Consider the following 97,405-nt stretch of genomic DNA (forward strand, 5'->3'; position numbering starts at 1 on the left):
GAGCTTGCTCCCGCTGGGTCGCGAAGCGGCCCCAAAAAAAGGCCTGCTGCGCAGTCCAGCGGGAGCAAGCTCCCTCGCCACAGGTTTGCATTTGTCCGGAGAGGACAGCGACAAATCAGTCGTTGAAGTCTTCCCAGCCGCCCATTTGTTTCCAGCGGTTAACGATGCCGCAGAACAGCTCGGCTGTCTTCTCGGTGTCGTAGCGAGCCGAGTGAGCCTCGCGGCCATCGAAGTCGATATCCGCTGCTTGGCAAGCCTTGGCCAGTACGGTTTGGCCATAGGCCAGGCCCGCCAGCGTGGCGGTATCGAAGCTGGAGAACGGGTGAAACGGGTTGCGTTTCATGTCCAGGCGCGCGACCGCCGCGTTGAGGAAGCCCAGGTCGAAGCTGCTGTTGTGCCCGACCAGGATCGCCCGTTTGCAGCCGTTGGCTTTCAAGGCCTTGCGGATGCCACGGAAAATATCGGTCAGGGCGGCTTCTTCGCTCACTGCCATGCGCAGTGGGTGATCCAGTTTGATCCCGGTGAACTCCAGCGCCGCCGCTTCGATGTTCGCGCCTTCGAAAGGCTCTACACGGAAGAAGTAGGTGTGATCAGGGTAAACAAACCCCTTTTCATCCATGGCGATGGTCGTCGCGGCGATTTCCAGCAAGGCGTCAGTGGCAGAGTTGAAACCACCGGTTTCAACGTCGACAACGACTGGCAGGTACCCACGGAAGCGGGCGGCCATCGGGTGGCGCGAACCACCTCCGCTGCCTTGACCGTCCTGTTCGTCGTCGAAATGGTCTTCACTCACGCGTGTTCCTCCAGCAGGCGCCAGCGCAGTTTTTCACCGGCGCGCAGCGGGATAACGGTCAGCTCGCCAAATGGCAGGCTGGTAGGGGCGGTCCACTCTTCGCGGACCAGGGTAATACGGTCGGTGTTCACCGGCAGGCCATAGAAGCGCGGGCCGTTGAGGCTGGCAAAGGCTTCGAGCTTGTCCAGCGCGTTGCGCTGTTCGAAGGCCTCGGCATACATCTCGATCGCCGCGTAAGCGGTGTAGCAACCGGCGCAACCACAGGCGGCTTCTTTAGCATGCTGGGCATGGGGTGCCGAGTCGGTGCCGAGGAAGAACTTCGCGCTGCCGCTGGTGGCGGCGTCGAGCAGCGCTTCCTGATGCGTATTGCGCTTGAGAATCGGCAGGCAATAGAAGTGCGGCCGAATTCCGCCGACCAGCATGTGGTTGCGGTTGTACAGCAAGTGATGAGCGGTGATGGTCGCGCCGACGTTGGCCGGGGCCTCGTTGACGAACTGCACGGCGTCGGCGGTGGTGATGTGTTCAAACACCACTTTCAGGGTCGGGAAACGCTCGACCACACGACGCATGTGCTCATCGATGAAGATTTTTTCGCGGTCGAACACGTCGACATCGCCACGGGTGACCTCGCCATGAATCAACAGAGGCATCCCGACTTCGGCCATGGCCTCGATCGCAGGGAAAATCTTGTCGATGCTGGTGACGCCAGAATCCGAATTGGTGGTCGCGCCGGCGGGGTACAACTTGGCGGCGTGAACGAAACCGCTGGCCTTGGCTTCACGAATTTCTTCAGGCTGGGTGCGGTCGGTCAGGTAAAGCACCATCAACGGTTCGAAGCGACTGCCGGCCGGGCGTGCAGCGAGAATCCGCTGGCGATAGCCGTCGGCTTCAGCCGCATTGCGCACCGGAGGTACGAGGTTAGGCATGATGATCGCGCGACCAAAGGTGCGCGCGACATCCGCGACGGTATTGGGCAACACGGCACCATCGCGAAGATGAATGTGCCAGTCGTCGGGACGCAGCAGGGTCAGGCGGTCGGACATGAGGGGATTCCAGGCGGGTCAAACTGAGGGGAATGCTACCGGAAAAGACTCTTGCAGGCACTCGCTATCAAGTTTTGCAGGAAGCTTCCGATATCCAACAGGTATGCCGTAAACATGTGTGTGTCGGTCTTTTTGTTGTAGAAGCCAGTGGAGCCTCCCGTGCGCCAGCGTTATTTAGCCTTGCTCAGCGTCTTTGCCAGCCTTCCTGCGATGGCGCTCACTTTCCAGACACGTCTGGAGAGCATCGAGTGGACGGTCGAAGGGGACAAGTTCGAATGCCGACTGACTCAGCCGATCACTGATTTCGGTTCGGGAGAGTTCGTGCGTCGTGCCGGCGAGCAGGCGACGTTCCGTCTGAAAACCTATAACGCGATGATCGGCGGTGGTTCGGCCACCTTGCTGGCGGCCGCGGCACCCTGGCAGCCAGGGCGTGGCGATATCAACCTGGGGTCCGTGCGAATCGGCAGTGGTAATGTGTTGTTCAACAGTTCACAAGTTCAGGCGGGGCGCTTGATCAGCGGCCTGATGGACGGTCGCAGCCCGGTCATTCGACATTCCTCGGGCGATGGCCGGGTGTCTGAAGTGCGCCTGTTGCCCGTGAAGTTCAGCCAGGCCTTCAACGAATACCAGAGTTGCGTGGCGAAATTGTTGCCGAAGAATTTCGAACAGGTCAAACAGTCCGAGATCGGTTTCCCGGGCGAGGGCATCGACCTGAACCCGCAAGCCAAGGCTCAGTTGCAAGTCATGCTGGAGTTCATGAAGGCCGATCCGACGGTCAACCATATCGAACTCGATGGCCACTCCGACAACAGCGGCAATCGCCTGACCAATCGCGAATTGTCGCGCCGCCGCGCGTTGGCGGTGATGGACTACTTCAAGGCCAATGGCATCCAGGAATCGCAAATCACCATGCGCTTCCACGGCGAGCGCTACCCTGTGGCGCCCAACACCAATGCCACCAACCGCGCGAAGAATCGCCGGGTTGCCGTGCGCCTTGAGCGGGTGGCGCCGACGGACAAGGTTGCCCCTCAAGTCACGACACCGGGCAGCAGTTCGGCAACTTCCTGACTTGCCGGTCATCGTCGCTCGTTCGACAGATTTTGTCGCTTCGTCGTCATAAGCTGTCGCGCCACTGTAAATTATTCTGCATGCCCGGTAGACTCGACGGCTTTCCGTAGAACCCCGTGGAGTGATGGCATGGCGGACGTAAACAAGGTCGTTCTGGCGTATTCCGGCGGCCTGGACACTTCGGTGATCCTCAAGTGGCTGCAGGATACTTATAACTGTGAAGTGGTGACCTTCACCGCTGACCTGGGTCAGGGCGAAGAGGTCGAACCTGCACGCGCCAAGGCTCAGGCCATGGGCGTCAAAGAGATCTACATCGACGACTTGCGCGAAGAATTCGTGCGCGATTTCGTTTTCCCGATGTTCCGCGCCAACACCGTCTATGAAGGCGAGTACCTGCTGGGTACGTCCATCGCTCGTCCGTTGATCGCCAAACGCCTGATCGAAATCGCCAACGAAACCGGCGCTGACGCCATTTCCCACGGCGCAACCGGCAAGGGCAACGACCAGGTTCGTTTCGAACTGGGCGCGTACGCCTTGAAGCCAGGGGTGAAAGTGATCGCTCCGTGGCGCGAATGGGACCTGCTGTCCCGTGAAAAGCTGATGGATTACGCTGAAAAGCACAACATCCCGATCGAGCGTCACGGCAAGAAAAAATCCCCGTACTCGATGGACGCCAATCTGCTGCACATCTCCTATGAAGGCGGCGTGCTGGAAGACACCTGGACCGAGCACGAAGAAGACATGTGGAAATGGACCGTCTCCCCGGAGAAGGCTCCCGACAAGGCGCAGTACCTGGAACTGACCTACCGCAACGGCGACATCGTGGCACTGGACGGCGTCGAAATGACTCCGGCCACCGTGCTGGCGACCCTGAACCGTATCGGTGGCGAACACGGTATCGGCCGTCTCGACATCGTCGAGAACCGTTACGTGGGCATGAAGTCCCGTGGCTGCTACGAAACCCCGGGCGGCACCATCATGCTGCGCGCTCACCGTGCGATCGAATCGATCACCCTGGACCGCGAAGTCGCTCACCTCAAAGACGAGTTGATGCCGAAGTACGCCAGCCTGATCTACACCGGCTACTGGTGGAGCCCTGAGCGTCTGATGCTGCAACAGATGATCGATGCGTCCCAGGCACACGTGAACGGCGTTGTGCGCCTGAAACTGTACAAGGGCAACGTGATCGTCACCGGTCGCAAGTCCGATGAGTCGTTGTTCGACGCCAACATCGCTACTTTCGAAGAAGATGGCGGCGCCTACAACCAGGCGGACGCGGCGGGCTTCATCAAGCTCAACGCCTTGCGCATGCGTATCGCGGCGAACAAAGGCCGCAAGCTGTTCTGAGACCTTTGAGGCCTGGAACGAATTGAATGTGTGGCCCTGTCGTCGACAGGGCCACACATTTGAATAAGGTGATTTTTAGCTGAGCGTGCGATTCAGATTTCTTTTTGTTTCCGTTTAGCCCTCCTGTTGATCCAAAAACGCTACTGACTGCTGCGTTTCCTTGGATGTTTCGAATTCTTCGCAGCGTTCTCCTTCAGTTCTTCCCCTGTTGTGACGTCATCGTCCAGGCGTAGAGTGCTGTCCATCACTTCTATAAAGTGCTTTTCCTTCTGGAAGTCAGAGGGTGCGTACAGCGATTTATGATTGAAGTTTAGCGTGGCGAAGAAAAGCAGCAGTAAATAAAAAGGGAAACCTATCAAAAACCAGATGTAGATTTCCCTGTCCTTATTGTCGAGGAACGGTAGCGATAAGGCTGCCGATGTTTCAGACAGTGTTGCAAATATGGCGATAACAGTCATGGGGGTGGTTATTTTTTGTTTGAGTCTCTTCATTGTTTGTACTCATATGTAGATGTCTTTTCTCAAGTGGTTCACAGGTTGTTGTGTTGAATTATCAATGTAGTAGATTTGCCGTGGAATGTTATGCCGTGACTATTAATGTGTTGTAAGAGTAAGTGGATAAAAGGTGTGTGATATTTCTGTTGTGAGTGCTGAGCTGGAAAATATCGGTTACTTTTGCAGGGGAAGTAACTAAATAGTGCCTGTTGAGCCACCGGCAGCAAGCCGTTTTTTTTGCTTGGTGGTCGTAAGCCGATACAAAAAACAGTCTAAAAGGCAAATACCGCTAGTCTGAAAATGATTCTCATAAGACGTTTTCAAGGAAATTTTGTAGGAATAATCTGCGTTGTTTGTAGGGAATGTCTCTTGGTGTAGGTGGCTAGGCGGGGCGGCATGCCAGGGGTGAAACGACTACGCTATTGTGCGGGCTCTAAAAATTCGAACAGCGAAATTGGACTTGCCCATGAATAAAGTGCTGATCGTGGATGATCACCCCGTCATTCGTCTCGCGGTACGTATGCTAATGGAACGTCATGGCTACGAAGTCATCGCAGAAACAGATAACGGCGTGGATGCATTGCAACTTGCACGTGAACATATGCCGGATATTGTTATCCTGGATATTGGAATTCCGAAACTCGATGGGCTGGAAGTCATTGCACGACTGACGTCGGTCGCGACTCCCATGAAAGTACTGATATTGACTTCCCAGGCCCCTGGGCATTTTTCCATGCGTTGCATGCAGTCGGGTGCGGCGGGGTATGTTTGCAAACAGCAGGATCTCACTGAATTGCTCAGCGCAATCAAGGCAGTATTGTCAGGCTACAGTTATTTTCCGAATCAAGCGTTGCACACTGTTCGCTCCAGCCTGGGAAATGCCAGTGAAGCCGATATGGTAGATCGCTTGTCGGGGCGGGAAATGATGGTGTTGCAACAGCTGGCACGAGGCAAGACTAACAAAGAAATTGCCGACGGAATGTTCCTGAGCAACAAAACCGTCAGTACTTACAAGACTCGCCTGTTATTGAAACTCAATGCGCGTTCCCTGGTCGACCTGATCGAGTTGGCTCAGCGCAATGGTCTGGTGTGATGCGTCAGCAGTTGGCACTTAGTAAAAAGCCTCCGTTTCGGGAGGCTTTTAGGTGTCATAGGTCAAAATCGTAATCGGCCAATTGCTTTTGCAGTCGGCGCTCCTCCAGCAGATTGTCAATCGTACGGCGTTTGCTCAGGTTGGTCTTCGCCACTTCAACCACGGGTTCAGCGTCATCGGCCTCAACAGGGGTGAAGTCGTCTTCTACGTCCAATTGCTCTTTGCCAGTGCTCATAGGTTAACTCCAGGCTTAGACTGCCTTTGGCGCTCCTTATATCGACAATCTTCCCCCGGGTAAAAAAGATTTTTTCAATCGATAAATCAATAAACTTAATAGCGCCTCAATCGTCCGAGGTCTTTTGCTTGTATTCGCACAGATCTTCGATCCGACAGCTGCCGCAACGAGGCTTGCGAGCCAGGCATACGTAGCGTCCGTGCAGAATCAGCCAATGATGGGAATCGAGCAGGTATTCCTTGGGCACGAACTTCATCAGTTTCTGTTCAACCTCAACCACGTTCTTGCCCGGCGCAATGCCGGTACGGTTGCTGACCCGGAAAATATGCGTGTCCACGGCCATGGTCAGTTGGCGAAACGCGGTATTGAGCACTACGTTGGCAGTCTTGCGGCCTACGCCCGGCAGCGCTTCCAGCTCTTCACGGGTCTGAGGTACTTCGCCCCCGTGACGCTCCACCAGCAGGCGGCAGGTTTCGATCACGTTTTTCGCTTTGCTGTTGAACAGGCCGATGGTCTTGATGTATTCGGACAACCCTTCGACACCCAGCGCGTAAATCGCTGCTGGTGTGTTGGCCACCGGATAGAGTTTGGCGGTGGCCTTGTTGACGCCGACGTCGGTGGATTGCGCCGACAGAATCACGGCAATCAGCAGTTCAAACGGCGAGGAGTAGGCCAGTTCGGTCTTTGGTTCCGGGTTGTCTTCGTGAAACCTGCGGAAAATTTCCAGACGTTTTGCGGCATTCATGGGCGAAGCATTTCCTCGAAAGCAGTCATTGTGAGGGAGTCGGGCGAGTGCAAGCCTGCCAGCCTGCAAGCAGCAGGCCCAGCAAAATGAATCCTCCGGGGGCCAGGGTCGCCAAGTGAAAGCCGCTGTTGCCCAGCAGTTCGCGCAGCAGCCCCATGCTGGTCATCAACACGCCGAACACCGCACACAGGCTCAGGCGATCACGCCATGGGCTGTGGAAAAAACCGGTGTGTTCCAATACGACGCATTGCAAGGCGATCAACCCGGCATAAAACCCCAAATGCTGCTGCACCTGCAGCGACAAGGCTTGCACCGCCAGTTCTGCGCCGCTCGTAAGGGTGGCCGCCAGCAGCACGCCGGCGAGCAAGTGAGTGGCCGGGGCCAGTCGGGATCGCAACGTGCCCATGCACACGCCAAAGGCATTGATCACCACGATGAACATCAGCCACAGGCTCAGTGCGGTAACCCACGAGCCGGTCGCGCCGATCAGCGGCGCAAGCATCAGCGTGTTGTGCATCGGAGATAACTTATTCATGAGGGCTGCCCTCGACCAGCGATTGCCGGTGTTCATCGAAGTAGCGCAAGGCGTCGTGGACGGCGTTGATGACCGCCCTTGAAGTAATGGTCGCCCCCGCGATCTGATCGAATTGCCCCTGATCCTTTTTCAACGCCCAGCCACTGTCGGCAATTTCGGTTCGCGACTTGCCGGAAAAAGCCTGAAGCCAGCTGTTGGGCCAGTCGGCAATCCTGGCGCCCAACCCGGGCGTTTCCGCCTGTTTAAGGGTTTTGACGCCCAACAGTTTGCCGTTGACGTCGATCGCGATCAGCAACTCGATGGAGCCCGCATAACCCAATGTCTGGCTACGCAACAACACCACACTGGGTTGCCCGGCCTTGGTCGCGCGGTAGCCGATCAGCAGTGTGCTGTTGGCCAGTAGGTTGTTGTCGAGGGTCAGCGGTTGTTCCAGAGGCTGATTGTCGTAGCTGTCGGGGGGCAGCAGGTCCAGCAGGCTGCGACTGTCGATCAAGCGTTGTTCGGCCGCGATGCGCGGTGCAGCGGCCTGATGGGCGAGGTAAGTCGCGCCAATCCCCACGGCTGCCAGCAGCGCCAGCATCGCAACGCTCGACGTTCGATTCATGGCGCACTCCGTTCCTGTCTGGACGCGACAAAGCGCTCCAGCGTCGGCACACAGAGGTTCATCAACAGTACCGCAAAGGCCACGCCGTCCGGATAACCACCCCAGGTGCGAATCACATAGGTCAGCAGACCCACGCCTGCACCGAACAGCAGTCGGGCGCCGGGGCTTTTTGCGCCGGATACCGGCTCGGTGACGATGAAGAAGGCGCCCAGCATGCTAGCGCCAGTGAGCAGATGAAACAGCGGCGAACCGTGTGAATCGGAGCCCGAACCGTTCCAGCACAGCAGGCTGATGACAAACAGGCTGGCGAGCATACCGGCCGGCGCATGCCAGGTGAAAATGCGCCGTTGCAAAAGAAACGCGCCACCTGCCAGAAACGCCAGGTTGACCCACTCGACGCCATGGCCGCCGAAGTGACCGAACGCCGGGTTGCCGGCGAAGAGTTCGTCCATGGTCAGGCTTTTGTTGATCCGCAGGCTGTCCAGCGCCGTGGCCTGGACCCAGGCATCCGGGGCTTGGCCGAGGCTGAAACCAAACACTTGCTGCAACCCACCCAGCAGGTCCATGCCATGGGAGGAGGGCCAATGGGTCATTTGTTGGGGAAACGTCACCAGCATCAAGGCGAAACCGAGCATGGCCGGGTTGAACGGGTTCTTGCCGACGCCGCCATACAGGTGTTTGCCGAACAGCATCGCGAATGCGGCCGCACTCACTGTCAGCCAACCGGGGCAATAAGGCGGTAAGGCCAGCGCCAGTAGCGTCGCACTGACCAGGGCGCTGCCGTCGCTCAAAGTGGGTTTGAGTGGTCGCTTGCGCAACCGCATGACGGCCGCCTCAACCGCCAGTGCGGTCGCGTTCGCTAGAATCAGGTTGATCAGAACCCCCCAGCCATAGAGCCAGAACAACATCAGCGCTCCTGGCAGGGTCGCCAGTAGCACCAGCTTCATGGCCTGCTGAAGGCGTTCGTCGACCGATTCAAGGGGTGGCATGAGTGTCCACCTGACGCTCCGCTTCCTTCACGGCAAGTTCCAACGCAGTGATCTGTTCCTGCGAAGCTTCGTTCGCCTGGGCTTTTTTAAGTTCGGCGCGGCGCATCGCCAACTGGATCTTGGCCCGGTTCAGCTCCGCGTTTTTCGCTGGTACAACGGGGGCCGGCGTCGCCGGTGCACTGCTTTCCAGTTGCGCCAATGCTTGCTCGGCGACCTCGAATTGCTGTTGCAGGACGATCAATTGCGACTGCTGCTCGAACGTCGGCGGGTGCCCGAAAGCCTTGAGCGACTTGTTCAGTTGCGCCCGACTCATGGCCAGGTCGACCTTGGCTTTCTTCAAGGCTGCATCGGCGGTGGCGGCCTTCTGGGCGCGTACCCGTTCAAGCGCGGCCTGCACGGGGTCGAGTGGGGCCGCTTCAGTGTGCTGCGGCACGGTGCGGTGCGCTCGGGCCTGGCGTTCGGCGAGCTTCTGCTCTTCTTCGCGCTGCAGCCGGGCGTTGCGTTGTTCGAAACGGCGCCGGGCGTGATTGCGCTTGGCGGCGCGAGCCCGTTGCTCCTCAAGGCTGAAGGCCAGGCCACCGACAATTGGCAGCACAGCGGCCTGCGGCAGTGGACGCATCTCGATGCAGTCCACCGGGCAAGGCGCCACGCAGAGGTCGCAGCCGGTGCATTCATCGATGATGACCGTGTGCATCAATTTGGCTGCACCGACGATGGCGTCCACGGGGCAGGCCTGGATGCATTTGGTGCAGCCAATACACTCCGCTTCACGGATATAGGCCAGTTGCGCCGGGGCTGAACCGCGACTGACGTCGAGTTCCAGCACTGGCACCTTCAACAGGTCGGCCAGGGCCGCAATGGTTTCGTTGCCGCCGGGCGGGCACTTGTTGATCGGCTCGCCGCTGGCGATGCCCTCGGCGTAAGGCTTGCATCCGGGGTGGCCACATTTGCCGCATTGGGTCTGCGGCAGGAGGGCATCGATGCGTTGTATCAGACTCATGTTTTGATCAGTCCACTGAATCCGAGAAAAGCCACCGCCATCAGTCCGGCGCCGATCAGATCGATCGGCAGGCCGCGAAAGGGCAGAGGGACATCGTTATCGACCGTGCGCTGACGCAAGTCGGTAAACAGACTCAGCGCCAGCCAGAAACCCAGCCCGGCGCCGACACTCAAGGCGGTGACGTGAAGAAAACCGTTGTCATCCTGCGCGTTGATCAAGGTCAGCCCGAGCACGCCGGCATTGCCGAGCAGCAGTGGCCAGAGCCCTTCAAACGAGAGCGTGGAAAACACCTGCGACAGCAATTTCAACAATGGCGCGATCAACAACACACTCAGCGGCACAAACACGAACAATCGCAACGACGTCAGCTCCAGTGGCAGCAGCAGCCAGTGATCGAGCGCATAACCGAGCACGCCGACGATCAGCAGCAGGCACGTTGTCGCAATGCCCAGGGCGTGGACCTGACGACGCTCGGTGCCCAGCAGCGGATCGACGCCCAGCGGCCAGTGCAACACGAAGTTGTTGATCAGGGCGGCGCTGATAAGCGTAAGAAGCATCTCGGTCATGATCGTGCCGGCAAAATGGGCCTGTCTAACAAGGTTAGGCATTATCCGGCAAGGAAGGTGGGTGGGCCAGATATGAAAAATCCCACAGCCGCGCCAGGCACGACTGTGGGATTCGATTCAGCGCAATGCCTTACTTGATGCGCTGACCTGGCTTGGCACCGCTGTCAGGGCTCAGGAGGTAAATTTCTTCACCGCCAGGACCGGCTGCCATCACCATGCCTTCGGAGATACCGAACTTCATTTTCCGAGGCTTGAGGTTGGCGATCATCATGGTCAGGCGACCATCGAGCTTGGACGGGTCCGGATACGCGCTCTTGATCCCGGAAAACACGTTGCGTTGCTCATCACCGAGGTCGAGGGTCAGGCGCAGCAGCTTGTCGGCACCTTCCACGGCTTCGGCCTTGATGATCAGCGCAACGCGCAGGTCGACGGCAGCAAAGGTGTCGAAGTCGATTTCCGGCGACAACGGATCCTTGGCCAGTTCGCCGTTGCCGGCAGGTGCCGCGTCGCCGGTGTCGGTCTGGCTGGCGGTCAGGTCTTCTTTCGAAGCGTCGGTCATGGCTTGCACTTTTACCGGGTCGATACGGGTCATCAACGGCTTGAACTCGTTCAGCTGATGATTGCTGAGCAGCGTGGCATGGTCGTTCCAGGTCAGCGGCGCGACATTCAGGAATGCCTCGGCATCGGCAGCCAGCAACGGCAGCACCGGTTTGAGGAAGATCACCAGCTGGCGGAACAGGTTGACGCCCAGGGCGCAGATCGCCTGGACTTCGTCTTGCTTGCCTTCCTGTTTGTTCAGCGACCACGGTGCCTTGTCGGCGATCCAGGCGTTGGCACGGTCAGCCAGGCCCATGATCTCGCGCATGGCGCGGGCGAAGTCGCGAGCCTCGTAGGCCTCGGCAATGCTCGGCGCCGCAGCGAGGAACGCCTCTGTCAGTTCTGGTGCGGCGTTACCGGCCACCAGCACGCCCGCGTTGCCTTTATGGATGAAACCGGCGCAACGGCTGGCGATGTTGACGACTTTGCCGACGAGGTCGGAATTGACCTTCTGCACGAAGTCTTCGAGGTTCAGGTCCAGGTCGTCGACGCCACGGCCCAGCTTGGCCGCGTAGTAGTAGCGCAAGTATTCCGGCGACAGGTGATCCAGGTAGGTGCGGGCCTTGATGAACGTGCCGCGTGACTTGGACATTTTCTGACCGTTGACGGTCAGGTAGCCGTGCACGTTGATACCGGTCGGTTTACGGTAGCCGGCGCCTTCGAGCATGGCGGGCCAGAACAGCGCGTGGAAGTTGACGATGTCCTTGCCGATGAAGTGATACAGCTCGGCGGTGGAATCCTTGCCCCAGAACGCGTCGAAATCCAGTTCCGGCGTGCGGTTGCACAGGTTCTTGAAGCTGGCCATGTAGCCGATCGGCGCGTCCAGCCAGACGTAGAAGTACTTGCCGGGCTCGCCCGGAATCTCGAACCCGAAGTACGGCGCATCGCGGGAGATGTCCCACTGTTGCAGGCCGGCATCCAGCCATTCGGCGATCTTGTTGGCGACGGCGTCCTGCAGGGTGCCGCTGCGGGTCCAGGTTTGCAGCATGTCCTGGAAGTCCGGCAGTTTGAAGAAGAAGTGCTGGGAATCCTTGAGCACCGGGGTGGCGCCAGAGATGGCCGACTTCGGGTCCTTCAAGTCTGTCGGGGCGTAGGTCGCGCCGCATTTCTCGCAGTTGTCGCCGTACTGGTCTTCGGTGCCGCATTTCGGGCAGGTGCCCTTGATGAAGCGGTCGGCCAGGAACATTTTCTTTTCCGGGTCGAAATACTGCGTGATCGAACGCGTGGCGATGTGCCCGGCGTCGCGCAACTTGAGGTAAATCTGGCTCGACAGCTCACGGTTTTCTTCGGCGTGAGTGGAGTGGAAGTTGTCGAAGTCCACCAGGAACTCGGCAAAGTCGGCGCTGTGTTCAGCCTGGACGTTGGCGATCAGGTGTTCCGGGGTGATGCCTTCCTTCTCCGCGCGCAGCATGATGGCCGAACCGTGGGCGTCGTCGGCGCAGACATAAATACATTGGTTGCCGCGGTGCTTCTGGAAGCGCACCCACATATCGGTCTGGATGTATTCCAGCATGTGGCCAAGATGGATCGAACCATTGGCATAGGGCAGGGCGCTGGTAACGAGGATCTTGCGTGGCTCGGACATGGGGCTCGGCTACTTGATGAAACGGAGGTCGGCCACTATAAAGCGCTGGCGCATATTTTTCACCCTTCGGGCCTGTTTCCGGATACATCGGATGCCAATACTCTGAACAGGCAGCCTGGAGGATGAAAGTACCTTTGTGGCGAGGGAGCTTGCTCCCGTTGGGTGGCGAAGCCGCCCCAATCGCTGCAACCCTGTTCCGACAGAAGGAGCGCGTCAGCTTGATTACGGCTGCTGCGCAGCCGAGCGGGAGCAAGCTCCCTCGCCACAGGGGGGTGTTTGCCACAAATCATCGGCGGGCATGCCGTCTACGACGTAGAACGGTTAGGATACCCGCCTGATTTTCCAGTCTTGTTATCGGAGTTGCCCATGAGCGCCGTCAATCGCGCAGCGGTGGAAGCCGTCCTTCGCCAATACACCGACCCTTACCTGAACCAGGACCCGGTCAGCGCCGGGTGCGTGCGCAGCATTGACGTGCAGGGCGATCGCGTCAGCGTCCAGCTGGAGCTGGGTTACGCCGCCGGCCTGTTCAAAAGTGGCTGGTCGCAGATGCTGCAAATGGCCATTGAAGGCCTGGACGGCGTGACGACTGCCCGTGTCGACATCACCAGCGTCATTGCCGCGCACAAGGCCCAGGCTCAGATCCCGGGCCTGGCCAACGTCAAGAACGTCGTGGCCGTGGCGTCTGGCAAGGGCGGCGTGGGAAAATCCACCACCGCTGCCAACCTGGCACTCGCCCTGGCCCGTGAAGGCGCCAAGGTCGGGATTCTCGACGCGGACATCTACGGTCCGAGCCAAGGCATCATGTTCGGTATTCCGGAAGGCACCCGACCACAGGTCAAGGATCAGAAGTGGTTCATTCCGATCGAGTCCCATGGTGTCGAAGTGATGTCCATGGCGTTCCTGACCGACGACAACACGCCGATGGTGTGGCGCGGGCCGATGGTCTCGGGCGCGTTGTTGCAACTCGTGACCCAGACGGCCTGGGGCGACCTGGATTACCTGGTCATCGACATGCCGCCTGGTACTGGTGACATCCAGCTGACCCTGGCGCAGAAAGTCCCGGTGGCCGGTGCCGTCATCGTGACCACCCCGCAAGACCTGGCGCTGCTCGACGCGCGCAAAGGCGTGGAGATGTTCCGCAAGGTCAACATCCCGGTACTGGGCGTGGTCGAAAACATGGCCGTGCACATCTGCTCCAATTGCGGGCATGCCGAGCATTTGTTCGGTGAAGGGGGTGGGGTGAAGCTGGCCACTCAGTATGGCGTCGAACTGCTGGCGTCGTTGCCACTGGCAATGGCTATCCGCGAGCAGGCCGATGGCGGCAAGCCAACGGTAATCGCCGAGCCGGACAGCCCGATTGCACTGGTGTATCAGGAACTCGCCCGCCACGTCGGCGCGCGGATTGTGTTGCAGGAAGCGGCGACACCGGCGATGCCGAACATCACCATCAGCGACGATTGAAATCTTCAGCTCACGCTGACCAACTGTGGGAGCGAGCCTGCTCGCGATGACGGATTAACATTCAACAGATGTGTTGACTGACACCCCGTTATCGCGAGCAGGCTCACTCGCACAATTGTTTTGTGTTGGGCTTTAGATCCGTAACCCGCCATCCATCTCCAGGATTCGGCCGGTGTAGTAGTCGTTCTCGAAGATGTACGCCGCCGAATGGGCGATCTCTTCCGGCTTGCCCATACGCTTGAGCGGAATCCCGGACGTCATCTTCTCCAGCGCTTCTGGCTTCATGCCCAGCGTCATCTCGGTCTCGATAAAGCCTGGCGCAATACCCGCCACACGAATGCCGTAGCGCGCCAGTTCCTTGGCCCAGGTCACCGTCGCCGCCGCGACACCGGCCTTGGCGGCGGAGTAGTTGGTCTGGCCGACGTTGCCGGCGCGGGAGATCGACGAGATATTGATGATCGCCCCTGTCGTGTTCAGCTCGACCATTTTCGCCGCCACTTCACGGGTGCACAGGAATACGCCGGTCAGGTTGACGTCAATCACCGCCTGCCATTGGGCCAGGCTCATCTTGGTCATCTCGCCGTCCTTGACCTTGAGCAGCAAGCCATCGCGCAGGATCCCGGCGTTGTTGATCAAGCCGTGGATCGCGCCGAAATCCTCGGCAACCTGAGCGACCATGTGGGTCACTTGCTCTTCATTGGCGACGTTGCACAGGTAAGCGCGAGCCTCGACACCCTTGGCCTTGCACGCGGCGACGGCGTCATCCAGTTTTTCCTGGTTCAAGTCCACCAGCGCCAGCTTCGCGCCCTTGCCTGCGAAATACTCGGCCATGGAGCGGCCTAAACCCTGGCAACCGCCAGTGATAATGATTACTTTGTCAGTGAGTTGCATTCGCATGCCCCAATAGCAGGTCTGAGTGGTGTCCTTTTAGAGAGCCTCTCGATCTGCGCGGGTTTGGCCGACTGCACATGAGAACTGCCCCGATGGCGCACTGGAAACTTATCCCCAGGCGCATGTCCGTTTTTTCGACGGATTCTATATAAGGAGTCATAAATTGAGCGTTGAAGCGGCCAAGAATGCACGAGAATTGCTTCTCAAGGAATACCGTGGGGTGCTGTCGACCCATTCCAAGGCCATGCCCGGCTTCCCGTTTGGCTCCGTGGTTCCGTACTGCCTGGACGAGCAGGGCCGGCCGCTGATCCTGATCAGCCGCATCGCTCAGCACACCCACAACCTGCAGAAAGACCCGAAATGTTCGCTGTTTGTGGGTGAGCGCGGCGCTGAAGATGTGCAAGCCGTTGGTCGGCTGACCTATCTCGCCGAAGCGGAAAAACTCGAAGACGCCTCAGCCGTGGAGGCTGCCGCCGAACGCTACTACCGCTATTTCCCTGATTCGCAGAACTATCACAAAGCTCACGATTTCGATTTCTGGGTGCTCAAGCCTGTGCGCCATCGCTACATTGGCGGCTTCGGCGCGATTCACTGGGTCGATCAGCTGACGCTGGCTAATCCGTTCGCCGGCAAGGCTGAACTCAGCATGGTCGAGCACATGAACGCCGATCACGCCAAGGCCATCGCCCATTACGTCGACCTTGCGGGCTTGCCGAAAACCGAGCCGGCGCAACTGGCCGGGATCGACACTGAAGGCATGCACCTGCGCATTGGCCAGGTGCTGTACTGGCTGCCGTTCCAAACGCCTTGTAATACGCCGACACAAGTCCGGGAAGCCTTGGTTTTCCTGGCTCACGCCGAGCATTGGCCGAAAAATGAAGTGGCCGACGCTTGAATTCACGAAAGGGTGACGTCATCTAGAGGACACTGGCAAGGCATTCTTGCGTTGAGGAACCTTTAGATGCGCCCTTTTTTATTGCTCTTTGTACTGTTTCCGGTGTTGGAGCTGTTCGTCTTCGTCAAAGTGAGCGGAGCGATCGGGTTTTTCCCGGCCCTGCTGCTGGTCATTCTCGGCTCGATGCTCGGCGTATTCGTGCTGCGCATCGCTGGTCTGGCAACTGCGCTGCGTGCGCGTGAAAGCCTGAATCGCGGCGAGCTGCCGGCGCAGACCATGCTGGAAGGCCTGATGCTGGCCCTGGCCGGTGGCCTGTTGATCCTGCCGGGTTTTGTCACCGACGTACTGGGCCTGATCATGCTGCTGCCGCTGTCCCGTCGACTGCTTGCCAACAAGATGCGCCAGCGTGCCGAGGAGCAGGCGATCCGCCAACGCGCGTTCGCCGACGACCTTCAGCCACGGGGCGGTCCTGCCCCGCGCGAGCCTCTGGGCCGCGAACCGAATGTGATCGAAGGCGAGTTCGAACACCGCGATTCCAAGTAAACCGTTTCAGCGGCACGGCACCTTCGGGTGCCGTGTTCGTTTTCGGGTATCGACGTAAAAAATTTCGATCCCCGCTCTTGTAATAAGCTTATGCGCCCTTATGTAACGGTCACCGCAAGGTTTCTGGCAATCATGCCAGACAGACTTCCGCGTCTCGCTTGTCGAGTCGCACCCGGCAACGCCGGATTTGTTAAACCCGCCGGGAAGACACCGGCCGATGAAAACCACAATTAGGAGAGATCGACAATGAAGCTTCGTCCTCTGCATGACCGCGTCGTCATCCGTCGCAGCGAAGAAGAAAAGAAAACCGCTGGCGGTATCGTCCTGCCAGGTTCCGCTGCTGAAAAAGCCAACAGCGGCGAAATCCTCGCTGTCGGCACCGGCCGCGTGCTGGACAACGGTGAAGTGCGTGCACTGGCCGTGAAAGTGGGTGACAAGGTTGTGTTCGGTCCGTACTCCGGCAGCAACACCGTGAAAGTTGACGGCGAAGACCTGCTGGTAATGGCTGAGAACGAGATTCTCGCTGTTATCGAAGGCTGATTCCCCGCTCATTTTCCCGCTACTACAAAGTATTTAAGGAATATCGATCATGGCTGCTAAAGAAGTTAAATTCGGCGACTCCGCCCGCAAGAAAATGCTCGCCGGTGTAAACGTCCTGGCTGACGCAGTAAAAGCGACCCTGGGCCCTAAAGGCCGTAACGTGATCATCGAGAAGAGCTTCGGCGCTCCGACCATCACCAAGGACGGCGTTTCCGTAGCCAAAGAAATCGAGCTGAAAGATCGCTTCGAAAACATGGGCGCGCAGCTGGTCAAAGACGTTGCTTCCCGTGCCAACGATGACGCAGGCGACGGCACCACCACCGCTACCGTTCTGGCTCAATCGATCGTCAACGAAGGCCTGAAAGCCGTCGCTGCCGGCATGAACCCGATGGACCTGAAGCGCGGTATCGACAAAGCGACCATCGCGATCGTCAAAGAGCTGAAAGCACTGTCCAAGCCTTGCGCTGACACCCGTGCAATCGCTCAGGTCGGCACCATCTCGGCCAACTCCGACAGCTCCATCGGCGACATCATTGCCGAAGCCATGGAAAAAGTCGGTAAAGAAGGCGTGATCACCGTTGAAGAAGGCTCGGGCCTGGAAAACGAACTGTCGGTTGTTGAAGGCATGCAGTTCGACCGTGGCTACCTGTCCCCGTACTTCGTCAACAAGCCAGAGACCATGACTGCCGAGCTGGACGGTCCGCTGATCCTGCTGGTCGACAAGAAAATCTCGAACATCCGCGAAATGCTGCCAGTACTGGAAGCCGTTGCCAAAGCCGGCCGTCCACTGCTGATCGTGGCCGAAGACGTTGAAGGCGAAGCCCTGGCGACTCTGGTTGTGAACAACATGCGTGGCATCGTTAAAGTCGCAGCCGTCAAGGCTCCAGGCTTCGGCGACCGTCGCAAGGCCATGCTGCAGGACATCGCTGTCCTGACTGGCGGTACCGTTATCTCCGAAGAGATCGGTCTGAGCCTGGAAAGCACTACCCTGGAACACCTGGGTAATGCCAAGCGCGTAATCCTGTCCAAAGAAAACACCACCGTGATCGACGGCTCCGGCGTTGAGGCTGACATCCAGGCTCGCGTTCTGCAGATCCGCCAGCAAGTGGCTGACACTTCGTCCGACTACGACCGTGAAAAACTGCAAGAGCGTCTGGCCAAGCTGTCCGGCGGCGTTGCAGTGATCAAGGTTGGCGCCGGTTCCGAAGTTGAAATGAAAGAGAAGAAAGCCCGCGTTGAAGACGCCCTGCACGCTACCCGTGCAGCCGTTGAAGAAGGCGTGGTACCTGGCGGCGGCGTGGCACTGGTTCGCGCTCTGCAGGCTATCTCCGAGCTGAAAGGCGACAACGATGACCAGAACGTTGGCATCCAGTTGCTGCGTCGCGCTGTTGAAGCGCCACTGCGCCAGATCGTTGCCAACTCCGGCGACGAGCCAAGCGTAGTCGTTGACAAGGTCAAGCAGGGTTCGGGTAACTACGGTTACAACGCTGCTACCGGCGAATACGGCGACATGATCGAAATGGGTATCCTGGACCCGGCTAAAGTGACTCGTTCGGCTCTGCAAGCGGCTTCGTCGATTGCCAGCCTGATGATCACCACCGAAGCCATGATCGCCGAGATCAAGGATGACGCACCAGCTGGCGGCGGTATGCCAGACATGGGCGGTATGGGCGGCATGGGCGGCATGATGTAAGCCAGCCTTACCCCATAAAAAAACCCCGCCTGTGTAAGCAGGCGGGGTTTTTTATTGCCCGGACTTCAAGGGTCATTCAACCCTTGTGGGATCTGTGTTTCAGGCGCGGGCCGGTTTGGCGACTGGCTGTGCTTTCGAGGCCGGTCGGTACAGAACGTAGTAATACGCCCCCAGGCAAATCAGCCAGCAGAAAATCGCCGTCCACACGTTATGCGAGAAGAAGTGTGCGCCCTGAATCATGCGGCTGATGGAAAAGATCGAGCCCAAAGTGAAGGCAAACACAAAGGCCTTGCGAGCCAGTTTCGGACGGCGATCACGCAATACGAAAAACAACGCAAACAGCGTGAAACCGGTGGCCGCATGACCGCCGGGCCAGCAACGGCCGGGTTTGTCGGTCTGTGGACGCGGGCTGAGCAGCTCGCTGTAGGTTTCGTGGCCGCCGAATTGCTCCAGGCTCCAGGGGCATTGCACGGCCGTTACCGCTTTCATCGGCGTGACAAAGGAGGTCGACAACGCCAGGGACAACACCAGGCAACCCAGTTCCCGCTTGAACGGTTTGAGCCTTTCCACGAAAAACGATGCGATGAAACCCACAATCGAAAACACCGAAAACGCGATGACGACTTGTTTCGCCTTGTCGTGCACGATGTCTTCCAGGAAGTGACTGTGGCGGCCGATGAAGTCCCCCGCGACCGGGTCATAGAACAGCTTGGCAATGTCCATGTCCAGGGACGTCAGTTCGAGTAACAACAGAGTAATCGCCGCAATGGCGGGAACACCCAGGCACACCCAGAAATTGAGAGGGCGAGAGGCGGGGCGGACAGTGGTCGACACCATGGCAATTCCTTGATCGGTTAAATGTTCTGAAGAGCGCAGCCGCGCGGAGTTTGCCCCAAATCCTGTCGTTAGCGTGTAAACCGATAGTGAAAAAGTTGTTAAGTACTTGCCGGTGGTCGGCAAGGTTTACAACTGCACGCAACTCTGGCTCTGAGCCACACTTGGCCTTAAGCTGCGCGGGCCAAGACGGCCGTTACTGTGTACGGAGGAATGCCCATGCGAATTCTATTGGTTGAAGACAACCGCGATATCCTTGCCAACCTGGCGGATTACCTGGGGCTCAAGGGGTACACCGTGGATTGCGCGCAGGACGGTCTGTCTGGCTTGCACCTGGCCGCCACCGAGCACTACGACTTGATCGTGCTCGACATCATGCTGCCCGGCATCGACGGCTACACCCTGTGCAAACGCCTGCGCGAAGACGCCCGCCGTGACACGCCGGTGATCATGCTTACCGCGCGTGATCAACTGGACGACCGGCTGCAAGGCTTCAAGTCCGGCGCCGATGATTACCTGATCAAACCCTTTGCCCTGTCCGAACTGGCCGCGCGCGTTGAAGCGGTCATGCGTCGGACCCAAGGTGGCGGGCGCCGCACCTTGCAGGTCGGTGACCTGAACTATGACCTCGATACCCTGGAAGTGACCCGCGAAGGTCGGCTGTTGAAACTCAATCCGGTCGGCCTGAAATTGCTGGCAGTCCTGATGCAAAAAAGTCCCCACGTGCTGCGCCGCGAAATTCTCGAAGAGGCGTTGTGGGGCGATGATTGCCCGGACAGCGACAGCTTGCGCAGCCATGTCCATCAATTGCGCCAGGTGATTGATAAGCCGTTCGCCAAACCGTTGCTGCAAACCGTACACGGCGTCGGCTATCGCTTGGCCGAGGGCCGTGATGGAGTTTAAGCAGAGCCTCGCTCAACGGATCATCATCGCCTTTGCACTGATGAGCGCACTGGTGGCGGGCGCGTTCGCCATGGGCATTGTGGCGACCGTGCACCTGGTGGAAGAAAAACTGATCTCCGCCGGCCTGGGGGGCGATCTTCAGCGCCTGCTGTTGATGGACAGCGTGTCGGACTGGAGCCATCGTCCCGAGCCGGACCAGCTGTTCTATTTCAGCGGCGGGCCGGGCGACTTCCAGTTGCCCAAGGACCTGCGGCATCTTGAGCCGGGGTTTCACGAGGTGTTTCGCGAGCAGTTGTCGTACCACGCGATGGTCGAAGTCGTCGACGGGCGGCATTACGTGTTGTTGCAAGATCAGAGCGATTTCGAAGAGCGTGAACGCGTGCTGTTCGCCGTGGTGCTGGTGGGGTTTGTGTTGAGCCTGGCGCTGGCGGTCTTTCTCGGCTGGGTGCTGGCGCGCAAAGTGATGGCGCCGGTGGTGCGGCTGGCCCGTCAGGTGCGCCATCGTGATCAGTTGTTGGGGCTGGCGCCGCCGCTGGCACCTGATTACGCCGCCGATGAAGTGGGCGAACTGGCCGTGGCCTTCGACGCCACCCTCGGGCGCTTACGCCAGGCGTTGAGCCGTGAGCGGCTGTTCACCAGTGACGTCAGCCACGAGTTGCGCACGCCATTGATGGTGCTGGCCAGCTCCTGCGAACTGCTGCTGGAAAACCCCGGTCTCGATCTGCGCGGCCGTGCCCAAGTGGAGCGAATTGCCCGGGCCTGTGAAGAAATGCGCGAGCTGGTGCAAACCTTCCTGATGCTGGCCCGCGCACAACGCGAAGACGCGAGCATGTCGCCGCAGCAAAACCTGAATCAGGTAGCCGATGGACTGCTCAATTTATGGCGAGAGCCGATTGAGGCAAAAGGTCTGCGACTGATCTTCGAGCCGGGCAAGCCGGATGACACTTGTTACAACGCAACCCTTCTGCACGCGGTCATGGGCAACCTGTTGCGTAATGCACTGCATTACACCGAGCACGGATTTATCCGCCTGACCCTGACGGCGAAGGGCTTCATGGTTGAGGACAGCGGTGTGGGCATTCCTGAAGAAAAGCGCGAGGCGATGTTCGAACCCTTCGTCCGTGGCGCCGAAAAGCGTGGGGAAGGTTTGGGATTGGGGCTGTCGCTGGTGCAGCGGATCTGCGAAAACCAGGGCTGGAGTGTCAGCCTGACGACCATGGAGCCCACGGGTTGCCGGTTTTACGTCGAACTGTATACCGCGGCTGCGGTCTGAACATTTCGTTGAAAAGCGCTGGCCCTGAGCCACTGTCTATATCCTGTAAAACCCTGTAATAGTTCAGGGTTTTACAACACGTTTTTTTCACGATGTCATGACCCGCCCCTGACATGGCCCTACCTATAGTGAGTGTCATCAGTCGTCAGGCCACTTGGCGAGTTCACGTATTACGCAAGAGGTAACACGATGGCAGTGCGGTATGCAGCAGAAACGGCAGTCGCTTCCCAGGACCGCTTCGCCCATTTCTGGAATCTGCGCGGTGAGTGGGTCGAAGAACCCAATGTCCGGCGCGGTGGGGAAAGTGGCGTTCAGCGTGTCGTGAGCAGCTACGGCCAACTGCTCTACGTCAAGCGCCAGACCGGGCATATCTATCGCAGCTGGCTGCACCCGTTTGGTCGTCCTACCGTCTTGCGCGAATCCGATGCGCTGACCGTCATGCACCAGCTCGACGTTCGCGTTCCTGAAATCGTGTTCTGTGGTGCCCAGCGCGATCCGGTGCACACATGGCGTGCACTGCTGGTGACCAAGTCGCTGGACGGTTTCGAGGAAATCGATCACTGGTATGCCGGTGGTGGTCGCGAGCGTCACGGTGAAGCGGTGCATGATCGCGTATTGAAGGATCTGGCCGAGAATCTGGCCCGCATGCATAAAGACCGGTGGCAGCACGGCTGCCTGTACGCCAAGCACGTGTTCGTCAGCGTGAACGGTGAAGGCGAGGCCGCCAAGGTCGAGGTGGCGTTGATCGATCTCGAGAAGTGTCGCCGGCGCTTGACCGCCCGTCGTGCGGCGGCGAATGACATGAAGCAATTGCGTCGCCACTCGTCATTTAGCACGGCAGACTGGAAGAAACTCGTCTATTTTTATGAAACGGCGTTTGGCAGCGCTATCAAAGGTTTATAGCAATGAAACTCGAAATTGCACGAGGTTTGTTTTTAGTAGGAGCCTTGGCAGTTGCTTCGTTGGCGGTGGCTGCCTGGGAGCAGCCCCGCACGCAAGTTCTCAGTTCAGTGAGCGCTGACGCTCACTGCCCGTTACCTCGCGTTGCGAAGTCGTCAGTGGCGACTCAACCCGATCATGATTTATTGCTGTTCATGTTCGGACTTTCTCAAGGATTGAGGCCGCAAAGTTGAACAGATCAAAGCCAAAATAAAAGGCCTCGCCAATGCGAGGCCTTTTTTTGTGCCCGAATTGTAGGAGCGAGCTAGCTCCTACAGGTGAGTTACATGTGTTCTTTGGGTTTATCGGGTTTTGCCAGCAACGTATACACGCACGGCAACACGAACAACGTGAACAGCGTCCCGATGGACATCCCCGTAGCGATCACCGTCCCGATGTCGAACCGGCTGACCGCGCCCGCGCCGGTGGCAATAATCAATGGCACCATGCCAAACACCATCGCTGCCGTCGTCATCAACACTGGACGCAGGCGTATCGCTGCCGCTTCCTCCACGGCTTCGCGAGGGTTCAGGCCCTTGTCCTTACGCAGCTGATTGGCGAACTCGACGATCAGGATCCCGTGCTTGCTGATCAGCCCGATCAATGTCACCAGGCCCACCTGGGTGTAGATGTTCATACTCGACCAGCCCAGGAAGAGCGGGATCAACGCGCCGCAAATCGACAGCGGCACCGTCACCAGAATCACCAGCGGATCGCGGAAGCTTTCGAATTGCGCAGCCAGCACCAGAAAGATAATCGCCAGGGCCAGGCCAAACGTGACCCACAGCGCGCTGCCTTCCTGTACGTATTGCCGCGATGCGCCGGCATAGTCGAATGCATAACCCACCGGTGCTTCTTCCCGGGCGATCTGGCGCACAGTGTCCAGCGCTTCCCCCATGCTCACCAGCGAGACGCCGGACAGGATGGCCGAGTTGAGCTGCTGGAACTGGTTCAGCTGCCGCGGGCGTGCCCGGTCGGTCACGGTGATCAGGGTCGACAGGGCCAGCAATTCTCCCTGGGTATTCTTCACGTAATAGTTGTTCAGCCAGTCCGGGTTATCGCGGAAGGGGCGTTCCACCTGGGCGATGACCTTGTAGCTGCGGCCTTCGATGGTGAACCGATTGATCTCGGCCTCACCCAACAAGGTCGCGAGCGTTCCGCCCAGCTCTTGCATCGACACGCCCATCTGGGCCGCCTTGGCCCGATCGATATCCACCACCACTTCCGGTTTGTCGAAGGCCAGGTCAACGTCGGCGAAGGCAAATTTGCCGGATTCCAGCGCTCTCTTTTTCACCCGTTCCGTCACTTGCAGCAACGACTCGTAATCGTTGGCGGAGTTGATCACGAACTGAAACGGCAAGCCTTCGCCAGTGCCCGGCAGGGACGGCAGGTTGAAGCCGAAAACCTGCAAGCCGGGGATGTTGCCCAGCTTTTCCTGGACCTCCGGCAGAATCGCCATCTGAGTCCGGCTTCGCTCGTTCCACGGTTTGAGCAGGAAGCCGCCGATCCCCGATTGCACGCCGTTGAATCCATTGATCTGGAACGAGGAGTAGTACTCGGGAAACTCCTTGAAGATCTTGATGAATTCGTCGGTGTAGGTGCTCAGATAGTCCAGGTTGGTGGGTTGCGGCGCGTTGGCGAGCATGAAAATGATGCCTTGGTCCTCGTCCGGTGCCAGCTCTGACTTGGTGAACTTGAGCAGCACCGGGATCAGGCACAGGACGATCACCGCGAACACCAGCAACACCGGGCGGGTGTTGAGCGTGCCGTGGAGCAAGCTGCGGTAGCGGCGCTTGAGGCCTTCGAAAATCAGGTCGAGGCGATGGGCCAGTCCACTGGGGTTTTCATCGTGACGCAGCAGCAGGGCGCACATCATCGGCGACAGGGTCAGGGCGACGATGCCGGAGATCACCACGGCACCGGCCAGGGTCAGGGCGAACTCTTTGAACAACGCCCCGGTGAGCCCCGTCAGGAAGCCGATCGGCGCGTAGACTGCCGCCAGGGTGATGGTCATCGAGACCACCGGCATGGCGATTTCCCGAGCCCCCTCGATGGCCGCGTCCAGCGGCGACTTGCCTTCCTCTATGTGCCGGTGGATGTTTTCCACCACAACGATGGCGTCGTCCACCACCAGGCCGATGGCCAACACCATCGCCAGCAGGGTCAGCAGGTTGATCGAGTAACCCATCATCTGCATGAAGAACATCACGCCGATCATCGACAGCGGGATGGTAACCACCGGGATCACCACCGAACGTAAGGCGCCGAGGAACAGGAACACCACCACGATAACGATCAGCACCGCTTCGAACAGCGTCTTGATCACTTCGTTGATCGAGGCCTGGATGAACAACGTGGCGTCGTAGGCAATTTCGCCCTTGAGGTTCGGCGGTAGCTGCGCCTCCAGCTCCGGCATGATCTTGCGCACTTCCTTGATCACCTCCAGCGGGTTGGCGGCTGGCGTGGCCTTGATGCCGATGTACACCGAGGGCGTGCCACCGAAGGAGCTGATGGAGTCGTAGTTCTCCGCGCCCATTTCCACCCGCGCTACATCGCTGAGCAGCACGCGGCTGTCGCCCTCGACCTTGAGCGGGATGGCCGCAAAGGCTTCGGCAGACTTGAGCTCGGTGTTGGCGTTGATGCTGGTGACCACGTACTCGCCCTTCACTTCGCCGGCGGCGGAGAGGAAGTTGTATTGACGCACTGCGTTGGTCACATCGCTGGCACTCAAGCCGAAGCCGGCGAGTTTTACCGGGTCCAGCCACAGGCGCATGGCGAACACCTGGTTGCCGAGAATTTCGGCTTCGGCCATGCCGGGCAGGGTCGCGAGTTTTGGCTGGATGACCCGGGACAGGTAGTCGGTAATCTGCGGGTTGCTCAGTTCCTTGCTGAAGAAACTGATGTACATCAGTGCCGAGGCGTCGGCGGCTTCCTTGCTCAACACCGGGTCTTCGGCATCCTGGGGCAGCTGGTTTTTCACCTCGTTGGCCTTGGCCAAGAGCTCGGTGAACAAGCGGTCAGTGTTGGCGCCGATGCGCGCATAGATCGAGATCACCGAGAAATTCTGGCGACTGACCGACGTCATGTAGTCGATGCCCTCGGCGCTGGCCAGGCTCTGTTGCATCGGTTGGGTGATGTAGCCCTGGATGGTCTCGGCGTTGGCCCCGGGGTACGCGGTAGTCACCGTGATCAGGGCGTTTTCCATTTGCGGGTATTGGCGCAGCGGCAGCTTGCTCCAGGCCTGAAAACCCAGCAGCACGATCAACAGGCTGACCACGGTGGCGAGCACCGGGCGACGAATGAACGGGTCGGTAAAAGCCATGGGGATTCCTTGATCAGTCCGCGCGCGGCGGGCTGTTCTTCTCGGCTAAAGTCTTGTCGTCGCTGATGGCAATGTGTGCGCCGTTATCCAGTTTGATCTGGCCGGCCGTGACCACTTTTTCGCCGTTCTGCACACCTTTGGTAATCATTACCTTGCCGTCGCGGCGTTCACCGGTTTCGATGAACCGGCGTTCGGCTATCAGGATCGGCTGGCCCTTGTCGTCTTTTTCGAGGCTGCCGTCTTCGGCTTTTTTCTGCGCGACCACATAGAGCGAGTTGCCGTACAGCGTGTAGGTGATCGCGCTTTCCGGCACCACAATCCGCGGTTGCGGGTCGGGCAACAGGACTTGCAGGCTGGCGAACATACCCGGCAGCAGCTTGCCGTCGGGGTTGGCCAGGGTCGCGCGGACCTGGACGTTGCGCGTGGTGTTTTCGACTTTCGGGTTGATCGCGCTGATGGTCCCAGGGAAGACTTGCGTCGGGTACGCCGCGGCGATGATTTGCACGGTCTGGCCAATGCCGATCTTCGGTACCGACTGTTCGGGCACAAAGAAGTCGACGTAGAGGCTACTGATGTCTTGCAGGGTGGCGATCATGGTGCCGGTGGCCACATAGTCGCCCACGTCCACCTGGCGAATGCCGATGGTCCCGCTGAACGGTGCCAGGATGCTTTTTTTACCGAGCGCGGCCTTCAGCTGATTGACCGTTGCCTTGCTTTTTTTCAGGACGGCCGAGAGTCGGTCGAACTCGCCCTTGGAAATCGCCTGGCTGCCCACGAGCTGACTGCCGCGGGTGTAATCCAGCTGCGCCAGCCCGAGATCGGCCAGTGCAGTTTCCAGCAGGGCGCTTTCAACGGCGCTGTCGAGTTTGACGATGGGCTGGCCGGCCTTGACCGTTTGCCCTGACTGGAATTGCACGTCGGTCACGGTGCCGTCGGTTTCCAGGCTCAGGTCGACGCCTTGCAATGCCTTGAGCGTGCCGACAGTGGGCAGACGCACTTGCCACGGCTGTTCGGTCGCGGTGGCCACGGCAACGCTTATCGGCGGTTTCGGCGCGGCGAAGCCTTGGATCATCGTGTAGATCGAGAAGGCTTTGTAGCCCGCCAGGGCCAATACAATCAATAAAACAACACCCAACATGATCAGCATGCGGCGACGCAGCATATTCCATTTCCTTGGAGAAAATCAGGTGAGACAGTCGGGAACATTACTCCGAGTGAGAAGGGGATTCCAACTGGCAGAAATCGCAGGTAAGCGCTACCCCCATATGTAGCAGCTGCCGCAGGCTGCGTCCGGCGGCGAAGCCGTCGTAATTCCATGCGCTGCGGTTTGCCGGATAATCCGCGTTGTCAGGTCTCACGACGGCTTCGCCGCCGAACGCAGGCTTCGCCAGCTGCTACAAAGGACTGCGTTCAGACGAGGTGCAGGTGGTTGTCCCAGAGTCCTGCGGGCAGCTCCAGCGGTTTTGCAACAAGATTTGTCTGGCGGCAATCGTAGTAGCGGCATCGTCCCTGTCCCGAGGTCACGACAAACCCGTCGGCCACGGCCCCGACTCCGGCGCAATCGGGCAGCGGCGCGTCCAGGCGCACTTCACCGCTGTCCAGGTCCCAGATGAAAAAGCGGTTGCCCCGGGGCGCGGTCAACGCGACCAGCCGTAAATCACTGTGCACCGCGACGCTCGCGGTGTAATGCCCCATGGCCTGCAACTGATGCTCGGGCACCGGGAAGGCCACGAACGGCTGCCCCGGACGCTTGATGGCCAACAGCTCGGATGATTCGTGCGACGGCCCCATGAATTGCTGGCCGGCGACGATGGTGCCATCGCTGGCGATGCCCATGTGCCGCACGCTGTTCATCTGCTGGGCCAGGGTTTCCTTGCTCAGCAACGTGCCATCGCGCTGCATCAGCACCAGGCTGGGTTCCATGGCGTCGAGGTTCATGTCGACCCGGCTTTCGGCCTCGGTACGAATCCCGCCGTTGGCCACCACCAGGGTCTCGCCGTCCGGCATCCACGACACTTGGTGCGGGCCGACGCCATGGGTCGGGATCTCGCCGTTGTGGATAAGTCGTTCACCTTCGAACTTATACACACCCAGCAAGCCACGACCCGGATCGGACGTGTCGTTCTCGGTGGCGTACAACCACTCGCCATCCTTGTGAATCACCGCGTGACCGTAGAAATGCCGGTTCGGTTGCGAGACCACGGTTTGCAGCAGCGTGCCGTCGCGCAGGTCGATCAGGTAGCTTTCGGTGCCCGGCCGGCGGGCAACGAACAGTGCAATCGGCAGCGTCGGGTGGTTGATGATGTCGTGGCAACGCTGGCCCACCTGGGTCGCAAACACCCGGGTACCGTCCAGCCGATAGCCGACGGCGTAATGCTTGCCGTCGTTATCGTCCCGCGCCGAAAGCAGCAGCGGGCTTTTGTCCTTTTGCTTGAACAGCGTCCAGCCGCCCAGTGTCACTGCTCCCAGCAGCAAACTACCTAACGTCAGAGCCTGTCGTCGCAGCATGGCACTCGCCCTCATCAGTCACCGTCGTTGGCGTTGAAGCCCAGTTGGATGCCCAGCGCCTTGGCCAGTTCGCCTTCGTGCAGGCGATGGACGACGTTGAGGCTGTCGTAGAGTTCGTTGAGCTGTAGGCGGCCGGCGTCGTCGTTGAGCATGTCGGTCAGCGAGCGTTTGTTGCTGGCAAACAGTTTCAAGGAGGCGGCGTACGCGGCGTCGATCTTGTCGGCCAACGGCTTCTGCTCGCTTGGCAACAGGCCGCGCAGCCCTTTGTTGTCGACACCTTCCCACACCGTTTTGGCGGCGGCGAGGCTGACTTCCATGCTCGTCAGGGACGACTGGCTGCGCCATGCATCGGCCTGGAACGGTTGCGGCACGCCCTTGGTCTGGCGGCCCATCGGCGTGCCGAGTTTTTTCTTCAGGCTGTCGATGGCGGTGACCTGAACACGCAGCAGATCGGCGATCGCTTCGTGGGAGTCGGCGTAACGCTGGTTCGGGAATTTGCTCAGCTGCGCGAGCATGCCGTCGGTGTTGTTCCAGGTTTGCAGAATCTCTTCGGCGAGCTGTTTCTGGCGCTCGCCGATGGCTTTCAGCAGAGGGCAATACTTGGCTTTTTGCGCCTCGTTGGCCACATCCGGCTTGCTGTCGAACAGGATGTATTCATAGGCCGAGAGGCCCTGGACCACAACGCTGGACTTGGCCAGCGCGGCGGCATCGATCTGCGGCTGCGCGGTGACCAGTTGCTCGACCTGACGGCCGACCAGGTTTTTCTTGTCCGGCCAGAACTGCACCTGCCACGCCCGGTTGCCCTCGGCCAGCGGGCCGATCAGCAACGGTTGCAGCTCGGCCCAGGCTTTCTGAGCGTGCAGGAAGTCGGCGCGGGCGGTGTCGAGGTTTTCCTTGCCTTCGCAGTAGGCGAGGGCACTGACGGCCAGTTGGCGGTCGGCCTCAACCCAGCGGGTATAGGTCGGCAGAATCACCGACTTGGCGATGGCTGCCGACGTAACGGCTTGCGGGTCCTGCGGCGAGCAGGCGCCCAGGGCGAGTGCGGCGAGGCTGGTGAACAACAATTTGGGGCGGAACATGTCGGGCTCCCGAGGCTTTATAAGTGTTTAAAGAGAATTCAAGAACGCCAGCAACGCAGCACGCTGCTCGGCGTTGAAAGACAAAACCTGTTGGCGCGCGGCGGCTGCTTCTCCGTCGTGCCAGAGCACGGCTTCGAGCAGATTGCGCGCGCGGCCATCGTGCAAAAACTGAGTGTGGCCACTGACCGCTTCCGTCAGACCGACGCCCCACAACGGCGGCGTGCGCCAGTCGCGGCCACCGGCCTGGAATTCGCTGCGGTTGTCGGCCAGGCCGTCGCCCATGTCATGCAGCAGCAGATCGCTGTACGGGCGAATCACTTGATTGGCCAGTTCAGGTTCCGCGGCGTTGGCGGCGGTGGTGTATTTCGGTGTGTGACAGGACTGACATCCCGCCTGAAAAAACAGGGTCTTGCCCGCCAGCACCTCGGGCGCGTTGACATTGCGCCGGGCCGGGACCGCCAGGTTACGGCTGTAGAACAGCACCAGACGCAAAATGTTGTCACTGACTTCCGGCTCGCCATTGGGGCCGTTGCCACTCGGCGCCTGTTTGCAGGCGGTTTGCGCGTCGGTGCAGTCATCGAAGGGCCGGAGGCTGGTCGTGAGGCCCATATCACCCGAAAACGCGTGAACATTTTGTTGATTGAGGTTCGGTTGCCCGGCCTTCCAGCCAAATCGGCCGAGGACAGTTTTCTGCTGCGTGTCATCCCAGACGCGGTTCGGGCGTCCGGCGATGCCGTTCCTGGCCTTGGCCTGTGCATCGGCATTGGCCAGGATCGCCTCTTCGGGAATGGCTTCGAGCAAACCGAGGCCGATCATCGGCGGTGCAACCCTGGCCGAGAAACGGGTGTCGGGGTGCATCGGGCCATAACCCAGTTGGCTGATGTTCAGCGTCGGCTTGCGCAGCTCGACTTCAGTGCCGTCCTTGAACCGAACCGACACCGGCGTGTAATCGACCCGCACCTTGCCTTCGGGGGCGACGCCGGGCACGGCCATGTCCTGGAACTGCCCGCCGTAGACCGGCTCCGGCACGATACCTTGCCGCTCGATGATCCTGGCGTAGGCCGGGGCATCCGGTATCGACAGGCGCACCAGCATCGAAACGGCGTTCGCCGCATCCGGTGCAGGCGGATGACCCCGTCCGTCCTTGATATGGCAGCCCTGGCACGCGTTGGTGTTGAACAACGGCCCGAGGCCGTCGCGGGCGGTGGTGGTCGACGGGGCGATCACCCAGGGGCTGCGAAAGAAACTGTTGCCGACGCTGAAGTCCACGCGCCGGGAGGGCGGGAGGTTGGCGGATGGCAGCGAGAAGGCGTTCTGATCGGTCTTGCGTACGGTCGCGCTGCCCCCGGAGCGTGCTTCACCGGGCTCGGCCTTGGTGAAACGCGGGGCGTCATCGCAGGCACTCAGGCCCAAGGCCAGAAACAGTGCGGACAAGCGAAGAGGCAGCGGGGGCATCAGACATCCTGAAAGACGAGCAAACGAAGGGCGCAAAGTCTAACAGGGCAGGTTAGTTTGAATAAGAGGAATTATCGTTTGGTTGATGTCGGAGGGCTCGAGGCACCTGTAGGAGCGAGCTTGCTCGCGATGAATGCGAAGGCAACGCATTTTTCCGGCAAGCGCGCGTCATCGTTAACGTCCATCGCGAGCAAGCTCGCTCTACAATAAAATCATTCAGGCAGGCATGAAAAAGGCGACCCGAAGGTCGCCTTTTTATTCAGCCAGCGTTGATCAGAATTCGTGATCAGCGTTGTCCGGGTTCAGGTCGCTGATGCCCAGTTTGCCGGCAGCGGCTTCGATCGAACCGGTCTGCTTGACCAGCGAAGTGATGCCGTCGCGCACGATCTGGTTGCCAGCGGTGTTGCCGGCGGCGATCAGTTGGTCGTAATGCTCACCCTTGTTGGCGTGATCAACGATGACCTGCAACTTGGCTTCGGTCGCTGCCAGGTCGGCTTTCAGCGCGGTGTCGGTCGCCGGGTCAGCCTTGGCCACCAGGGAGGACAGGCTGGCGCCGGTCATTTTGGTGCCGTCGACGCGAGTGTATTCACCCAGGTACACGTTGCGGATGCCCTTGGCATCGTAGAAGTGCGAGTTGTGGGTGTTGTCGCTGAAGCAGTCCTGCTCGTCTTCCGGGGAGTTGGCTTCCAGGGAAACCTTCATGCGCTCGCCCGCCAGTTCGCCCAGGGACAGGCTGCCCATGCCGAACAGCATTTTGCGCAGGCCGGAATCAACCGGTTCGGCTTCCAGGGTGGCGCGGTAGTTGTCGGCCACGTTCGGCTTCCAGTTGCCGACCATTTCTTCCAGGTCGCTGACCAGCAGCTGGGTCACGGACTTCAGGTAAGCGCGACGACGGTCGTTGTGGCCGCCCGTGGCGCCAGCGCCTTGCAGGTAGTCGGACGCAGGACGGTTGCCGGCGCCAGGGCCGGTACCGTTCAGGTCCTGGCCCCACAGCAGGAATTCGATGGCGTGGTAGCCGGTGGCGACGTTGGCCTCGGAACCGCCCAGCTCGTTCAGGCTGGCGAGTTTTTCCGGGGTGATGTCTTTCACGTCGACCTTGTCTTCGCCGATCTGAACTTCAGTGTTGGCGATGATGTTGGCCGTGGCGCCCGGGTTACCCAGCGCGTGCTCGTAGGATTTGTCGACGTAGTCGATCAGGCCTTCGTCCAGGGGCCAGGAGTTAACCTGACCTTCCCAGTCGTCGATGATGGTGTTGCCGAAGCGGAACACTTCACTCTGCAGGTAAGGGACGCGAGCAGCAACCCAGGCAGCCTTGGCGGCTTTCAGGGTGTCGGCGTTCGGCTTGGCGAGAAAGGCATCGACGGCGGTTTGCAGGGTTTTCGCGGTGGATTCGGCATCGCTGTAAACGGCGAAGACCATGTCGGCGTAATGCGCAACAACGGCCTTGGCGGCGGCTTCATCGACTTTGCCGGCAGCGGCCGGGGCTGCTGCTGGCGCCGCAGGAGCGGTCGTAGTGGCAGCCGGGGCTGGTGCTGGCGCAGCGGCGGTCTTGTCCTTTCCTTCGCCACAACCGGCGAGGGAAATAGCGATGGCCAACAGACTGGCGGTAGCCAGAGGCATACGAATCATGGCGAACATCCTGCTTCGAGAGGGGGTGGTAGGGCGCTGCAAGCGCGCAAAACTGCGACATAATGCAAATCTTTCGCATTATGTGTAAAGGGTTGTACCTGGAAATATTTCTTATTCGCGGGAGCAATTGCGATCTGCAGCAACTGGCAATCCCTGTGGCGAGGGAGCTTGCTCCCGCTCGACTGCGCAGCAGTCGCAATCAGATTGACTGGAATTGTCTGTCAGTACCGTGCCTGAGGGGTTTGGGGCGGCTTCGCCGCCCAGCGGGAGCAAGCTCCCTCGCCACAGGGCTACAACGGCGGTGTCGTGTCAGAGGATCGCGGCGTTGCTGCGCTGGGCCTGTTTGAGGTAGGCGCTCAATTCCCGTGCGGGCAGCGGTTTGCTGTAGAAGTAGCCCTGACCTTCGTGGCAGCCCTCGGAGATGATGTAGGCCTCTTGCTCGGCGGTTTCCACGCCTTCGGCAATCACCTGCATGCCGAGGCTTTTGCCCAGCTGGATGATGGCGCGCACGATGGTCGCATCGTCGTCGTCATCGAGCAGGTCCTGCACGAAGCTCTTGTCGATCTTGATCTTGTCCAGGGGCAGGCTTTTCAGGTAGCTCAAGGACGAATACCCGGTACCGAAGTCGTCAATGGCGATCAGCGCACCGGACCGACGCAGGCTCAGCAGGTGCTGGGCGGCGGTGCTGATGTCTTCCATCAGGCCGGTTTCGGTCACTTCCAGCTCCAGGCTGCGCGGTGGCAGGCGGTACATCTGCAGCAGGTTATTCACCACCCGAGGCAGCTCGGCATGGTGCAGCTGCACCGTGGACAGGTTCACTGCCATGCGCAAATCGATGAACCCCTGGTCATGCCAGTCGCGCAGCTGCTTGCACGCCTGATCCAGCACCCATTCACCGATGGCGATGATGGTGCCGTTCTGCTCGGCAAGAGGGATAAACAAGTCCGGCGGAACCAGGCCGTGTTCGGGGTGCTGCCAGCGAATCAACGCCTCGACCCCGACCACGCGGTGATCGCGATAGCTGATCTGCGGCTGATAGACGAGGTAGAACTGGTCACGGGCCAAGGCATCGCGCAGGTCTTTTTCCAGTTCACGACGGCGGCGCATTTCGGTGTCGACGCTGGCGATGTAGAACTGGTAGCGATTGCGCGAGCGCGTCTTGGCCAGCGTCATGGTCTGTTCGGCTTTTTGCAGCAGCTTTTCCGTGCTGTCGCCATCCTCAGGGAAGAGGGTGATGCCAATGGTGGCGCGCAGGCGAATCTCTTGATGATCGAGGGCGAATGCCGCTTCCAGGTCATCGAGAATGCTTTGGGCCAGTTCAGCCGCTTCGTAGGGTTGTTCGATGTCGGCCTGGACCAGGGCGAACTGGTCGCCGCCGAGGCGGGCGAGGGCGCCGAGACGACCGCTGTGCGCCCGCAGGCGATCGGCCAATGCCAGCAGCAGCTGGTCGCCGGTCTGGTAGCTGAACTGCTCGTTGATGCCTTTGAAGTCATCGAGACCGACACACAATACCGCCACCCGGCGCTGCAATTTGCCGGCGTCGACCAGGATCTTGTCCAGTTGCTGCTGCAATTGCTGGCGGTTCGGCAGGCCGGTGAGGAAGTCGTACTGGGCCATGCGCTGCAGGCTGTTTTCCGCTTCGTGGCGTAAATGGGTGTTGCGCTCGATGGACTCCAGCAACTGGTTGGCGGTGTTGATCCAGATCCCCAGTTCGTTTTTCTCGTGTCCCTTGAGCTGCGGAATCTTGTGCTCGCTGGGCCGATCCGGGTTGATTTCGGTCAGGTGCTCGATGATCCGCGACAGCGGCTTGGTCAGCAGCCAGTGATAAACCAGGTACAGCACCAACCCCATGGCCAGGGCGCGCAATACGCCAGAAACGAAGATGATCACCGAACTGACGATAAACCCCTGGCCATAGGTGGCGGTGTCGAGGGTGATGCTCAGGTCGCCGTAATACTCGCTGTACGGGCCGCGCCCCACCAGCTGGGTGGTGAAGGTGCGTTCCTTGCCGAGGATCAGGTCGGTCAGCCAGCGGCTGGGGGAATGCTGCAACTCACGCGTCTTTTGCGCGAGCATGGCTTCATTGGGATGGCCGATGGAGGCCTCGCGCACGGCATCGTCCTGAAACAAACCTTCGATAACCTGCATGCCCATCTCCCGGTCCAGGCTGTAGACGGCCTGGGTCGAGGGATCGCGGAACATGTCGAGGATGCGTTGGGCATCGCTGGCCACGGCCTGGCGTGTTTTATAGGCATCGAAAACGATCTGCGCGCAGCTCAAGACCACGCCGACGATCAATGCCGACAGGAGCACGACCCGGAGCAACTTCACCGACAAGCTGTTCTTGAGTTCCAGCTTCAAAGAGTCATTCCTTGTTCCGTGCGGGTAGCATCAAGTTGCCATGAGTATTGGCAATCCCGTGACGGCAGTCAAAGGGACATTCGTTCACCGGGTATTTTGCCCATGGCCTGGTCGACAGGCTGCTGATTCGAGTGACTGAGCTATTAGTACTGTGTCGGTAGTCGAGTCCTTCAACTTGAGGGGGATTTGGACTTATTTTCCTTTCGTTTGATGGTAGACGGCTGTGGCGTTGGAGCAAGGTGCCGAACGCTGGTTTCATTGTGGGAAATTGCCCTGTGTTTTCTAGCAGATGGTCGTTGGGCGCCGGGATTTTCCCGTGACCCACAAAAAAGGCGACTCCCTGATCAGGAGTCGCCTTGCGTTGAACTGCGGCTACCGCTTATTCCGACAGCTTGTACGCCATCACGTAGTCACCTTGTTGGGTGCCCAGTGAACCGTGACCGCCCGCAACGACCAGCACGTATTGCTTGCCGTCCTTGCCGGTGTAGGTCATCGGCGTGGTTTGCGCGCCGGCCGGCAGGCGACCTTCCCACAACTGCTTGCCGTTTTTCATGTCATAGGCGCGCAGGAACTGGTCAAGGGTGCCGCTCAGGAAGCCAACGCCACCGGCGGTGGTGAAAGTGCCGCCCAGGCTAGGCACGCCCATGCTCAGCGGGATCGGAACCGGCGAGCTGTCGCGCACGGTGCCGTTCTTGTGCTTCCAGAGGATTTTGGCCGTGGTCAGGTCGACCGCTGCCACATAACCCCACGCGGGCGCCTGGCACGGCAGGCCCATTGGCGACAGCAGTGCTTCGAGGACCACGCCGTACGGCGCGCCTTTGTTGGGTTGTACGCCCTCGGTTTCGCTTTTACGCGGGCCTTGGGCGGCGATTTCAGCGGCCGGGATCAGCTTCGATTTGAACGCCATGTAGTCCGGGTTCATGAAAGCAATCTGACGCACCGGGTCAACCGAGATACCACCCCAGTCGAACACGCCGAAGTTGCCGGGATAAACGATCGAACCTTGCAGCGACGGCGGCGTGAACGGGCCGTCGTAGCGCAGGGATTTGAAGTCGATCCGGCAGATCAGTTGGTCAAACGGCGTCACGCCCCACATGTCGCGCTCTTGCAGCGGCGGCGGCATCAGGTTCAGGTCGGACTTCGGTTGGGTCGGCGACGTGTGATCACCGGCGACCGCGCCTTGCGGCACCGGCACTTCGTTGATCGGCACAATTGCTTTGCCGGTGCTGCGGTCCAGCACGTAGATGCTGCCTTGCTTGGTGGACGCAAGCACCGCTTGTTTCACGCCATCAGCGGTTTTCAGGTCCATCAAGGTTGGCTGGCCACCGACGTCCATGTCCCACAGGTCATGGTGGGTGAACTGGAAGTGCCAGCGCACTTTACCGGTGGCGATGTCCAGCGCGGTCAGGCCGGCGGCGTGCAGTTCCGATTCCGGAGTGCGAGCGCCACCGAACTGGTCCGGCGTCTGGTTGCCCATCGGCAGGTAGAGCATGCCGAGTTTTTCGTCGACGGCGAACAGGGACCACATGTTCGGCGAGTTGCGGGTGTAGACCTTGCCTTCGGCAATCGGCGTGGTGTCGTCCGGATTGCCGCTGTCCCAGTTCCACACCAGTTTGCCAGTGTGCACGTCGAACGCGCGGATCACGCCGCTCGGCTCGTCGGTGGAGACGTTATCGGTGACGTGGCCGCCAATCACGACCAGGTCCTTGGTGACTGCTGGTGGCGAGGTGGAGTAGTAACCGCCGGCGGTGAAGCCGCCGATGTTGGCGCTCAGGTCGATCTGGCCTTTGTCGCCGAAGTCTTCGCACATTTTGCCGGTGTCGGCGTTCAGGGCGATCAGACGGGTGTCGGCGGTCGGCAAGAGGATGCGGCGCGGGCAGGCGTTGGCAGGGGCCGGGCTGGCGCTGCCTGTCGGGCTCTGCTCGGACGCGTAGGCGGCGTCATCGTGATACGACACGCCACGGCAGGTCATGTGTGCCCAACCCTTGAAGTTCGCCGCTTTTTGCGTGGAGAGCTTCGGGTCGAAACGCCAGATTTCCTTGCCGGTGTCCGGGTCCAGCGCGATCACCTGGCTGTGCGGCGTGCACACGTACAGCATGCCGTTGACTTTCAGCGGGGTGTTTTCAGCGGTGGTTTCGCCCGGATCGTTAGGGCCGGGAAGGTCGCCAGTGCGAAAGGTCCAGGCCGGAACCAGCTTGTGCACGTTCTGAGGGGTAATTTGCGCCAGTGGCGAGTAACGGTCGCCATGGGCGCTGCGGCCGTAGGAATTCCAGTCACCGTCCGGCATGGCCGGGGCGGTGTTGGTCATGCCCGGCACGCTGTCGCGATCCAGCTGGCCTTTGATTTCACCGGGGTTGGTGAACTGGCTGGCCAATGCCGCCACGCCCGCCAGGACCACCGCGATGCTCAGGGCGCCGGTGCCTGTTTGTGCCGGGCCGTCGCGCAGCAACGGACGACGGAACCACGGCAGCAGCATGACGATGCCCAGCGCAAACAGCAGCGCCAGACGTGGCACCAGTTGCCACCAGTCGAGGCCGACTTCCCACAAGGCCCACACGGTACTGGCGAACAGCACCAGCGCGTAAAGGCCCAAGGCAGCGCGGCGCGCGGCAATCAGCAACGCGCCGGTCACGGCCAGGCCGATACCGGCCAGCAGGTAATACAGCGAGCCGCCGAGCATCAGCAGCTTGATCCCGCCTGCCAGCATGGCCAGGCCCATTAGTAGAAGCAGAATGCCGAGCAGGGTCGGCAATAGACGGCTTCGACTCAAAGCACCATCAGTGCTCATAGTGTGGTTCTCCGTGACGTTTCAAGTAGTCCCGCGCAAGTTCACTGTAGATGACGATCCGGCGCAGGCATGGTTCAGTTTTGTAGGAGCGAGCTTGCTCGCGAAAAAATCGGGAAACGCTGCGGGGTGACAGGTTTGCAGCGTTATCGTTGACGTTCATCGCGAGCGAGCTCGCTCCTACAGGTTTTTTTGGTATGGGTCAGAACGATGACTGGACCTTGATCCCGCCAATCAGCGCGTCATCGACGTCATCCACGCCACCGGGGTGGCGGATGTATTGCAGGTTCGGACGCACAGTCAGCCAGTGGGTGACGTGCACGCCGTAATAGAGTTCGGCGCTGTATTCGGTGTCCTGCGGTGGCAAAAAGGCCGGGTCATCGAAGTCGTAGACCGCACGGGCCTGATTGCTCGCCTCGGCATTTTTGCGATAGGCCGGGTTGACGTGCACCCGGGCCATGGCGAAACCGATGTCGTCACGGGCGCGGGCATCGAACAGGCCTTTGTAGACGACACCGGCCTGTACATAGTTGTCGATGGCGTTGGTTTTCTTGTCGTGCATCGTGCCGTTGGCGAACACGCTCAAGCCGCGAGAGTTGTCGCTGGCGCGGCTGGTGAGTTGCTGCTGGATACCGAGCCACACGCCATGCTTGCTCGATGCGCTGCGGTAAGCCTCGCCGCTCAGGGCTGCGGGCTGACCGTGGCTATCCTTGTAGACATCGGTGGCGTTGGCGCTGCTGTAGTAATAACCAGCGCGGTATTCACCGGGCAGGCCATTGAGCTTCGGCGTCCAGACCAGTTCTACCGGCAGGATCGCGCCTTGGGTGCCGCTGCCGCTGAGCTTGAAGCCATTGCCGCGATCCAGGTTCGACGGGTTCTGCTCGTAAGCGCCCACTTGCGCGTACAACTCCGGCGTCAGGTGATACTTGACCCGCAACGCCCACTGGCTGACCGGCCAGTTGTACCAGATGCCACCGACCCAGTTGCCGACCTGGGAGCCGCAGAACGCCAGGTTCTGGAAGTCGCAGGGGAAACTGTTGAAGTCTTCGCCTTCGCCGAAACGGCCGGCCTTGATGTCGAGCTTCTGGTCGAAGAATTTCTGCTGGTACCACATCTGCGTCAGACGCCAGGTCTGCCCGCGCCCCCAGACTTCCTGAGCCGAGGTAAAACCGCCGACGCGCGGATCGTTGATCCGGTCGTTGCTGATGTTGTTGCCGTTGCGCTCGGTGATGGTCAGCTGAAATTCGGCCGCGTCCCAGCCCAGAATCCTCTGCAAGTCGAGGTGCGCGCCGAGGCCGAACTGATCGCTGTAGCGCGCGGTGCGGTCATGGTCGTAGCCGCCGTGCAGATTGCTGCCCATTTCACCGGTGTAATCGACTTTGAAGTCGTAGCCTTTTTCCGCAAGCTCAGTGCGAGTGCCGTTCCAGTCGCCGAGCATCCACGGGGAATCGCTATCGAAGGCCGGAGCGGCCTGGGTGCAGGAGGCGAGGCCCAGAGCGGTGAAGCCACCGATAAGACTAAGGGCTTTTCGCTGGGAGACAGGCGCACAGACAGCGCTATCTCGCAAAAATTGAACATAAGGCATAGAGGAGAAGTTCTTGATCTTTTTCTGGGAAGTGAGGAGCAAAGCGTTTAGCGGAAGCGTTTCAGCAGGTTTCGGGCGTAAGGATAATGTTCTGTTACAAATAGAGAAAGACCTTTTGCCGAGATGAATTTTTGTTGATTCGGTAACAGTCAGCGCGCAATTCCTTACACACCGACGTCCCTTGTAGGAGCGAGCCTGCTCGCGATGGACGTCAGCAGAACGCTTTCATCCAGACAGCCCGCGTAATCGTTGTCGTCCATCGCGAGCAGGCTCGCTCCTACAGGGGATGTGTGTAGGTGGTTGCTTTCGCCTACATTCAACAGATAGCGCACGGAGCCCTTCCACCGGCTTTCACCCTCGGCTAAGGTGCGCGCCTTTCCAATCTTTCAACGCTTGAAGGCCCGGCATGACCGAACAGAACAACAACCCGCTGCACGGCGTGACGCTGGAGCAGATCCTCAACGCCCTGGTTGAGCATTACGAATGGGCGGGGCTGGCCGAGCGCATTGATATCCGCTGCTTCAAGAGTGACCCGAGCATCAAGTCGAGCCTGACGTTTTTGCGCAAGACGCCCTGGGCGCGGGAGAAGGTCGAGCGCTTGTACGTGAAGTTGATGCGCACCAAGCGACCGCTCTGAACATGGTCGCCCACGTGGCACCGGCATTTGCCGCACGGCCTGTTTTTGTTGCCGTGGCGGCAGTGTCGGGCTGGGCCGGGCTGGCCATTCAGATGTACCTGATTCTCTACTCGCGCTGGAGCCTGGAAGCCAGCCTGCTCGGCGGGTTGATAAGCTTCTTCAGCTATTTCACGGTGCTGACCAACACGCTGGTCGCCACCGTTTTGACCTGCGAGTGGACGTCTCGGGAATCGGCGGCGCGGCGCTGGTTTTTACAACCGTGGGTGGGCAGTGGAGTTGCCGTGAGCATCGCGGTGGTCGGCCTCGCGTACAACGTCCTGTTGCGCCATCTGTGGCATCCAGAAGGCTGGCAGTTCCTGGCCGACGAACTGCTGCATGACATCATGCCGCTGCTGTTCCTGGTCTATTGGTGGTTCTGCGTCCCCAAAGGCACGCTGCGCCTCGGGCACATCGGGTTGTGGGTGTTTTATCCGCTGGTGTACTTCGCGTACGCGTTATGGCGCGGGCATCTGCTGGCGGTTTATCCGTACCCGTTCATTGATGTCGACAGGCTGGGTTATCCACAGGTGTTTTTGAATGCGGGCGGGTTGTTGGCGGGGTTTGTGGTGATTGCGCTGTTGCTGATCGGACTGGATCGGTGGCGGGCCCGGACATGAAGGCCAATTTCAAAAGTACGCGCATTTGTGGCAGGCGGCATTTTTGTGGCGAGGGAGCTTGCTCCCGCTCGGCTGCGAAGCAGTCGTAAAACCTGCAAACGTGAAATGCCTGGTGAAACACATTTGCAGGTTTTGGCACTGCTGCGCAGCGCAACGGGAGCAAGGTCCCTCGCCACCATGAAAGACTCGCGGCTTATTCCTCGTCGCTGTCATCCAGACGCCAGTAGCCAACAGCTTTGACGAACGTGTCATTCAACCCATGTTCATCAAGCAACACCCGGCGGATCTGCCGCGACACTTTGGTTTCCGTCGCGACCCACGCATACAGATCGCCGCTCGGCACCTGCAGTTGCTTCACGGTGGTCAGCAAGTTGTCTTTGCCCCCTTCGCGCAAGACCCAGATCACGTTGACCTGCGCGGCGCTCTCCAGGCGCTGCTGCTCGGCACCGTTCTCCACTTCCACAATCACCAGTGCACGACGGTTGGCCGCCAGGCCTTCGAGGCGACGGGCGATGGCGGGCAGGGCGGTTTCGTCGCCAATCAGCAGGTAACTGTCGAACATGTCTGGCACGATCATCGAGCCCCGCGGCCCGCCGATGTGCAGGAACTGGCCGGGGCTGGCCTGTTCGGCCCAGGTCGCGGCAGGGCCGTCGCCGTGCAGTACGAAGTCGATGTCCAGTTCCAGCGTGTCGAGGTCGTAACGACGTGGCGTGTAGTCGCGCATCGCCGGCATCGGCCCGTTGTCTTTGCCGGCCCCGAGCACCAGGGTCTCCAGCGCCGTCTGTTCCGCCGCGTTTTGCGGGAAGAACAGCTTCACATGGTCGTCCGTGCCCAGGCTGATGAAACCGGCCAGCTCCGGCCCGCCGAGGGTGATGCGGCGCATTCTCGGCGTCAGGTCGACCACGCGCAGGACTTCCAGGCGACGACGTTTGATTTCATGCATGACACGGTGAATGGTGTTTTCGATCACTGCAGTCATTCGGCTTTCTCCTGAGCGGGTTGAACGGCGGTGCCGTCGACAATGGCTTTGGCGGTGTCATTGAGCAGGTTGCGCACGCGCAGGATTTCTTCCGGGCTCCAGCGGCCGTGGTGCATCTGCAAGGCGTGGCGCAAGTTGTGCACCGCTTCGTGGATCTCGGCCGGGCGGTCATGGCCGCGCAATGACCGCTTGCTGACCTCGATGCGCATCCGCACGCCGTCCAGTGCAATCGCTTGCTCAGTCAATGACAGACGTCCGGCGTCGGTCACGCTGTAGCGTTTTTTGCCGCCCTCGGCGTCGCCCAGAATCATTTCGCTTTCTTCAAGAAAGGTCAGGGTCGGGTAGATCACGCCGGGGCTGGGGCTGTACGCGCCGTCGAACATGCTTTCGATCTGGCGGATCAGGTCATAGCCGTGGCAAGGCTGTTCGGCGATCAGCGCCAGCAACAGCAGTTTGAGGTCGCCGGGGGCGAAGACCCGAGGGCCGCGGCCGCCGCGCTCACGACCGGGACCAGGGCGTTTCTCGAAGCCGTCGCGGCCGTCGCTGTGTTCTCGATGGGAATGATGGTCTCTCATTTGTGCTTCTCTCTGTCGTATTTAGATACAACGTAAGATATATCTTAAGATTGCGCAAGCGTGCTGGACCAACGGTCGCCCCGAGGTCGGCAGGCCCTGACGGCCCAGAAACAGGAGGTGCTTATTTAGAGTAATTAAACTAATGTAAGTATTGATAGGCTAATCAATCGTTATGAATAGGTATAAGTAGTATCGGTCTGACAGAAGTTATTATGTGGTTGCCTGTATGGTTTTTAAGTTGATTCTGTCGGTAGTACTTTTCTGACATCCGCAAAATGAAAATTTCGCTTTTAAAGTATTTTTCCTCATGCCTGTGGGCTGTTTTAACTACAAGTTCTTCGGAGCTTTCGTACTTACTTTATCGGGATATTGGTTGATTATTCTTCGGCGTTGGAAGTTGGGCCAAATAGCCATTATTCGTAACGGGTAATCGCGCCTTTGAACCCTTCCACGATTCAATCCCATGAATAAAACAGGTACTGGATAATGTTCAAACAGTTTGCAATCGCCGTTCCGATGACCCTCCTGGCCCTGAGCGCTTCGATGGCGTTCGCTGCAGAAGAATCGCGATCCTCGATCAACATCACCGCGAATATTCCGAGCAAGGTCTTTCACGCCCAACCTGTAAACCCGGACTTCGGTAAAGACGAAAAAATGCAGTATGTCCTCGGCTCCGGCAACCTGACAGACGTCGCCGGCATGTACGACATCCAGCACACCAACGGTTCTGTAGGTGCTTACGTCGAAGGCGGCCCGCAACCGTTGTTCAACGGTAACGCGACGCAAAACATCCCGTTGACGTACAGCTTCAACGGCACAGTATTGACCGGTGTGAGCCAGGAAGTGGTCGGCGACACCGAATCCAATGGCGGCATGCGTGCCGAACTGCGAATCTCCGCCGCAAAACCCACCGCGACCCAGGTCGGCCTGTACGCCGCCAACCCGGTTGTGATCTTCGATGCGATCCCGCGTATCCCGTAACAGGTCATGAACTAAGGCCAGTCCTTACTTGATTGCCTGACCGATCGGCAGATGAACTTTTATCTGTCGATCGGCTTTACCGTATTTATCCACAGAGTATTTCGTTCATGTTCCCGATGACGCCCATCGCGACCGCGCTTGCGCTTTTTTTTTGTGCAACGGCACTGGCCGCACCCACGGAAAATGGCCATACACCCAGGAGTTTGCTGGCGCAGGCCAAGGGATTGCCGAGCGAATTCGAAGAGCACTTCTTTGATGTGCCACTGGCGGTGCGAGTGGAACTTGATCAGCAGTTTCTGGGGGAGGCGATGGTGGTGCTGACACGCGATGATCGCATCACCCTGGTTGACTTCTCCGATGTCAGCGACAGCACGGTCAAACCCAGCGAACGTGACATTTGGGCCAATTACTTGAAGCAAGGCGTGACATTGGGTGGGTGCGAGGCTAAATGCCCCGAGCAACTCTTGGCCGTGCATTACAGCCTTGAAAATTCCCTGGTGTCGATCCTCACGGAGAACGCCGAGCGCGACGAACAGGTGCAGCGCTATTACACCTTGCCCGAAGACGGCAGCACCGGGTTGATCGTGCGCAACCAATTAAACCTCAATGGTGGCCAGAACCAGGACCTTGGCGGGCGCTATGGGCTTGAAGCCAGCAGCAGCCTTGGCAACTGGACCCAGGCCGTCAATATGCAGCTGTCCCGGCTCGGCGGCCTGGATAACAAGACGTATCACGCAGTGCACGAACTCTTCACCCAACGCGAACTGGAAGGCAACTTTCTGCGCCTGGGCTATTTCACCCCGAGCTCCGAAGGACTGACCCGCCAACTCCGCACCTTTGGCGCCAGCCCCGACACGGCACTGGGCGTCATGTACGGCAGCTCCGACAGCCTCGCCATCAACCACCCGAAACCGGCGGTTTACCCGATCTACGTCACGGCCAATCGCCAGGGCTCGGTGGAAATCTATCGCGACGGTTTGCTGATCAACACCCAGGCGATGCCGGCCGGTTTGCAGACCCTCGATACGCGGCCACTGCCCGGCGGCATCTACGAAGTGGAAGTGCGCCTGATCGAAGACGGCCAGATCACCTCCAGCACCCAGGAGCTGGTCTACAAGCCCAACAACTGGCGCAACCATGACGAGCGCTGGCGCTACAACCTGTTCGCCGGTCGTGAATCGAAATTGCTCAGCAACTGGGACGATCAGGGCGACGGCGACATGACGGCCGGCGCGGCGTTCAACTTCCTGCTGCACCCCCGGGTCATCCTCGGCCTGACCGGGCGACAGGTCCGCGACGCCCTGCAATACGGCACCTCAATCGATTGGGCGATCGTCAACAATGCCAGCGTCTATGCCAACGTCTACCAGACCGAGGACTACGGCACTGGCCTCGACGTGCAAGGGCTTTACTCCTACGGCAGCGGCAGCCTTGTTGCCAGCCACAACCGCAGCTGGCTCGACACCACCCGGCTCTACGACACCTTGCCGGATGGCACGCGCGTGCGGCAGCGCAACGTGTTCATCGGCCAGACCAGCAACTCGTCGCTGTCGGTGAATCATCGGCTCACCAGTAAAAGCTCGGTCAATGCCCGGGTGTCCCACAGCGAAGGCAACACCGAAGGTGTCGGTGTGGACCTGGGCTGGACCCAGCGCACTCAACTGTTTGGCAGCGACGCCAATTGGCGGCTGTCGCTGTTCGACCGGCCCGGCAGTTTCAGCTCCGGCGATGACCGCAATCGCGGCATCGACTTGAGCGTCAACATTGCCTTGGGCGGCCCGGGAGAACAGCTCTCCGGCAGCATCGGCAGCCGCACCGACCGTGATGGCGGGCGCGATAACAATGCCTCGGTCACCTACCGCAAGGACTGGCAGGACCACGTGCTGCAAAGCGTTTCCGCCACGGCCATCACCGACACCTACGGCGTGGGCATGAACGCGATGGCGACGATGCAATCGGACCTGGCCAACGCCGACGGGTTTATCCAGCGCTCGTCTTACAACAACGACTTCACCGGCGGCCTGAACCTCGACAGCACCGTCGCCGTCGGCGGACAAAAAATGGTCATGACCAGCCAGTACCACCGCAACGGCGCCGGCATGATCATCGACGTCGAATCCGACATCGACGACATCGCCCTGCGTGCCGACGATTTGAGCGGGGGCAGCGCGGTGCTCAAACCGGGGCGAAATTTTGTGCCGATCACCGCGTACAAAAGCAGCTCGGTCAGTTTCGATTTCGAGGGCCATGACGTGCCGGCCGCCACCATCCAGCCGTCGCGCTCCAGCTATCACCTGAACAAGGGCGGTGTCGAGTATCGCCAGATTCGCGTGATGAAAACCCTGACCGTGCTCGGTCGCCTGATCGACCCTCAGGGCAACCCGCTCAAGGGCCACCACATCATCAACCACGCCAGCCGAGGGGTCAGCGAAGTGGACGGCTTTTTCTCCATGGAAATGAACGCCGGTTCCCCGACTCTTGAAGTACGCCACGGCGATCAGTTGCTGTGCCAGTTTCGCCTGGATCCGAGCCGTGGCCGCACGGAAAACCATGTGCTGATGATCGGCGACCTGCGTTGCACGCCGGATACGTTGGCAGACGCATCCACAGTCACGCCGACGGCAGGCTGATGCCCGGCAGTACGCACTTTTTCTACGAGGTAAAAGACGATGAAACGTCGGTTGGCATTGATTGGTTTTTGTTTATTCACACAGACGGCGCACGCCGGGCCGAGCATCAATATCGGTACGGTTTACGACTACCTGGACGCCGATAAAAGCACGTACCTGAAACGCGTCTTCAATGGCGGCGACAGCACCGCGTTCGTCAAGGTCAACATCCTGGAAATCCTTTATGACGCCGACGGCAAGTCCCGGGAAGTGCCGCTTAAATCCAGTGCCGACGGCAGCGCCCGGGACGGCTTGATGGCCAGCCCGGCACGGCTGATCGTGCCGGCCAATGGCATGCAAGGCACGCGGTTGCTGTACATGGGTGAACGTGTCCACGAGCGCTATTTCCGCGTGCGCTTCGTGCCGGTGGTGCCCGAGAAAGAAGACGAGTTCGCGGTGTCCAGTGAAGAACGTGACGAATACAAGAAAACCCTGTCTGCCGGGGTTACGGTACTGGCCGGTTATGGCGCGGTGTTTTTCGTCCGCCCAAAGGACACGCGTTTCGCCAGCGCGATCGAGAACGGCGCGACTCAATATCGAATCCGCAATAACGGCAATACCGTGGTGGTGATCGATGAGTTCAAGGATTGCTCGGTCAAGAACGAGCAGGACTGCGTGCCGACCACCAAGCATCACATTCTCGCGGGTCGCAGTTTCGAGTTTGAAAAACAGGCCGGTCGCGAGTACCGCTTCACCCTGGTCGAAGGCGAGCGCAGCCAGAAACTTGATGTGAAGGGCTGATGATCATGTTCAGAAAACTGACGGTTCTGATGGCGGCGGCAATGGCCTGCCATTCAGCATTTGCCGCTCGCGAAGTGCAGCACTTCGAGGTCTTCGTGACGATTCCGAGCCAGGCGTTCTACGTCATTCCCGCAGACCCCGGCTGGATACATCGTGAGCAGCCGTTGCCATGGAACCTGGTGACCTCGACCCTGGGCGGCTTGCGCAAGTATTTCGATGTGAAAAATGAGGGCGGTTCCATCGATGCCCGGCTTGAGGGCAGGCCTTACCTCTCCAATGGAACGCCCGCCCATGACATTGGTTTGCGCGTGCTGTTCAACGGCAAGGTGCTGAGCGAATCGGAACGCAGCGAGGTGGTTTCGCTGAGCGAAGCGGCGCAGGGCAAGCGGGTTTTGCTGGAAGTGCTACCAGTACCGCCTGCTGATGGTCTTTATAAGCCGGGCAGTTATTTCGGCAGCATTAATTTGATTTTCAATGCGGTGCTACCGGATGCGTGATGCCAGGGCGAAACAGTTATCGAAGTGGTGCGGGTACCACTGGGGTAAAAAAATGAAGCAGAAAGCCAGTCAACATTTACGTCGCGTCGGGTTGGGGGTGGTGCTAACCGTGTACGGGGCTTCGGTCTGGGCGATGGATGTTTCGATACAGGCGTCTTTCAGACCGGACTCTGCAAACCCTCAGCAGAATAAATTCAAAAATGACACGCCACCCAGTGGATATTGCGCAAGCTACCCGGTCCAGTGCAGCGACAACGACATGTTCAGCCTGCGCGTGCCGATTCAGTTCAACTCCCGCGCGCCAATCGAGGCAAATCATCCATCACCTCGTCAGGGGGCGACATTCAAGGTGCCTGCTCAGTGGCGGGATTTGTCTGTAGTGCATGAAGCAACGGGAGAGAGTGAGACGGTCAGGGTCCGGATTGCAGGTATCGGCTCCCAATACGTTACCGAGGATGTCATCAGCCTGGTAGGCGGCGGAAGCGACTATCGACTCGCTCACAGTCAATTATGGGGCGCCAGTTGGGTGTATGCGCCGGCCCCCTGCCTTTACAGCGGGGTAGGACTCTTAGGAGCGACTAGCTATGGGTTTTTCTGGAAGACGCCAATCGAAGGTAGCTGCGATAAGCAAGCAAGGTACGATGTGCCCTGGCTGCGTTACGACTATCTGGATTTCGCCTATGAACTGTTCACGCCCAACCCGTTGAGCATGTCAGCAGGTCGCTACTCGGGAAGCCTGACCTATAGCGTCGGTCCAAACGGCGATTTCGACATGGGCGATGTCATGCAGCCAAGCGACTCGGCGTTGACCTTGAATTTCACTCTGGAAGTGCAACATACCCTCAAGGTCGAAATTCCCCCCGGCGGCAACCGTATCGAATTGGTCCCGCAGGGCGGCTGGCAAGCCTGGCTGACGCAGGGGCGAAAGCCGACACGGCTGTTTCGTGACCAGACGTTCAATGTCTCTTCGTCGAGTCGCTTCAAGATGAGCCTGTCGTGTCAGTACGTCGTCAATCCTGAAACCTGCGCGCTGAATGACCGCGTTTCCAACCATTACGTTCCAATCAACGTAAGCGTGACCCTGCCCGGTGGCCTGGTGGATCAGGCCTCGCAACCGGTGAATCGTCGGCCGCTACGGCGCGGCAATAATGGCGCCGCGATTTTCCAGCCGAGCTTTTATGTCGATCGTAAGCCTGGGACATTGCACTTCGAAATTGCGCAGGATCAGGTCGACGAAATGATCAAACCGAATGTCGGCAGGACCTACTCAGGCCGGGTCACGGTCATCTGGGATTCGGAAGTCGGTTAACGGTTGAACCCTGATGCATCACCCGATGCATCAGGGTTTCCCGATCAGCCCTCGGCGTCTTTTTGCAGCGCTGCGCGGGTCAGCGATCTGCTCAGTTCTTTCTCTTCATAGCCCATGTCATGCAGCAATCGGCCGAAGATTTCATCGCTCATGTCTTCATCGATAAGCACTTCGCTGTCATCGACACCCAGCCGCCGTGCGAGGTCTTGCAGGCGTTGCTTGAGTGCCCGTCGTTGCGCAATCTGCTGGCCCTTGGAGCTGGCCCAGTCATGCTGGACTTCACGCAACTCATCCAGCAAATCACTCTTGGCCTCGAACAGTCGGCGATTGCGGCTGAACTCGTTCGGGTAAGTGTCCCGCAGGTATTTCTCCCAGAACGGCTGTTCGATCATGTCGTTGATCAAACCATCGCCGGCCTCCATCGCCATCACCGTATCGAACGCGGTGTCGAGGGTTTTGGCGCTGACGCCGGCCAAGGGGCGATGCAGCATCGACTCCGATTGCCACGGCAAACCGAGGCGCTGGGCCAGACCGGTTTCGTAGGCGAGGTAGACCTCCACCTCATCGGGGTTGCCTTCCCGGCCGCCGAAATCGGCACGGGCAATGTCATCCACGCGCGCGAGGCGGGCGGCGCCTTTTGCCAGGTTCACCAGTTTGCTTTCCAGCACCGCGTTGGACGTCGACAAGGCATAGGCTTCGGAGGCGAGCACCTTGATGCCCATGTGGTTGAACACCTGAGCCCCCGCATCGGCGCAGGTGGTGGGGGCTTTCGCCATTTCGAACAGCTCGTTGCGCAGCGGGGTGTCCAGGTCGATGGCTTCGACCATGCGCCAGACCCGGCTGCTCAGCTGTTGGCGCAGTTCGCCGCCGGCCCGGTAGTCGGCCGAGCGTGTCTGTTTCTGAATCAAGGCAAAAAAATCTTCGGAGCCAGGCTCGGTCATCAGATCGTGCCACGCGTCTTCGCGAAAAGTGCCCAGCCCCCCGACCTCGGCACTCCACCAGACGGAATCGTCCTTCGTTGGCCATTGGTTCATCGCGTCGGTGGCCGCGTCGGCATAGACCTGCTCGGGAGCGAGACCGACAGAGCGTCGATAGGCTTTGAACGTCACCAGGTTGGCCTCCGACAGTTGCTTGGGAAACAAACGCGTCCGCGCCACGATGAAGGCATCCTGCGAACCCGGCACGACCGTTGGAATCAGGCTGATCGGGTTCTCCTGCAAATCCAGGAAAAATCCCCGGGGTCGACGTTTGCTGAGGGGGCCAACCAAGCCTTCAGGCCAGGTGGTTGCGCCGGTGTTGCTCAAACTCAGGATCCGTAGTTTGGGCATGCGTGCAACGTTCGGCAGCCTGCCCAAATGTATGTTGTCATCAAGCCTGAGTGTTTCCAGGTGGGTCAGGTTGCGCAATTGCTCGACGGCTGATGGGGTCAGCGTGATGTCGTTGTTCATCAGTCGCAACGTCCGCAGGTAGTGCATTTTTCCGACGGGCTCGGGGAGTCGCGTCAACCCGCAGCTCCTGGCGCTCAGTTGCCGAAGATGCGAGAAGTCGCCCAACAGGCCGGCGGCGTTTTCGGAGACGTTCGTGCGGTCCAGATTCAGGGTGCTGATCTGATCGACGTAATGCTTGATATCCGGCAGTTCCTTCCACCAGCGCTCGAGGTCGGGCACATCGAACTCGACGGACAGGTCCAGCGCATAACCGCCGTCGACGGTTGTACTGCGCTCGCCAAATACCGTGGGCTTTCTGGCAAAACACTCGATGAGCCGATCGGCAATGTGCTGCCCGCCACCACGCACGAACCCTTGGCGGTCAGGCCCCCAGGTAGCCGGTCGCTGGTGTTGCCAGCGATTGAGCAGTTTGCGCAGGTCGTACATTTCTCGGTCCAGCCTCGTCAGGGTCTGATGCCCTTGCTCCTGGGAACCCAGTGATCGAACGAAGGTATCGACCTCTCGTTCGTTGAAGTGCGGGTACAGGTCCTGCACCCGGTCACTGAGCGTGGCGGCCGTGGTGGAGAAGCCGGGGCCGCGCAACAGCGTCATGTCTTCGTGGTTCGGTATTGGGCGAATAGGCGGTGCAGTGAGCGCGGTGCGGCGTTCGGCCGGCGTCTCGGTCTTGGCCATGACCCACTGCTTGAAAAGCTCACCCTGTCCCGGCCGGTAACCCAACTTGTTTTTCGGCGAGGCGTTGAGCACGGCTTCGTAAAAGTCAGTGGCGTCATGCAGCTTGTGGTTGTCGGCGTCCCAGACTTCGAACCGGTTGGCGTCATCCTTGACCAGCACCCGGACCGTCACCGCATCGTGCGGACCCACGCTGCCGCGCAGCGGTCCGGCATCGCTGCCTTCACGCACCTCGATACGCAATTGCGCAAAGGTGTCGGTATGAACCCTGAGCGCATTCAGTATCAGGCTTTCGGTCTCCGCGACCCACTGCGCACCGTCATGAAAACCCTCATATGCATGGTTGGTCCGGGCTTCGAAGGCGGCCTCACGGGCGCGGCTCTTGAGGCTCAACGGCAGGCGTTGCTCTTGGGTCACGCGTGTAAGATCGGCGGCGTCAGCACTGTCCAGCAGCGTCTGTGCTGCACGGGTCGGCAGCTCGGGGAAAGTCTGGCGAATGAGTTGGATCCGCGGATCGTCGGACGCTTCTGCGCCTTGGTACAGCTGGTTGACGATGTCTGCGTTCAGCCGATTGGCTTCGTCCGCCAATTGATTACGCAGCGCTTGCACCTGCTCGGTTTTGGCGGTGGGGCGACCGAGCACCGTTTGCAGTTCTTCTTCGCTGAGAAAATCAACAAGGCTCGGCACGAACTGCTCGCTCATGAGCTGCGACTGGCTGGTAGACAGCGTCTGCGCCTCGGCCGCCTCGGCATTGCCGTACAGGCGGAAGCGCCCGCTCATGTCGGCGTGTTCGTAAACCTTCAGGGCTTTATCCGCAGGCCAGCCGTCCAGATAAGTCGCCAGCGGTTCAAACCACCAGGAGGATGGGGCCAGAGGCTGACCGGCTCGAATCCGCTCAATGGCCTGGCGAGCCTGGCGCTGGATTTTCAAGCGGGTGAGGCTGTCGTCCAGCAGAGGTGGCGGTGCGGTGTTGTCGACGTACATCCGGCGCAGTGCCCCGTCGTCGATGCCGCTGTCGAGGCGAACATTGTCCAGGTCTGCGTCGTTGAAGCCGTCCACAGAATGGCCAAGACGACGCATCAAGGTTGGGCCCTCCCAGGTACGCGGGTTCTCGGCTTCGTGGGTCCAGGCGCCGAGGCCGTTGTGTTGCAACTCGGGTTGATAGGCATTGTCGCGGTGCGGGTGTTTGACGCGGTAATTGCCGGTTTGCGCATCCTTTTGCACGGCGTAATGCTTGTCATCGAGCGGCAGAATGTCCTGGCCTTCGTGAGCATGAAGCCCTTGAGCGTCTGGGCTGGAATCAGCCGGCAGTTTCACATCAGGCAGCTCATAAGGTTTGAGATCGGGATGCCACAGCCGAGGTTCGCCGTTGGGCAGGGTCACCGGTTTCATGCCTTCGATCAGCGGCGACAGCTTCAAACGCGCGAGGTCGCCGATCTTCGCACCCGCAGCAAACGCCACCAGCGAAAGAAAGTCGGTGACCGCACCGAGAATATGTTCGCCGGCCTCGACTTTCAGTCCCAGGGTCAAGTCGACGAGGCCCTCGATGACGTCGCTGGCCATCTGGTACACGGAGTAAACCATCATCAACTCCCCCAGCCCCGGAACGAACGGCGTGACCACCATCAGGGCGATGTTGAAAATGTCCGAGACTATTTTCTTGAAGTTCTCCCACCAGGCCCATCGGGCATTGCTATCGGAATCGGCGGTGGATACGGCGATATGGCGGGCGTCGTTGAGCACCTTGTTGAGTTTTTGCTGGAAGAGGTACTCCCAGAGCTCGCCAGGGATCGGTGCGGTCTGGAAATGCAGGTTGGGGTTGTCGACCGGCACTTCTCGCCAGCTCGGTCCCTGGTCCAGCGGCTCTTTCTGATGCCATTTCACTTCGAACAGACGCTGCTGTAACCCGCCGAAAAAATGCCCTCGCTCCGATTGATCGACAAACCGGCTGAAGTATTGCTGGTAGGTCATGCCGGTGGAGGATACGACGACGTTGTCGCGCAACTGGCGCGTCAGTTCATTCATGAATGCGACGGTCGAGGGGTACTCTTTCAGCGGGTGTTCCGGGTCCTGCGGGACGTAGACGATCACCGGCGTGACGTCACGGATGCGTTGTTCCAGCCTGGGTGTAATCAACACGATGCCGGTCAGCAGGCTGTCGAGAATCGACAGTTCGGCGAATTGCACCGCCCGGCCTTTACGCGTGAGGTTGCGCTGGCCATCGAGCATTTTCAGGATCAGGTCACTGGCCTCGGCGTCGATGTCGCCCGTCAGTTCGGCCAATCGGGCGGCGGCTTTGAACGCGGCTTTTTCGCTCTCGACGATTTTGAGTTTCAGGTAACCCTGGGCGAGGCCATCACGGGGGAGCAATTGTTCTTCGAGGTAGCGGGTGTAGCGGGCGCCAATGTCCAACTCGCGACACAGGGCCTGGAACTGGGCGATGGACATCTTGCGTTTGATCGGCAGGATATCGAAGTGCCCGCGCGCATCGGGCTGGTTGATGAAGCTCGAGTCGGGTTCGCAGGTTTCGTTGCTCGAGAAGTTATGCAGGGCCGCGTCCAGCAGGGAGACGGTGCGGGTCACGACACCGCCGAGGTCGCTGGCGTACCAGGGAAGCTGTTTCGGCAAATAGAGATGCAAGTAAGTGGCCTGTACGTCGACGTCGATACCGAACTGTTTCACTAACGCCTCGGTCAGTAATGGCTCGGCGAACTCATAAACGCCTTGTACTTTATCCATCACCCGGTCGACGGTGTTTTGAGCGGACCAGAGTTCAAGATTGGCTTCTTGTAATGGCGTGTGATCGAAATTCCGGGTGGTCCGCACCCACTGGCCCGAGGCCGTTTGCGTGAGGCTCATCTCCCGGAGCCGTTGCACTGAAGCGCCCTTGAACGCGGGGTGAATACCGTTATTGATGAAGGTGTAGTGGCGACCTTTGTTTTCGTCGGCCACGGGTGACGATAGTGCTGATATACGTCCGTGTAAGTCAGTCATGCTGTTGATAAACCTTGAGCATTAAGTGGAGTGACCAGCCTAACGCCCGAGGTTCAAAGTAAAAGTCTGAATTACCGCTGCTAAATCAGTGTTGCCCCCCGAAAAGCATTGGAATTACCCATGTCGAAAATAATTAATTACCGCCATTGGTCATGAGCGTCGTGCCACCTCAACGGGCAGGCATTGCGTATGCGTGCCCGGCTGTAGATACGGCGTGAGAATCGGCGCCATGCCCTTGAGCACTTGCACCGGCAAGGCCGAGGTGAACTTGAAGGCTTCGGCGGTGCGCCCGGGTACGAATGCGGTCAGCGTGCCGAAGTGGTCATTGCCGATGTAGAACACGAAGGTGGCCGTGCGGTTGATCGACTTCGAACTCAGAATCCGTCCGCCGGAACCAATGGCTTCAATGCGGTTATCCCCGGTCCCGGTCTTGCCGCCCATGGCCAGTGGCTTGCCGTCGGGGGTAATGAAACTGCCAGACACCCGTTTGGCCGTACCGGCATCCACCACTTGCGACAAGGCCTCGCGCATGGCCGTGGCCACTTCGGACGGCATTACCCGTTTGCCGGCGACCGGGTCATTGATCAATTTGGTTTCGTACGGCGTATTGGCCGCGAAGTGCAGGGTATCGATGCGCAAGGTCGGCATGCGCACACCGTCGTTGAGGATGGTGCCGATCAATTCGCCCAGCGCCGCAGGGCGGTCGCCGGAGCTGCCGATGGCGGTGGCCAGCGACGGCACCAGATGGTCAAACGGGTAACCGACTTTCTGCCAGCGCTGATGAATGTCGAGGAACGCCTCGATCTCCAGCATGGTGCGAATGCGGCTGTCGCGTGCGCCCTTGTGCTTGCTTTTAAACAGCCAGCTGTAGACTTCCTGGCGTTCGAACTGGCTGGCTTTGACGATCTCGCTCCACTTGGCATCCGGGTGGTTCAGCAGGTAACCCATCAGCCAGAGGTCCAGCGGGTGCACCTTGGCAATGAAACCCTGGTCCGGCAGGTCGTACGCGCCGGGGCTGTAATTCTCGTAGAGCCTTTGGAGGCGTTCATCGGTCAGTTTTTCGGTGAGCTTGGCGCCTTTGACTTGCGCGCGCACGAAGGTGTTGAAGCTTTCCTGACTGGCTTGCGGCAACAGGTAACGGTGCACGGCGGCCATGCGAATGGGCGTCGGGCGCATGCCGTCGAGGAAGGTATCAAGCCGGGCCTGGGTGTCCTTGTTTTTGTATTTCTTCCAGAACCTCAGCAAAAACGAGGTGCCTTCGCGGTCGGCGAAATCCGCCAGGTATTCCTGACGCCGAGGGTCGCGATCGTCCTTGAGCAATTCGGCACTGTTGTTGGGGCCGGAATAAGTGGTGTAGCGCACCAGGTCACGCATCAGACGGATGAACGGCAGGTTGATCGACTCCCGAATCGCATCGCGCAAGGTGGGCATGCGGCCGTTGTCTTCCTTGCGAAAGTTATGAAACACATGCAGTCCGCCACCGGTGAAAAAAGCTTCGCCGGGGCTGGCCGAGTATTTGCGATCCAGCGCTGCACCGAGCATGGCCGGCAGGTTGCGGTCTTTGTTCTGGATCAGGTAATCGACGGCCCAACGGCTCAGACGGTCCTGGTCGGGCACGTCGACTTTCTTCAGTTCCGGGATGGTCATTCCAACGTATTTGTCGTGCAACTCGGAAATGATCTGCAAATACGTGGTGAGCACGCGCATTTTTGCCGTGGAGCCCAGTTCCAGCTTGCTGCCTTCGTTGATGTCGAACGGCTGGTCGGTGCTGTCGGTCTGCACCCGTACCCGCGCGCCGTCCGGTGTCAGTTCAAACAGGGTGAAGCTGTAGCGCACCTGAGTGGTGCTGGTGGGCGTAAGCAAGCGTTCGCCCATCAAGCCGATTTGTGTAGCAAACGCCGGGTCGGCCAGTTTCTTCAGGTATTCGGTGGCCTGAGTCTGCAAATCGCCTTGCAGGGTGCTGGTGGCCGAGAGATCGAGACGGTCGAGATCGTACAGCGGGCGATTGAGCAGACCGCCCAACCGGCTGCGCGCCACGCTGATGCCTTTGTTGGTTTCGATGGGTTGAATGGTCGGCTGGGTCTGCCAGTCGCGATAGGTCACTTTGCTGGCCAGTGCGGCCGCCGCAAAGGGGGCATCGATCACATTGTTCTGTGCCAGCAGGCGAATATGGCTGTCGGTCAGGTCCGCCAGCTCATCTCGACCCTTGGTCAGGTAATGCGAAGGGCGGCGCTGGGCAATCATCAACGAGAGCATTTCCCGCAGGGCCAAACCTTTGGCGGCCAGGGTCTTTGGATCCGTGCGGGTGCTGGCCAAGGTTTCGTTGGCCTCGCTGAAATCGGCGCCGTACCAGACCCGCAACCCTTCGGCCATGCCATGCACTTCACCGTGGCCCGGCACGGCGGAAAGGGGCACGCTATTGAGGTAATCGCGCACCACGTTCTTGCGCGCCTCGAGTGTTTCCGGCCCAGCCTGATAGGCGCGCACGGTGGCGGAAATCATCTGCCGAATCTTTTCCGCTCCCGACACCGTCAGCCCGTCGGGGGAATGCCGGTACTTTTCAAGTTGCGTCGCCAGCGTACTGCCACCCGCCGACTGGCCGGGCATGTGCAGCAACTTCGCCACTTGCGACCACGCCGCCATGCCGAACCTTGGCCAGTCCACGGCGGGGTTGGCCAAGGGTTGTTTGGTGTCGAGCAGAAAGCGGTTCTCGATAAACAGCAGGCTATTGACCACCACCGGCGGTATCGATTCATAACTTGAATACAGCTGTTGGGGATACTTGAACTGGTACAACGGCGCGGCGCGGCAATCGGTGATCGACAAACCGGCCTGAATTTTCTCCGAATAGGGTACGAAAAGGCCCTTGCTGCTGTAATCCATCAGCTTTTGCGAGAAACGGGTCTGGGCTGCAATCACGTAATCGCGTTTGATCAACCTGGGCAGAAATTCATCCAGGGAGCTGTAGCCCAGGCGCAAATCGAAAGGCCCGGCGCCGGGGTAACGAATCGCATCGCTGGGGCCCGGTTGCAGGGTGTAACTCAGGGAAGCGGCAAACTGGCTGATTTCCCGGGCTTGAAATTTTGAAGTGCGCATCTCCTTGGCCGCCGCGAGTCCCAGGACAATCAGGATAATCAGCAGCAGCAACCAGAACGCCTTCCAGCCATGTTTGACACGGCTGCGACGAGGTTTTTGAGGTGAAGGCGCTTCATCCACACGTTCAGTCGGGACCACGGTTTTACTCGAATCGGTTTGCCATAACGCGCCCATAGTCGACTGATCCATTCACGCAGATTGATTGGACTTGACTGAAGCTTAGACGGTGGTTGGCGATGGTGAAAAAATTGTGAATATCCAGCTATCGAATTTTCACCGCCGTCGAAGGAGGGTTGTTATAGCCAACAGGCATCCCAGAGCGGGTAGTCGCCGATTTTAGCCACTAAACCCGCGCGCAACGGGTTGGCGACAATGTAACGGGCGAAAGGTAAAAGTTCTTCGCCATCACGGATAGCTCGATCGTGGTAGCCCCCTTGCCAGAAGGCGCCTTCACCGTTCAGAGCTCTGTTGATAGTGAGCGTGCTGCGGGATTTGACGGCCTGCATGAGTTGCGCCAGCGTGCATTGCTCAAGTTGCACCAGCCAATGGAAGTGATCGGGCATGATCACCCAGGCTATGGAATTGACCCATTCTTGTTCATGGGCGCGCCTGAGCTCCGTGACGAGCAAGCGACCCAATTGCCAATCAGTGAAAAGCTGGCGCCGCTGATGGACCACTGCCGTTATGAGATAAGCCCGGCCATGTTCTGAAAAGCGACCATGGCGAAGCCGGTGTGAGTTTGGGCGTGGAGGCATTCCTTTGCGTCCTGAAGTAGTGACTCCAATCCACCCTAGCCACTCTGTGACCTACACGTAGCTGCAAACGCTGAGCGAATTTTCCGAAACTTGTGAAGGATTCAAGTGGTGACTCGCTTTCCTGTGGCGAGGGAGCTTGCTCCCGCTGGGTCGCGAAGCGGCCCCGAACCCTGTGTCTGCGGTCTGTCAGGTGAATTGGGTCAACAGCTTTACGACTGCTACGCAGCCGAGCGGGAGTAAACTCCCTCGCCACAAAAGCAGGTGTGTTGCGGGATTTGATGGCCTCAGTGAATCCTCCGAAACTCATGACAGATCCAAGTGGCAATGCGATTCCCTGTGGCGAGGGAGCTTGCTCCCGCTGGGTCGCGAAGCGGCCCCGAACCCTGTGTCTGCGGTCTGTCAGGTGAATTGGGTCAACAGCTTTACGACTGCTGCGCAGCCGAGCGGGAGTAAACTCCCTCGCCACAAAAGCAGGTGTGTTGCGGGATTTGATGGTTGAAGCGAATTTTCTGAAACTTGTGAAGGATCAAAGTGGGTACTCGATTCCCTGTGGCGAGGGAGCTTGCTCGCGCTGGGTCGCGAAGCGGCCCTGAACCCTGTGTCTGCGGTCTGTCAGGTGAATTGGGTCAACAGCTTTACGACTGCTGCGCAGCCGAGCGGGAGTAAACTCCCTCGCCACAAAAGCCCACTTGCCACAAAGTCATCATCAATCAGCCGGCTGTCATTGCTTTCACAGGCCCCGTCAGCCGCTTGTTGAATTCCAGCCACATCCCCAGCAACGCCATCAACCCGGCGCCCACCAGCGCGGTGAATATCTGCATGGCAAAGGCATCGTCGGTCATGGCATTGACCATGTCGGCCAACGGTGCCAAAAGCACGCCCAGGCAAAAGATCTCCAGTGAGTAACGACCCATGCGGCAGCTTTGCCGTGCCAGCCAGTGTTGCGTCCAGCCGGTGTCCGGCAACAGTTTCGCCGTGACGTACGCCAATGCCAGGAAGTGCACAAGCCGCACCGGTGACAGGTTGGTCTTGCTGATCGGGTACAACAGATTGCTCAGCCAGGCCGGCATCAGCGCGTCGTGAATGTCCGGCCATCGCCACGAGACCGTAATGACCCCGGTCACCACCACGTACACCGCCGCCGTGACAAACAACGGCTGGCGCATCAGCGCACGGTTATCGGGCAACCGTGGCCGCTGACCTTGAATCGCCGCCGCACCGCCGAGCACAAACAGCAGTTGCCAGACCACGGGGTTGAAGTACCAGACGCCGTCCTTGATCGCCGCCAGGTTCCAGCCGAACCACGGCGCCATCAGATAGACCGTCAGCGACACCGCCACCACGGCCCAGGTCTTGCGCACCATCATCGGCAGTGCCAGCGGCAACCCGGCCAGCAACACGATGTACAGCGGCAACGGGTCCATGAGGTTGGGTTTGAAGCGCAACAGCAACTCATCCACCAAGGCTTGTTGCGGGTTGGTGATGAAATGATGCATGCCCATTTCCTCCACCAGGTCCCGGGTTTCCACGTGGCTGTTGGCGAAAAACACGATGCCCATCAGCATCGCCAGCAGGAAAATATGCACCACGTAGAGCACCCAGACCCGCCGCAGAATCTTCACGCAAGCAATCAGGTAACCATCGCGCGCCAGCACTTTGCCGTAGGCCAGCACCGCCGCGTACCCGGCCAGGAACACGAAAATCTCCGCCGCATCGCTGAAGCCGAAGTTGCGCAGGGTGAGTTGGCCGAGGGGGTTGTGCGGTACGTGATCCCAAAAAATGAAGATCAGCGCCAGGCCTCGAAAAAAGTCGATCCGGTGATCGCGTTCAAACGTCATGACGGCGGGCTCGTGAACGGGAGTTGAAATAAGGAGTAGACGTGTGCGCCGCTCAGCGGCGGCGCGCAGGGTGGCGTGATTCGTGGGCAATTGCAAAGTCGGGATATTACGGGATGTTGATCCGGCGTTTAACCGCTGGTCCGAAAGGCCATTACGCCTGTGATTTCTGACAGTAGACAGGCTCATATACTGGTGTGTGGTGTTCAGCGTTTTCGTTCGGGAGCGTCACCATGAGGCGGTTGTGGAAAGGCTTGTCGAGTTACACGGTGATCGGCGTTGCGAACACGCTCATTCACTGGCAAATCTTTTTCCTGCTCAGTGTGGCGGCCGGTCTCAGCCAGGCGGTCAGCAACCTGGCGGCCTTTTGTACGGCGGCCTCGTTTTCCTTCTACATGAACGCGCTCTATACCTTCAATGCCAAGGCATCGGCCGGTGGCTATCTGCTGTTCCTGTCGGCGATGGGCGCGCTGAGCCTGGGCGTCGGTCATGCCGGCGACGTGTGGCAGCTGCATGGCCTGCTGACGGTGGCGCTGTTTTCGGGCTTGAGCCTGGTGTTGGGATTTCTGTTCTCCAAGTACGTGGTGTTTCGCGGGCGTGACGTATGAAAGTCTCGTTGATCGTTCCGGTATTCAATGAAGAACAGGCGATCAGTCTGTTTTACCTGGCCGTGCGACAAGAGCTGAAGCTTGATCAGGTCGACGTCGAAATCGTGTTCATCAACGATGGCAGTTCCGATCGTACGGCGGAGCAGATAAAGGCGCTGGCACAAGCCGACGAACAGGTGATGCTGATCAACTTCTCGCGCAACTTCGGCAAGGAACCCGCGCTGTTCGCTGGCCTGGAATATGCCACCGGCGATGCGGTGATTCCCATGGATGTGGACCTGCAGGACCCGATCAGCGTCATTCCGTTACTGATTGCGCAGTGGCAGAAGGGCGCCGACGTGGTGCTCGCCAAGCGCCGGGACCGCACGACCGACAGCTACCTAAAACGTTACAGCGCGGCGCTGTTCTACCATGTACTGAACCGGATCTCTTACACCCGGATCGAAGAAAACGTCGGCGATTTCCGGCTCATGGACCGCAAGGTGGTCGACGTGATTCGCGCACTTCCCGAGCATCAGTTGTTCATGAAGGGTGTGTTGTCGTGGGCGGGTTTCAACACGGTGGTGGTGGAATACGAGCGAGCAGAACGCGTGGCGGGCACCAGCAAGTTCAACGGCTGGAAACTGTGGAACCTGGCACTCGAAGGCGTGACTTCATTCAGTACGGTGCCGTTGCGGTTATGGACTTACGTCGGTGGCTGCGTGTCGATGTTCGCCGTGCTCTACGCGGTGTACATGGTGCTGGACAAAGTTTTCAACGGCAACAGCGTCCCAGGATACCCTTCGTTGATGACCGCCATTCTGTTCCTGGGCGGTGTGCAACTGATCGGCATCGGCATCCTCGGTGAATACATCGGCCGGATCTACATTGAAGCCAAGCACCGGCCGCGTTATGTGGTGAAAGATATTGTCGGCGGCAAAGACCGGCTTGGGCTTTGACATGGGCCGGTTCATCGATTTTCTTGGCAAGGAACTCGGGCACCGTCAGGTCGGGCTGTTTTTTCTGCTCGCAACCCTGGTGTATGTGCTGCCGCTGATCCTCGCGGACTATCAATACATCGATGACAACTGGCGTTCCCTGTCGGCCGGGATGGCGTGGGCGAAGGAGGGCCGGTTGTTTGCCGAGCTGTTTTACAACGTGCTCACCTTCGGCACGGGCGCGCCGAATATCTTTCCGTTGCCGCTGCTGATCGCCACGCTGGCCATGACCTGCGCCCTGACCAGCCTGACGTTTCATTACGCCCCGCAGCCGACGATCTCGCATTGCCTGGTGCTGCTGCCGCTTTGGTACAACCCGTTTTTCCTGCAAAACCTGTCGTATCAATACGACGGCCCCATCATGGTCCTGAGCCTGGTGGCGGTCATTTTTGCGATCACTTTTCACCATGCCTCGAGCACGCTGCAGTGGCTGGTGCCGTCCGGGCTGATTGCGTTGGCGTTGGGGCTCTATCAGGTGAGCATCAACGTGTTTCTGGGCTTGTGCTGTCTGGAGCTGTTGCGGCGCGTCAATGACCGGTTGCCGTGGGCGCAAGGGTGCCGGTTGGTCGGCTGGAAAGTCGCGCAGGTCGCCATGGGCGGCTTGATGTATGGCGTCAGTGCCGCCGCGTTCATGACCCAGGACCGCACACAGTTGTTGAACTGGAGCGCCGCGCCGCTGCTGCAACTTGAAATCAACGTTGGCAGAGTGCTGGAAAAAGTCGCGCTGCTGTTTCACGGCGGATTGACGTGGGTGTTTGCCGGGTTGTTGCTGTTTGCCACCGTCGGCGGCGTGCAATTGGCGTTGACGATGCTTGAGCGTCAGGACAGCGGGCTGAAAAAAGCCCTGATCGGCTTGCTGTGTCTGCTGAGCTTGCCTGTCCTGGTGCTGCTGGTGTCAGGCGTCGCGCTGTTTTTCCGCGACTTCAACGAAGGCGCCCGCACCTTGATGGGCTTCGCGGTGCTGTTGGTGTTGCTGTTTTATCTCAGCCACCTGGCGCTGGAACGTATACACCGACGGCTGCCGCTGTTATTGGCGATTCCCTTGCTCGCGATGCTTTCACTGTCGTATGCCTATGGCCGCGTGTTGACGGTGCAGAAAGCCTTCTCGACCACCGCGCTGTCGAGCCTTGAGCGCGATTTCGCGACCCATCGGGAGTTGCGCGAAGCCAAGCGTATTTACATGTCGGTGACCTATTCCGATCACTGGCTGACGGGCGCCGCCGGTTCGTTCAAACAGTTGCCGGTGTTGCACTACCTGCTGAACATCGACTTTTACATGCTGGCCGAGAACCTGCCGAAGGTGGGCATCACCAACGTGGTGGCGGAGAAGGAGCGACGCAATGCGACGCGGGTCGGTTACCGGGGGTATCCGGCGCTGCTGGAGCGCCAGTACTACCGAATCTATCTGGTGGGCGACTACGGGTTTATCGTCATGAACGAACCGGCTCCAATCAAGGCGCTTCGTTGGTGAAGCGCCATCAAAGGAGCCGTCGGGGTCATGCTGCGGCTATCTCATTAGGCTCGAAACTGTCCGCCCGCGCCATCTGCCACATGCGCGAGTAAAACTCGCCGTTCACCTCACCGGTGAGCAATTCCCCCGGTTTCAAGAACACATGCAGTTGCGAGAACAGTTTGATCTCGGTGGCCGACATACGACGTACCAAGTGCTTGGCCGACAACTGCGACGGATGATCGAGACCAGCGGCGGCGAGCATCTCAGCCAGGGCTTCAAGGGTTTTACGGTGAAAATTGAACACCCGTTGCGCCTTGTCCGGGACCACCAGCGCGCGTTGGCGCAAGGTGTCCTGTGTGGCAACGCCGGTCGGGCATTTATTGGTGTGGCAACTTTGCGACTGGATGCAGCCAATGGCGAACATGAAGCCGCGCGCCGAGTTGGCCCAGTCGGCACCGATGGCCAACACGCTGGCGATGTCGAAGGCGCTGACGATCTTGCCGCTGGCACCGAGTTTGATCTTGTCCCGCAGGTTCAGGCCCACCAGCGTGTTGTGCACGAACAGCAAACCTTCTCGCATCGGCGCACCGATGTGATCGGTGAATTCCACGGGCGCAGCGCCGGTGCCGCCTTCTTTGCCGTCAATGACGATGAAGTCCGGCAGGATGCCGGTTTCGAGCATGGCCTTGGCGATCCCCATGAATTCCCAGGGGTGACCCAGGCAAAACTTGAAGCCCACCGGTTTGCCGCCGGACAGTTCACGCAGTTGCTGGATGAAGTGCATCAATTCGATCGGCGTCGAAAACGCGCTGTGCCGTGACGGCGAGATGCAGTCCTGGCCCATCGGGACGCCGCGGGTTTCAGCGATTTCCCGGGTGACTTTGTGCTTGGGCAAGATCCCGCCGTGGCCGGGTTTGGCGCCCTGACTCATCTTGATTTCGATCATCCGCACTTGCGGCGTCTGGGCTTGCGCGGCGAAGCGTTGCGGGTCGAAACGGCCGTCAGCGGTGCGGCAACCGAAGTAGCCGCTGCCGAGTTCCCAGGTCAGATCGCCGCCGTTTTCCCGATGATAGGCGCTGATGCTGCCTTCGCCGGTGTCGTGGGCGAAGTTGCCGAGCTTGGCGCCCTGGTTCAGCGCGCGAATCGCATTGGCGCTCAAAGAGCCGAAACTCATGGCCGAGATGTTGAACACCGACGCCGAGTACGGCTGGGTGCATTGCGGGCCGCCCACAATGACGCGAAACGCACTCGGGTCGCTCACCGGCGCCGGGCGCATGGAGTGGCCGATGAATTCGAAACCCGCCTGGTACACGTCGATCAACGTGCCGAAGGGTTTGTCCGCGCTTTCATTTTTGGCCCGCGAGTAGACCAGCGAACGCTGGGCCCGGGAGAAGGGCAGGGCGTCACTGTCGGATTCGAGCAGGTATTGGCGGATTTCCGGGCGGATGCCTTCCACCAGATAACGGATGTTGCCGAGGATCGGATAGTTGCGGCGCACCGCGTGCGGGCTTTGCAGCAGATCGAACAGGCCGATCAGGCTGAGAATGCCGGTGGTCGCGGTGATCGGCCACAGCCAGTCATGTTCCAGGAAGGGCAGGCTGGCGAGGGTGAAGATCACGCAAGCGGCAAAGAAGGCGTAACGGCTCAGGAGTGACAGGCTCATACGGTTTCCTTGGGTTCGGACTCGTTCATTGTTTGGCAACGCTTGATGCTTTTGTGGCGAGGGAGCTTGCTCCCGTTCGGCTGCGTAGCAGTCGCAAAACCTACTGACGGGATTTGTCTGACTGAATGCAGCGCTTTTATTGGGACCGCTTCGCGCTCCAGCGGGAGCAAGCTCCCTCGCCACAGAGTGCTGCGTGCTGCAATGTTCGTCAGGCATTCTGCGCCTGGAGAAAAATTGAAAACAGCTCGGACTGGGACTTGATCCCCAGCTTGCTGTACATGTGTTTCTTATGGACTTTCACGGTTTCGACAGAGATTTCCAGCTTACGGGCGATTTCCTTACTGGAGCAACCGCTGAGCATCAGGCGCCCGACGTCCAGCTCCCGGGCGGTCAATTGCGCGCCTTTGAGTTGCTGCACCGACGCTTCCAGCTGCACGCGCCAATCCGGTTGCGGTGGCGACGGCGCGAGGGCCACGACCTCGTTGATTTCGTATGGCAAGCGCTGGCGCAACAGCCCCAGAATCCAGGGCTGGATCAGCGACAGCAAGGCAATTTGCTGACCGCTGAAACGCTGTTTGCTGCCCAGTGAAAGGCACAGCGTGCGGTCGCCTTCGAGCTGACAATTGAACTGGATTTCATCGGCGACCACATTCAGACGAAAGTAGCGCTGGTAATACTCGGTCAGTTCGAAGTGCTCCGGCGCCACTTCCGACAGGCGATAAAGTCCGGTGCGCGATTGTTCGCGGCACGCGATGTAGAACGGGTCGAGCAGGTACAAACCGCGCAGGTAATCCTGGAACAACTGATCAGGGCTGCCGTCCTCGCCCGGGCATTCGGCGAACACTTGCGGGTGTTGGTCAGGGTTGAAAAGCAGCGCCACCCAGCTGTCGAAGCTCACGTACTGATCCAGCAGGCGCACCAGCTGCGTCCAGAAATTGGGCTTGTCCAGGGCGTCGATCAGTTGCCCCACCGAACGGTGCCAGGCGATGTCGTCCAACGAGAGTGTCATGCATCTACCCCTATCGTGTTACCCCGGCGGCGTGATTCCCCGGCCGGTTGCTTGCTGCGCATACTGGCGCACAGACACCGACCGGGCAATCTTTCTGCAGCCCGGCCACCAGAACAAGGAATACCCATGAAGGTCGAACTCGCCCAACTGGCGGGCCGTGACAACGACACGGCTTACAACCTCGAACGCGCCTTGGCCGCCATCGCTGCTTGCGCGGCGGACACGCAACTGATCATGTTTCCCGAAAGCCACTTGATGGGCTTCCCATCGGCCGACAGCGTGGCGGCGGTCGCCGAACCCCTGAACGGCCCGACCGTCAACGCGGTTGTCGCCGCTGCCCGCGAGCGCAACATCGCTGTGGTCATCGGCACGGCCGAGAACGATAACGGTCGCTTCTACAACACGACGCTGCTGATCACCCCTGAAGGCATCGCGCTGAAATACCGCAAGACGCATCTGTGGGCGTCGGATCGCGGTGTCTACGAGGCGGGCGACCGATACGCCACGTGCCTGTGGAACGGCGTACGCGTCGGCCTGCTGATTTGCTACGACATCGAATTCCCCGAGACCGCCCGTGCACTGGCGCAACTGGGTGCCGAATTGCTGATCGTGACCAACGGCAACATGGACCCTTACGGCCCGACCCACCGCACCGCGATCATGGCCCGCGCCCAGGAAAACCAGGCGTTTGCGCTGATGGTCAACCGGGTGGAGGCGGGCGATGGCGGGTTGTTGTTTGCCGGTGGAAGTGCGCTGGTGGATCCGCTGGGCACGCTGTTGTTCGAGGCGGGGCGCGAGGAAGGGCAGTTTGCGGTTGAACTGGATCTTCAGCAGCTGACGGCGGCGCGGCAGGACTATCGGTATCTGGATGATCAGCGGCTGAAGTTGCCGGGGGAGTTGGTTGAGCATGTTTCTGGATTGCGGGAGCTGCTGATTCCTGCGCGCTGATCCGGACTTGATGGCGTCAGCAATGACGCCATCGCCGGCAAGCCGGTCTCGCTCCCACAGGGGGCTCCAGTGATCACACAAATTGTGAACGCCCGGGTTCAATTGTAGGAGTGAGCCTGCTCGCGATGAGGCCCTGACAGGCCACACACCTGTTTGATTGACCCAAGAACAATAAAGCAACACCCGAACACTCTGCGCCGAACTCGGCTCTGCCATAAATCTAATAATTCCGGAGTAGTCGCTCATGGCTCGTTTGCAACGCACCCTGTCATTAGGGTCGGTGGTGCTGTTTGGCATTGCCTACATGACGCCGATCATTGTGCTCGGCACCTTTGGTATCCTCGCTCAATCCACCGCCGGCATGGTTCCGGCCGCTTACCTCGCGGCGCTGGTGGCGATGTTTTTCACCGCCATGAGCTACGGCCGCATGGCCTCGGCATTCCCCGTGGCCGGCTCGGCTTATAGCTATGTGCGCAAGGCGATCAGCCCGAAGCTCGGCTTCATCGCCGGTTGGGCGGTTTTACTCGATTACTTGTTCCTGCCCATGGCGATCTGGCTGATCGGCGCCGCGTACCTCAATTCCGCATTTCCGGCGGTGCCGCAGTGGATCTGGGTACTGGCCTTCATCGGCATCACCAGCGCGATCAACATCGTCGGCCTGAAACTGGCCAACGGCATCAACGCCTTGCTGATGCTGGTGCAATTCCTGGTGCTGATCGCCTTCGTTGCGCTGTGCGTGCATTACGTCGGCGGCGATGCGAGCACGCCCTTGTGGTCGGTCAAACCGTTCTTCAACGGCGACATGCAAATGCCGTTGATCATGAGCGGCGCGGCCATTGCCTGTTACTCGTTCCTCGGTTTCGACGCGGTCAGCACCCTGACCGAAGAAACCCGCGACCCGCGCCGCACCATCCCTCGGGCGATCATGCTGATCACCTTGATCGGCGGTTTGATCTTCGTTGGCGTGTCGTACTTCGTGCAGATCGCCCACCCGGCGTTCCAGTTCGACAACGTCGACTCGGCGGCCTATGAGATTGCCCGCAACATTGGTGGCGACTTGTTCGTGTCGATTTTCCTGATCGGCCTGATTGTCGGCCAGTTCGCTTCGGGCCTCTCGGCGCAGGCCAGCGGGTCGCGACTGTTGTTCGCAATGGGCCGCGACGGCGTGCTGCCGAAATCCTTCTTCGGCACGCTGCACGAACGCTTCGGCACTCCGGTCAACAGCATCCTGTTGTGCGCCGTCGTGGCGTTGCTGGCGCTGAAACTCGACGTCACCACGTCGACCTCGTTCATCAACTTCGGCGCGTTCCTCGCCTTCAGCCTGGTCAACCTTTCGGTGATCTTCCATTACTGGATCGGCGGCGAAAAGAAAGGTCTGCGCGAGCTGGTGCTGTTCCTGATCTTCCCGTTTATCGGCCTGGCGGCGGACTTGTGGCTGATGGTCAGCCTCGATCACCTGGCGATTTACCTGGGGCTGACCTGGCTGGGCATTGGCGTGGTGTACCTGGCGGTGCTGACCGGCGGGTTCCGTCGCCAGCCACCGGAAATGGATTTCCAGGAAGCCACATAACCCACACACTTAAAGGAAACCACCTGATCTGAAGGCTGGTGAAGAACCTGTGGGAGTGAGCCTGCTCGCGATGAGGCCATGTCAGCCAATATCTTGGTGACTGACAGGCCGCCATCGCGAGCAGGCTCGCTCCCACATTAAATTGCGTTGGAAGTTAATGTTGCGTTCAGGCTTCTTGCGGCACCAGCTTCAGCGGGATCTGCAAGGTAAACACCGCCCCCTTGCCCGGCCCGTCGCTGTGGGCACTGAGGTGGCCATTCATCTCGATGGCAGCCAGGGCGCAGCTGTGCAGGCCGAAGCCGTGACCTTCCTTGCGGGTGGTAAACCCGTGGGCAAAGATGCGGGTCATGTTCTCCTCGGCGATGCCTTCGCCGTCATCCTTGACAAGTATTTGCAGGGTCGTGGCGTCGATGATTTTTATGCCGAGGGTCATTTGGCGCGGGCGTTTGCTCAGATCGGACATGGCGTATTTGGCGTTGCTGATCAGGTTGATCAGGATCAGCAACAACCGGTGTTTATCGCCCATGACCTGCGGCACGTCGCCGTAGTCCTTGACCACCATGACGTGGTGCCGGGTCAGGGCGCCAGCGTTCATGCGCAGGGCGTCCTCAAGCAGTTCGCTGATGTACAGCGGCTCCATCAGACTGTCGGCCCCCGCATAGGATTGCTGGGTAGAAACAATGTCCTTGATGTGGTCGACACTTCGACTCAGCTGGGCGAGTTCATCGGTCATGCCCTGTTGTTCCACGGCAATGGCGTCTACCAACTGATTGAGATAACCGGGCAGCAACTTGCCTTTCGCATCCTGAGTGAGAAAGGTTCCGAGGTCGTCCCGATGATCGTTGATCAACTGCATGGCTTTGCCCAACCCTTGCGCCTTGCTGGCGCGCAGTTTACGGCTCACCAGGTCGGCGGAGATGTTCACGCTGTTCAGCACATTCCCGACGTTGTGCAGCACATTGGTCGCGATCTCGGCCATGCCGGCCTGGCGCGCGGTATCGAGCAGTTCGCCTTGGGTATCCCTCAGTTCCCGGGTGCGTTCTTCAACGCGCAGCTCAAGATCGTCGTTGGCAGTCTTCAGCGCTTTGTTGACGCGATTGATCACTGTGACGCTGCGCATCAGTTGAATGGCCATGTACACCAGCAACAACACCAGCAACGTTGAAAACACCAACATGTAAAAGTGATAGCGCTGATCGACCGCCACGGCCTGCTGCTGCTCGCTGTTCAGCAGGCGGGTGATGTCATCCAGGCGTTCGGCCACCGGTATCGCTTCGATGTTGTCCAGCAAGCGGTTGACCACCGGTTGTTCCCGCAGAATCAACGCAATGTGGTTGCTCAGCACATCGACCGGGCTGTGAAACTGTTCAGGCAAACGCTGCTGGTTGATGCCCAGCTTGTTCAACCCCACCAGGATTTCAGCAGCCTTGTCGTCAGAGGCGACCTGGGTGAATTCCAGGGTGCTGAGCACCAGGTCATAGGTGTCGGTGGCGATGTTCTGCAGTTGCAGTTTGTCGCCGTCCACCAGTTGGGCCAGGGGTTGCAGGATGTCATCCTCGCCGGTCGGCAGAAACGCCAGCGAGTTGCGCAAGACCGCATTGTGCGACTTGAACTGCTCCACCCGCCGGGTCTTTTCCTCGATGGCGCTCAGGTACGCATCATGGCTTGCGCGCCAGACCGGTGAATCGTTGCGACCGTGGTTGGACTCCATCGTGTCGAACCGTTCCCACAGTTGCGTCATCTCGGTCAGCGGCGTGACCAGTGGATCGTAGTTGTGGTTGGTGGAAATTCTGGCTTTGAGAATCTCGGTTTCCCATTGCGCATTCAGCTGCTTGATGCGCCCGATCAGATCCCGGGATTCGGCGTAGGTTGTCGTCTGTGTCGAGCTGGACTTGAGGTACAGGAACAGCAGCGTCGAGGCCAGTATCAAGGCGACAAAACCGAGCAGCGCGAGGCTGCGGCGGCGGGACATTTTCATAACGGTTTGCCTCCCCATTCACCGGTCAGGGTCTTGAGGAATGTGATGATCAGGCGTTTGTCTTCGGCAGTCGGAATGCGCCCCAGCTGGAACTTGAACATCACGTCCACCGCGTCTTCCAGGGTTGGCGCCGAGGCGTCGTGAAAGTACGGCGCGCTCACGGCAACATTGCGCAAACTCGGGACTTTGAACACATGGCGGTCCTCTTCATCCCGGGTCACCAGGTAGCGCCCCAGGTCGGACTCGGTCGGCGTGCCCCGTGCCTTGAAGTAATCGCCCATGACTCCCAGCTTCTGGAACATGTTGCCGCCGATGTTCACCCCTTGGTGGCAGGCGATGCAGCCGTATTCCTTGAAACGCTGGTAGCCGTACTTTTCATCCGTCGTGAGGATGTCGGTGTTGCCTTGCAGGTATTGGTCGAAACGCGAGTTGGCGCTGATCAGCGTGCGCTCGTAGCTGGCCAGGGCGTTTTGCACATTACCCAGGGTCACGCCGTCCGGGTAGGCGTCACCGAACGACGTCTGATAGGCCGGGTCGGCGGACAGCGTCCGTACCACGTGTTCCCAGTTGCTGCCCATTTCATCGGGGCTCTGCACCACTTCGAACACCTGATCTTCGAGGGTGCGCGCGCGGCCATTCCAGAATTGCCGGAAGTTCAGGCTGGCGTTGAACACGCTGGGCGTATTGACCGCCACTGGAAGGCCGTTGAAGCCGATGGAAAACGCCTTGTTGTCGGCGCCGCCGCTTTCCAGTCGATGGCAACTGGCACAGGACAGGCTGCCGTTGACCGACAAGCGGGGTTCGTTGAACAACAGCCGACCGAGTTCGACCCGTTGCGGATCGAGTTGTGGCACCGGTGGCAGTGGTTTGAGCGGTTCATCGAGCGGCGCGCCGAAGGCGCTCAGGCACAGGCCGAGCAGCGGCACCAGCAGCAGGCGGTGAAAGAAGGGCGACATCGAGTGATGCCTTGAATGACGGCTGGCGGATCGTCGCGCATTGTTCACGTGGCGTTGAACGGCGGAGGTTCTACCGACTTCAGGTACTGCACGAAGGCCATCGGCTCCACAGGCTTGCTGAAGTAGTAACCCTGGCCTTCCTCGCAGTGGTGGGCCTTGAGGAAATCCAGTTGATCGAGGGTTTCAACCCCTTCGGCGATGATGCTCAGGTTGAGGCTACGGCCCAGGCTGATGATGGCGCTGACCAGGGCGGCATCATTGCTGTCGTTGCTCAAGCCACGAATGAACGATTGATCGATTTTCAGCACGTCGATGGGAAACCGGCGCAGGTAACTCAGGCTGGAATAGCCGGTGCCGAAATCATCGATGGCCAGGCGCACCCCCAGGGCCTTGAGCCGGGTCAGGGCGTTCACCGTGGTGTCGATGTTCTGCATCAACACGCCTTCGGTGATTTCCAGCTCCAGCAAGGCGGGGTCCAGGCCGGTTTGTGCGAGCGTCTGTTCCACACCGTCGACGAAGTCCCGCTGGCGAAAATCGATGGGCGACATGTTCACCGACATGCAGATCTTCGGCAGCCCTGCAGCCTGCCAGGCACAGGCTTGTCGACAGGCCTCGGCCAGCACCCATTTGCTCAATCGCACGATCAGGCCACTGTCTTCGGCGACCCCGATGAAGTCCGACGGGTACACCAGGCCAACCCCCGGTTTTTGCCAGCGAATCAATGCTTCCGCCCCGACCACCTGGCCGCTGCTCAGGTCCAGTTTTGGCTGGTAATGCAGGACAAATTCCTTGCGCTCAAGCCCCAGGCGAATACCCGTTTCAATGCTTTGCTGATCGCGGGCACGCTGATTCATTTCGTCGATGAAAAAGCTGAAGTCATCCGGGCCGACTTCCTTGATGTTGCGCATCGCGGTTTCGGCTTTTTTGATCAGATCGATGGCGTCCACGCCATCGTCGGGATAAATGCTGATGCCCAGGCTGGCGGTCACGCTCAGGTCGTGCCCGGCAATGTGTTGCGGCGCGCGGACGGCGTTCAACAGTTTTTCGGCGATGCCCCGGGTCTGCTGGGGGTGACGGATGTCGGCGAGGATCACCACGAATTCATCGGAGCCATAGCGAAACACCGAGTCGGACTCGCGCACCGTCGCCACCAGGTTTTGCCCGACCTGCTTGAGGATCTCGTCACCGGCCGGATGGCCCAGGGCATTGTTGATGCGTTTGAAGCGGTCCAGCCCCAGGAACATCACCGCCAGCTGTTTGTCGTGGCGGCGGGACAGGGCCAGGGACTGGTTCAAGCGGTCGCCGAGCAACGTGCTGTTCGGCAGTTCGGTCAATACGTCGTACTGCAACAGGTGCGACACCTTGAGCAATTCGTGGACCCGGGCCTCGATGGTCTGCTCCAGGCTCAGCACTTTCATCGCCGCGTCCTGCGCCATCTGCCACTTCCAGGTCAGGGCGCTGGCCATCTGGCGGATTTCCAGGCTGTCGAAGGGTTTTTTCAGCACCAGCATCTGATCGCCGAATTCCAGCCGTTCGGCCATGGCCTCCCAGGAGTAATCCGAATACGCCGTGCACAGCGCAATTTGCAGGTGCGGGTCAGCTTTCCACAGCTGTTCGATGGTTTCCAGGCCATCCCAGCCAGGTGGCATGCGCATGTCGGTGAACACCAGGGCGTACGGGCGCCCTTCGGCCAACGCGCGCTGCACCAGTTCCAGCGCCTCCTGGCCCTGATAGGCCGAGTCGAGCTCAAACGTCAGCCGATCGGGTCGAAGCGTGCCGAACAACGCTTCTTCGGTATTGGCCAGGCTTTGCTCATCCTCGCTTTCCGGGCCGAGGATCTTGCGGAAGTCCTGATGAATGGAGGGTGTGTCATCGACGATCAGTATTCGCCGATTGGTCCGGGCCAGCAGCTTATTCACTGGCATGTGCGCAGACCGCCGAGAACATTGTGCGACGTTTTCATAGGGGCATCCTTTTCCCTGATCACCTGATCGAACGGGTACAGAATATGAATCCGGGTGGACAGAGCATAGTCGTCACAGCGCAACTTCGCCTGGTGCAATTGCCCTAGGCGGCGGTCTTTTTCCAGGATGACGAAGAACCCGTCCCGTGGGATCCTTGCGCCTTTGACTCCAGGCCCCATCAGCACCATGACCCTTGCCCCTCGCATCATCCATATCGCCGCCGCCCTGTTGATCGGCGATGACGGCCGCACCTTGCTGGTTCGCAAGCGCGGCACCGAAGCCTTCATGCAACCGGGGGGCAAGATCGAAGCCCATGAGCAGCCGGTTAATGCGTTGGCCCGGGAACTGGAAGAGGAACTGGGGCTGGTCATCGATCCGGCATGCGCCACTTATCTGGGGCAATTTTCAGCACCGGCAGCCAACGAGCCGGGGTTTATCGTCCAGGCCGAGCTTTTTCAGCTGACGGTTGGTGCAGACGTATCGCCCGCAGCGGAGATCGAAGAAGTGCGCTGGATCGACCCGGCGACCGACGGTGATGTCACCTTGGCGCCATTGACACGGGATCTGATCCTGCCGTTTTATCGAGCCTCGTTGGCGACTGCCTGATTATTCTCGACGCACGGAGGACGGGCTTGAACATGTGGATTGAACGGCTGGACGCGAGTCACGCCCTGGACTATCGGGCGCTGATGCTTGAAGCCTATGACCTGCATCCACAGGCCTTTACCTCGAGTGTGCGCGAGCGCGCGGCGATGCCGCTGAGTTGGTGGGAATCACGCCTGACCAACAAGCTGGATGTGGTGTTCGGCGCGTTTGAGGAGGGGCGGTTGGCGGGTATCGTCGGCCTCGCTTTCGAACCTCGGGAAAAGGCACGGCACAAGGCGACGTTGTTTGGCATGTACGTGTCAGGCAACGTCCGGCAGCGAGGACTTGGGTATCAACTGGTGCAGGCGGCATTGACCGAAGCTCAGGCACATTCAGGCGTGAGGCTGATCCAGTTGACCGTCACCGCCGGCAACGACGCCGCGTTCAACCTGTACCGGCGTTGCGGCTTCATCCAGTTCGGCCTGGAACCGTTGGCGGTGCGCGTGGGCGAAGACTACTTCGACAAAATCCACATGTGGCGCGAACTCTAAGCCCAGCACAATTCCTGTTCCATCAATGCAGGATCTGCCACCGTCATCGCGAGCAGGCTCGCTCCCACAGGGGGCTATTCCACAGGGAAGGTGCGTTTTTAGCGGACGGCGCTGACACCATCCAGCGTCGAGAACGAGGTGTCCTTGGCTGTCAGCAAGAAGTCGCGCATGTACGGCGCGTCCAGCATGTCCGCGCGAATCGCCGCGTACAGCGTCGCAAACAAGCCTTTCTCGCCGAGCCGCTTGGCCTTCACGTAACCCCGCGAGCTGTATTCATGCAGCGCCCAATGCGGCATGCCGCACACGCCGCGTCCGCTGGCCACCAGTTGCATCATCATCACCGTCAGTTCCGAAGTGCGGACCTGCGCCGGTTCAATGTCGGCAGGTTCGAGGAAACGGGTGAAGATGTCCAGCCGATCGCGCTCCACCGGATAGGTGATCAGCGTTTCGGTGAGCAGGTCTTCCGGCACGATGAACGCCTTGCTCGCCAACTTGTGCTGGTTGGCCACCGCAAGCATCGCTTCATACGTGAACAGCGGCACGTAGGTGATCCCGGCCAGCTCCAGCGGGTCCGAGGTCACCACCAGGTCCAGGTCGCCACGGGCCAGGGCCGGTAGCGGCGCGAAGGCAAACCCGGACGCCAGGTCCAGCTCGACCTCCGGCCAGGCATCGCGGAACTGGTCGATGGTCGGCATCAGCCACTGGAAGCAACTGTGGCATTCGATCGCCATGTGCAAGCGCCCGGCGGTGCCACCGGCCAAGCGTGCGATGTCGCGTTCGGCGCCGCGCAGCAACGGCAGGGTTGCGTCGGCCAGTTGCAACAGGCGCAAGCCGGCGCTGGTGAAGCGCACCGGTTTGGTCTTGCGCACGAACAGCGGCATGCCCATGCGCTCCTCCAGTTCTTTGAACTGGTGGGACAGGGCCGATTGCGTCAGGTGCAAACGGTCGGCGGCATCGACCAGGCTGTCGGCTTCGCGCAAGGCGTGCAGGGTCTTCAGGTGGCGGATTTCAAGCACCGAATGGCTCCATGAGTAAAACTTGTGATCAACACGAAAAGGTTGAGTTTGTCTCATGTTGAGTGGGCTGTCGACAATGGCGCCATGTTTTACGCCAACTTTTAAGGGAGAAACTCACCATGGCGCTGGCCCACACACTTGGTTTTCCACGCATCGGCGCGGACCGTGAACTGAAAAAAGCCCTCGAATCCTACTGGAAGGGCGACCTCGATCAGGATGCGCTGCATAGCGTCGGCCTCCACTTGCGCGCCACGCACTGGCAATTGCAGAAAGACGCCGGCATCGACCTGTTGCCGGTCGGCGACTTCGCCTGGTACGACCAGGTGCTGACGCATTCCCTGGCCTTCGGTGTGATCCCCGAGCGTTTCGACAGCACCCGGGATGCTGGCGGCCTGCCAACCCTCGACACCCTGTTCGCCATGGCCCGGGGCGCCACGGCGAGCTGCTGCGGCGGCGACCATGGCCAGGCTCAATACGCTCAGGAACTGACCAAGTGGTTCGACACCAACTACCACTACCTGGTCCCGGAATTCACTGCTGATCAGTCCTTCAAACTGAGCTGGGAACAGCTGTTCGACGAAGTCGACGAAGCCAAAGCCCTCGGCCACACCATCAAGCCAGTGATCATCGGCCCGCTGACTTACCTGTGGCTGGGCAAGGCCAAAGGCAATTTCGACAAGCTCGACCTGCTGGAACACCTGCTGCCGGTCTACAACGAAATCCTCGGTCGCCTCGCAGCTCAAGGCGTGGAATGGGTGCAGATCGACGAACCGATCCTCACCCTGGACTTGCCGCAAACCTGGAAAAACGCCTTTGAACGGGCTTATCACATCCTACAGTACTCGCCGCTGAAAAAGCTGGTGGCGACCTACTTCAGCGGCCTGGAAGACAACCTCGGCCTGGCCGTCGGCTTGCCGGTGCAGGGTTTGCACATCGACGCGGTGCGTGCACCGGATCAACTGGGCCAGGTGCTGGATCGCCTGCCGACCTACAAGATTCTCTCGGTGGGCCTGGTCAATGGCCGCAACGTCTGGCGTTGCGAACTGGAGCCCGTGCTCGCTCAATTGCAACCGGCTCAGGAACGCTTTGGCGACAACCTGTGGGTCAGCAGTTCCTGCTCGCTGCTGCACAGCCCGGTGGACCTGGACCGTGAAGACTCACTCGATCCGGAACTCAAAAGCTGGCTGGCGTTTGCCGTGCAAAAGTGCGGCGAGATCGCCGTGCTGCGCGATGCCCTGAACGATCCGCAAGCGCCCAAGGTGCGTGCCGCGCTGGCCGAGAGCCGTGCAATCCAGGTCAGTCGCGCCGAGTCGCCGCGCATTCATAAGGCCGCCGTGCAAGCGCGGATCGCGGCCATCGGTGCGGCGGACAGCCAACGGCATTCGCCGTTTGCCCAGCGCATCGAACAACAACAGGCTCGTTTGAAGCTGCCGCCATTCGCGACCACCACTATCGGTTCGTTCCCGCAAACCGGCTCGATTCGCCTGGCACGTCAGGCCTTCAAGCAAGGCAAGCTGTCGGCCAACGATTACACCGACGCCATGCACAGCGAAATCCGTCACGCGGTGCAAGTCCAGGAACGGCTGGGCCTGGACGTGCTGGTCCACGGTGAAGCCGAACGCAACGACATGGTCGAATACTTTGCCGAGCAGCTTGATGGTTATCTCTTCACCCGTTTCGGCTGGGTGCAGAGCTACGGCTCGCGCTGCGTCAAACCGGCGGTCATCTACGGTGACCTGAGCCGCCCGAATGCGATGACGGTCGACTGGATCACGTATGCGCAGGGCCTGACCGATAAGGTCATGAAAGGCATGCTCACCGGTCCCGTGACCATGCTGATGTGGTCGTTCCCCCGGGAAGACGTCTCGCGCAAAATCCAGGCGCAACAGCTGGCGTTGGCCCTGCGTGACGAAGTGGTGGACCTGGAAAACGCCGGCATCAAAATCGTGCAGATCGACGAAGCCGCCTTCCGCGAAGGCTTGCCGCTGCGCCGGGCGCAATGGCAGGAATATCTGGACTGGGCGGTTGAAGCCTTCCGCTTGAGCGCCTCCGGTGTGCGCGACGAAACGCAGATCCACACCCACATGTGCTACAGCGAATTCAACGATGTGATCGAGGCCATCGCGGCGATGGACGCGGACGTGATCACCATCGAAACCTCGCGCTCGGACATGGAATTGCTGGAGGCCTTCGAGGCGTTCGACTACCCGAACGACATCGGTCCTGGCGTCTATGACATCCACTCGCCACGGGTGCCGGACACGGCGGAGATGGTCAAGTTGATGAGCAAAGCCGTGAAACGAATTCCGGCGCAGCGCTTGTGGGTGAACCCGGATTGCGGGCTGAAGACCCGGGCCTGGCCGGAGACTGAAGCGGCGCTGGTTAACATGGTGGCGGCGGCGCGGCAGTTGCGGAGTCAGTTGGCTTAACGGATGTAGCGTCTGTTCGGACGCCATCGTCGGAACGCCGCCCGGAGCCGGCTCGCTCCCACATTGAATCGGTGTCGTGCACACATTCTGTGATCGACATCAATCCAGGGTGGGAGTGAGCCTGCTCGCGATGAACGATAACGCGGTCTTGAAAAATGACCGTTCAGCACTCTTCATCAAACTGTCACGCAACTGTGGCAGCGCGCTTGTACAAACTTCATCAGACTCGCGCTCTACTGGGGTTCTGCGTTTCGGTGTTTTTCATGCGTGCACGATTTTTATCAATGGCGGCCTTCCTGGCCGCGTTGTTGTTTGGCTTACCGTCCTTTGCGGCGTCTCGTTGCGATGTCAATGTTCCGACTGAACATGCCGATCTGGCCCAGGTAAGCCTGGCGTACCAGAGCATCGGCCGTGCCTCGGACCCCGCGTTATTGCTGGTGATGGGCCTTGGTGGGCAATTGATCCACTGGCCGGACGAGGTGGTGGTCGCGCTGTGTCAGCAGGGCTTTCGGGTGATTCGTTATGACAACCGCGACGTCGGTCTCTCCACTTGGCGGCAGGCGCCGGTCGAGGCCAACCTGACCTTCGAAGCGCTGCGCTACAAACTGGGCTTGCCGGTGTCGGCGCCGTACACCCTGACGGACATGGCAGACGATGCGCTGGGGTTGATGGATGCGTTGCACGTCGAGCAATTCCACGTGTTGGGCGCGAGCATGGGCGGGATGATCGCCCAGCACATGGCGGCCATGGCGCCGCAGCGGGTCGAGAGCCTGACGCTGATCATGACCACCTCCGGTGCCGAAGGGCTGCCGGCGCCGAGTGAGGCGCTGGTGCAGTTGTTGTCGCGCCGAGGGGCGCCGAATCGTGAAGCGGCCCTTGAACAGCAGGCCGATTTGCTGGCGGCGCTGGGCAGCCCGACCGTGACAGACGACCGGCAGGCGTTGCTGCATCAGGCAGCGGTGTCGTATGACCGGGCGTTCAATCCTGAGGGCGTGAAGCGCCAGATCATGGCGATTCTCGCCGAGCCGAGCCGGGTGGCGTTGCTCAATCAGTTGCGGGTGCCGACGCTGGTGGTGCATGGCACGGCCGATCCGCTGTTGCCGGTCATGCATGGGGTACATTTGGCCGCGCATATTCGTGGTAGCCAGTTGAAGTTAATTCCGGGGTTGGCGCATCGGTTCCAGGAGGCGTTCAAGGCGCCATTGCTGGCGGCGGTGTTGCCGTATCTGCAGGCGCATCGGGAGGATGCTTCGCATTGGGCACAGATTGATCCTGTGCCTGCGCCGAATCTGTTGTGATGGCAGCCCGGTTCTTCAGGTGTATCGTGCACTCTTTCCGGCGCGTTTCCCGTCTGCGAGGTGAGTGATGAGTAGCCCTTTGAAGATCGATTTCGTCAGCGACGTGTCGTGCCCCTGGTGCGTCGTGGGCCTGTATGGATTGACCCGGGCCCTGGATTTGCTGGGTGATGAGGTCCAGGCCGAGATCCGTTTCCAGCCGTTCGAGCTGAATCCGAAGATGGGACCAGAAGGGCAGAACATCACTGAGCACATCACCGAAAAGTACGGCTCGACCCCGGAGCAGTCGCAGAAGAACCGCGAGATGATCCGCGCGCGGGGCGCCGATGTCGGGTTTGCCTTTCGCACCGACGGCAACAGCCGGATCTACAACACCTTCGATGCGCATCGCTTGCTGTATTGGGCGGGGCTGGAAGGCTTGCAGTTCAATCTGAAAGAGGCGCTGTTCAAGGCCTATTTCACCGATGGCGGCAACCCTTCCGACCCAGGGCAGTTGGCGCAGATCGCTGAAAGCGTAGGCCTGGATCGGCAGCGGGCCGAGGCAATCCTGCGTTCCGATGAGTTTGCCCAGGAAGTTCGTGAAGAAGAAAAGCTGTGGCTCGCGCGTGGCGTGAGTTCGGTGCCGACGGTGGTGTTCAACGGCCAATACGCGGTCAGTGGCGGACAGCCGGTGGAGACATTTGTCGGGGCGATTCGGCAAATCATGAGTGAAGCGAAGGGCGGAACAGTCAGCTGACAGATTACTGTCGTCAAAAAAGTATCAATGTGCCACTATGGTTTTGGCTGTCGCTGCCGATACAGGCAGCGACTTTAAATCATAGGGATTTGATTCATGACTTACCGTGCTTTACGTACCTGGGCTGTACTGACCCTGCTCGCCTGCCTGACCCTCACCGGCTGTGCCCACGTTCAACCTCCTGTCCCGCTGGACAATCAATTCTGGGATGCCAAGGAGCCGACCATCGGCGTGGCCATCACCGTAGTTCCGGAACCCGTACTGGCATTGACCGGTAACCAGGGCATTCTCGATTACGCCATCAACAAAGGCGTCAACAGCAAGCTCAGCGACAACGTCGAGAAATGGCAAACCCGTGACCTCAACACCTTGCCTGACGCCATCGTCGCCAAGCTGCAGGCCAAAGGCTACAAGGCCAAGCGAATCAACGAGCCGGTTGATCTGAAGGTCTACAAGGAAACCAGTTTCCGCGAAGGCTACACCGGCCGCGACCTGACGCCGATCAAGGGCGCTTATGGCGTCGATCGTCTGTTGCTGGTCAATGTCTTCGCCACGGGTGCCACCCGCAGCTACTACAGCATCGTGCCGACCAGCGTGCCGATGGCGCAGGTGAGCGGGCAGGGCATGGTGGTCGACCTGGCCGACAACAAACTGCTGTGGTTCAAACCCTTCGCTGCCGTGCAAGCCGCGCAGGGCGAGTGGGATGAGCCGACTTACACCAACCTGTCCAACGCCTTCTACCAGGCCATGGACAACAGCCGTCAGCAAATGATTACGCCGTTCGAGCAATGAAACGGCCCATCGGGGTGGCCAGTACGCTGGCCCTGCTGATGCTGGCCGGCTGCGCGCAGAAACCGGCACCTGAAATGGGCTTCAAGGCCCAGAGCGCGTTGCCGTATGTCCAGGCCCATGGCCTCAAAGTGGACATGCAGCTGCCCGCATCGTTTGTCGGTGCCAGTACCGTGATTGACTCAGAGGCGGCGCAGAAAGCGGCGTCGTCGAGTCATAACCTGGTGGCGAGCTCGGGTAACACCGCCGGGCTGGCCGGGTTGCTGCTGGCCAGCCTGATCAATACCCAGATGGGCAGCGGCAGTTTGCAGCGCGACGCGGAAAAGTCGGCACAAAAGGACGCACGTCCGATGGCCGACTTGCTTGCTGGCGCCCCGTTGCAGGAACGCTTGCAGAAGCGTTATCAACAGGCATCCCAAGTGGCGGGGCTCAAGCAGGGCGAGGGGCAAGTCACCGCGCGTCTGGTGATCGAACCCAAGCTGATGCTCACCCCCGATCGCGGCAGTTTTGTGCTGATCAATCAGGTGCAGGTTCAGGACATTGCCGGTTCGGCGCTGTATCGCATGCGGATCGAAGTCGCCAGCCAGCCCATTCGGCGCTGTGGCAACAAGTGCATCGACGACGGCGGGCTCGACCTGGCGAAGGTCACGGCCGTGCTCGACGAATGCATCGACGAGTCCATGCGCGTCCTGGCCACCGACCTGATGCAACCCGCCCCGCCTGAAGCGGCGCAGGAAACCCTGCGGTATGTGCTTGATGGCCAGCGCGTGGTCGAGCGTGGCTATCAACTGGCCAACAACGGCAACTACTGGCGCTACCGCAACCTCTACGGCGCGGTGAAATCGGTGCCGGTGCCGTTCGAAGATGCCCTGACGCAAGCGCAGCTGCAAAAGGTCTACGGGCAGTAACAGATCACCTTTGTGGCGAGGGAGCTTGCTCCCGCTGGAGTGCGAAGCAGTCCCGTTTTATGGGCCGCAACAAAATCCAGCGTGGGCAGAGCCCCATGATTTCCATCGTTCAGGTAATCGAATCGATATCGAGGGTATACGGCGCCCCAGGCGCATGGCCGTAGATCGACGCCATCAGCTCGTCGTCATTCGTGGTCTTCGGGGCCATGGCCAACTGCTCTTCAACCTGATTTTCCGGGTGTAGCTGCCAGCGCAAAAGATTTTCTGCCAGGTGTTCTGGTTGTTCGGCCAACAATCCATACACGTTCTTATCGCTAACGCGCTGGCCCCAAAGTCTCGCCAGTCGATCACGTGTGGCTTGTACTTTATCCACTTCAAGATTGAGGGCGGGGATTGTCGTTTCGATGGCTTCTTTAGCGGCACGAGAGGTGCTGTTAAGCAACTCTTTTCGCCTGGAACGCAGCTGAAGAATGATGCGTTGAAGTGCCCCCTCTATCCATTCGAACTCGCGCTCGGTCACGATGGAGCGTTTCGACTTCAGCGCTTCCTGCCAGCGAAGGAGCGTGACCCAGGCCGCGGGAATGTAGCCGCCGACCATTGAGTGGTTACCCGCCTTTAAAAATTGAGTCACCAACGTCGGTCTGTCCGGAAGCCCGTGTTGTTGCTGGAGCGCTACAGTGCAAGCGGCGTGCTGGGTAATGGTGTCGCAACCTGGCTCCCACAGGATCATGGACATTTCCTTGCGGCCAAACTGCACCGGCAAGGCGTGATACAACTTGCCATGGTGTTCGTAGGGCTCACCCGTCCAGTTGGTAATACCGGCTAAAAAAACCGAGAGGCCGGCGGGTACGTTGACAAAGGTTAGCGCCGCTCCGGTTGCGAAAACGCCAGCCTTGGTGTTCATCCAGGTGCCGGGCACGCTGGGCACCGGGTCGTTGTGGTTGACCATGCGGTAATGCACCAGCGAGGCTGCGCCTTTTGTGAAAGTGGCGTCGCCGGCGCGAGGGGCGCCGTAGGTGTAGAGCTGGATGTTGTAGTCTTCTGACCTGCGACGCAGCATTTCTGAGAGGAGTAATGCCACGGCTCCTCCCAGGCTGTGGCCGCAGATTATGAGCTTTTGCCCGGCATAGAATTTGTCAAAGTACTTCACGACGAAGTCATAGGCTTTCTGCGCGGCTTCGTAGAAACCACGATGCACTTTGCTGTCGGTGTCCTCGAACGGTACCTGGAATGCATCGGCATCGCGCAAGCCATCCGCTATGAGTTCATAGGTGCCGCGCACTGCGATCAGTATCAGTTCGTTGTTGTGCGTAATGAAGGCCTGGGTGTCAGTAGCTTTTTCTCCAAGCGTGCTGTCGTCGAGAAAGTGAATGTTGGCGGGGTGTTCCTGATCGTCTTTTCGACCCGGCTTATTGGCATCGTAGAGATCCGGATCGAAGGGCACGATTTCCAGACGTTTGGAGTACGGCACATCTTCATACAGCGGGTAGTAGGCTGCTTTTTGTGCTGAATCTACCTTCCCGAGTTCTTCAAACTTGGCCAGTGCGTCCCCGTACCAATTGCCCACGCTTGGCTGTAGGGGAAAGCTGACGGTCTTGGTTGTGACGGGATGCTCATCAGGCTTCTGACCAAACGGGCAGTAACTCAAGGTGGCCATCAAAGCGAGCTGATACAGGTTGAGCGCGCAGAATTCGGGGGCGGTCGACAGCATGGGGCGCAAAGCCCGCAGTGGCCGAACTTCCAGCACGGTGTGCTGCATCGGCAACAGCGCCACACCGAGTGCGCCATGTTTTCCCATGATTTTTGCGGCCCCCGCGGTGTGGGGGAAATGACGATAAACCTCGGGAGGTAAATGGGAGGCATGCTCGACCAGATGCCGTACTTCTACCTGGAAGTATTCGTCGGCACAGGCTTGTGCTGGGTTCTCTCTGGTGCGGGTTGAGTTCTGGTTTAGAAAACGGGTTTGCTCCGCGCGGACTTGGAGTTCGGTGATTTCGAGGGCGTAATGCGGTCTTGTTATCAGGTCTTTATATAACTTCTCAGTGCCTTGGTACTTCTGATCAAAAGTCAGCGCGACGGGCCCCGCAAAGTGATTAGTGATCTTGGCTGTACCCGTGATATCCAGATAACCACTGTATTTTTGACCTTCCGAATCAATCGCTGTGTAGGCTAGTCCAGCATAAGGCTCGCCAGAACCGAACTCATCGACCAACTGAAAACTGCTGCTCCTGCCTTGTACTGGGCATGTCAGGATGCGACTACTCAAACCTGATTCCAGCTCTTTCTCCAATGACGTCATGTCAAACGCTCCTTATTCTGTGCAGCCGGGGTATATGGTGCAGATGCGCCCATCCACCATTTTGAAAGTGCTGAAATCTGTGTAGTTGCCATTGCAGTAAGCGTGTTCCTCTTCGAGGCCTTCGCCCATGCAACGCTTCCAGCCATTGGGCACTTTGACCCAGGTGTCCCCCCAGCCGGGCCTTTCCTCCCTGGCCAACGTAATCTTCATCTTCACGGTTTTACCCGCCAGCTGATCAGGGCTGTACGCCGAAAACGGGCGGCCACGCTCCCGCGTGCCCTGTTCGTCGGTTTCTTTGCAGTCGAGAATTTTTCTGAGAATGCGCGGCTTGCCTGACGTGCGAAACAGCCACTGACATTGACCGTAAAAGGTGTTTTCACCGGCATCGCTGAATGTTCGTTTGAACCGCTCCTCCAGATCATCACGAACAGCGACGATGGCGCTGTCCCCGCCAAAGTCACCTCGGGATTTGCCGTAGCTGGAGTTGATTTCCAACCTGATGCGCCTGATCACCAACGGACAGCCACTCACCGTCCTGTACAAAGCAATCTCAGAGTCCGGCGTATAGCTTTCACGCCATTTCAAATTGAACCCCACGGCAGTATTTCTCCCTCCCGGGACGGTGCAGGTTTCACCTTTCGCCGGCACATACTCAGCAATGGCCTGATAGGCAAAATCGGGTGGCAAGTCAGCGGTGAAGGTGAATGTCTGTGATTTGTTCACGGAGCAGCCTGTCGCCAGCACAAGGCAGCCTCCAAGCGTCGCGGTGCGCCATACGCGTCTCATAACGGCTCCACCCCCTGCCAAAACTGCGCTTCTCGATGCACCCGTTCAAAGTGTTCCGCCGGGTTCTCATTCGCACGCGCCTGCCAGTACGGCGCCAGCGTATAAGCGGGTGCCTGCAGGCCCTGGGTCAGTAGAAACTCCACCTGTTCCGGCTCGTGCCAGCCCCATGCTTCCGCCAGGGCCAACCGGTCGCGCAACCAGTTGTCCGGGTCCTGAGCGTCGGCGAGTTTCGCGTAAGCCGTCACCTGCTCGGCCAACAAGTAACGATGGGCATTGAGCAGGCGAATCTCCGTGGCCTGCGAATCTGGGACAGGAGTACGCAACCAGAGGGGGGCATCCGGTACGGGGTAGATGCCGGGGGCAGGGCTGATGGTGATATTCCAGTGGGGGGCGTTCCAGTAGCAGACGTTGATCGCCGGTCCGAGGTAAGCCGGATAAGCGTCGGCCGGCAAATGCTTCAGCGCACGAGCCAATACCCGATTGTCGTGAAAGCGGTACAGCGCTTGATGAGGCCGCACCCCCATGATCAACCGTTCCTGCCAGTGCTTGACCAGTTGCGGCAACTCGCCTTTTCGAACGCTGGCAAGCCAGCCCCAATTTCGTTGCGGGTTCGCCAGCAGGTCTTCAATGCGTGGGTCGTTTGGCTGATCAAGTCGAAAGACAAAGGGCCCGGAGTCCGTCAGATCGGTGACCAGAGTTCGGACGTACACGCTCTGGTATTGATCGAAATGGCTGGTCTTCAGCAACAACTGCCGGGTATCACGTTCATTCTCCGAGTCCAGTACCAGACACAATTCGTGGCCAAGGCGCCGCTGTTCGGTCATCCATTGGTGAGGCAGAGAGTCGATCATGCGGCGGCTCCTTCCGTCAGGCAGATACCGGCTCGGCAGGCCTCGCAAATCGGGCAGAAATCCGCTCCTAACGCGGTGCTCACCGTGATCAATCCGCTCTGGGAGGACGCGATCACCGGCGGCAGTTCTTGAGGCGCAGACAACCCATCAACCGAATCGGGCATTAAGGGCGAGGCGCATGAGACCGGCACGGAATGGCCGCCAATCTGGATTTCACTGCTGCTGAAAATGCCACCGTGGCCCAGCACAATGTGCTCACCGCCGCCATTGAGGCTGATGCTCGGAGCATCCAGGACAATATGTGCACCGGCCTTGATGTGAATGGACTGGCCGGCTTCAACGACCAGCGTTTGATCCACTCGGGTGTGGCGGTTGGTGACGTGCAGGGAGTCGTTGGCTTCAACACGGATCGAGCGGTCGCCGTGGGTGGTTCGACGCTCGTTGGCTTTCAGCACGGTGATGCTCTGGCCCTTGATGGTTTCCCATCGTTCGTTGCCCACTTCCAGGCGGCTGTCATGTTCAATCTTCTGCTCCATGTCCCGCTGCGCACGCAGGTAAATCAACTCCTGGCCGGTACGGTCTTCCAGGTGCAGTTCGTTGAATCCCGTGCTGCCGGGCGAACTTCGTGAACGAAACACGCTGCGGGTTTTATGCTTGGGCAGTTCATAGGGCACCGGGTTGATGCTGTTGGCCACGCAGCTGCTGATTTCCGGTTGATCCGGGTCACCCTCCACAAAACTCACGCGCACTTCCATGCCCACTCGCGGAATGACCACGCTGCCATGGGCGTGGCCGGCCCAGATGGCGGACACCCGGACCCAGAAACTGCTGTTGCTGTCGTAGTGACCTTCACGGTCCCAAAAGAACTGCACCTTGACCCGACCGTACTGATCGCAATGGATCTCTTCACCTTTAGGGCCGGTGACCACGGCCGGTTGGGTGCCGAATATTCTTGGTTTTTCGTGGGTCAATGGCGGGCGATAAAACACGTCCCAGGGCGTGGCGACAAATTGATTGCGGTAGCCCTGGAAACTCGCTTCATCACCCTCATCGATGCGGGTCGCGCTTTCTTCGAGAACCTGAGGTTGCCGACCCTCGTGATGAACCTCGTTCAGTAACCACAGGTCGTTGTATGGGTCGCAGGGATGTTCGGACAGTTGCATGAAGTGTCCCGAGACCAGCGTCGGCTGATCGCTCTTGCCCATCGCCTGGAAGGCTTCGACGCGATGGCGCTCAAAAGCGCGCATGCTCAGGAAATTGCCCCGTTCAGTCCGGTTAAAACCGCCCGGGTATTCGTAATCTTCCAGATCCGGCCAGGTCTTGCCGATGCCGGGTTGATAGCTGGCCTCGAACCGGAAGCTGGCCTTTTCAAAGTGAAAGGCGCGACGGGATGTCCGGCTGGTCCCGGCCTTTAGCTGCGTATCGAAACGACTGATTACCGGCCCTTCGGCGACCAGGCCGCTGTCCTGCTGGTAGGGCGTTGAGCCGTCGAGACGCGGGAAAAAGGTCTGGCCGTCTGCAAACACCAGCACGTGCTGATCTCGGCTGTGCTGAAAGTGGTAATGCAGCCCTTCCTCCTGGCAGAGGCGCTGGATGAAGTTCAGCGACGACTCTTGGTATTGCACACAAAAGTCACGCGGCGGATAAGTCGAGCCCAGTTGAAACAGGCAGGTATCAGCAAGGATCCCGTGTTCCGCCAGCAGTCGCTCGATGATCTGCGGCACTGTCAGTTGCTGGAAAGCCCGCTGGTTGATCTGGTGCGCCAGATAGGCCAGTTGTGGAACCAGGGTGAGGCGATAGCGGGTCAGACGATTGACCGTGTCGCCCCGAGCGACCTGATAAATCTGCCCGTGAATGCCCGCGCCGCAGGCGTTGAAGGCCAGGAAGGCACGTTTGTTCAGCAACTCATCCAGGCTGAGATCTGGTCTTTCGCTGACCAGTTCGACGTTGAAGGCGTAGGGCTTGCTGATGAATTCCTGACCGGTGAAAGAGAGCACCTGAAGCTCGTGTTCGAAATCGGCGATCGTCAGGCTGAAACGGGCGTGTCGGTTAGCGTCTGGCATCCATGACTCCTTGTCCTGTGACGTGGCACAGGCTTCGGAACGTTGATGCAACGCGAGTGACAGGTCATCCATGACCCCTCACCGCAAACGTCCTGAAGCCGGGTTCAGTGCAACGCTAACAAGGGCGCAATGGAATTGATGTCAGACGCTTCCCAAAATGCGTTTTCGCGTTATCGAGACCCAGGCAAAAGCAGTCGAGGCTCAACGCACAATCTTGTCCACATGAATCCCCAGCTTCTTCAGCCGATACCAGAAGCTGCGTTCCGATATCCCGATCAGCTGCGCTGCCGCGGCCTGCACGCCATTGCTCTGCGCCAGGGCCGCCAGGATGTAGGTTTTCTCGACCTCGGCCAGCGCCGCTTCGAGGTCTGCCGGGACGTTGCCTTCGGTGACCAGCGTGCTGGCATTGGCGGGGCTTGAGGCGAACAGATAGGCCGGTAGATCCTGCTCTTCAATCACCGCGCCGGACGCGACGATGGTCGCCCGCTCCACGCAGTTCTGCAGTTCGCGGATGTTCCCCGGCCACGAATAATGGGCCATGGCCTGCAAGGCCTCCGCGCTGAATCCGGTAAAGCGCTTGCCGGCCGTGGCGCCCAGTGTGTGGGCGAAATGCCGGGCGAGCGGGGCGATGTCTTCGACCCGTTCGCGCAGGGCAGGCAGCGGGATCGGAAACACATTGAGACGGTAGTAGAGGTCTTCGCGAAACTCCTTGTTGGCCACCGCGTCCAGCAGGTTTTTGTTGGTCGCGGCGATCACCCGCACATCGACTTTTCGCTCCCGTGGGTCGCCCACCGGTTCGATGACGCGCTCCTGCAGCGCCCGTAGGATTTTTGCCTGCAAGGCCAGCGGCATTTCGCCAATTTCATCGAGAAACAGCGTGCCTTTGTCGGCCTGCATGAAGCGACCGACCCGGTCCGTCACGGCGCCAGTAAACGCACCTTTGCGGTGGCCGAACATTTCGCTTTCCAGCAGCCCTTCGGGGATCGCCGCGCAGTTCACCGCAACAAACGGTTTGTCGGCGCGGTTGCCGTGGTTGTGGATGGCCCGGGCGACCATCTCCTTGCCGGTGCCGCTTTCGCCGGTCAGCAGAATCGTCGCGTTGCTTTCACGCACCGAGTCGATGGCGTGCAGCACCCGCCGAAAACTCGGGCTGTCGCCGATCAGGCTGTCGATTTGCCGGTGTTCATCGAGTTCGGCGCGCATGCGCTGGTTGTCTTTGAGGATGTCGCGAAATTGCAGGGCCTTGCTGACGGTGATGTCCAGTTCATCGATATCGAACGGCTTGGCGATGTAGTCGAAGGCGCCATTGCGCATCGACTGCACGGCGTTTTTCACCGTGCTGTAGGCGGTCATGACGATCACCGGCAATTGCGGAAAACGGCTTTTGATTTCTGCCAGTAATTGCGGGCCGTCCATGCCGGGCATGCGCCAGTCGCTGATCACCAGGTCAATGTCTTCAACCTCCAGCACCTTCAGTGCGTGCAGGCCATTGCCGGCGGTGAACACCACAATGCCGTTCTGGCTCAGGGCCGAGGCCAGCAGGTCGCAGAGCTTGGGCTCGTCGTCGACCACCAGTACGTTATGCGTCATCGCTGCCCTCGCTCAAGTCTTCACCGTTAGCCGGAATGTACAGCGTGAACGTCGCCCCGGCACCTTGTTCACTGATGCATTCGATGCGCCCGTCATGACTCTCCATGATCGAGAACACCTTGGCCAGACCCAGGCCGGTGCCCGAGGCCTTGGTGGTGACGAACGGTGTGAAGATCCGCTCCAGCATGTCCGGCTCGATGCCCTGGCCGGTGTCGCCAATGCTGATCACCGTGTAGTGCCGGTTGCTGCTGATCCCCAGGGTCAGGCGTCCGCCGGCGGGCATCGCGTCGATGGCGTTGACGATCAGGTTCAGGCCGGCCTGCTTGAGTTGTCGCGCATCGGCGTAAAGGGTGGCGGCGGGGGCTTGATCGTCGATCTGTACATCGATGTTATGGCTGGCCAGTTCCGGCGCACAGAAGCCGATCAATTCATCCACCAGCGGTCGCGCCAGTTGCGTCGAGCGCATCGGCGCACTGGGTTTGGCGAAGTCGAGGAAGTCAGTGATCAGGTCATTGATCCGGCTGACTTCGCTGACCACGTATTCCAGGTGGCGCTTGTCGGTCTCGGGCAAATCGGCGCGCCGATGGAGCAATTGCGTGGCGGTCTTGATGATGCCCAGCGGGTTGCGGATTTCATGGGCCAGGCCCATGGCGACTTCACCCAGCGCATGCAGGCGGTCGCGGCGACGCAGTTGCGATTCCAGGTGCTGAAGCTCGCCGAGGCGTTCGCTCATGTGGTTGAAGGTGCTGCTCAGTTCCGCCAGTTCATCGCCGCCCGTCACCGACAAGCGCTGGCGGTAGTCTCCGGCGATCACCGCTTGCACACCGTTGGACAGCCCGCGCAATGGCTTGGTCAGGCGCTGTGAGACCAGCCAGCCCACCGTCAGGGAGGCTGCGGAGCTGAGCAGGAAAATCAGGATGAACAGGTTGCTCTGGTTTACCAGGCCCAACAGGCTGGTGTGACGCAGCAGGCCGCTGAAGATCACGCCCTGAAGCTCACCGTTTTCGTTGAGAATCGGCCGGTAGATGCCGCTGTAGCGGCTGGTGGATTGTTCGATCGGCTGCTTGGTGCTGCGCAGCATCTGTTCGATTTTTTCCGGTACGGCCGGCGGGTGATCCTCGAAGCGCTGGGTGGAAAAGATCTCCGAGAAGTCATCGGCCTTGGCCAGATAAAGGCGCAGGTCGAGGGAGTGCACGTCGGCCACGCTGGTCAGGAAGCTGCTGTCCAGATAAGTGGCGATCACCAGTTTGTAATCGACCCCGTCCTGCTCGGTCTCGAAGGTCGAAACCACGGTGCCGGTCGCGACACCACCGACTTGCAACGTCTGCAGTACCGCTTTGGGCGCGGTGCTGATCTGGCGGACGACGTCGTCGGCGGCGGTGCTGAAGACCACTTTGTGATCGCTGTTGCGCACCAGCGCCACCACGTCGATGCCCATCGAATCGGCAATGTCGGTGGTCAGTTTGTCGTGCTTGACCGACAGCCGATCCGTCGGTGGGCGCGTGTAGCGCAGGAACAACTGCGCGACCCTGGCGTTGTCGCGCAGGATTTCGCTGATCTCGTCCTCGACGATCTTGGTCGACTCCTGCAGCCAGATCCGCACGTTGCTGTCGAAAATCTGCGACAGCGTGGTGGCCGCCAATTCGGCGGCAATCATCGTCGGGATCACGCTGACCAGCCAGAACGCCAGCACCAGTTTGCGCTGCAGGCTCCAGCCGGAGAGGGCGAAAGGTCGGGCGGTGTCGCGTGAGTCTTTGATCATCGTGCTTCGCTTATTGCAGCAGCCATGGCTGGGTCGGATCGGTCCGGTCGGATAAACAGTTTCAGCAGGCGCAGCAGGCCATCGAGCAGGCGATTGCGATGGCCGAAAAATACGGTGTTGCCAATGAACGAGCAACCCAGGCGCAGCTTACTGGCATAACCGGCCTGACCGCACGCGTAGAGGCCTATGCCCTGTTCAATACAGTAGTCGACATTGGCCAGCCAGCTGCGCACATACAGATTGTGCTCACGGGTTTGCGCCAGGTCATGGGCGAAAAACTTGTCCACCAGCCGAGTTTCATCCAGCAGCACCAGGTTGAAGGCCACCAGTTCATCGCCGAGCCAGTACAGCACGCACGCGGCCCGTTGATCGAGGTGTTCCAGCACCTGGCGGAAGTAACCGGGCGGCAGGCGTTCGAAGGTCAGGTCGCTGCGGGTGAGGGTGGCTTGGTAGAGCTCCATCATGCGCGGGAGCAGGTCGTCGACCGAGCGCCGCCATTCGATGCGCAGCCCTTGACCGCGCAACGTGCGGCGCAGGTCTTTTCGGGTGGATTTGCCAAGGCTGCCGAGGTACGCATCCACCGAACCAAAGCTGATCGGCAGTTCTGCGCCGGGCAAGCCGGGCATGCTTTGCAGGCCGGCGTCATGGCAGGCCTGCATCCACTGCGGGTCCCGATGCGAGGCATCCTTGACCGCCAGCAGACCGATGCCGGCCTGATCGGCGTCGTTGCGCGCCAGGGTCAACAACTGCTCAAGCAAGGCCGGGCGCTGATCGGCCGGCAGGTGGCTGGCCGTGCCGACATGGCATTGCTCGGCCACCGGCGAACCGAGGGCGTAGAGGCGCACATCGAGCAAATTCGGCCACCAGTGGCGCAGCCGTTGGCTGATGCGTTTGCCCAGGCCCTGAACCGTCGTGTCCAGCGAGTAGGCGGTGGTGAACGCCACGACGGCCGCTTTTAATAACTCGCCCTCGTACAACGCCAGATAACGCCACTGGAAACCGGCAACACCGGCCCGCTCAACGGCTCGGTAGTAATCCCAGTTCTCCAGCTCATCGGGGAAACAGTCATTCCAGGCATCGCGGTCGATGGCTTCGATCGTCGAAAAGGCGAGGGCAGTGATCACAGCGTTTCCTTAAAATTTCCAGCAATGACTGCCACCCCCTGATCCCTGTAGCAGCTGGCGAAGCCTGCGTCCGGCTGCGCAGCAGCCGTAAAATCAGGCGCTGCGGTGTGTCAGAAGGACTGCGTTGTCCGGTTTTACGACTGCTTCGCAGCCGGACGCAGGCTTCGCCAGCTGCTACAGGATCGGGGTATGGCAATGTGTTCAGGCCAGTTGCCGATAGTCCTGGTGCACGGGATGTGGCTGTTGCTGGAAACGGTGCTGAATAAAGTCCACGCTCAGCTCCACGACGCGGCGGTATTGCAGGTCGACGGTGATCATGTGATAGCAGTCGTCCAGCAGGATCTTCACCACCGGCCCGCCGAGTTTGCGTTCCACATAATCGGCGTTCCAGCGGCTGGTGATGTCGTCTTCCCGCGAGTGCAGGACCAGCGTTTGCGTGGTGATTTGCGGCATGCGTTTCTTTACCGCCGCCACCAGCCGATGCAGTTCCCGCACGCTCACCCCGGACATGGTCAGCAGCCCGGCGTTGCTGCTTTCGCCGGCCTTCATCTGCCGCTCGACAATCGCCCGCAGGCGTTCATCCTTAATGCCGTACGGCGATTTTTCGTTGAAGCGGCACAGGTGAACGCCAAACGGAATCGACATGACCAGGCTGCTCAGTTTCGCCACCCAGGGCATGTTCCAGCCGTCGTAGCGCAAGGTCGTCGAGTACAGCAACAAGCCTTCAATCTGCCCCGGATGTTCGGCGGCGAGGTACATCGACAGCACCGCGCCCATCGACAAGCCACCGACGAACACATGCTCGTGTTTACGCCGCACGCCGACGAAGGTGTTGCGGGCGCTTTCGTACCAGTCGCGCCAGCCGGTGGCTTGCAGGTCGGCGTTGTCGCCGCAGTGCCCGGCCAGGGTCGGCACGTACACCGTGCAGCCGGACTTGGCCAGGCCCATGGCGACCCGACGCAATTCGGTCGGGGTACCGGTGAGGCCGTGGATCAACAGCACCGCGACCTCACCGTTGCCGAGAACGAAACCGGCGCTGCCTTCGCCCATGTCGATCTCGTGCTCATTCATCGTTTCATCGCTCGATGCAGCAAGCGGTCGAGCAGGGCGATGCCGAGGTCGATCTCCGGATAACTGATTTCCAGCGATGGCGCCAGGGTGATCACGTTCTTGTAGTAACCGCCCACGTCGAGGATCAGGCCCAGGCGTTTGCCGTCGATTTCGATGTCGCCCTTCATGCCTTCTTCGACCATGAAATCCAGGGTCGCCTTGTCTGGCGTGAAGCCGTCCGGGCCGCAGATTTCGCAGCGCAAGGCCAGCCCCAGGCCGTCGACGTCGCCGATGATCGGGTAGCGTTTCTGCAAATCCTTCAAGCCTTCGAGGAAGTACTTGCCCTTGTTCATGACCATCGCGCCGTAGTCGACTTCGCTGGTCATCTTGAACATTTCCAGGCCGACTGCGGTGCCCAGCGGGTTGGAGGCGAAGGTCGAATGGGTTGAACCTGGCGGGAAGATTTTCGGGTTGATCAGTTCTTCCTTGGCCCAGATGCCGCCCAGCGGATTGAGGCCGTTGGTCAGCGCCTTGCCGAAGACGATCACGTCCGGCTTGACGTCGAAGTGTTCGATCGACCACAACTTGCCGGTGCGCCAGAAACCCATCTGGATTTCATCGACCACCATCAGGATGCCGTGCTGGTCCAGCACATGCTTGAGTTCGCTGTAGAAGTTCATCGGCGGAATCACGTAGCCGCCGGTGCCCTGGATCGGCTCGACGTAGAACGCGGCGTATTCGCTCTGGCCGACTTTCGGGTCCCAGACGCCGTTGTATTCGGTCTCGAACAGGCGGGCGAATTGCTGCACGCAATGGCTGCCGTATTCTTCCTTGGTCATGCCTTTCGGGCCGCGGAAGTGGTACGGGAACGGAATGAAATTGGCGCGCTCGCCAAAGTGGCCGTAGCGGCGGCGATAGCGGTAGCTGGAGGTGATCGACGAAGCGCCAAGGGTGCGCCCGTGGTAGCCGCCCTCGAAGGCGAACATCAGGCTTTTGCCGTTGGTGGCGTTGCGCACGACCTTCAGCGAGTCCTCGATGGACTGCGAGCCGCCGACGTTGAAGTGCACACGACCGTCGAGGCCGAACTTCTTCTTTGCGTCGACCGCGATCATTTCCGAGAGCTCGATCTTGCCCTTGTGCAGGTATTGGCTGGCGATCTGCGGCAGGGTGTCGATCTGTTGTTTCAGTGCGTTGTTCAAGCGCGGGTTGGCGTAACCGAAGTTGACCGCCGAGTACCACATTTGCAGGTCGAGGTAGGCCTGGTCTTCGGTGTCCCACACGTAGGAGCCTTCGCAGCGACTGAAAATACGCGGCGGGTCGATGTAGTGAACGGTGTCGCCGTAAGAGCAGTATTTGGCTTCTTTATCCAGAAGGATCTGGTCTTCTGCGGTCGCGATTCGAATATCAGACATGGTGGAAGAGTTCCTGTGTTTCCGCGTTGAAAGTTTCTGTGTTGAAAGAGGTGGCGTTAGCGGCACTGGCGTTCGGCAGCAGAGCCAGCAACGCCGGGAGTTCGGCGAAACTGTCGAAGCGTGCGTGAGGAATGCCATTGCGCTCGCAGTGCTCGGCGAGGCGATCCTTGGCGAACACGAAGTCGGCGGTGGCGGCCACGCACATGTCGGACTGGCCGTCACCAATCACCAGAACGCGTTGAGCGCTGGGTGTGGATTTGCATTTGCAGTTGCCGGACGCGGCGCGGCAGGCGTCGCTGGCGTGCGGGAAGTCGATGCGCCAGCGCTGGTGGTCGACCTGGCGCAGGCGGTTGGCGAGGATCGGCAACAGGCTCACGTAGTGGCGGGCCAGGATGCGGGCGATGCCTTGCTCGATGCCGTCGCTCACCACTTCGAACGAAGCGCCGAGGCCGATGACGTGGTCGACGAAGTCGGGAAAGTCCGGATCGATCTCGACGGTGTCGAAGAAGCCGAGCAGCTCGGCGGGAGTGGCCTTGACCAGCGCGAGCTGGCGGCTCAGGCATTCCCGGGAACCGATGTCGCCCGCCAGCCATTCGTTTTCGATCGCTTCCCAACTGGGGTCGGCAAACCGTTGGAGGATGCTGTCGATCACGTCGGTGCGGGTGATGGTTCCGTCGAAATCACACACGATATGCCAGTCAATCATCTGCATTACCTGTCTTGGAAGAAGCGTGCGCAGGGCGTGATGTCTGCGCTGTAACAGGGGTAGAGCAGGGACTGTGCCAATCGGGTCCGGCCCAGCGGGGCTGGGCTTGTGGCGGGGCAGGGTGGTGGCGAAGCTACAATTTTTGTAGGTCGCTACAAACAACATGAGTGCTTGCGTGGAAGGCCCGATCCGGGGATTGATGCGCGCATGTCCAGATCAGGGAACTGCCTCATGTCGAGGATTACTGTTGCACTCTTCGCCGCGCTGTCTTGCCTTTCGGGCGCCGTTTCAGCGGACGGCATCACGGGCGATGCGGGTCTCGGCCTCAGCTATCAGCCACATGATCCGACCGGCAGCCGCTACGAAACCCGACCGGTGCCGTACCTCGATCTGGACTGGGGCGATGTCAGCCTCAGCACCGACGACGGGCTGACCTGGAACGCGCTCAAGAGCCACGGTTTCAGTGCGGGGCCGTTCGTGAATTACCTGCCGGGACGCACGTCCGATGGCGAGCTGCGCGGCTTGCGGGATGTGCCGGATATGGGCGAGGTCGGCGGGTTCGTGCAGTACGCCCCGGATGATTTCTGGCGGGTCTTTGCATCTGTTGGCCAGGCCGTGGGTGGGGGGGGCGGGCAGGGCGGCGTGCTTGGGCGGGTCGGTGGTGAAATCGGTTATCCAGTGGGTGGCGGGGTGATCGGCAGCACTAACCTCACCGCGCATTTTGCGGATGCCCGGCAGAACCAGACGTTTTTCGGCGTGAGTGCCGATGAGTCCCGGGCTTCGGGGTTTCGGCCTTACAACGCCGGCGGCGGTTTGCAGAACGTGGCGCTGACCCAGAGCTTCGAGTTCCCGCTGGCACCGCATTGGTCGCTGCTGACCAGTGCAAGCTGGGTTCACCTGACGGGTTCGGCGGCGGACAGCAGCATCGTCAAAGCGGTGGGGGATACCCATCAGGGGGAAGTGCAGGTGGCTGTGGCCTACAAGTTCGACTGAGATTTTGTGGCGAGGGAGCTTGTCGGAACGCCGCACCGTCCCGCTCGGCTGCGCAGCAGTCGTAAAACAGGCTAACGCGATACCCTTGAAGAAACGGGGGCCGCTTCGCGGCCCAGCGGGAGCAAGCTCCCTCGCCACAGGTGTTGAGGTGAATTTCAGGTTTCTTCACCCTCGGCCAGCAACGCAATCCCCCCCATGATCACTGCCACTCCCACCCAGTGCAGCACGCTGATCTGCTCCCCCAGCCCCAGCCAGGAGCCGAGCAATACCCCGACAAACACCAGCGAACTCAGCGGAAACGCCAGGGACAGGCTGCTGCGCCGCAAGATCAACATCCAGACAAAAAACGCGCAGACATAGCAGGCAATCGCCAGTAAAACGCCGGGATTCACCGCCACCGCCATCAACCATTGCAGGCTGAAATCCATCTGCCCCAGTTGATCGCCGCCGACCTTGGTCGCGATCTGGCCGGCACTTTCAAATCCGATCAACAACGCCCACAGCACCACGGTACCGAGCCGCTGATGCAGCCAGTCGGTGTTTTTTCTCACCATCGATTGAACCTCATCCATGGGCAACACACACGAGCATCACGCCCGCCGTAATCACTAACGTCCCGAGCCAGCGCCGGCGGCTGACGGTTTCACCGAGGATCAGTTTTCCGGCCAGCACCACCCCGCAATAGGCCAGCGCCGCCGCCGGGAACAGCAGGCTCAGTGGCGCCCTGGACAGCGCTTCGAGCCAGACGAAAAACTCGATCACGTAGGCACCGATGCCGCACCACAGCAGCGGTGCGTTGAACACCTGGCCCCAGAAAGCGTTCAGCCGAAACCCGCCTTCGAGTTCCGGCAACCGGTCCAGGCCGAGCTTGAAACAGAGCTGGCCGATGACATCCAGCACAATGGAAAACGCCACCAGCAGGATCACGGTAAAGGTCATGGAAACAGTTCCTCGAACAGCTCGATCAGCGCCTGATTGGTCGCCGAGTTGCGCAGCAGGTCGGCTTCGCTCCAGCGTTCGGCCGGCGGCTGGTCGGACTTGGCTTCCCAGCGTTTGAAGGCGTTGCTGAACGCAGGGCGGGCGTACTCGCCGCAGATGTCGATGCCGATGATTCGCTTGCTGGCCGCCAATCGCCGTATCGCTTGCTCCAAGTGGCTCAGGCGCATGCTGCCTTGATCCCAATTGGTGGCGGCGTCTTCGCTGGCCAGGACGTCTTTGTCGATGGTGATCCACACCGCCCGGGTGGGCAGGCTGGCGATCATCTGATCGAGAAATTCTGGCCAGTCCTGATCCGCCAGATTGCGCCAGTGCAGCAGGTTTTCCTGCTGGACATGGCCGGCGCCGTCACCGACCCGGCCCCAGACCTTGGAGGGCGGGTGCTGCCACGGGAACAGCTGCAGCACACCGCGCTTGAGGGCGTTGAGGTTGCCGCCCTTGAACTGTGGATTTTGCAGGTCGTCGCTGCACGGGCCGAGGGTGACGATGCGCTGGATGTTCGGCAGTTTCAGCGCCTGATTGATCCATGAACCGCAATGCCGGCGCGGGGCAAAGTGCACCCAGTCGGGGTGATTGTCGAAGTGGATCAGGCTCACTGGCTCGGGCAAATCGGTCAGGAAGGCCGGGGTCAGGTGGTGATAATCGCCGGAGCCGACGAAGAAAATTTCCGGCTGCGGCCCGCTGTGGCGTGGCCGTTGTTGCAGGCGTTCGACGAAGCGCCGCCACGTTCGCTCACTGGACCATAGGCGCAGTTTCGGGCCGAGGTCGAGCAGGTCCAGGCGTTTGGCGCGACCGCTGTCGAGCCTCTGCGCAATGGGCGCCTGGGCGGTCAGGCTATGGTCGAGGTCTAGAATATTCAAGGTCGCAAATTCCCCTTGGCAGACCCTCCCAGACACCGGCTCCATCCATCATGAAGGCCAGCCGAGAGGGCTTTTGGGGGTAAATGCAAGGGCTGGGCCAGCCACCAGCTGCACTGAAGTTCATTGTGGCGAGGGAGCTTGCTCCCGCTCGGCTGCGCAGCAGTCGCAATTGGGGTTACTTCGCAACCCAGCGGGAGCAAGCTCCCTCGCCACAGTGGTGGTGGTGGTGGTGGTGGTGGTGGTGGTG

Annotated in this window: 77 protein-coding genes and 2 pseudogenes; 32 read left to right on the plus strand and 47 right to left on the minus strand. The window is 59.8% G+C overall.

Annotation, left to right across the window (positions count from 1 at the left end; genetic code table 11):
• Window positions 1-115: 115 nt before the first annotated feature.
• The gene (gene rnt / locus EJA72_RS27245; RefSeq protein WP_178129607.1) at window positions 116-793 is read right to left on the minus strand and encodes a ribonuclease T; all 678 of its coding nucleotides are present in this window, start codon (window positions 791-793) and stop codon (window positions 116-118) included.
• Window positions 790-1,836: a dihydroorotase gene (pyrC, locus tag EJA72_RS27250; RefSeq protein ID WP_157714969.1), complete on the minus strand. Its 1,047-nt coding sequence runs from the start codon at window positions 1,834-1,836 to the stop codon at window positions 790-792. Before pyrC ends, rnt begins: the two co-directional genes overlap by 4 nt.
• Before the next feature lie 159 nt (window positions 1,837-1,995).
• Here pyrC and EJA72_RS27255 point away from each other — a divergent pair, with 159 nt between their 5' ends.
• Together EJA72_RS27255 and EJA72_RS27260 are read left to right on the plus strand one after the other, a co-directional pair.
• Entirely contained in the window at window positions 1,996-2,904 is a 909-nt protein-coding gene (locus tag EJA72_RS27255) for an OmpA family protein (RefSeq protein WP_178129608.1), read from the plus strand.
• Between the two features lie 129 nt (window positions 2,905-3,033).
• Window positions 3,034-4,251 carry an argininosuccinate synthase gene (locus EJA72_RS27260; RefSeq protein ID WP_007898502.1) on the plus strand — a complete coding sequence of 406 codons (1,218 nt, stop codon included), beginning with the start codon at window positions 3,034-3,036 and terminating at the stop codon, window positions 4,249-4,251.
• A 236-nt stretch (window positions 4,252-4,487) separates the two neighbouring features.
• Here EJA72_RS27260 and EJA72_RS27265 read toward each other — a convergent pair.
• A pseudogene (locus EJA72_RS27265) lies at window positions 4,488-4,742 on the minus strand (hypothetical protein); the annotation flags it as partial.
• A gap of 469 nt (window positions 4,743-5,211) precedes the next feature.
• Here EJA72_RS27265 and EJA72_RS27270 point away from each other — a divergent pair.
• Complete coding sequence (locus EJA72_RS27270; RefSeq protein WP_157714970.1) at window positions 5,212-5,838, plus strand: response regulator transcription factor; 627 nt, start codon at window positions 5,212-5,214, stop codon at window positions 5,836-5,838.
• Between the two features lie 55 nt (window positions 5,839-5,893).
• Here EJA72_RS27270 and EJA72_RS27275 read toward each other — a convergent pair whose 3' ends face one another.
• From EJA72_RS27275 to metG, 8 genes and pseudogenes are all read right to left on the minus strand, one after another.
• Window positions 5,894-6,073 (minus strand): PA3496 family putative envelope integrity protein, encoded by a 180-nt coding sequence (locus EJA72_RS27275; RefSeq protein WP_007898493.1) that lies wholly within the window; start codon window positions 6,071-6,073, stop codon window positions 5,894-5,896.
• A gap of 106 nt (window positions 6,074-6,179) precedes the next feature.
• On the minus strand, window positions 6,180-6,818 hold the full coding sequence (gene nth, locus EJA72_RS27280; RefSeq protein WP_157714971.1) for an endonuclease III: 639 nt from the start codon (window positions 6,816-6,818) through the stop codon (window positions 6,180-6,182).
• Window positions 6,819-6,843: 25 nt separating this feature from the next.
• A complete protein-coding gene (locus EJA72_RS27285) occupies window positions 6,844-7,353 on the minus strand; it encodes an Rnf-Nqr domain containing protein (protein ID WP_157714972.1) in 510 nt (169 codons plus the stop codon).
• Entirely contained in the window at window positions 7,346-7,957 is a 612-nt protein-coding gene (locus EJA72_RS27290) for an RnfABCDGE type electron transport complex subunit G (protein WP_157714973.1), read from the minus strand. The genes EJA72_RS27285 and EJA72_RS27290 overlap by 8 nt, the downstream gene beginning before the upstream one ends.
• Window positions 7,954-8,946 carry an RnfABCDGE type electron transport complex subunit D gene (locus EJA72_RS27295; RefSeq protein WP_157714974.1) on the minus strand — a complete coding sequence of 331 codons (993 nt, stop codon included), beginning with the start codon at window positions 8,944-8,946 and terminating at the stop codon, window positions 7,954-7,956. Before EJA72_RS27295 ends, EJA72_RS27290 begins: the two co-directional genes overlap by 4 nt.
• A gap of 604 nt (window positions 8,947-9,550) precedes the next feature.
• Window positions 9,551-9,925: pseudogene (gene rsxB / locus EJA72_RS29875) on the minus strand (electron transport complex subunit RsxB); the annotation flags it as partial.
• A 17-nt stretch (window positions 9,926-9,942) separates the two neighbouring features.
• Window positions 9,943-10,512, minus strand: coding sequence for an Rnf-Nqr domain containing protein (locus EJA72_RS27305; protein WP_157714976.1), 570 nt, complete (start codon window positions 10,510-10,512; stop codon window positions 9,943-9,945).
• Between the two features lie 130 nt (window positions 10,513-10,642).
• Window positions 10,643-12,694, minus strand: coding sequence for a methionine--tRNA ligase (gene metG / locus EJA72_RS27310; protein ID WP_157714977.1), 2,052 nt, complete (start codon window positions 12,692-12,694; stop codon window positions 10,643-10,645).
• 366 nt (window positions 12,695-13,060) lie between these two features.
• Between metG and apbC the strand changes: the two genes are divergently transcribed.
• Window positions 13,061-14,155 (plus strand): iron-sulfur cluster carrier protein ApbC, encoded by a 1,095-nt coding sequence (apbC, locus tag EJA72_RS27315; RefSeq protein ID WP_157714978.1) that lies wholly within the window; start codon window positions 13,061-13,063, stop codon window positions 14,153-14,155.
• A gap of 132 nt (window positions 14,156-14,287) precedes the next feature.
• On the opposite strand, the gene EJA72_RS27320 is transcribed toward apbC, so the two are convergent.
• Window positions 14,288-15,046, minus strand: a complete 759-nt coding sequence (locus EJA72_RS27320) for an SDR family oxidoreductase (protein ID WP_157714979.1) — start codon at window positions 15,044-15,046, stop codon at window positions 14,288-14,290.
• A 163-nt stretch (window positions 15,047-15,209) separates the two neighbouring features.
• On the opposite strand from EJA72_RS27320, the gene EJA72_RS27325 reads away from it, so the two are divergent.
• The 4 genes from EJA72_RS27325 to groL all read left to right on the plus strand — a co-directional run bounded on the left by EJA72_RS27325 (window position 15,210) and on the right by groL (window position 18,717).
• A complete protein-coding gene (locus EJA72_RS27325; protein ID WP_157714980.1) occupies window positions 15,210-15,941 on the plus strand; it encodes a HugZ family protein in 732 nt (243 codons plus the stop codon).
• A 66-nt stretch (window positions 15,942-16,007) separates the two neighbouring features.
• Window positions 16,008-16,484, plus strand: coding sequence for an FxsA family protein (locus tag EJA72_RS27330; RefSeq protein ID WP_157714981.1), 477 nt, complete (start codon window positions 16,008-16,010; stop codon window positions 16,482-16,484).
• Between the two features lie 246 nt (window positions 16,485-16,730).
• Window positions 16,731-17,024 (plus strand): co-chaperone GroES, encoded by a 294-nt coding sequence (locus tag EJA72_RS27335; protein ID WP_019827816.1) that lies wholly within the window; start codon window positions 16,731-16,733, stop codon window positions 17,022-17,024.
• Window positions 17,025-17,073: 49 nt separating this feature from the next.
• On the plus strand, window positions 17,074-18,717 hold the full coding sequence (gene groL, locus EJA72_RS27340; protein ID WP_157714982.1) for a chaperonin GroEL: 1,644 nt from the start codon (window positions 17,074-17,076) through the stop codon (window positions 18,715-18,717).
• Window positions 18,718-18,816: 99 nt separating this feature from the next.
• On the opposite strand, the gene EJA72_RS27345 is transcribed toward groL, so the two are convergent.
• Window positions 18,817-19,554, minus strand: coding sequence for a phosphatase PAP2 family protein (locus tag EJA72_RS27345; RefSeq protein WP_157714983.1), 738 nt, complete (start codon window positions 19,552-19,554; stop codon window positions 18,817-18,819).
• A gap of 216 nt (window positions 19,555-19,770) precedes the next feature.
• On the opposite strand from EJA72_RS27345, the gene colR reads away from it, so the two are divergent.
• The 4 genes from colR (at window position 19,771) to EJA72_RS27365 (ending at window position 22,860) form a co-directional block, all read left to right on the plus strand.
• Window positions 19,771-20,454, plus strand: a complete 684-nt coding sequence (gene colR, locus EJA72_RS27350) for a two-component system response regulator ColR (protein ID WP_157714984.1) — start codon at window positions 19,771-19,773, stop codon at window positions 20,452-20,454.
• The gene (locus EJA72_RS27355) at window positions 20,444-21,727 is read left to right on the plus strand and encodes a HAMP domain-containing sensor histidine kinase (protein ID WP_157714985.1); all 1,284 of its coding nucleotides are present in this window, start codon (window positions 20,444-20,446) and stop codon (window positions 21,725-21,727) included. Before colR ends, EJA72_RS27355 begins: the two co-directional genes overlap by 11 nt.
• 189 nt (window positions 21,728-21,916) lie before the next feature.
• A complete protein-coding gene (locus EJA72_RS27360) occupies window positions 21,917-22,630 on the plus strand; it encodes a lipopolysaccharide kinase InaA family protein (protein ID WP_157714986.1) in 714 nt (237 codons plus the stop codon).
• A 2-nt stretch (window positions 22,631-22,632) separates the two neighbouring features.
• Complete coding sequence (locus EJA72_RS27365) at window positions 22,633-22,860, plus strand: hypothetical protein (RefSeq protein WP_157714987.1); 228 nt, start codon at window positions 22,633-22,635, stop codon at window positions 22,858-22,860.
• Window positions 22,861-22,949: 89 nt separating this feature from the next.
• Here the strand turns inward: EJA72_RS27365 and EJA72_RS27370 are convergent, their stop codons facing one another.
• The 9 genes from EJA72_RS27370 to EJA72_RS27410 form a co-directional block, all read right to left on the minus strand.
• Window positions 22,950-25,988 (minus strand): multidrug efflux RND transporter permease subunit, encoded by a 3,039-nt coding sequence (locus EJA72_RS27370; protein WP_157714988.1) that lies wholly within the window; start codon window positions 25,986-25,988, stop codon window positions 22,950-22,952.
• 13 nt (window positions 25,989-26,001) lie between these two features.
• The gene (locus EJA72_RS27375; protein WP_157714989.1) at window positions 26,002-27,150 is read right to left on the minus strand and encodes an efflux RND transporter periplasmic adaptor subunit; all 1,149 of its coding nucleotides are present in this window, start codon (window positions 27,148-27,150) and stop codon (window positions 26,002-26,004) included.
• 248 nt (window positions 27,151-27,398) lie between these two features.
• Window positions 27,399-28,496 (minus strand): DUF1513 domain-containing protein, encoded by a 1,098-nt coding sequence (locus tag EJA72_RS27380; protein ID WP_157714990.1) that lies wholly within the window; start codon window positions 28,494-28,496, stop codon window positions 27,399-27,401.
• 14 nt (window positions 28,497-28,510) lie between these two features.
• Window positions 28,511-29,575, minus strand: a complete 1,065-nt coding sequence (locus tag EJA72_RS27385; RefSeq protein WP_157714991.1) for an imelysin family protein — start codon at window positions 29,573-29,575, stop codon at window positions 28,511-28,513.
• A gap of 27 nt (window positions 29,576-29,602) precedes the next feature.
• Window positions 29,603-31,030, minus strand: a complete 1,428-nt coding sequence (locus tag EJA72_RS27390; protein ID WP_157714992.1) for a di-heme oxidoredictase family protein — start codon at window positions 31,028-31,030, stop codon at window positions 29,603-29,605.
• Between the two features lie 273 nt (window positions 31,031-31,303).
• Window positions 31,304-32,659, minus strand: a complete 1,356-nt coding sequence (locus EJA72_RS27395; protein WP_157714993.1) for an imelysin family protein — start codon at window positions 32,657-32,659, stop codon at window positions 31,304-31,306.
• A gap of 309 nt (window positions 32,660-32,968) precedes the next feature.
• Window positions 32,969-35,020 (minus strand): bifunctional diguanylate cyclase/phosphodiesterase, encoded by a 2,052-nt coding sequence (locus EJA72_RS27400; RefSeq protein ID WP_157714994.1) that lies wholly within the window; start codon window positions 35,018-35,020, stop codon window positions 32,969-32,971.
• A 379-nt stretch (window positions 35,021-35,399) separates the two neighbouring features.
• Entirely contained in the window at window positions 35,400-37,808 is a 2,409-nt protein-coding gene (locus EJA72_RS27405; RefSeq protein ID WP_157714995.1) for a glucose/quinate/shikimate family membrane-bound PQQ-dependent dehydrogenase, read from the minus strand.
• Window positions 37,809-38,007: 199 nt separating this feature from the next.
• Window positions 38,008-39,390, minus strand: a complete 1,383-nt coding sequence (locus EJA72_RS27410; protein ID WP_157714996.1) for a carbohydrate porin — start codon at window positions 39,388-39,390, stop codon at window positions 38,008-38,010.
• Between the two features lie 406 nt (window positions 39,391-39,796).
• On the opposite strand from EJA72_RS27410, the gene EJA72_RS27415 reads away from it, so the two are divergent.
• Complete coding sequence (locus EJA72_RS27415) at window positions 39,797-40,027, plus strand: VF530 family DNA-binding protein (protein WP_157714997.1); 231 nt, start codon at window positions 39,797-39,799, stop codon at window positions 40,025-40,027.
• 2 nt (window positions 40,028-40,029) lie between these two features.
• Complete coding sequence (locus EJA72_RS27420; RefSeq protein ID WP_157714998.1) at window positions 40,030-40,683, plus strand: Pr6Pr family membrane protein; 654 nt, start codon at window positions 40,030-40,032, stop codon at window positions 40,681-40,683.
• A gap of 193 nt (window positions 40,684-40,876) precedes the next feature.
• On the opposite strand, the gene EJA72_RS27425 is transcribed toward EJA72_RS27420, so the two are convergent.
• Complete coding sequence (locus tag EJA72_RS27425) at window positions 40,877-41,662, minus strand: siderophore-interacting protein (RefSeq protein ID WP_157714999.1); 786 nt, start codon at window positions 41,660-41,662, stop codon at window positions 40,877-40,879.
• Entirely contained in the window at window positions 41,659-42,237 is a 579-nt protein-coding gene (locus EJA72_RS27430; protein WP_157715000.1) for a PadR family transcriptional regulator, read from the minus strand. Before EJA72_RS27430 ends, EJA72_RS27425 begins: the two co-directional genes overlap by 4 nt.
• 486 nt (window positions 42,238-42,723) lie before the next feature.
• Between EJA72_RS27430 and EJA72_RS27435 the strand changes: the two genes are divergently transcribed.
• The 5 genes from EJA72_RS27435 (at window position 42,724) to EJA72_RS27455 (ending at window position 48,434) form a co-directional block, all read left to right on the plus strand.
• The gene (locus EJA72_RS27435) at window positions 42,724-43,218 is read left to right on the plus strand and encodes a CS1 type fimbrial major subunit (RefSeq protein ID WP_157715001.1); all 495 of its coding nucleotides are present in this window, start codon (window positions 42,724-42,726) and stop codon (window positions 43,216-43,218) included.
• Window positions 43,219-43,325: 107 nt separating this feature from the next.
• Window positions 43,326-45,848 carry a TcfC E-set like domain-containing protein gene (locus EJA72_RS27440; protein ID WP_157715002.1) on the plus strand — a complete coding sequence of 841 codons (2,523 nt, stop codon included), beginning with the start codon at window positions 43,326-43,328 and terminating at the stop codon, window positions 45,846-45,848.
• A gap of 39 nt (window positions 45,849-45,887) precedes the next feature.
• The gene (locus EJA72_RS27445) at window positions 45,888-46,628 is read left to right on the plus strand and encodes a molecular chaperone (protein WP_157715003.1); all 741 of its coding nucleotides are present in this window, start codon (window positions 45,888-45,890) and stop codon (window positions 46,626-46,628) included.
• 5 nt (window positions 46,629-46,633) lie between these two features.
• On the plus strand, window positions 46,634-47,125 hold the full coding sequence (locus tag EJA72_RS27450) for a CS1 type fimbrial major subunit (protein ID WP_157715004.1): 492 nt from the start codon (window positions 46,634-46,636) through the stop codon (window positions 47,123-47,125).
• Between the two features lie 52 nt (window positions 47,126-47,177).
• The gene (locus EJA72_RS27455) at window positions 47,178-48,434 is read left to right on the plus strand and encodes a hypothetical protein (RefSeq protein WP_157715005.1); all 1,257 of its coding nucleotides are present in this window, start codon (window positions 47,178-47,180) and stop codon (window positions 48,432-48,434) included.
• Window positions 48,435-48,478: 44 nt separating this feature from the next.
• Here EJA72_RS27455 and EJA72_RS27460 read toward each other — a convergent pair whose 3' ends face one another.
• The 4 genes from EJA72_RS27460 to EJA72_RS27475 form a co-directional block, all read right to left on the minus strand.
• Window positions 48,479-53,545: an NEL-type E3 ubiquitin ligase domain-containing protein gene (locus tag EJA72_RS27460; RefSeq protein ID WP_157715006.1), complete on the minus strand. Its 5,067-nt coding sequence runs from the start codon at window positions 53,543-53,545 to the stop codon at window positions 48,479-48,481.
• 150 nt (window positions 53,546-53,695) lie between these two features.
• A complete protein-coding gene (locus EJA72_RS27465) occupies window positions 53,696-56,815 on the minus strand; it encodes a transglycosylase domain-containing protein (RefSeq protein ID WP_157715041.1) in 3,120 nt (1,039 codons plus the stop codon).
• 122 nt (window positions 56,816-56,937) lie between these two features.
• On the minus strand, window positions 56,938-57,396 hold the full coding sequence (locus tag EJA72_RS27470; RefSeq protein ID WP_157715007.1) for a transposase: 459 nt from the start codon (window positions 57,394-57,396) through the stop codon (window positions 56,938-56,940).
• Between the two features lie 710 nt (window positions 57,397-58,106).
• Window positions 58,107-59,234, minus strand: coding sequence for an OpgC family protein (locus EJA72_RS27475; RefSeq protein WP_157715008.1), 1,128 nt, complete (start codon window positions 59,232-59,234; stop codon window positions 58,107-58,109).
• A gap of 230 nt (window positions 59,235-59,464) precedes the next feature.
• Between EJA72_RS27475 and EJA72_RS27480 the strand changes: the two genes are divergently transcribed.
• Genes EJA72_RS27480 through EJA72_RS27490 form a run of 3 tightly spaced genes read left to right on the plus strand, consistent with a single transcriptional unit; the run spans window position 59,465 to window position 62,287 of the window.
• Entirely contained in the window at window positions 59,465-59,839 is a 375-nt protein-coding gene (locus EJA72_RS27480) for a GtrA family protein (protein ID WP_157715009.1), read from the plus strand.
• On the plus strand, window positions 59,836-60,777 hold the full coding sequence (locus tag EJA72_RS27485; RefSeq protein WP_157715010.1) for a glycosyltransferase family 2 protein: 942 nt from the start codon (window positions 59,836-59,838) through the stop codon (window positions 60,775-60,777). Before EJA72_RS27480 ends, EJA72_RS27485 begins: the two co-directional genes overlap by 4 nt.
• 1 nt (window position 60,778) lies before the next feature.
• Window positions 60,779-62,287, plus strand: coding sequence for a glucosyltransferase domain-containing protein (locus tag EJA72_RS27490; RefSeq protein ID WP_157715011.1), 1,509 nt, complete (start codon window positions 60,779-60,781; stop codon window positions 62,285-62,287).
• A 25-nt stretch (window positions 62,288-62,312) separates the two neighbouring features.
• Here EJA72_RS27490 and EJA72_RS27495 read toward each other — a convergent pair whose 3' ends face one another.
• Window positions 62,313-63,932 (minus strand): FMN-binding glutamate synthase family protein, encoded by a 1,620-nt coding sequence (locus tag EJA72_RS27495; RefSeq protein WP_157715012.1) that lies wholly within the window; start codon window positions 63,930-63,932, stop codon window positions 62,313-62,315.
• 208 nt (window positions 63,933-64,140) lie between these two features.
• A complete protein-coding gene (locus EJA72_RS27500; protein ID WP_157715013.1) occupies window positions 64,141-64,941 on the minus strand; it encodes a LuxR C-terminal-related transcriptional regulator in 801 nt (266 codons plus the stop codon).
• 126 nt (window positions 64,942-65,067) lie between these two features.
• Here EJA72_RS27500 and EJA72_RS27505 point away from each other — a divergent pair, with 126 nt between their 5' ends.
• On the plus strand, window positions 65,068-65,889 hold the full coding sequence (locus EJA72_RS27505; RefSeq protein WP_157715014.1) for a carbon-nitrogen hydrolase family protein: 822 nt from the start codon (window positions 65,068-65,070) through the stop codon (window positions 65,887-65,889).
• A 244-nt stretch (window positions 65,890-66,133) separates the two neighbouring features.
• Window positions 66,134-67,459 (plus strand): APC family permease, encoded by a 1,326-nt coding sequence (locus EJA72_RS27510; RefSeq protein WP_157715015.1) that lies wholly within the window; start codon window positions 66,134-66,136, stop codon window positions 67,457-67,459.
• 166 nt (window positions 67,460-67,625) lie between these two features.
• Here EJA72_RS27510 and EJA72_RS27515 read toward each other — a convergent pair whose 3' ends face one another.
• Genes EJA72_RS27515 through EJA72_RS27525 form a run of 3 tightly spaced genes read right to left on the minus strand, consistent with a single transcriptional unit; the run spans window position 67,626 to window position 72,318 of the window.
• A complete protein-coding gene (locus EJA72_RS27515) occupies window positions 67,626-69,437 on the minus strand; it encodes a DAHL domain-containing protein (protein WP_157715016.1) in 1,812 nt (603 codons plus the stop codon).
• A complete protein-coding gene (locus EJA72_RS27520) occupies window positions 69,434-70,393 on the minus strand; it encodes a cytochrome-c peroxidase (RefSeq protein WP_157715017.1) in 960 nt (319 codons plus the stop codon). Before EJA72_RS27520 ends, EJA72_RS27515 begins: the two co-directional genes overlap by 4 nt.
• Before the next feature lie 44 nt (window positions 70,394-70,437).
• On the minus strand, window positions 70,438-72,318 hold the full coding sequence (locus tag EJA72_RS27525) for a bifunctional diguanylate cyclase/phosphodiesterase (RefSeq protein ID WP_157715018.1): 1,881 nt from the start codon (window positions 72,316-72,318) through the stop codon (window positions 70,438-70,440).
• A gap of 225 nt (window positions 72,319-72,543) precedes the next feature.
• On the opposite strand from EJA72_RS27525, the gene EJA72_RS27530 reads away from it, so the two are divergent.
• Together EJA72_RS27530 and EJA72_RS27535 are read left to right on the plus strand one after the other, a co-directional pair.
• Window positions 72,544-72,963, plus strand: coding sequence for an NUDIX domain-containing protein (locus tag EJA72_RS27530; RefSeq protein ID WP_157715019.1), 420 nt, complete (start codon window positions 72,544-72,546; stop codon window positions 72,961-72,963).
• 32 nt (window positions 72,964-72,995) lie between these two features.
• Complete coding sequence (locus EJA72_RS27535) at window positions 72,996-73,493, plus strand: GNAT family N-acetyltransferase (protein ID WP_157715042.1); 498 nt, start codon at window positions 72,996-72,998, stop codon at window positions 73,491-73,493.
• Between the two features lie 98 nt (window positions 73,494-73,591).
• On the opposite strand, the gene metR is transcribed toward EJA72_RS27535, so the two are convergent.
• On the minus strand, window positions 73,592-74,509 hold the full coding sequence (metR, locus tag EJA72_RS27540) for a transcriptional regulator MetR (RefSeq protein WP_178129609.1): 918 nt from the start codon (window positions 74,507-74,509) through the stop codon (window positions 73,592-73,594).
• A 119-nt stretch (window positions 74,510-74,628) separates the two neighbouring features.
• On the opposite strand from metR, the gene metE reads away from it, so the two are divergent.
• From metE to EJA72_RS27565, 5 genes are all read left to right on the plus strand, one after another.
• Window positions 74,629-76,938: a 5-methyltetrahydropteroyltriglutamate--homocysteine S-methyltransferase gene (gene metE / locus EJA72_RS27545; RefSeq protein ID WP_157715021.1), complete on the plus strand. Its 2,310-nt coding sequence runs from the start codon at window positions 74,629-74,631 to the stop codon at window positions 76,936-76,938.
• 263 nt (window positions 76,939-77,201) lie between these two features.
• Window positions 77,202-78,236, plus strand: a complete 1,035-nt coding sequence (locus EJA72_RS27550; RefSeq protein ID WP_157715022.1) for an alpha/beta fold hydrolase — start codon at window positions 77,202-77,204, stop codon at window positions 78,234-78,236.
• Window positions 78,237-78,303: 67 nt separating this feature from the next.
• Window positions 78,304-78,969 (plus strand): DsbA family oxidoreductase, encoded by a 666-nt coding sequence (locus tag EJA72_RS27555; RefSeq protein ID WP_157715023.1) that lies wholly within the window; start codon window positions 78,304-78,306, stop codon window positions 78,967-78,969.
• A gap of 96 nt (window positions 78,970-79,065) precedes the next feature.
• On the plus strand, window positions 79,066-79,761 hold the full coding sequence (locus EJA72_RS27560; RefSeq protein ID WP_157715024.1) for a hypothetical protein: 696 nt from the start codon (window positions 79,066-79,068) through the stop codon (window positions 79,759-79,761).
• On the plus strand, window positions 79,758-80,666 hold the full coding sequence (locus tag EJA72_RS27565) for a hypothetical protein (RefSeq protein WP_157715025.1): 909 nt from the start codon (window positions 79,758-79,760) through the stop codon (window positions 80,664-80,666). The genes EJA72_RS27560 and EJA72_RS27565 overlap by 4 nt, the downstream gene beginning before the upstream one ends.
• 109 nt (window positions 80,667-80,775) lie before the next feature.
• On the opposite strand, the gene EJA72_RS27570 is transcribed toward EJA72_RS27565, so the two are convergent.
• From EJA72_RS27570 to EJA72_RS27615, 10 genes are all read right to left on the minus strand, one after another.
• The gene (locus EJA72_RS27570) at window positions 80,776-82,965 is read right to left on the minus strand and encodes a lipase family protein (RefSeq protein ID WP_157715026.1); all 2,190 of its coding nucleotides are present in this window, start codon (window positions 82,963-82,965) and stop codon (window positions 80,776-80,778) included.
• A gap of 12 nt (window positions 82,966-82,977) precedes the next feature.
• Window positions 82,978-83,751, minus strand: a complete 774-nt coding sequence (locus EJA72_RS27575; protein WP_157715027.1) for a hypothetical protein — start codon at window positions 83,749-83,751, stop codon at window positions 82,978-82,980.
• Entirely contained in the window at window positions 83,748-84,602 is an 855-nt protein-coding gene (locus EJA72_RS27580) for a DUF4123 domain-containing protein (protein ID WP_157715028.1), read from the minus strand. Before EJA72_RS27580 ends, EJA72_RS27575 begins: the two co-directional genes overlap by 4 nt.
• Window positions 84,599-86,665 carry a type VI secretion system tip protein VgrG gene (locus EJA72_RS27585; protein ID WP_157715029.1) on the minus strand — a complete coding sequence of 689 codons (2,067 nt, stop codon included), beginning with the start codon at window positions 86,663-86,665 and terminating at the stop codon, window positions 84,599-84,601. Before EJA72_RS27585 ends, EJA72_RS27580 begins: the two co-directional genes overlap by 4 nt.
• Window positions 86,666-86,866: 201 nt before the next feature.
• Window positions 86,867-88,255 (minus strand): sigma-54 dependent transcriptional regulator, encoded by a 1,389-nt coding sequence (locus EJA72_RS27590; protein WP_157715030.1) that lies wholly within the window; start codon window positions 88,253-88,255, stop codon window positions 86,867-86,869.
• A complete protein-coding gene (locus EJA72_RS27595) occupies window positions 88,245-90,017 on the minus strand; it encodes an ATP-binding protein (protein ID WP_157715031.1) in 1,773 nt (590 codons plus the stop codon). The genes EJA72_RS27590 and EJA72_RS27595 overlap by 11 nt, the downstream gene beginning before the upstream one ends.
• Window positions 90,014-91,141, minus strand: a complete 1,128-nt coding sequence (locus EJA72_RS27600; protein ID WP_178129610.1) for a GNAT family N-acetyltransferase — start codon at window positions 91,139-91,141, stop codon at window positions 90,014-90,016. Before EJA72_RS27600 ends, EJA72_RS27595 begins: the two co-directional genes overlap by 4 nt.
• A 201-nt stretch (window positions 91,142-91,342) precedes the next feature.
• Entirely contained in the window at window positions 91,343-92,212 is an 870-nt protein-coding gene (locus EJA72_RS27605; protein WP_157715032.1) for a carboxylesterase, read from the minus strand.
• Window positions 92,209-93,603, minus strand: a complete 1,395-nt coding sequence (locus EJA72_RS27610; protein WP_157715033.1) for an aspartate aminotransferase family protein — start codon at window positions 93,601-93,603, stop codon at window positions 92,209-92,211. The genes EJA72_RS27605 and EJA72_RS27610 overlap by 4 nt, the downstream gene beginning before the upstream one ends.
• Complete coding sequence (locus tag EJA72_RS27615) at window positions 93,596-94,309, minus strand: MtnX-like HAD-IB family phosphatase (RefSeq protein ID WP_157715034.1); 714 nt, start codon at window positions 94,307-94,309, stop codon at window positions 93,596-93,598. The genes EJA72_RS27610 and EJA72_RS27615 overlap by 8 nt, the downstream gene beginning before the upstream one ends.
• A gap of 231 nt (window positions 94,310-94,540) precedes the next feature.
• Here EJA72_RS27615 and EJA72_RS27620 point away from each other — a divergent pair, with 231 nt between their 5' ends.
• Window positions 94,541-95,302, plus strand: coding sequence for a MipA/OmpV family protein (locus EJA72_RS27620; RefSeq protein ID WP_157715035.1), 762 nt, complete (start codon window positions 94,541-94,543; stop codon window positions 95,300-95,302).
• A gap of 155 nt (window positions 95,303-95,457) precedes the next feature.
• Here EJA72_RS27620 and EJA72_RS27625 read toward each other — a convergent pair whose 3' ends face one another.
• Genes EJA72_RS27625 through EJA72_RS27635 form a run of 3 tightly spaced genes read right to left on the minus strand, consistent with a single transcriptional unit; the run spans window position 95,458 to window position 97,158 of the window.
• Window positions 95,458-95,856, minus strand: coding sequence for an EamA family transporter (locus EJA72_RS27625; RefSeq protein ID WP_157715036.1), 399 nt, complete (start codon window positions 95,854-95,856; stop codon window positions 95,458-95,460).
• Window positions 95,857-95,866: 10 nt separating this feature from the next.
• A complete protein-coding gene (locus EJA72_RS27630) occupies window positions 95,867-96,241 on the minus strand; it encodes an EamA family transporter (protein ID WP_157715037.1) in 375 nt (124 codons plus the stop codon).
• Window positions 96,238-97,158, minus strand: coding sequence for an arginase (locus tag EJA72_RS27635; RefSeq protein WP_157715038.1), 921 nt, complete (start codon window positions 97,156-97,158; stop codon window positions 96,238-96,240). Before EJA72_RS27635 ends, EJA72_RS27630 begins: the two co-directional genes overlap by 4 nt.
• Between the last annotated feature and the right edge of the window lie 247 nt (window positions 97,159-97,405).

It is taken from the genome of Pseudomonas sp. PB120, assembly GCF_009761815.1.
In the GTDB taxonomy this organism is placed as follows: Bacteria; Pseudomonadota; Gammaproteobacteria; order Pseudomonadales; family Pseudomonadaceae; genus Aquipseudomonas.

Excerpts from the sequence above, each read along its gene's own strand:
- EJA72_RS27595 (WP_157715031.1), bottom strand. The coding sequence starts at position 90,017 with ATGATCAAAGACTCACGCGACACCGCCCGACCTTTCGCCCTCTCCGGC.
- EJA72_RS27370 (WP_157714988.1), bottom strand. The coding sequence starts at position 25,988 with ATGGCTTTTACCGACCCGTTCATTCGTCGCCCGGTGCTCGCCACCGTG.
- EJA72_RS27415 (WP_157714997.1), top strand. The coding sequence starts at position 39,797 with ATGACCGAACAGAACAACAACCCGCTGCACGGCGTGACGCTGGAGCAG.
- EJA72_RS27450 (WP_157715004.1), top strand. The coding sequence starts at position 46,634 with ATGTTCAGAAAACTGACGGTTCTGATGGCGGCGGCAATGGCCTGCCAT.
- EJA72_RS27390 (WP_157714992.1), bottom strand. The coding sequence starts at position 31,030 with ATGCCCCCGCTGCCTCTTCGCTTGTCCGCACTGTTTCTGGCCTTGGGC.
- EJA72_RS27500 (WP_157715013.1), bottom strand. The coding sequence starts at position 64,941 with ATGACACTCTCGTTGGACGACATCGCCTGGCACCGTTCGGTGGGGCAA.
- EJA72_RS27375 (WP_157714989.1), bottom strand. The coding sequence starts at position 27,150 with ATGCTGCGTCGCCGCATGCTGATCATGTTGGGTGTTGTTTTATTGATT.
- EJA72_RS27565 (WP_157715025.1), top strand. The coding sequence starts at position 79,758 with ATGAAACGGCCCATCGGGGTGGCCAGTACGCTGGCCCTGCTGATGCTG.
- EJA72_RS27355 (WP_157714985.1), top strand. The coding sequence starts at position 20,444 with ATGGAGTTTAAGCAGAGCCTCGCTCAACGGATCATCATCGCCTTTGCA.
- EJA72_RS27460 (WP_157715006.1), bottom strand. The coding sequence starts at position 53,545 with ATGACTGACTTACACGGACGTATATCAGCACTATCGTCACCCGTGGCC.
- EJA72_RS27430 (WP_157715000.1), bottom strand. The coding sequence starts at position 42,237 with ATGAGAGACCATCATTCCCATCGAGAACACAGCGACGGCCGCGACGGC.
- EJA72_RS27490 (WP_157715011.1), top strand. The coding sequence starts at position 60,779 with ATGGGCCGGTTCATCGATTTTCTTGGCAAGGAACTCGGGCACCGTCAG.
- groL (WP_157714982.1), top strand. The coding sequence starts at position 17,074 with ATGGCTGCTAAAGAAGTTAAATTCGGCGACTCCGCCCGCAAGAAAATG.
- EJA72_RS27575 (WP_157715027.1), bottom strand. The coding sequence starts at position 83,751 with ATGAGACGCGTATGGCGCACCGCGACGCTTGGAGGCTGCCTTGTGCTG.
- EJA72_RS27360 (WP_157714986.1), top strand. The coding sequence starts at position 21,917 with ATGGCAGTGCGGTATGCAGCAGAAACGGCAGTCGCTTCCCAGGACCGC.
- EJA72_RS27630 (WP_157715037.1), bottom strand. The coding sequence starts at position 96,241 with ATGACCTTTACCGTGATCCTGCTGGTGGCGTTTTCCATTGTGCTGGAT.
- EJA72_RS27445 (WP_157715003.1), top strand. The coding sequence starts at position 45,888 with ATGAAACGTCGGTTGGCATTGATTGGTTTTTGTTTATTCACACAGACG.
- apbC (WP_157714978.1), top strand. The coding sequence starts at position 13,061 with ATGAGCGCCGTCAATCGCGCAGCGGTGGAAGCCGTCCTTCGCCAATAC.
- EJA72_RS27555 (WP_157715023.1), top strand. The coding sequence starts at position 78,304 with ATGAGTAGCCCTTTGAAGATCGATTTCGTCAGCGACGTGTCGTGCCCC.
- EJA72_RS27535 (WP_157715042.1), top strand. The coding sequence starts at position 72,996 with ATGTGGATTGAACGGCTGGACGCGAGTCACGCCCTGGACTATCGGGCG.
- EJA72_RS27570 (WP_157715026.1), bottom strand. The coding sequence starts at position 82,965 with ATGACGTCATTGGAGAAAGAGCTGGAATCAGGTTTGAGTAGTCGCATC.
- EJA72_RS27625 (WP_157715036.1), bottom strand. The coding sequence starts at position 95,856 with ATGGTGAGAAAAAACACCGACTGGCTGCATCAGCGGCTCGGTACCGTG.
- EJA72_RS27605 (WP_157715032.1), bottom strand. The coding sequence starts at position 92,212 with ATGAATGAGCACGAGATCGACATGGGCGAAGGCAGCGCCGGTTTCGTT.
- EJA72_RS27510 (WP_157715015.1), top strand. The coding sequence starts at position 66,134 with ATGGCTCGTTTGCAACGCACCCTGTCATTAGGGTCGGTGGTGCTGTTT.
- metG (WP_157714977.1), bottom strand. The coding sequence starts at position 12,694 with ATGTCCGAGCCACGCAAGATCCTCGTTACCAGCGCCCTGCCCTATGCC.
- nth (WP_157714971.1), bottom strand. The coding sequence starts at position 6,818 with ATGAATGCCGCAAAACGTCTGGAAATTTTCCGCAGGTTTCACGAAGAC.
- metE (WP_157715021.1), top strand. The coding sequence starts at position 74,629 with ATGGCGCTGGCCCACACACTTGGTTTTCCACGCATCGGCGCGGACCGT.
- EJA72_RS27270 (WP_157714970.1), top strand. The coding sequence starts at position 5,212 with ATGAATAAAGTGCTGATCGTGGATGATCACCCCGTCATTCGTCTCGCG.
- EJA72_RS27530 (WP_157715019.1), top strand. The coding sequence starts at position 72,544 with ATGACCCTTGCCCCTCGCATCATCCATATCGCCGCCGCCCTGTTGATC.
- EJA72_RS27260 (WP_007898502.1), top strand. The coding sequence starts at position 3,034 with ATGGCGGACGTAAACAAGGTCGTTCTGGCGTATTCCGGCGGCCTGGAC.
- EJA72_RS27485 (WP_157715010.1), top strand. The coding sequence starts at position 59,836 with ATGAAAGTCTCGTTGATCGTTCCGGTATTCAATGAAGAACAGGCGATC.
- EJA72_RS27320 (WP_157714979.1), bottom strand. The coding sequence starts at position 15,046 with ATGCAACTCACTGACAAAGTAATCATTATCACTGGCGGTTGCCAGGGT.
- EJA72_RS27475 (WP_157715008.1), bottom strand. The coding sequence starts at position 59,234 with ATGACGTTTGAACGCGATCACCGGATCGACTTTTTTCGAGGCCTGGCG.
- pyrC (WP_157714969.1), bottom strand. The coding sequence starts at position 1,836 with ATGTCCGACCGCCTGACCCTGCTGCGTCCCGACGACTGGCACATTCAT.
- EJA72_RS27275 (WP_007898493.1), bottom strand. The coding sequence starts at position 6,073 with ATGAGCACTGGCAAAGAGCAATTGGACGTAGAAGACGACTTCACCCCT.
- EJA72_RS27290 (WP_157714973.1), bottom strand. The coding sequence starts at position 7,957 with ATGAATCGAACGTCGAGCGTTGCGATGCTGGCGCTGCTGGCAGCCGTG.
- EJA72_RS27380 (WP_157714990.1), bottom strand. The coding sequence starts at position 28,496 with ATGCTGCGACGACAGGCTCTGACGTTAGGTAGTTTGCTGCTGGGAGCA.
- EJA72_RS27440 (WP_157715002.1), top strand. The coding sequence starts at position 43,326 with ATGTTCCCGATGACGCCCATCGCGACCGCGCTTGCGCTTTTTTTTTGT.
- EJA72_RS27550 (WP_157715022.1), top strand. The coding sequence starts at position 77,202 with ATGCGTGCACGATTTTTATCAATGGCGGCCTTCCTGGCCGCGTTGTTG.
- EJA72_RS27480 (WP_157715009.1), top strand. The coding sequence starts at position 59,465 with ATGAGGCGGTTGTGGAAAGGCTTGTCGAGTTACACGGTGATCGGCGTT.
- EJA72_RS27420 (WP_157714998.1), top strand. The coding sequence starts at position 40,030 with ATGGTCGCCCACGTGGCACCGGCATTTGCCGCACGGCCTGTTTTTGTT.
- EJA72_RS27515 (WP_157715016.1), bottom strand. The coding sequence starts at position 69,437 with ATGAAAATGTCCCGCCGCCGCAGCCTCGCGCTGCTCGGTTTTGTCGCC.
- EJA72_RS27305 (WP_157714976.1), bottom strand. The coding sequence starts at position 10,512 with ATGACCGAGATGCTTCTTACGCTTATCAGCGCCGCCCTGATCAACAAC.
- EJA72_RS27405 (WP_157714995.1), bottom strand. The coding sequence starts at position 37,808 with ATGAGCACTGATGGTGCTTTGAGTCGAAGCCGTCTATTGCCGACCCTG.
- EJA72_RS27285 (WP_157714972.1), bottom strand. The coding sequence starts at position 7,353 with ATGAATAAGTTATCTCCGATGCACAACACGCTGATGCTTGCGCCGCTG.
- EJA72_RS27335 (WP_019827816.1), top strand. The coding sequence starts at position 16,731 with ATGAAGCTTCGTCCTCTGCATGACCGCGTCGTCATCCGTCGCAGCGAA.
- EJA72_RS27620 (WP_157715035.1), top strand. The coding sequence starts at position 94,541 with ATGTCGAGGATTACTGTTGCACTCTTCGCCGCGCTGTCTTGCCTTTCG.
- EJA72_RS27330 (WP_157714981.1), top strand. The coding sequence starts at position 16,008 with ATGCGCCCTTTTTTATTGCTCTTTGTACTGTTTCCGGTGTTGGAGCTG.
- EJA72_RS27610 (WP_157715033.1), bottom strand. The coding sequence starts at position 93,603 with ATGTCTGATATTCGAATCGCGACCGCAGAAGACCAGATCCTTCTGGAT.
- EJA72_RS27435 (WP_157715001.1), top strand. The coding sequence starts at position 42,724 with ATGTTCAAACAGTTTGCAATCGCCGTTCCGATGACCCTCCTGGCCCTG.
- EJA72_RS27455 (WP_157715005.1), top strand. The coding sequence starts at position 47,178 with ATGAAGCAGAAAGCCAGTCAACATTTACGTCGCGTCGGGTTGGGGGTG.
- EJA72_RS27520 (WP_157715017.1), bottom strand. The coding sequence starts at position 70,393 with ATGTCGCCCTTCTTTCACCGCCTGCTGCTGGTGCCGCTGCTCGGCCTG.
- EJA72_RS27295 (WP_157714974.1), bottom strand. The coding sequence starts at position 8,946 with ATGCCACCCCTTGAATCGGTCGACGAACGCCTTCAGCAGGCCATGAAG.
- EJA72_RS27615 (WP_157715034.1), bottom strand. The coding sequence starts at position 94,309 with ATGATTGACTGGCATATCGTGTGTGATTTCGACGGAACCATCACCCGC.
- EJA72_RS27410 (WP_157714996.1), bottom strand. The coding sequence starts at position 39,390 with ATGCCTTATGTTCAATTTTTGCGAGATAGCGCTGTCTGTGCGCCTGTC.
- EJA72_RS27425 (WP_157714999.1), bottom strand. The coding sequence starts at position 41,662 with ATGACTGCAGTGATCGAAAACACCATTCACCGTGTCATGCATGAAATC.
- EJA72_RS27560 (WP_157715024.1), top strand. The coding sequence starts at position 79,066 with ATGACTTACCGTGCTTTACGTACCTGGGCTGTACTGACCCTGCTCGCC.
- EJA72_RS27505 (WP_157715014.1), top strand. The coding sequence starts at position 65,068 with ATGAAGGTCGAACTCGCCCAACTGGCGGGCCGTGACAACGACACGGCT.
- EJA72_RS27465 (WP_157715041.1), bottom strand. The coding sequence starts at position 56,815 with ATGGGCGCGTTATGGCAAACCGATTCGAGTAAAACCGTGGTCCCGACT.
- colR (WP_157714984.1), top strand. The coding sequence starts at position 19,771 with ATGCGAATTCTATTGGTTGAAGACAACCGCGATATCCTTGCCAACCTG.
- EJA72_RS27395 (WP_157714993.1), bottom strand. The coding sequence starts at position 32,659 with ATGATTCGTATGCCTCTGGCTACCGCCAGTCTGTTGGCCATCGCTATT.
- EJA72_RS27345 (WP_157714983.1), bottom strand. The coding sequence starts at position 19,554 with ATGGTGTCGACCACTGTCCGCCCCGCCTCTCGCCCTCTCAATTTCTGG.
- EJA72_RS27470 (WP_157715007.1), bottom strand. The coding sequence starts at position 57,396 with ATGCCTCCACGCCCAAACTCACACCGGCTTCGCCATGGTCGCTTTTCA.
- EJA72_RS27585 (WP_157715029.1), bottom strand. The coding sequence starts at position 86,665 with ATGCCAGACGCTAACCGACACGCCCGTTTCAGCCTGACGATCGCCGAT.
- EJA72_RS27495 (WP_157715012.1), bottom strand. The coding sequence starts at position 63,932 with ATGAGCCTGTCACTCCTGAGCCGTTACGCCTTCTTTGCCGCTTGCGTG.
- EJA72_RS27590 (WP_157715030.1), bottom strand. The coding sequence starts at position 88,255 with ATGACGCATAACGTACTGGTGGTCGACGACGAGCCCAAGCTCTGCGAC.
- EJA72_RS27580 (WP_157715028.1), bottom strand. The coding sequence starts at position 84,602 with ATGATCGACTCTCTGCCTCACCAATGGATGACCGAACAGCGGCGCCTT.
- EJA72_RS27365 (WP_157714987.1), top strand. The coding sequence starts at position 22,633 with ATGAAACTCGAAATTGCACGAGGTTTGTTTTTAGTAGGAGCCTTGGCA.
- EJA72_RS27525 (WP_157715018.1), bottom strand. The coding sequence starts at position 72,318 with ATGCCAGTGAATAAGCTGCTGGCCCGGACCAATCGGCGAATACTGATC.
- EJA72_RS27385 (WP_157714991.1), bottom strand. The coding sequence starts at position 29,575 with ATGTTCCGCCCCAAATTGTTGTTCACCAGCCTCGCCGCACTCGCCCTG.